The organism is Streptomyces sp. NPDC085866 (assembly GCF_044541035.1).
GTDB lineage: Bacteria > Actinomycetota > Actinomycetes > Streptomycetales > Streptomycetaceae > Streptomyces.
Genome location: NZ_JBITSQ010000006.1, coordinates 291979 through 403200 on the forward strand (window position 1 = coordinate 291979; position 111222 = coordinate 403200).

Consider the following 111222-nt stretch of genomic DNA (forward strand, 5'->3'; position numbering starts at 1 on the left):
GTCCGCGCCCCACACCGTCAGCGCACCGATGCGGTCCCCCACCCGCAGCTGCGAACAGCCCGGGCCGAGCTCCTCGACGATGCCGACGAGCTCATAACCGGGCGTGAACGGCGGCTTCGGTACGCCGAGATACGTGCCGGCCCGCAACTGGGCATCGGTGAACGACACGCCTGCGGCCAGCACCCTGACACACACCTCACCAGGTCCCGGCCGGGGATCGTCGTCCTCCACGACCCGCAAAACCTCGGGGCCACCGAAATGATCGACGACGACGCGCTTCACCTTTTCAGCCTAGGTCGGCCGCACCGCCCCCGCATCCGATCGATCTTGTCAGGGCTTAGGGGCGGCCTTTGCCTGCCCGCTGACATGCGATCAAATGGCAGTCGTGAGCAGAGGCATACCTCGTGCGGGAGCACGCGGCCGACAGCTTCGCCGGATCGCGGACCGCCGGTTACGGGCAGGAAACCGGTACGCGCGTCGTCCCCTTCGGCCACCCATCGGGGCACGTCCCCCCGGACACCGTCGCAGGGCGCCGGAGCGGGCCGGTGGCCGCTGGGCGGCTCCCGGTCGCGCCGAGCAGACAGGGGGCTCGGGCCACTGGGCGAATCTGCTCGCGACGACGCTCCCGGGACTGGCGGCGGTCGCCGCCCTGGTCTTCACCTGGGTATCGGTCGCCCAGGTGTCCGACGAGCTGACGATCTCCGAGCAGGGGCAGATCGCCGACCGGTACGACGCCGCCGTGGAGAAACTCGTCGACGATTCCGTCGATGTCCGCAGGGGAGCCATCTACTCCATGCAGAGCATCATGACCGACTCCCCCCGGACACAGCCCGCAGTGATCGACATGTTGTCCAAGTACGTCCGTGACCGCGCCACCAAGAAGTCGGCGACGGTGGACAAGGCCCCCGACATCCAGGCGGCCCTCTACGCGCTCGGCAACCGCGACCCCTCCCACGACGGAAACGCCGTCATCGACCTCAGAGGGGTCCGCCTCGGAAAGGTCGAGCTGAAAGGCGCGAATCTGACCAACGCGAACCTCGGCGGGGCGGTTCTCTCCGGCGGCGGCTTCGAGCAGGCCGATCTCTCGGGCGTGAACCTGGAGTTGGCGGTGCTGAGCGGCGCGCATCTGGCCGGGGCCGATCTGACGGACGCGAACGCCGAGCGGGCCGACCTCCGGGAAGCGGACTTGACGGGTGCGAACCTCAAGCGGGCGAACATGGCGGGAACAAGGCTGGAGCGCGCAGATCTGACCGAGATCACCTGGGACGGCGCCGATCTGACCGGGGCACGCCGGCCGGAGGGCGATCTGCCCGAGGTCACGTCGAGCACGGCCCCGCGGACACCGTCCCCGACACCCGGCGGCGCGTGAGTTCAGCCGCTCCTCGCGGCCGTCGCCGGCGCTCCGCCCGCGCGTCTGCGGGATCGGCGGTGGCTCGTGCGAGGTTGTGTTCCAGGCGTTCCGGTGTGAGCAGGGCCGCGGTCTCCTCAGATCGTGCGGCCCCGGTACATCCGCCCTCCGACATCGGTGAACCGCAGGTCCAGGCCGACGCCGTCGCGCTCGGCGTGGAAGTGCAGGTGGGGCTCGCTGGAGTTGCCGCTGTTGCCGACCTCGCCGAGGAGGTCACCCGGTTCGACCGTGTCACCCGGGCGCACCGTCACCGAACCCTGGCGCAGGTGCGCCAGTTTGACGATCTCATGGCCCGTGTCGAGGAAGACGTGGTTGCCGTAGAGGGGTTGGTAGCGGATCTCGCCCGGGCGCTGGTCGGCGATCGTCGTGGCCGCGGAGATCACGCGGCCGCGGCAGGGCGAGCGGACGGGGCGGCCGTACGCGGCGTAGTCGGTCAGGTCGCGGCCGGGGCGCGTGCGGGTGCCGTGCGGGCCCAGGGAGACCAGGTCCAGGGCGGCGCGCTGCTCCGGGACTCGGGCATGGTGGTTGAGGGGGCGGCCGCCGCCCTGGATGACGTACCAGGTGCCCTCCAGGGGGAAGAGGAGGGGCTGGGAGACGGGGGTGCGCCAGTGGTGGAGGCGGGCTCGGGCCACCAGGAACACGACGCCTGCGAGGACGGCCAGGGACACGGCGAGGGCCATGGTGAGGTGACCGGCCGGGAGGGCGGGGAGGCGGTAGGCCGAGGCGAGGGCGGTGAGGGCGGCCGCCTCGACCGTACGGCGGTGCAGGCGCGGCTGCTGGGCGGGGGCGCCACAGCCCTCGACGAAGACGAAGAAGGCCGCGAGGGTGGCCAGGCCGGCGCACCAGGAGCTGCGGTCCGTGGCCGTCCAGAGCGTGAAGACGTTCCAGAGGGTGACCAGGAGGACCAGTGTCAGCCAGGTCGCGGGCAGCGGGAGGGGGCTGCGGCGGGCCGGGGGCTCGTAGCGGACGCCCTCCAGGAGCAGGCCGGTGATCTTCTCGCCGTCGGGGGTCTGGTGGGCCCAGGCGCGGACGCTGCCCTGCGGGCCGGTGACGATCAGGCCGTCGGGGCTGTCCGTGACGGTGACGGGGGTTCCGGTGCGGGCGAGTGTGGCCTCGACGATCTCCTCCATGCGGGAGGCGCCGACCGCTTCCGCGACGTCCGGCGCGAGCCGGACCCTCCCTGCCGGGTCCGCCATGAGGAAGCGGACCAGGATGTCGGCCTCCGGCGGCGCAGCGGGTGACGAGGGCGAGGCCTCGGACGTCGGATCGTGCATGTGGGCCCCCGGTCGCAGGTCTGGCAGCAGTGGGCCGCGCGGTACGTCTCGCGGCCGACTGGAAGACGATCATCGGCGGCGCGGGGTTCGTCGCCCGGCCCGGCGATCCCGCAACGGTTTCTTTACGGATCCCTGACACCCGGCGCGCATCCATCGACGCCCGCCGTGATGTCATCCCCGTTGTCCGGAACCGGACGGAAGTCGCGTCGGAGAATGGAGTGCCATGGAAGGCACCGTCGTCGCAGTGGTCGTCGTGGCCGCGTTCGTACTGCTCGTGCTGAAGAGCGGCATGCGGGTGGTCAACCAGGTGGAGCGCGGAGTGGTGTTCCGCTGGGGCAAGGCGCAGCCCGCCTTCCGGCAGCCGGGCATCACCTTCCTCATCCCGTTCGCCGACCGGATGCGCAAGGTGAACGTGCAGGTCGTGACCATGCCGGTGCCCACTCAGGAGGGCATCACCAAGGACAACGTGTCGGTGAAGGTCGACGCCGTCGTCTACTTCCGGGTGACCGACCCGGTGCGGGCGGCCATCGAGGTGCAGGACTACCACTTCGCCGTCGGGCAGGTCGCCCAGTCCTCCCTGCGCTCCATCATCGGCAAGAGCGACCTGGACGATCTGCTGAGCGACCGGGAGCGGCTGCACGAGGGGCTGGCCCTGATGATCGACAGCCCGGCCGCCGGGTGGGGCATCCACATCGACCGCGTCGAGATCAAGGACGTACAGCTGCCCGAGTCGCTGAAGCGGTCCATGTCGCGGCAGGCCGAGGCGGAGCGGGAACGGCGGGCCCGGGTCATCACCGCGGACGGCGAGTTCCAGGCGGCCCAGCAGCTCGCCAACGCGTCGAGGATCATGTCGGACACGCCCGAGGCCATGCAGCTCCGGCTGCTCCAGACGGTCGTCGAGGTCGCCGCCGAGAAGAACTCCACGCTCGTGATGCCGTTCCCCGTGGAGCTGCTGCGGTACTTCGACCGGGCCGCACAGCACATCGGTGCCGACTTGAACGCGAAGAGTGTCCCGGCGCAGCAGGCGCAGCAGGCGCAGCAGGCGCAGGAGGCGCAGGAGGCGCAGGAGGCGCAGGAGGCGCAGCAGGCGCAGGAGAGCGTTCCGGCACAGCAGCCGCAGCAGAGCGCCGACCAGCCGTAGCACGGGTGTCCTCGCCTCCCCCTCGGCACCGGGCAAGGGGGAGGCGACCCGTCGGAGTTAGCATCCGCTCATGACGACCAACGACCACAACGGCTCCGTACTGGACACCGAGATCGGGGCCCTCAAGGGCGGCTCCGCGAATCTGCCGCAGTACGCCGGCAAGAGCGTCCTCATCGTGAACGTGGCCTCCAAGTGCGGCCTGACCCCGCAGTACACGGGCCTCGAGCGGCTGCAGGAGCGGTACGCCGAGCAGGGCTTCACCGTGCTCGGGGTGCCCTGCAACCAGTTCCTCGGGCAGGAGCCCGGCACCGCCGAGGAGATCGCCGAGTTCTGCTCCGCGACGTACGGCGTGACCTTCCCGCTGACCGAGAAGGTCGAGGTGAACGGGGAGGGCCGGCACACGCTGTACGAGCGTCTGGTGGCCTTCGCCGACTCCGAGGGGCACACCGGGGACATCCGCTGGAACTTCGAGAAGTTCCTCATCGGCCGCGACGGGCAGGTCGTCGCGCGCTTCTCGCCGCAGACCGAGCCGGAGGCCGCGGAGGTCGTGGCGGCCATCGAGGGCCAGCTGGGCTAGCTGGTTGACCTTGCCCCAGGGGCAGGGCTGAGCGTCCTTGTCACCGGGCGGGAAGAACCGCCCGGTGACGGAGGATGACATCGTGAACGAGGAGCTGCTGACCATCGGCGCGTTCGCCGCGCGGGCCCGGCTTTCGGCCAAGGCGCTGCGGCTGTACGACCGCCTCGGGCTGCTCGCGCCGGCGCATGTCGACGAGGTCAGCGGTTACCGCTACTACCGCGCCGACCAGGTGGAACGCGCCCGTCTGGTGGCCCTGCTGCGGCAGCTGGACATGCCGCTCGCCCGGATCGCCGAGGTGGTCGGGACGCAGGGCACCGCGGCCGCGGACCTGCTCGCCGCCTACTGGGCGGACGTGGAGACCCGGGTGGCCGGGCAGCGCACCCTCGCCGAGTACCTCCGTGGACGACTGTCGGGGAGGAGCTCCGAGATGTACGAGAAGTTCGTGGTCGAGACGGTGGACGTGCCCGCGCAGGTGGTGATCACCGAGACGCGGCACACGCTCGCGGACGAGCTGCCGGCCTGGATCGGCGCATCGCTGGACCGGCTGCTGCAGGCCGCGCGGGAGTGCGGGGGCGTGGCGGGTGAGCCGTTCGTCGTCTACCACTCCGAGGTGTCGATGGAGAGCGACGGGCCCGCCGAGTCGTGTGTGCCGGTGGCGGACGAGGCGGCGGCCCGGGCTTGGGTGGAGGCGCACGGCCGGGCCGGGGCGACCCGGGTACGGGTGGAGCCGGCGGCCCGGCTGGCCTACACCCGGATCGCCAAGGCCCAGGTGGCCCATCCGCAGATCCTCGCCGCCTTCGGGGCGGTGGAGCAGTGGCTGGCCGGGGAGGGCCTGGAGATGGCCGGCCCCTGCCGCGAGGTGTACTTCGCGGACTGGGACACGGCCGGGCCCGGGGATCCGGTGTGCGATGTGGCGTTTCCGGTGAAGTAGCCCTGGGCCGGGCCTGGCCGAGCCCCCTCGGCAAGGACGGCGACTCGTCGAGAGGGCTCTGCGGGGTGAAGCGTGTGCAGTTGTCGTCGGACGTGTCTGCGAGGGAACGTCAGAGAGGGCTCCCTACGCCTTGACCGAGGCCACGAAGGCGTTCCACGCGTCGGCGGGGAAGGCCAGGATCGGGCCCTCGGTGACCTTGGAGTCGCGTACGGCGAGCTCCACGGTGGTGGGCGACTTGACCTCGACGCAGGCGCCGTTGCCCGCGGAATAGGAGGACTTCATCCACGTCTCCGAAGCGCCCTGAATCAGTGCCATGTCCACTCCTGTTGCGAGTTGCTGGTGGTGCGGTTCACGCCAACCTTGTCGTCTGATTGGCGTGATCGACGCTACCGGGCAACCGGCTCTGCCGGAGTAGTCGTTCACTCAAGCGGATGGCATATTCCAAGTGTGCCTTCCTCTGAATCGTAACGACGGTGTACGATCCGGCACTTCCTGTGGAGCAGGGCTCAATCTGCGTAGGTTTTCGCCACGTCGGAGATGTATTGCCGGGATTGCTCCACATTGAGGGACTGTGCCCGCAGATGCTCGTACATCACGGCGTACTTCTGCACGTCCTGCGCCTTCTCCAGGTACAGGTCGCTGGTCACGCCCTCCAGGTAGACCACGCTGGAGTCGGCCGCGTCCGTGAACTCCAGGATCGCGTACTGCCCGTTGAGCCCCGGGTGCGCGCCCACCTCGAAGGGCAGCACCTGCACGGTGACGTGCGGCAGTTGGGACATCTCGATCAGATGCTCCAGCTGCTCACGCATCACCAGCTTGCTGCCCACGACACGGCGCAGCGCCGCCTCGTCCAGCACCACCCACAGCCGCAGGGCGGCGCCCTCGGCGGTGATACGTTCCTGTCGGCGCATGCGCACCTGCACGCGCTTCTCGATCTCCGCCGTCGACGTCTCCGGCAACGCGCCCTGCACCAGGGCCTCCGCGTAGGCGCGGGTCTGCAACAGGCCGGTCACCAGCTGGGGTTCGTACACCCGCAGCGACTCGGCGTCGGTCTCCAGGCCGATGTACACGCTGTACGGGATATCCCCGAACGTGTGCCACCAGCCCTGCTGCCGCGAGTCCCTGGCCATCTCCATCAGGGAGTCGACGATCCGCTGGTCCTCGACCTCGTACACACCGCACAGATCGCGCACGTCACGCTGACTGATGCTTCTGCGGCCGTTCTCCAGCCGACTGATCTTCGACTGCGACACGAGCAGCCGCTCCGCCACTTCTTCGGCCGTCATGCCCTTGAGCTCACGGAGCCTGCGCAGCTCCTGGCCCAGCCGGCGCCGTCTGACGGTGGGATTGACACTGGACGCCACGGGACGTGCACCTCCGGCTGGCTGCCTGTACTTAACACTTTCCGTATCTGCTGTTGAGCAGACTGCCACCAAGGTACTTTCTACCGCTGGGAAACCGTGGATATGCGGCGCCTACGCGTCAGTTCGGGCACGGATTTACGAGTCCGGACGCGGCAGAGCGGGGCGGTGAGACCACGAGGATCTCACCGCCCCGCTCCAACCAGCGGCTCCCGTACCGGGTCTTGGAAACTGACGGTGCGGCTCAGTGGGCCACGGCGCGTGCCATGGACCCGCGGCTCGGCTGCATCGGAACCCCGCGTGCGGGTTCCGCCGAAGTCCTGGCTCCGTGCCCCGCCTGCCGGCCGGCTGTGGCCGGCCCGCGCCGCGGCTGGGCCGCAGCGCCGTTCTGTACGTCCATCACGGCATGCGCGACCAGCCCGCCCATGGGGTCGTGCCGGATCAGGTCCCGCAACCGGGAACGTGAGGAGCGGCCCTCATTCCCCGGGTACAGGTGCTTGCCGAGTCCGACGGCGTGGGCCAGGGCGGCGAGCGCCGCGGTCCGCGGGTCCGGCGGTACGCCGGTGCGGATCGCGGAATCCAGCCGGGCACGGATCTCCCGGCTGATATCGGTGTCCGTCGCCTGGTAGCGAGTCGTCGGCAGCACTCCGCACATCTGCCCCGGTACGGCGGCAACCATGCCGCACCGTTCGAGATGCGAGAGGTAGATCTGACGCAGCCCCAGTCGGGGCCCGCCGATCCAATGGACGGCACGTACGGGAGCGCCACGCCTTCGCAGCAACTCCAACGCACAGTCCAAAGTCGGATCTCCAGTCGGCCGTGGTACCACCACGGCGATACGATCCCCGTCTGGGGCTATCCGTCCGGCCAGCGCCAGCTCCACTAGCTGTGCTCCGGCCAGACCGAGGTCGAGCGACTGCGGCTGTGCAGTGGTACCCGTGGCCGGGTCCAGTGCCAGCAGCAGAAGCTCCTCCGGAAGTGTTCTGCGGCTCCTGCCCATCCATGCCTCCCCGCGTGGATGAAAGACAGGGTGACCCCTCTCACATTGGTCTGTCGAGGGTGCGTGACCGGTTCGTGAGGGAACCGGTAGGTATGTCGTTCTCGTCTACCACAGGGGCCAAGCCCTCACACAGGACACTGGTACATGGTTCGGACAGGGCGCGCGAGTGGGCGTGCGGCGCACTAGGAGGCATCGGTGGCGGGCGAGTCCCCCGACAGGTCGAAGCAGCACGAGTCGTCGGCGGAACCGACGTCGGGAAGCGGGGGTACGGTTCCCGAGGCCCGCGATCCGCGTCTCGCGGTCTCCCGCGAAAAGGATTCCTCCGGTGCCACGGCGGACACCGCGACGAAGGTCCTCTCGATACGCGACGTGAAGGTCGCCGCCGACTCCGAGGACGACGACTCCGACCTCCGCGAAGCCGTCTCGGCGTGGGTCCGCTCGGCCGGGGAGCCGAAGAACCCCGAAGAGCCCGAGCAGGAGACCGAGTCCGCCGAGGCAGAGACGGAAACCGAGTCCAAGTCGGAGCCGGACGCGAAGGCTGACACGAAATCGGAGCCGGCCGAGGACGCGAAGACCGAGCCCCAGGACGAGGCCGAGACCACGAAGGCCTCGCCCGAGGACGAGCCGAAGGCCGACACCGACACCGACACCGACACCGAGGACGAGCCGAAGGCCGCTGCCAAGCCCGAGGAGCCGAAGCCTGCGGCGGAGGCCGAGGACGAGGACGAGCCGAAGGCCGCTGCCAAGCCCGAGGAGCCGAAGCCTGCGGCGGAGGCCGAGGACGAGTCCAAGGCCGACACCGAGCCCGAGGACGAGGCGAAGGCCGACGCCGTGGGCGAGGCAGAGGCCGCCGACGAGGAGCCGCAGGCCGAGGACGACGACCCGCAGGCCGCCGACGGCGACGACGCCCCACAGGGGCCACCCGCAGCCGACAACGAGACCCGCACGGGTGGTGCGGGTGGGAACACGGACGCCGAAGGCGAAGCCGAGGCGAAGCCCGCCGACGCCAAGCCCGCCGACGCCAAGCCCGCCGAGGCGAAGGGTGTTGACCAGCCGACCACCCTCATAAAGGCCGTCAAGCCCAAGAAGCCCCAGGTCGACCAGCCCACCACCACTCTCAAGCTGGGCGGCAGCAAGTTCGTCCCGCTGAAGAACGACACCTCCGCCCCCACCACCGCCCTCCCCCAGGTCGGCCCCGAACGCACCACCCAGCAGCCCCTCCCGCCCAAGCCCCCGCTGGACCTGCTGGCCGAACTGACGAACACGCCTCCGCCCGCGGAGACCCCGGTCCGCACGCTGGTCCGCCGGGTCAAGATCTGGACCCCCCTGGCACTCCTCCTGGCGATCATCTTTGCGGTCGTACAGGCCTTCCGCCCGCTCCCCCAGCCCACCCTCGCCCTCACCGCGAAGGGCACCTACACCTTCGACGGCGGCAAGGCCGACATCCCGTGGCCGTCCACCGGCCAGGCCGCCCTCGACGTCCAGGGCATCGGCACGTTCGGCTCCTCCGGCACCCAGAAGCCCGTACCGATCGCGAGCGTCGCGAAGGTCATGACGGCGTACCTGATCCTGCGCGAGCACCCGCTCAAGAGCGGCGAGGACGGCCCGAAGATCAAGATCGACAAGCCCGCCGAGGAGCAGTCGGACGCCGGCCAGGAGTCCACCGTCCCGGTCACCGCCGGTGACAGCATCTCCGAGCGCGAGGCCCTGGAGGCGATCCTCCTGCCCTCCGCCAACAACGTGGCCCGGCTGCTCGCCCGCTGGGACTCGGGATCGGAGAAGGCGTTCGTGACGAAGATGAACGCCGCAGCCAAGAAGCTCGGCATGACCAACACCACGTACACCGACCCCTCGGGCCTGACGGACTCGACGGTCAGCACGGCCGTGGACCAGGTCAAGCTGGCCAAGAAGGCGATGGAGCAGCCCGCGTTCCGCGAGGTCGCCGCGATGATGTCCTACGTCGACTACAAGGGCGTCAAGCACAACAACTACAACCGGCTGGTCGGCTACAACAACGTCGTCGGCATCAAGACCGGCACCACCACCTCCGCCCTCGGCAACCTCGTCTTCGCGGCGAAGCAGCAGGTCGGCGGCGAGACCCGCACCATCATCGGCGCCGCGATGCGCCAGCCCGCCGGCGGCTCCGACAACACCATCATCAGCGGCGTCCTGGACGCGGGCGACAAGCTGATCCGGGCCGCGCAGGGCGCGCTGAAGTCGGCGACGATCCTGAAGAAGGGCGATGTCGTCGGGTACGTCGACGACGGCCTCGGCGGCCGTACGCCGATCGTGGCGACGAAGGACGTCACGGCGGCCGGCTGGGCAGGTCTGAAGGTGAAGCTGTCCTTCACCTCGGACACCGTTCCGCACACCGCGAAGGCCGGCACCAAGGTCGGATCGCTCACCGTGGGTGACGGTTCGGCCGGTGCGGTGACGGTCCCGGTGGCACTGCAGAAGGATCTGACCGAACCCGGCTTCACGGACAAGCTGACCCGCCTCGGCTGAGCCGTAGCCCCGCTGCATCACTCCCCCCACCCCGCCGACGGAGCCCCGCGGCGGGGTGCGTGCTAGCGTCACGAAACGGGGCAGCTCGCCGGTCCATGGGACGGGGCCGCGAACTGGACGGGAAGCGGCCGGTAACACCGAGGGACACGGCCGAGAACAGAAGACGGGACACGGGGAGTGCCTTCAGGTGGCCACAACCGAGCCGACACGCGCGGACAACGCCGATCCGGACCCGGGATCCGGCCCTCGAATACGCCTGTCCACGGCTGACACGGACGGTCATCGCGAGGACCGCACCGACAGCCACAGGGACAGCCGCGCAGACGAGCGGGCAGACGGCCGGACGGACGACCAACCGCACGACCGTACGACCGCACGTCAGGGCCGGCTCGCCCGTCTCCTCGCCGCCGCCGAGCCCCTGCGGCAGCGGCTCCTGCTGCATCCCGTGCTGTCGGTCACGGCTCTGGCCGGCCTCCTGCACATCCTCTGGTTCTTCACGTTCGCGAACAGCGGTGGCGACCTCGCGGCCCAGGACGCCTGGGCGGAGTTCGTCGGCCGGCACCCGGACTCGGCGTACAACCTCGCCTGGTACGGGGGCATGCACCCGGTGTCGTACAGCGTGGTGTCGCCGTATCTGATGTCGGTCCTCGGCGTCCGTACGACGATGATGATCGCCGGGACGGTCTCGGCGGGCCTGCTGACGCTCGTGCTGATCCGCAGCCGGGCGGTGAAGAACCCGCTGTGGGCCGCGATGGCCGGGGTCTTCGCGCTGATCTGCAACGCGGTGTCCGGGCGGGTGACCTTCGGGCTCGGCACGATGTTCGCGCTCGGCGCGGTCGCTGCCGTCTTCTGCTGGCCCTACCGATGGCGGTACAAACGCTGGGCGAAGGCCCTGGTCGCCGCCCCGCTGGCGGCGCTCGCCACGATGGCCTCGCCCGTCGCGGGGCTGTTCGTGGGCCTGGTCGCGGTCGCACTGTTCTTGCAGAAGCGGCGGCCCGGCGCGTGGGCGCTGGGGCTCGCACCCACGGCGGTGGTCGCCGTCTCGGCGTGGCTGTTCCCGTTCTCCGGCACCCAGCCGATGATCTTCGGCTCGGTCGTCATGCCCCTGGCGTACGGCCTGCTGTGCCTGTTTCTCGTCCCCAAGGAATGGATCACGGTACGGCTGACGGCCGCCGTCTACAGCCTCGGCGTCGTCCTGGTCTGGCTGATCAACTCGCAGATCGGCTCGAACATATCGCGGCTGCCGATGCTGTTCGCGGGCGCGGCGCTGATCGCCGCCCTGCCGTACACGGTGCCGCGCTCGCGCAAGTGGTACGTGACCGTGGTGGCGTTCCTGGGCACCGTCGGCTGGATCGGGTACAAGTCGGTCGACGACATCGTCCACACGACCCCTGCCGCGTCCTGGGCCCGTGAGCTGGCGCCGCTGGTCAACCAGCTCCAGAACGTCGGCGCGGAGAAGGGCAGGGTCGAGGTGGTCCCGGCGCGCTCGCACCGTGAGGCCTCCGCGCTCGCGCCCTACGTCAACCTGGCCCGCGGCTGGAACCGGCAGGCCGACATGGAGCGCAACCCGCTCTTCTACGACGACACGCTCAACTCGGCGAACTACCACGAGTGGCTCCAGCGGTGGGCCGTGCACTTCGTCGTGTTGCCCAAGGACAACCCGGACGGGGACGGCGGCGAGCGTGAGCGGCAGCTGCTGCAGCGCGGGATGCCGTACCTGAAGCAGATCTGGGGCGACGCCAACTGGCAGCTGTTCCGGGTGACCGATCCGACGCCGCTCGCCGAGCCGAACGCGGTGGTGGACCGGGCCGAGCAGGGTGAGATGACGCTGGAGGTGCGCAAGCCGGGGCGGATCCTGATCAAGATCCCGTACTCGCCCTGGCTGAGCGTCGTCGACGGGCAGGGCAAGAGTCTGAAGCCGCCGCAGAAGGCCTCCGACGGCTCGACGTACGACAACGTCAACGGGTGCCTGATGGAGTCGCCGGAGGACTCCAAGGGGGACAAGTGGACGACGTTGCTCGCGCCGAAGGCCGGGACGTATCACTTGGCTGCGCCGTACCAGCTGCCGCGTGGTACTCCCTGCCCCGACGAGCTGAAGTAAGTTCTCCCACCCGCCCGGCCCGGTCAGCTGCGAAGCTCTGTCACGTACTTGTCCGTGCCCGGGATCGTGGGGATGAACGGGGCCACCAGTTCGACCCGGCCCAGCCCTGACTCCGCCACCTGCTCGTCCAGCCCCGTGAAGTGCTCCTCCCAGCACTCCCGCGGATCCTTCTCCAGGAACCAGAGGAGGGTCAGGCGGGTGTCGACGCCCTCGACCTGTTTCACGTAGGTCATGCGGTCGCCGGGCAGGGGCGTGGGCCGGAAGACGGTGACCATGGCCGCCGGGGAGCCCGCCAGGTGCTTCGGCAGACGGCGAGCGGTCAGCCACTCGACTAGCCGTGCCCGCTGCTCCGCCGACTCCGCGTCGATCACCTCGACCACCAGCCCCGCGTACGGATGGTCGAGGGCGTGGAAGTCCCTGGGGCCCGCCGCGCCGTCCCGGTAGACCGTGGTCTCGTGGGCCTGGAAGGCCGTGAAGACGTGGGTGCGGTCGTGGTGGACGCGGGCGTCGCGGTTGAGGCGCTTGTTGATGGCGACGGTCCACTTCATGTGGTCGTCGTAGCGGCCGTCGGTGATCCAGTACGTGGAGATGTAGCAGCCGGCGGTGACGGGCTGGGCGACGGCCGACTTCTCCGGGTAGCGCAGGAGCTGCAGATCGCGGGTGGCGACCCAGCGCCGGCCGGCGTACATCCAGGGCATGGCCATGGCGCCGGCGTAGTAGTGGTCGTCCTCGTACCAGCGGTTGTAGGCGTACTCGTGGCCGGGGTGCGGCTCGACCATGGTGATCAGGGCGTGGCCGGGGTGGACGCCGTAGGGGCCCACGGCGGCCAGTTCGGCGTACGTCTCGCTACGGGTGTCGGTCTCCTCGGACATGAACGCTCCTCCCCTTCCGTCCTCCTCCACTCGCCCATACTCTGACGCTCCGTCAGATGATGCGCCAGAGCCAGGACAGCTGGAGGTCCGCCATGTCACTGCTCGCAGGCAAGACCGTCGTCGTCTCCGGGGTCGGGGCCGGGCTCGGCCATCAGGTCGCCGCGGCCGTCGTACGGGACGGCGGGAACGCGGTGCTGGGGGCGCGCACCGAGCCGAACCTCGCCAAGAGTGCGGCCGAGATCGATCCGGCCGGCGGGCACACGGCGTACCGGGCGACCGACATCACCGACGAGGGGCAGTGCGAGGCGCTGGCCGCACTGGCGCGGGAACGCTTCGGGGCCGTCCACGCGGTGGTGCACGTAGCTGCGTGGGACTCCTACTTCGGCGGGGTCGAGGACGCGGACTTCGCGACCTGGCAGTCGGTCATCGACGTGAACCTGCTGGGGACGCTGCGGATGACACGGGCGTGCCTGCCGGCCCTGAAGGCGGCGGGCGGCGGATCCGTCGTCTTCATCGGGACGCAGTCGGCGGTCGCCGCGCCCTCACAGGTGAAGCAGGCCGCGTACGCCGCCTCGAAGGGGGCGCTGACCAGCGCGATGTACTCACTGGCGCGGGAGCTGGGGCCGCACCGGATCCGGGTCAACACGGTGCTGCCGGGCTGGATGTGGGGGCCGCCGGTGCAGGCGTACGTCCAGTTCACCGCGCACACGGAAGGGGTGCCGGAGGCGGAGGTGCTCGGGCGGCTGGCGGAGCGGATGGCACTGCCGGAGCTGGCGACGGACGGGGACGTGGCCGACGCGGCGGTGTTCCTGGCCTCGGACCGGGCAAGGTCCATCACGGGGCAGTCGTTGCTGGTCAACGCGGGGGAGCTGATGCGCTGAGACGGAGCGGACCCGATTTCGATGTTCAGGTAGGTGAACGAAGGTCACCACAACGAACATTTTTACTCGCTCTTGACCTTCCGCTTCCTTGCCGTGCGTACGTCACCGAAACCAGAGTTCACATGCCTGACCCTGGCTGCGAACCCTGGAAGGGGACACATGAACGGTCTCGACTGGGCCGTGCTGATCGGCTACTTCGGAGTGATGGTCGCGATCGGCGTCTGGTCGCACAAGCGCGTGGACAACGTCAGCGACTTCTTCACGGCCGGCGGCAAGATGCCCTGGTGGCTGTCCGGCATCTCGCACCACATGTCGGGCTACAGCGCGGTGATGTTCACGGGGTACGCGGGGATCGCCTACACCTACGGCGTCACCTCCTTCATCACCTGGTCCTTCCCGATCGCGCTCGGCATCGCCATCGGCTCCAGGCTGTTCGCGCCGCGCATCAACCGGCTGCGGTCCCGGCTGCACGTGGCCTCCCCGCTGGAGTACCTGAAGAACCGTTACAACCTGCCCACGCAACAGGCGCTCGCCTGGTCGGGCATGCTGCTGAAGATCGTGGACGTGGGCGCCAAGTGGGCCGCGATCGCGACCCTGTTGTCCGTGTTCACGGGGGTTTCGCTGAACCAGGGCATCCTCATCACCGGCGCGATCACCGCCGTCTACTGCACGATCGGCGGCCTGTGGGCGGACGCGCTGACCGAACTCGGCCAGTTCGTCATCCAGTTGCTGGCGGGTATATCGATGTTCGTCGCGGTCGTGCTGAAGCTGAACGACAAGAACATCGGCTTCTTCGGCGCCTGGGACGAGCCCGCGTTGCACGGTCACGGCAAGCCGCTGGTCGGCCCGTACGGCACGGTCTTCCTGCTCGCGTTCCTGTTCATCAAGCTCTTCGAGTACAACGGCGGCATGCTGAACCAGGCCCAGCGCTACATGGCGACGGGCAGCGCGCACGAGGCCGAGCGCTCGGCACGCCTGTCCTCGATCCTGTGGCTGGTCTGGCCGGTCGTCCTCTTCTTCCCCATGTGGATGTCCCCGCTGCTCGTCCACGCGCAGAAGCCGGACGGCTCGGACTCCTACGCCCTGATGACCGAACAGCTCCTGCCGCACGGCCTGTTGGGCCTCGTCATCGTCGGCTTCTTCTCGCACACGATGGCCATGTGCTCGTCGGACGCGAACGCGATCGCCGCGGTGTTCACGCGGGACGTGGCGCCGGTGGTGTCGGCGAAGGCACGGTCGTGGACCGAGCGTTCGGGCCTGATCGCGGCCCGGGTGACGACCGTCGTCTTCCTCGGCCTGTCCATGGCGGTCGCGACGCAGGTCAACTCCCCCGCCTTCAAGGACATCATCACGGTCGTCATCAAGTGGGTCGCCGGTCTCATGGGCCCGATCGCGATCCCGATGATGCTGGGTCTGCTCCGCACGTTCCGCCGCTCCGGCCCGACGGCGGCACTCACCAGCTGGGCGGCGGGCCTGCTGGCCTTCTGGCTGGTCAACTACCCCATCAACTGGAACGTCGACGGCGGAGTGCCCCTCCAGTACCAGGTCTCGATCCCGCTGGCGGTCTCCCTGGTCCTGTACATCCTCATCGGCTACCTGAAGCCGGAGGACACCCCCGAGCGCATGGCGATCATCGAGAAGGTCAACACGGACGGGGACGGCGTGGCGGCGGTCCCGGTGCCGGCGGGCGCGGGGGACGACGTGGTGGGAGCGCCGTAGGGGCTGCCGGCGGTGCCTCGGCTCACACCCGGGGGTAACGAGCCAGCCACCCCGGGGACGATCCCGCAGGGCCGTGCAGCGCAGGACCCTGGGTCATCTCCATGGCGAAATCGTCGGCGAGTTCCAGGATCGTCGGGCGGCCCTCCAACTCGGTCAGCCAGGCCGGTGGGAGGGCCGTTTCGCCGTGGAGGGCGCCGAGGAGGCCGCCGGTGAGCGCGCCCGCCGCCGCGGAGGGGCCGCTCTGGTTCACCGCGAGGCACAGGCCGTGGCGTACGTCCTCCCCCACCAGCGCGCAGTACACGGCCGCGGCCAGCAGACCGTCCGCCGTGCCGTCGCCGGCCAGTTCCTCCACCCGGGACGGACCGGGCAGTCCCTGCCGTACCGCGCCGAGTGCGTGCTGGAGGGCGTCGGAGACGGGCTGATGCCCGGGCCGGGCGGCGAGCAGGGCGAGGGCCCGCTGCACGGCGCTGTCCAGGCTCTCCCCGCGGGCGAGGGCATGCACGATGACGGCGTACGCGCCCGCCGAGAGGTAGGCGATGGGGTGGCCGTGGGTCTGGGCGGCGCACTCCACGGCCAGCTGGATGACCAGTTGGGGTTCCCAGCCGACGAGCAGGCCGAAGGGGGCGGAGCGGGCCACTGCCTCCGGGCCCAGTTCGCCGGGGTTCTTCGGGGCCTCCAGCGTGCCCATGATCTCGTCGCCGAGTCCCCCGAGCAGGGCCCGGGTCGGGTCCCGCCGGGCGTACAGCCACTCCTCCCGCGCCAGCCAGCCGTCGTCCTTGCGGCGCTCGTCGGGCCCCCAGTCCCGCTGGGTGGCCGCCCACCGCAGATACGCCCGGTGCAGATCGGTCGGCGGATGCCAGGCGCCGGTGTCGCGGCGCACCTGGGCGCGGATCAGCCCGTCCACCGTGAAGAGGGTGAGCTGGGTGTGGTGGGTGACGGTACCGCGCCGCCCGTGACCGAAGGCCAGGTCGAGCAGTCCTTCCCCGCCGTACACGGAACGGATCTCGTCCAGGGCGAGCGCATCGGCAGGCCCGCCGAGCGCGTCGCCGACGGCCGCGCCGAGCAGGGTGCCGCGCACCCGGCTGCGGAAGTCCTGCTGTTCGGCGCGCCCCCAGACGGCACCGGACGTCGCACTCACTCAGACCTCCTCACGGCACCGTCCGTACGTACGACGCTCAGCACTGTAATCGACCAGGGAAGGTCGGTTCACGGGGGCAAATCATGCCCGCCCGGTCATTCCCGCACAGTCACGAGCGCTTCGACCCCGTCCAGAATCCGGTCGAGGCCGAAGTCGAGCGGGTCGATACCGGCCGGGTCGAAGGCGCCCTCGGCGATCGCCTTGGTGAGGGCCGGGAAGCGGTCCGCGTGCCGGGCGAGGAGTTCGCCGGTGAGCCGGTCCCACTCCCGGTCCTGCTCCTCGTCGTGGTCGGACACCTGCTGGGCGAGGTTGCGCACGAGTCCGACGAGGAGCAGGAACACCTGGTGCCGCTGGGCGGCGCCGAGGCCGGTCGGCTCGAGGGCGGCGAGCGCCGCGTCCAGCCAGCGCAGCTGCCGCGGCCCCATGACCTGGCGGCGCATCGCCGTGGCCGAGAGCAGCCAGGGGTGGGCGGAGTAGACCCGCGCACACTGCCGCGCCCACTCCCGCGCTCCCGCCCGCCAGTCCCCGCCCGGCACACCCGACAGATCCGGGCCCTCGGCCAGCACCGCCTCCACCATCAACTCGACGAGTTCGGTCTTCCCCGGGACGTACCGGTACAGCGCCATCGCCGAGACGCCGAACCCGCCGGCCACCTTGCTCATCGAGACGGCGTCCAGCCCTTCCCCATCGGCAAGTGCGACGGCGGCGGCGGCGATCCGCTGCGGGGACAGCTTCGGCTTGGGCCCGCGGGTGGGCTGCTCCTGCTCGCCCCACAGCAGCGCGAGGCTCGCCCGCGGGTCACGCGGGTTGTCCTGCTCCTTGTTCCGGGTGGCCATGCGGTCCCTCCCCTTCGGTCCGGACGAAGCCCGTTGACTCCACCCACCAACTGTATATACCGTAAACACAACTGCTGACGGCATAAACAGTTTAGGGGGAACACTCATGCTGCTCACCTACCGGGCCCTCAAGCGCGCGTCGCTCGCGAAGAAGCTGCGCATCACCGCACCGAACGGCATCGACGAGGGGTCGTACGTCCGCATCGGCGGCATCGACCAGTGGATCTCCATCCGCGGCGAGGACCTGTCGAACCCGGTGGTCCTGGAGATCCACGGCGGTCCCGGCGCCTCCAACCTGATCTTCGCCCCGCGCACCCGCGCCTGGGAGCGGCACTTCACGATCGTGCGCTGGGACATGCGGGGCGCGGGCAGGACGTTCGCGGCGGGCGGCCCGGCCGGTCAGGGCGAGATGACGCTCGACCGCATCTACGCCGACGCCCTGGAGGTGACGGAACACGTCCGCGACCGTCTGGGCGTCGCCAAGCTCCTCCTGGTCGCCAACAGCTTCGGCACGGTCACCGGTCTGCGGCTGGCCCGCAACCACCCCGAGCTGTACTCGGCGTACGTCGGCACCGACCAGAACATCGTCGACGGCGGCCGCGACACCTCGTCGTACGAGGCGCTGCTGGCCCGGCTGGAGAAGGCGGGCAGGAAGAAGGAGCTGGCGAAGGTGGTGGCGATGGGCCCCGACCGCACGGCCTGGTCCGCACACGAGTGGTCGGAGCACGCGAAGATCGTCGTCACGACCGACCCGCTGACCTACGACACCATGAAGACGGTGGTGATCCGCTCGCTCTGGTTCTCCCCGTTCCACAGCCTGCGCGGGCTGCGCTCGTATCTGAAGGGCATGAACTTCTCCGAGCAACTGGGCCCGCAGGCGATGACGGTCGACGAACGGGCCGAGGGCACGTCCTTCCGCCTCCCCTTCTTCCTCTTCCAGGGCGACAGCGACGTCCTGACCCCACCGGAGCCGGCCCGCCGCTTCCACGAGGAGGTCACGGCCCCGGTGAAGGACTTCGCCCTCATCAGGGAGGCGAGCCACTTCGCGTCGTTCCGGCACCCGGACCAGTTCCTGGACCTGATGCTGAGCAAGGTGCGGCCCGTGGTGACGGGGGGCACGGCGGTGCGCTGAAGCACCGTGGCGCAGGGGTCAGCCGCCGCCCTCGGGCCGGGCGGCCCTCCTGCGCCTGGGCGCCACCGACTTGCGGATCTCCTCGGTGGCCGCACGGAACGCGGGCGCGGCGTGCTCGAAGTAGTCGAAGAGCACAGCGCGCCGTTCAGAGGCGTAGCGGGCGAGGATCCGGCGATGTGGCGGCGGGCGGGCCCACGACCTCCTCGATCCGGCCGAGCGCGTCGGGACCGACTCGACGATCACCCGTCGGCGGTCCTAGGGGTCCGCGGCGCGGCACGCTCTGTTCACCCCGTGACGGCAACCCCTGTGGGCGGCGGGGACGAGCACGCGAACTTCCGCCAGTACCTGGATGCGGTGGGCCGAGCGTGCCGTCGTCGTACAGCTTCAGCCCGAGCCGTAAGTCCCTTCCCCTGAGCCGGCCGTGCAGTACGGCGTTGGCGAACGGCGCGGTCCACTCGCCCAGTTGACGCTGGACTTCGCCGTTCACGCTCGAGTCTGGCTCAATGCGCGTGGGAGGAGGGGGCGTTCGTCAGGGAGAATCCACCCATGACCACCACCCCCACACGCCACACCGGCCTCAGGCTTGCCGCTGGTGTGCTCACCGGCATACTCGCCCTCTACATCGCCCTGGTCGCCCTCGGGAACATCACCGACTTCGGGACGAACCAGCAGTTCGTACGGCATGTGCTGGCGATGGACACGACGTTCAAGGACGACGACCTGATGTGGCGGGCCATCACCAGCACCGCGCTTCAGGACACCGCGTACGTCGCGATCATCGTGTGGGAGACCGTCGCCGCGCTCGTCCTGATCTGGGGCACCTGGCTGTGGACGCGGCAGGACCACGACCGGGCCCGGCGCTGGTCCACCTACGGGCTGCTGATGCTGGTGCTGCTCTTCGGTGCCGGGTTCATCGCGATCGGCGGTGAGTGGTTCTCGATGTGGCAGTCGAAGACCTGGAACGGACTGGACGCCGCCACCCGGGTGTTCCTGCTCAGCGGGGTCGCGCTGATCGTCAACCAGCTGCCGGGGGGTGGGCGGCAGGACGCTAGTTGACGACAGCCACCTTGGCGCCCTGCTCGCCGAAGGCCCACAGTGCGGCTCCGTCCTCCTTGTGGAGGCGGATGCCGCCCAGCTTCTGGCCGTTCGCCGCCGGCGGCGGCGAGGCGCCGTCGAGGGCGTTGGAGAAGGCTATGTTCACGCCCGACACCTTGGTGAAGTACATGACGTGCTCGATCTCGACCCCGTCCGATCCCTTGAGGGACTGGATGCGCAGGGTGACCGAGTAGCGGCCGGGCTGCGGGCTCACCGTGCCCGGCCACACCGTGAACGTGCGGGTCGGCTTGCCGGTCGCGTCGACCAGCCAGACCCGCTTCTCACCGAGCGAGTAGACGATCCGACGCCCCGTGCCGGACGCGTCCGGCAGCCTGGGCTCGGCCGGCGTCTTCGGCTTCGCGGGCGCGTGGGCGCCCGTCGACGCCGACGCCGACGCGCTGGGCTTGGCCGTCGCGGCCGTGGGATGCGGCCCGTGTTCCGCCTGCACGGCCAGGAAGACGACGGCCGCGGTCGCCCCCGCCGTCAGACCGGAGACCCAGGCCCACGAGGGCAGTCGGGCAGCCACGGGTACGCATCTCCTCCGCTACGGGTCCCCCTTCTCAGCACAGGGGTCGGATCATCGTACTCAGTCCAGGACGGGGAGCAGATCCGGCAGGTGCCCGTCGGAGGCCTCGGCCGCGCTCCGGCGCTCCTGCGAGACCGGTCCGTAGAGCGTGGTGCGGGGCTTCGCCGGCCGGCCGGCCGCCTCGGCCACGGCCACCAGCTCCCTGATCGACTTGTACGAGCCGTACGACGAGCCCGCCATGCGGGAGATCGTCTCCTCCATCAGCGTGCCACCCAGGTCGTTCGCCCCGGAGCGGAGCATCTCCGCCGCACCCTCCGCGCCCAGTTTGACCCAGCTTGTCTGGATGTTGGGGATGTAGGGGTGGAGAAGGAGCCTTGCCATCGCCGTCACCGCTCGGTTGTCCCGCGTGGTCGGGCCGGGGCGTGCGATGCCCGCCAAATACACCGGTGCGTTCGTGTGGATGAAGGGAAGCGTCACGAACTCCGTGAAGCCGCCCGTCCGCTGCTGGATCCCGGCCAGCGTGCGCAGGTGGCCCAGCCAGTGGCGGGGCTGGTCCACATGCCCGTACATCATCGTCGAGGAAGAGCGGATGCCCAGCTCGTGGGCCGTCGTGATCACCTCGATCCACGTGGCCGCCGGCAGCTTGCCCTTGGTCAGCACCCAGCGGACCTCGTCGTCCAGGATCTCCGCCGCCGTACCGGGGATGGAGTCGAGACCGGCCTCCTTGGCGGCGGACAGCCACTCCCGGATCGACATGCCGGTGCGGGTCGCGCCGTTCACCACCTCCATCGGGGAGAAGGCGTGCACATGCATGCCGGGGACCCGCTCCTTCACCGCCTTCGCGATGTCGAAGTACGCCGTGCCGGGCAGGTCGGGGTGGATGCCGCCCTGCATGCACACCTCGACCGCGCCCACGTCCCACGCCTGCTGGGCCCGGTCCGCCACCTGCTCCAACGACAGCGTGTACGCGTCCGCGTCCGTCCTGCGCTGCGCGAAGGCACAGAAGCGGCAGCCCGTGTAACAGACGTTGGTGAAGTTGATGTTGCGGGTGACGATGTACGTCACGTCGTCGCCCACCGCCGATCTGCGCACGTCGTCCGCCACCTGGCACAGCGCGTCCAGCGCCGGGCCGTCCGCGTGGAACAGGGCCAGGGCCTCGGCGTCGGTCAGACGGGTCGGGTCGTCGGCTGCCGTGCGCAGCGCTTGCCGTACGTCCGTGTCGATGCGCTCCGGCGCCATGCCGGGGGCCGCCGCCTCACGCAGCGCCTCCCAGTCGCCGTACACCTCGTCGAAGTCGTCACGCCGGTCGGTCGTCCGACCCTCGGTGTCGATCGTGCGGTGCAGGTCCGTGCGGCCGGCGGGCACGAAGGCCTCCTCCGGCTCCTGCCAGGGGCGCCCCTCGACCACCGCGTCCGGCAGCGCGAGGCCGGTCTCCGGGTCGGCGAGCGCGTCCACGTGCGGGCGCAGGCGCGGGTCCAGCCAGGGCTCGCCGCGGCGGACGAACTCGGGGTACACGCACAGGCGTTCACGCAGCTCGAAGCCGGCGGCGCGGGAATGCTCGGTGAGCTCCTCGATCAACGGCCAGGGGCGTTCCGGGTTGACGTGGTCGATGGTGAGCGGGGACACCCCGCCCCAGTCGTCGATACCGGCGCCGATCAGCCGCTCGTACTCGGCGTCGACGAGGTTCGGCGGGGCCTGGAGACAGGCGCTCGGGCCCATGATGTGCCGGGCCACGGCCACCGTGGCCACCAGGTCGTCCAGTTCGGCGTCCGGCATGCCGCGCATCGCCGTGTCCGGCTTGGCGCGGAAGTTCTGGATGATCAGCTCCTGGATGCCGTGGTGGGCCCGCGCGACCTTCCGCAGCGCGAACAGGGACTCCGCGCGCTCCTCGTACGTCTCGCCGATGCCGATCAGCAGACCGGAGGTGAAGGGCACCGAGGAACGGCCCGCGTCCTCCAGCACCCGCAGCCGTACGGCCGGTTCCTTGTCCGGGGAGCCGTGGTGCGGGCCGCCGGGCTCGGACCACAGCCGGGTGGCCGTCGTCTCCAGCATCATGCCCATGGAGGGGGCCACGGGCTTCAGCCGCTGGAAGTCCGTCCACGTCATCACGCCCGGGTTGAGGTGGGGCAGCAGGCCCGTCTCCTCAAGGATCCGGACGGAGATGGCGCGGACGTAGGCGATGGTGTCGTCGTAGCCGTGCGCGTCCAGCCACTCGCGCGCTTCCGGCCAGCGGTCCTCCGGCTTGTCACCGAGGGTGATCAGGGCTTCCTTGCAGCCGAGGGCGGCACCCTTGCGGGCGACGTCGAGCACCTCGTCGGGAGACATGAACATCCCGTGGCCCGCCCGGCGCAGCTTGCCCGGGACGGTGACGAAGGTGCAGTAGTGACACTTGTCCCGGCACAGCCGGGTCAGGGGGATGAAGACGCTCTTCGAGTAGGTGATGACACCGGGCCGGCCCGCCGCCTGAAGGCCCGCGTCACGCACCCGGGCGGCGGACGCGGCAAGGTCGGTGAGAGCCTCGCCGCGGGCCTGGAGGAGCACCGCCGCCTCGGAGACGTCGAGGGCGACGCCGTCCCGGGCACGTTTGAGGGCGCGACGCGTGGAGTTCTCGGTCGGGCCGGTCCCGGAGGTCGCGGAAGTCGTCATTCCTTGAGCATACGTTCGGGCTGATCACGCCAGTGGGGTCTCATCGTGGCTCCAGGAAGCTCGCGTACGCGTCGAGCACCCGCAGCACCTCCGCCTCGCCCGCCGGGGGCAGTTGGACGACCGTCTCCTCGATGCCCAGCTCCGCGTAGTGGGCGAGCTTGCCGGGGGTGGGGTGGACGGCGTACGGGACCACCTGGAGGGCGGCCGGGTCACGGCCGGCGTCCGCCCAGACGGACCGCAGCACGGGCAGCGACTCGCCGAGCCCGCGGCCGCCGATCGGCAGCCAGCCGTCGGCGTACTCGGCGATGTGCGCGAACAGCCTGGGCCCGGCCGCCCCGCCGACGAGGGTGCGTGGGCCGACGACCGGCCCGCGCGGCTTCTGCGCCGGCTTGGGGAACGCGAAGCTGGGCCGCACACTGCCGAACTCGCCCTCGTATCCCACCGGTCCCTCGGACCACAGCGCCCGCATCAGGCCCATCCGGTCCCGGACCAGTTCCCGGCGGCCGCGCCACTCGACACCATGGTCGGCGGCCTCCTCGACGTTCCAGCCGAAGCCGAGGCCGAGGGTGAAGCGGCCGCCGGAGAGGTGGTCGAGGGTGGCGATCTGCTTGGCCAGGCCGATCGGGTCGTGCTGGGCGACCAGCGTGATCCCCGTGCCGAGGCCAAGCCGCTCGGTCACGGCCGCGGCCTGGCCGAGGGCGACGAAGGGGTCGAGGGTGCGGCCGTACTCGCGCGGCAGGTCGCCGCCGACGGGGTAGGGGGTGGTCCGCTCCACCGGGATGTGGGTGTGCTCGGGCAGGTACAGCCCGCAGAAGCCGCGCCGTTCCAGTTCGTGGGCGAGACGGGTGGGGGTGATGGTCTCGTCGGTGAGGAAGATCGTGACGGCGATGCGCATGGGGCATCTGTACCGGGCGCTGCCCCATATGTCCATACCAACTGGTCGGGACTTTGGGCGCCTGTTGTGGGGGCCGGCTGGCCTTCGTTGGCGGGTGCGGGTTCGTTGTGGCTTGTCGCGCCCACGCGGCGGAGTCGCAAATTGATACTGTCCCGCGCCCCTGGAGTTGGCTTACGTTGAGGGTGTGACGACATTGCGCGGCACTATCGCTCCAGGCTCGCCCGATTACCTCTATCTTCCCTTCGAAGTGGGCCCTGGGATACGCGAGTTGCGGGTCTCCTACACCTACGACAAACCCGCCGTTCCGGCCGGCACCCCCGGCAACGCGCTCGACATCGGGCTCTTCGATGTGCGCGGTACCGAGCTGGGCGGGCGGGGGTTTCGGGGGTGGTCGGGTGGGGCCCGTACGGAGTTCTTCGTGCGGGCGGACGAGGCGACGCCGGGGTATCTTCCCGGGCCGTTGCACCCCGGCACCTGGTACATCGCGCTCGGGCCGTACACGGTGGCACCGCAGGGGCTGTCCTACGAGGTGACGGTCGCCCTCACGGAAGGGGAGCCCGGACAGACGCCCCGGCCGGTCCACCCGCCCTCCCGCGCCAGGGGCCGGGGGCGGGCCTGGTATCGCGGTGACTGCCATCTTCACTCCTGGCACTCCGACGGGCGCCGCACCCCGGCCGAGATCGGGGCGCTGGCACGGGCGGCGGGACTGGACTTCATCAACAGTTCCGAGCACAACACGACCTCCTCCCATGCCCATTGGGCCGACGTGGCGGGCGACGACCTGCTGGTCCTGCTGGGCGAGGAGATCACCACCCGGAACGGGCACGTGCTCGCCCTCGGGACCGAGCCGGGCACCTTCGTGGACTGGCGGTACCGGGCCCGGGACGGGCGCTTCGGGCACTTCGCGCGGCACGTCCGGGAGGCCGGCGGGCTGGTCGTACCCGCCCATCCGCACGCCACGTGCGTCGGGTGCGGCTGGAGGTTCGGGTTCGGGGAGGCGGACGCGGTCGAGGTGTGGAACGGGCCGTACACGCCCGACGACGAGGTGACCCTGGCCGCCTGGGACGCCCGGCTCGTCGCGTGCGTACGGGAGGGGCGAAAGTGGCTGCCGGCCATGGGCAACAGCGACGCCCACCGTGACCCGGACGCGGTCGGCATGCCCCAGACGGTCGTCCTCGCCGAGGACCTCACACGTGCGGCGATCCAGCAGGGCCTGCGCGCGGGCCGTTCGTACGTGGCCGAGTCGCAGCACGTGGCGCTCGCCTTCACCGCTGCGGGTGACGGCCGGGAGGCGGGCATCGGCGAGCGGCTGGAAGTGCCGGACGACACCCCGGTGACCGTCCGCCTGGAGGTTTCCGGCGCCCCGCGCTGCTCCGTCCGCTTCGTCACCGACCAGGGCACGCTGTTCACCAGTGAGCCGCTGCCGGTGTCCGGGGAGGGCGTCGTCGAGTGGCGTACGACACCGGCGTACGCGGCCTACGTCCGGGCGGAGTTGCGCCACGAGACGGCCCTCGGTCCGCTGCCGGGGGCGATGGCCGCCTTCACCAACCCCGTCTTCCTCGGGGCTACTTGATCTGGGCGGCCGCCCACTCGGCCCACTCCCGGCGCATCGCGTTGAAGCGCAGGCCGTACTCCAGGGCGATGCGACCGTAGACCGAGAGGTTGTCGTCGTCCCAGTCGATGGCCTCGTCGAGCTGTTCCAGCTGCTCGTGCTCGCGCGCGGACATCTCCACCAGCTCGGTCAGATAGGTGCGGGCCTGCTCGGGGCGCAGCACGCCCAGGAAGAAGACGCGCAGAAGCAGGTCGCTGCGGGTGTTGCGCTGGGGCCTGGTCTCGGTCAGCCAGTGGCGCAGCTCGGCCAGGCCCTCGTCGGTCAGGGCGTACTCCTTGCGGCCGCGCGGCCCCTCGGCGGCCACCGTGATCAGCCCGGAGCCCGCCAGCTTGGTCAGCTCGGTGTAGATCTGGCTCTGCGTGGCCGGCCAGACGTTGGCCAGCGAGGTCTCGAACCGCTTCAGCAGGTCGTACCCGCTGGCGGGGCGCTCCGAGAGCAGGCCGAGCAGTGCGTGTTTGAGGCTCATGACTCCCAGCTTACCTTCCACCCTTGACATGTCACGAGCTGACCTTCTACTTTTGACATGTCAGACCAGGAAGCAAGACCGCCGCCAGACCAAGACCACATCGAAAAACGGGGAAACCAATGTCGTACCTGCGCACGTTCCTGCCGTGGATCGTCTTCGCCGTCTTCCCCTCCGGGGACTGGCAGTGGGGCGCACTGGCCGCGCTGATGGTCGCCGTCGCGATCATCGCCAAGGAGAAGCAGTCCGGCACCGGATTTGACGCGCTCATCATCGAATCCGGCTCGGCGATCTTCTTCGCCGTCCTTGCGGCCATCGCCTTCGCCGACCCGCACTCGGGCGTGCACGACTACTCCGCGTCGCTCTCCTCCGGCACCCTCGCCGTCATCGCCGGCGTCTCGCTGGCCATCGGGCGGCCGTTCACCCTGGGCATCGCCAAGCGCAGCACCCCGCCCGAGGTCTGGGGTCTGAAGCCGTTCATCCGGACCAACGTCCTCATCACCGCCGTCTGGACCGCCGCCTTCGTGGCCACCGCCGTCGCCCTCGCCCTGGTGGCCCACGCCGGTCACGCCCACTCCACCGCCGCCACGGTGATCCAGATCGCCGGCTTCGCCGTCCCGATGGTCTTCACCGTCCGCTACGTCGCCCACGTCCAGGCCAGGGCCGGGCAGGTGGCCCGGTGAACCCGAAGCACCTCAGCGGCAACTACGCCCCGGTCACCGAGGAACTCACCGCGCACGACCTGCCGGTGACCGGCACGATCCCGCCCGAGCTGGCCGGCTGGTACCTGCGCAACGGCCCGAACCCGGCGGACGCCGCCTCCGGGCACTGGTTCTTCGGCGACGGCATGGTGCACGGCGTCCGCCTCGACGGCGGGCGGGCCGTCTCCTACCGCAACCGGTGGGTGCGCACGACCCGGTTCACCGACGGGGCGCGGATGTACGACGACCAGGGCCGTCGGGACCTCACCTCCGGCCCGGCCAACACCCACGTGGTCCGGCACGCCGGCCGCACCCTCGCCCTGGTCGAGTCGGCCCTGCCCTACGAGCTGACCTGCGACCTCGACACGAAGGGCCCCTACGACTTCGGCGGCCGGCTGGGGACCGCGATGACGGCCCACCCGAAGACCTGCCCGCTCACCGGCGAACTGCACTTCTTCGGCTACGGCATGGTGGAGTCCACCCACCTCACCTATCACCGGGCCGACGCCACGGGCGAGTTGGTGATCAGCAGGCCCGTCGAGGTGCCGGCCCCGACGATGCTGCACGACTTCGCCCTCACCGCCGAGCACGTCGTCTTCATGGACCTGCCCGTCGTCTTCGACCTCGAACTCGCCCTGACCGGCGGGACGATGCCCTACAGGTGGGACGACGGATACGGCGCCCGGCTCGGCGTCCTGCGCCGCGACGACCCGTACGGCGAGGTCCGCTGGTTCGCCGTGGATCCCTGCTACGTCTTCCACTCGCTCAACGCCTACGACGCCCCGGACGGCACCCTCGTCCTGCACGTCATGCGATACCCGGAGATGTACCGCCGCACCGCCGACGGCAGCACCGCGCCGCGGCAGGCGGTGCTGTGGAAGTGGACCATCGACCCGGTGCGCGGGACGGTGCGCGAGGAGCAGGTCGACGACCGACCGGGCGAGTTCCCGCGCGTCGACGACCGGCTGACCGGCCTCGACTCCCCCTACGGACACGTGACCTGCGGCACCTCACTGGTCCGCTACGACCTGTCGACCGGCTCGGCCACCGCGCACGACTTCGGCCCCGGCCGCACCCCCGGCGAGGCCGCGTTCGCCCCGGCCGACGACAGTCCCGGCGGCCCCGGCTGGCTCATGACGTACGTCCACGACGCCACCACCGACCGCAGCGACCTGGTCGTCCTGGACGCCGGCGACCTCGCCGCGCCCCCGGTCGCGACGATCCACCTGCCGGCCCGGGTGCCGTTCGGCTTCCACGGCAACTGGCTGGCCGACCGGGCCTAGGGGGTGTCCTCGCCCCGGGCGCGGGCGTCGCGGCGCAGGCCCAGAATCTCGGCGACCGTGTCCAGCCAGCGGGCGGTATGGGCCTCGCCCTCCGGGGTGTCGGCGAGCTGCGCGGCGGTCTCCAGCCAGTCGCGCAGCAGCTCGGACGCCTCCCGGGAGGGCAGCGGCTCGGGCAGCTCGGCGGCGTAGCGCAGCCCGCCTGCGCGGACGATCTTCGCGAGGTACGAGACCGAGCGCGGCACCACGCCGAGCCGGTCGAGGGTGACGGCGGCCGCGACGGCGCCGTCACCGAACAGGGCGGTGCGGAAGGCGTCCCGGGTGAGGCCGTAGCGGAGCAGGACGGGCACGTCGGTGGTGGCGAGGACCTCGTCGTCGGTGCGGGGTGCGGAGGGCATGGGGAACGCTTCCGGTTCTCGGGTGGGGTGGGTCAGCGGACCGTGATCGTGTAGACGAAGAACGCCGGTCTGTCGTCCGGTGTGCTCGTCGCGGTCGGGTACGGGCTCGTCGATGCCTTGCCGGAGGCGGTCGCGCTCGGGATCGGAGCCGCCGACTGGGTGCCGCTGTGACAGCTGCCCATGGGGCAGTGCAGGAGTTTCACGGTGGCCTTGCCGGGCTTGCGTGCCGTGAAGTCGAAGAACTGGGTGCCGTCGCCGCCACCGATGTTGTCGCTGCCCTCCTCCTCTTCCCGCTTGCCCCGGTACTTCACCACGTTCGCGTCAGGCCGGGGCTCGGCCAGGTACCAGTTCTGCCCGAGCGCGGGATTCGCCGGCACCTTCAGGGTGAACTCGTCCCCCGCGTCCACCGTGATGGCACGCTTCTCGGTGCCGTACTCATCGGCTCCCCCCGAAGAACCGCAGCCGGCCAGGAGGACTCCGGCCGCGGCGGCGGCCAGCGGGGTCAGTATGGTGCGCATGTTCACGGTTGCTCAGTTCTGCTGGATGTAGACGGTGTCGACATTGCCCTTGTGCGCGGCCGAGTAGCGGTCGTCCGCGGCCGCGCTGAGGTCTCCCTTGATGAAGTCGTCCTCGCTGACCCAGGTGGTGACGCCCCAGGGGTTGTAGATCTGGAGCTTGTCCCCCTCCTGGCCGATGATCATCATGCTGTGGCCGTGCCGGTCGCCGTTCTCGTCGTACCGCTCGATGTTGATGGGTACGGGCTTGCCCTCGGCGACGGACTTCTCGATGTCGGGCAGAACGTTGCGCCGGTCGTCCTCACCGCCCATGCCCTGGGCCTCGTAATGGTCGCCGGTGTGCGGGCTCAGCTCCTTGTTGGAGATCTCCTCCTGCCCGTCCTTGTCCATGCCGTCCGGATGCTCGTCCCACCACCAGCCTGCGTTGTCGCCGTCGCCCTCCTCGTGCATGCGGAGCTGTTCGTCGGTCAGGCGTTTGCGGAAGTGCTCCGGGTCGTCGTCCGTGCCGTCGGGGCCGCCGGTCAGCGACAGGGCGTACACGGGGTCCACGATGGCACGCGCGGTGACGGTGGAGGAGGGCACGCAGGTCTCGCCGTCCTGGTCCCAGAGCTTGCCCTTGAAGTCCTGGTTCTCCTGGCCCGTGGCCGACGAATCGACGTTCGTCGACACCGGCGCCAGGTGCTCCCGCAGCCACACCTCGTCCTTGCCGTGGATCTTGCCCCCGAACGTGGCGACCTCGTCGACGGAGTTGCCCGCGGCGAGGGCCTTCATCAGGTACGCCTTCTCCTGCGGCGTCGAGGCGTCGGCCAGGAGCTTCTCCATCCGTGCACGGTCGGCCGGTGAGAGCTTCTCCATGGCGCGCCCGGACCGCTCCAGGTCGTTCGCCGTGAGGATCTCGTTCAGCTCGCGATCGCCGCCCACGTTGCTGGTGTCGGCCAGCATCAGCCGGTCGACCGCGGACAGCTCGTCGGTTTTCATCTTGCCGGCGCGGGCCTCGGCGGCCCACTTGTTCAGGTCGCGGGCGGCATGGCGGGCGGCGTCGTCGGCGGTGACGGCGGCGTCGTGGAGCAGCTTCACGCCGGCGGAGGCCACGGAGCGGGCCTTCAGCCGCGCCGACTCCTCGTCGTCGTCCTCGTACCAGTCGTCGAAGAAGCCGTCCTTGCCGCCGAGCATGCCGCGCGCTTCGCGCAGCTTGGCGCGGCCGTCGCCGTCGTCCTTCTGCGCGACCTTGAGCCAGTCGGCCAGGTTCAGCAGGGCGTTGCCGCCGCCCCGGAGAGCCTCGGACATCTGCACGGCGGCCCGCGAGGCGGCGGAGATCGCGTCGGAGGCGAGGACGCTGGTGTCGCCGACCCACACGTCCGGCAGGCCCTTGCGTGCCACCTTGTCGACCCGCTCGGAGACGCCGAGGGCGTTGTCGGCCTGGCCCCGGTACTGCTTGCCCAGTGTCTCCAGCGTGGCCGGGTCGCCCACCGGGGCGGACACGGCGAGCGCGGAGTCGATCGCGTCGATCAGGTCGTTCTTGCTGTCGGCCGAGGCGATGTCGTCGCTCAGCCCGGCCAGCCGCTTGCGGCGGTCGGTGGTGGATTCCGTCATCGGGCGGTCCTCAGTAACTCGAGAGGGCCGAGGGACGCTCGGCGTACGCGGGCATCGTGCTGACGGTGCCGTCGCCGACACGGACATGGGCGGCCTGCGTCGAGACGAGGCCGTCGCTGCCGCCGTAGGCGCCCTTGGACGCACGGATCTTGTCCGCGAGTTCGTGCAGCGCGTCCGTGAGTGTCTTGGCCTCCGCCTCCCAGGCCGCGGCGTACGCGTCGAACGCCGGCCCGGAGTCGGAACCCCCCAGCGTGTCCTGCGCGTAGCAGGCCATGGGGTCGATCGCCTTGGCGATCTTCCCGGTGTCGGTGCCCGCGCCGTCCAGTTCGCCGGCCTGGCCGGTCATGCCGGACTTGACCTGGTAGCCGTCCGAAGACGCCCCCATCGCTGCCCCCCGTTGCAATCGATCACGATCGCGAGGGAGGCTAACACGCGCCGGCCGTAGGCCTGTCCACGTACCACACGGCCTGCACAGAGCTGCCGCAGCACCCGTGCGAGGCATGCGTCCGGATACCGTTCCCGGAGGAGAAACAGGAGAGCAGGAGAGCAGGAGAGATGTCACGCAAGGCCGCCGACCTCAAGCACCGGATCGTCACCCGCTTCCAGCGCCACGTGGCCAACCCGCTCAACCGGCGCCTGCCGTTCCAGACCCTACTGGAGACCACGGGCCGCGCCTCCGGCCTGCCCCGGCCCACGCCGGTGGGCGGGCGACGGGTCGGCGACTCCTTCTGGATCGTCTCGGAGTTCGGGTTCAAGTCGCAGTACGTGCGCAACATCCAGGCCGACCCGAAGGTCCGCGTCCGCATCGGCGGCCGCTGGCACCACGGCACCGCCCACCTCCTTCCGGAGGACGACGCCGTGGCCCGCCTGCGCACCCTGCCCCGCTTCAACAGCGCGGCCGTACGGGCGCTCGGCAGCGGCCTGCTGACGGTGCGGGTGGATCTCACGGACTGAGCCCGCTCACCCCGGCCAGACGATCGCCTGCACCTCGCTGTAGGCGTGCAGGGCGTAGGAGCCCACGTCCCGGCCGACCCCGCTCTTCTTGAAGCCGCCGAAGGGGGCCTCCATGTTGCGGCCGACCGTGTTGATGCCGACGCCGCCGGCCCGCAGCTGCCGGGCCACGCGGAAGGCGCGGGCCACATCGCCCGACCAGACGTAGTCGATCAGGCCGTAGTCGGAGTCGTTGGCGAGGGCCACGCCCTCGTCCTCGTCGTCGAAGGGGACGACCGACACCACGGGCCCGAAGATCTCCTCCCGTGCCACCCGCATGTCGTTCGCGCAGTCGGCCAGCACAGCCGGGGCGACATAGAAACCCCGCTCCAGCGCGGGGCGTTCACCGCCCACGACCACCGTCGCGCCCTCCTTGCGGCCCAGCTCGACGTACGACTCCACCCGCGCCCGGTGCTCGGCGGAGATCAGCGGCCCCACGACCGTGTCGGCCTCTGCCGGGTCACCGATCTTCAACCGGCGGGCGTAGGCGGCGAGTTGCTCCACCAGCCGCTCGTACACCCCCCGCTGGGCCAGCACCCGGGTCGGCGCCGTGCAGATCTGCCCGCTGTAGAAGGAGAACGTCGTCCCGATCCCGGCCACCGCCGACGTGAGGTCGGCATCGTCGAGGACGAGGGCCGCCCCCTTCCCGCCCAGCTCCATCAGCTGGCGCTTCATGTCCCGCCCGCACACCTCGGCGATGCGCTGCCCGACGGCCGTGGAGCCGGTGAAGCTCACCATGTCGGCGTCGGACGACGCGACCGCGGCCGCACCGACCTCCGTGGCCCGCCCGGAGACCACGTTCACCACACCCGCCGGTGCGCCCGCCTCCTGCAGCGCCTCGGCCATCCGGTAGACGGACAGCGGGTCCTGCGGAGCCGGCTTCACGACCACCGTGTTGCCCATGGCCAGGGCCGGGGCGACCTTGCCGGCCGGGTTGGCCCACGGGTTGTTGTACGAGGTGATGCAGGTGACCACTCCGACGGGCTGCCGTACCGCCAGCGCCCCCATCACCCCCGCCCTGCCCATCGGCCCGGCCTCGTTGATCTGCGGGGCGATCGCCCACTCGGCCGGCTCCACGGTGGCGTACCGGCGGAAGCGGGCGGCGGCCACCCCGACCTGCATCGCCCGGGCCGTCCCGGTCGTCGCCCCGGTCTCGGCCCGCGCCAGCTCGGCGTACGGGCCGAGCCGGCCGCGGATGATCTCCGCGGCCCGCCCGAGCACCGCGGCCCGCTCCCCCGGGCTGGTCCGCGACCAGGCCCCGAACGCCTCCCGGGCCGCGGCACAGGCTTCCCGCACCTGCTCCACCGAGGCCTCAGGCGCCTGCCCGACGGTCTCCTCGGTGGCCGGGTCGGTCACCGGGTAGTACCCGGCGTCCGGCTCCACCCACTCCCCGCCGACGAACAGCCGCTGCCCCTCGCTCACCTGGTGCTCACCGTCCCGGTGTCCCGCCCGGACCGCAGCACCCGGCCCGGCACGGCGCCGCTCACCACGTCGTCCCGGATCGCCTCGACCCCGTTGACCCACACGGCCCGTATCCCGAGTGCCCGGGAGTCCAGCCGCGGGCTGCCACCCGGCAGGTCGTGCACCAGGGTGGCCTGGCCGGCGTCGATCCGCTCCGGGTCGAACAGCACCAGGTCCGCATGCCAGCCCTCCCGCACCCGGCCCCGCTGCCGCAGCCCGAAGAGCCGCGCCGGGTCGTCGGTCAGCATCTTCACCGCCTGCTCCAGACCGACCAGCTTCCGGCCGCGCAGACAGTCCCCGAGGAACCGGGTGGTGTACGGCGCCCCACACATCCGGTCCAGGTGCGCACCCGCGTCCGAGCCGCCGAGCAGCACGTCCTCGTGCTGCCAGGTCTCGGCGCGCAGGGCCCAGGAGGCGGGGTCGTTGTCCGTGGGCATCGGCCACAGGACCGTACGGAGCTCGTCGTTGGCGCAGATCTCCACCAGGCAGGTGAAGGGGTCCTGCCCGCGCTCGGCGGCGATGTCCCGCACCACCCGCCCGGTCAGCCCGCGGTTGGCCTCGCTGTACGTGTCCCCGATGACGTACCGCCCGAAGTTCGCCAGCCGCCGGAAGACACCCGCCTCCTTCGACTCGGCCCGCCGCAGCATCTCCCTCCTGACCTCGGGGTCCCGCAGCCTGGCGATCCTCTCCGGCACCGGCAGGCCGAGGATCGGCCCCCACCCCGGGATGAGGTTCAGGGCGCAGAACGTCCCCAGAGACATGTTCATCGGGGTCAGGATCGGCATGGTGAGCGCCACGACACGCCCACCGGCCTTCCGTGCCCGCTCACTGGCACTGAGCTGCCGGGGCACCCGCTCCGGAACGGCCGCGTCGATGGTCAGGACGTTCCAGTTCAGGGGCCGTCCCGCCACCGCGCTCATCTCGACGAACAGATCGATCTCGGCATCGCTGAACTGGTCCAGGCACCCGGCGACGATCGCCTCGATCTGCGTGCCCTCGTGCTCCCCGACGGCCCGGGCCAGCGCCAGCAGCTCCTCCGGCCGCGCGTGCCGGGAGGCCACGGGCTGCCCGTCACCGTCGGAGTGCGTACTGGACTGGGTGGTGGACAGCCCCCAGGCCCCCGCGTCCATGGCCTCGTGGAACAGCCGCAGCATCTGCTCCAGCTGCTCCCCGCTCGGCTGCCCGCCGACCGCCTCCGGCCCCATCACATACCGCCGGAGCGCACAATGCCCCACCATGAACCCGGCGTTGACCGCGATCCGCCCCTCCAGGGCGTCCAGATACTCCCCGAAACCGTTCCAGCTCCACGGCGCCCCCTCCTCCAGCGCCACCAGGGACATCCCCTCCACCCTGGACATCATCCGCCGGGTGTAGTCGGCGTCCTCGGGGCGATCGGGATGCAGCGGCGCGAGCGTGAACCCGCAGTTCCCCGCAGCCACGGTCGTCACTCCGTGGTTGAGCGAGGGCGTGGCGTAGGGGTCCCAGAAGAGCTGGGCGTCGTAGTGGGTGTGGGGGTCCACGAAGCCGGGGGCGAGGACGAGGCCGTGCGCGTCCTCGGTGGTGCGGGCGTCTTCGGTGGCCTTGCCGACGACGGCTATGCGACCGCCGCGTATGCCGACGTCGGCGGTGAAGGCGGGGGCACCCGTGCCGTCGACAACGGTCACTGCCCTGATCAGGTGGTCCAACATGCCAGGAGCCCCCCTACACGGCCTGACGGAACCGCGACGTCCGATGCACCGGATCCGTGTCGATCTTCGGAATCACGTGCTCACCGATGAGCCGGATCGTCTGCAGCGTCTCCTCCTTCGGCACCCCCACCGGCAACCCGAAGCTCAGCTGATCCGCCCCCGCCTGCTCCCACCGCTTGCACTGCCGCAGCACCTCGTCCGGATCCCCGCAGATCAGCAGCTCCTCCTCGATGAGCAGCTCCACGAACTCCGGCGTGTACTGCGGCAGCGTCTCCGGCCACACCGGGAAGCCCTCGGGCCGCGGGAACGTGTCGTGGTACCGGAACACCAGCGAGGGCAGATAGTGCAGCCCCCCGTTCACCGCGATCTCGATCGCCTCGGCGTGCGTGGGCGCACAGATCGCCGTGGTCGTCACCATCACGTTGTCGTTGACGAAGTCCCCCACGGGCTCCGCGTTCACGACAGCCGTCTTGTACTGCTCCAGCACCCACTCCATGTCGGAGACCTTCTGGATGCTGAAGCCCAGCACGCCGAGCCCCTTCTTCGCGGCCATGGCGTACGAGGGCGGCGACCCGGCCGCGTACCACATCGCCGGATGCGACTTCCCGTACGGCTTGGGGAGCACCTTCCGCGGGGGAAGCTGCCAGTGCTTGCCCTGGAAGCCCACGTACTCGTCCTGGAGCCACATCTTCGGGAACTCGGCGATGGTCTCCTCCCAGATCTCCTTCGTGTAGTTCATGTCGGTGATGCCGGGCAGGAAGCCGAGGATCTCGTGGCTGCCGGCGCCCCGCCCGCTGCCGAACTCGAAGCGTCCCTCGCTGAGGTGGTCCAGCATGGCGACCTTCTCGGCCACCTTCACCGGATGGTTGACCTGGGCCAGCGGGTTGAAGATCCCGGAGCCCAGGTGGATGCGCTCGGTCGCGTGGGCGAGGTAGCCGAGGAAGACGTCGTTGGCGGAGAGGTGCGAGTACTCCTCCAGGAAGTGGTGCTCGGAGGCCCAGGCGTACTTGAAGCCGGACTTGTCCGCCTGGATGACGTACTCGGTCTCCTCCATCAGTGCCTTGTGCTCGGCCAGCGGGTCGGTCTCGGCGCGCTTGCCCACATATCCCTGTACAAAGAGCCCGAATTCCACGGCGGTTCACCGTCCCCAGTATTCCTGACACTCCGTCAGATTCTGTTTGTTGGCCGACTGTCGCACCGGCCGCTGCGACCGTCAATAGCTGACGGTCGGTCAGATCGACTGGAGCCGAACGTCAGATGACGTTGACCCCGGCCAGCCAGCCCCCGTCGATCACGAACGGCTGCCCGGTGATGTAGGACGAGTCGTCCGAGGTGAGGAAGAGAGCGAGCCGGGCCACCTCCTCCGGCCGGCCGACCCGGCCCAGCGGCACGAGCTTGCGGTACAGCTCGTCCAGGGCCCGGCTCATCTCCTCCGGATCCGCGTCCGGGTCCAGCCGGGCCGGGTTCGACATCGCGGTGTCGATGGCACCCGGACAGACGGCGTTGACCCGGATCCGCCGCCCCGCCAGCTCCAGCGCGGCCACCCGGGTCAGCCCGAGCACCGCGTGCTTGGTGGCCGCGTACGTCCCCACGGCGGCCATCCCGGTGAGCGCGGTGTAGGAGGCGGTGTTGACGATGGTCCCGCCGTCCGCCATCTCCGGCGCGACGGCCTTCATGCCGAGGAAGCAGCCGACCTGGTTGACCTGCACGACCTGCATGAACTCGTCCAGCGGGGTGTCCACCAGCGCGTTGAAGCGCAGGATGCCCGCGTTGTTGACCAGCCCGTCGATGCGCCCGTACGCCTGCTTGACGGTGCCGACGGCCTCCCGCCAGCCCTCCTCCGTGCCCACGTCGAGATGGACGTAGAGGGCCCCTATCTCCTTGGCCAGGGCCTCCCCCTGGTCGTCCAGCACATCGGCGACGACCACCCGCGCGCCCTCCGCCCGGAAGAGCCGCGCCTCCTGTTCGCCCTGTCCGCGCGCCGCCCCGGTGATGATGACGACCCGCCCGTCCAGCTTGCCCATGTCCGCTCCTCAGTCCAGCCGGGGCGCGACCTCCGCCCCGAACACGCCGATCTGGTCGATGAGTTCGCTGCGGCTCCGGCTGCGGAACCGCACCTGGATCTGGTGCACGCCGAGCGCCCGGTACGCCCGCAGCGACTCGGCGATCTCCTCCGGCGACCCGGCCAGGGTGCGCCGCCCGACGTGCCAGTCCGGCCGGCCGATGTACAGCGGCTCGGTGATGGCGCCGATGGTGCAGGGCGCCTCGACGCCGTGCTCCTCGCGCAGCCGCCGCAGCCGCTCGATCTGCGCGGGCAGCCGGTCACGCGGATCCCCCTGCGGCAGCCAGCCGTCGCCCTTCAGCGCGGCCCGGCGGACGGCGGCGGGCGAGGAGCCGCCGACCCAGATCGGGACGTGCTCCTGCGCGGGCCGGGGCCGCTGGCCGAGGTCGGCGAAGTCGTACAGCTTGCCGTGGTGCTCGGGGAACTCCTCGGGCCCGAGCGCGGCCCGCAACGCGTCGATCGCCTCGTCCAGCACGGCTCCGCGCCGCTCGAAGTCCACCTGGAGGACATCGAACTCCTCGCGCACATGCCCGGCGCCCACACCGAGGATCAGCCGCCCGCCGGAGAGATGGTCGAGGGTCGCGTACTGCTTGGCGCTGAGCAGCGGGTGCCGCAGACCCACGACGGCCACATGACTGAGCAGCCGGACGCGCACGGTCACGGCGGCCAGATGGGCGAGGGTGGCGACCGGGTCGTACCAGACCGTGCTCATCGCCGGGGCCAGCCGGCGCGGGATGACCACGTGGTCGCAGCAGGCGATGTAGTCGAACCCGGCCCGGTCCACGGCCCGCGCGATCTCGACCAGGTCGGCGGGCCCGCCGGCGGCCTCCCAGCCCTCCGTGTAGAGGGTGCTCTGGGACTGGACGGGCAGCTGGATGCCGTAGGCGAGACTCACGCGGACCCCTTCCACAGCCCGTCCGCCGTCAGCCCCAGCAGCTCGATGGCGTTCCCCCGGACGATCCGCTCGACCACGTCCGCCGGCAGATGCCCCATCTGGGCCTCGCCGACCTCGCGGGACTTGGGCCAGGTGGAGTCGGAGTGGGGGTAGTCGGTCTCGTACAGGACGTTGCCGACGCCTATGGAGTCGAGGTTGCGCAGGCCGAACGCGTCGTCGAAGAAGCAGCCGTAGACATGGTCGGCGAAGGACTCGGACGGGGGCCGGTGGACCTTGTCGGCGACGCCGCCCCAGCCGCGGTTCTCCTCCCACACCACGTCGGCGCGCTCCAGGATGTACGGGATCCAGCCGATCTGGCCCTCCGCGTACATCACCTTCAGGTTCGGGAAGCGCTCGAACTTGCCGCTCATCAGCCAGTCCACCATCGAGAAGCAGCAGTTGGCGAAGGTGATGGTGGAGCCGACGGCGGGCGGGGCGTCCTCGGAGGTGGAGGGCATCCTGCTGCTGGAGCCGATGTGCATCGAGACGACCGTGCCGGTCTCGTCGCAGGCCGCGAGGAACGGGTCCCAGTCGTCGCCGTGGATCGACGGCAGGCCCAGGTACGGGGGTATCTCGGAGAAGGCGACGGCCCGGACGCCACGGGCGGCGTTCCGCCGGACCTCCTCGGCGGCGAGGTGCGCGTCCCAGAGGGGGATGAGGGTGAGCGGTACGAGCCGCCCCCGCGCGGCCGGCCCGCACCACTCCTCCACCATCCAGTCGTTGTAGGCGCGGACGCAGAGCAGGGCGAGGTCGCGGTCCCGGGCCTCGGTGAAGGTCTGGCCGCAGAAGCGCGGGAAGGTCGGGAAGCACAGGGCGGACTGGACGTGGTTGACGTCCATGTCGGCGAGCCGCTGCGTGACGTCGTACGACCCGGGTCGCATCTGCTCGTAGGTGATGACCTCGAGCTTGATCTCGTCCCGGTCGTACCCGACGGCAGTGTCCAGCCGGGTCAGGGGCCGGTGCAGATCCTCGTAGACCCACCAGTCGCCGATGGGGCCGTCGTCGCCCGGCTCGCCCATGACGGGCTTGAACCGCCCGCCCAGGAAGGTCATTTCCTTCAGGGGTGCGCGGACCGTCCGCGGCCCGGTGTCCAGGTACTTCTTCGGGAGCCGGTCCTGCCAGACGTGCGGGGGCTCCACGGTGTGGTCGTCGACGGAGATGATCCGCGGAAAGTCACTCGGGATGTGCTGAGCGTCCTGGGTGTCCATGGCGCTCACGGTAGCGCCGATCTGACGGTCCGTCAGCTGGTGCGTCCGGCCCACTGTGTGCGAAGACCTTGTGAGGACCTTGTGTGCTGAGGTGTACCGGTCTGTGATCGGCGTCTCCCCCGGCTGACGGAACCGCCCCGAACAAGGCAAACTGACGGGGTTGTTCGTGATGCCTAGGGGGGCGAACGCATGGACGGTCGGCCGCGAGTGCCTGAGCAGCGACGTCCCGGCTCCGCGGCCATCGCGGAGCCGGCGGCGTTGCGCTTCAGCGTGCTCGGTCCGGTGCGGGCGCGGCGCGGCGAGGAGACGCTGAACACCGGCTCCCCTCAGCAGCGCGCCCTGCTGGCCGCCCTGCTGCTGCGCGAGGGCCGTACGGCGACGGCGGGGGAGCTGATCGACGCGCTCTGGGGCGCCGAGCCGCCGTCCCAGGCGCTGGCGGCGCTGCGGACGTACGCGTCCCGGCTGCGCAAGATCCTGGACCCCGGGGTCCTGGCGAGCGAGTCCGGCGGCTACGCGGTACGGGGCCTCGGCGAGGGCGCCCTGGACCTGGCGGTGGCGCAGGACCTCGCGACGGAGGCGGAGAAGGCGCGCAGTGCCGGGGATCTGGGGCATGCGCGCGAGGCGCTGAACCGGGCCCTGGCCCTGTGGGACGGCGAGCCGCTGGCCGGCGTACCCGGCCCCTACGCCGACGCCCAGCGGGTCCGCCTGGAGGAATGGCGCCTCCAGCTCCTGGAGTCCCGCCTGGACATGGACCTGGAGCAGGGCTGCCACGCGGAGGCGGTCTCGGAACTGACGGCCCTGACGGCGGCACACCCGCTCCGTGAGCGCCTGCGCGAACTACTGATGCTGGCCCTCTACCGCAGCGGCCGCCAGGCGGAGGCCCTCGCGGTCTACGCCGACACGCGGCGCCTGCTCGCAGAGGAGCTGGGCGTGGACCCGCGGCCCGGCCTGCGGGAACTGCAACAGCGCATCCTCCAGGCGGACCCGGCCCTCGCGGAACCCTCCACTCCCGCCGCCGAACCCGCCGTGGTCCCGGTCCGCCCGGCCCAGCTGCCCGCCTCCGTCCCGGACTTCACGGGCCGCTCGGCCTTCGTCTCCGAGCTGAGCGAGGTACTGGCGTCGGCGTCCGAGACGGAGGGCAGCGTGATGGCGGTCTCGGCGCTCGCCGGGATCGGGGGCGTCGGCAAGACGACCCTGGCGGTCCACGTCGCCCACCGGGCGCGTCCGGCGTTCCCGGACGGACAGCTGTACGTCGACCTGCAGGGCGCGGGCCCCCGCCCGGCGGAACCGGAGACGGTCCTCGGCTCCTTCCTCCGCGCGCTGGGCACGGCGGACTCGGCGATCCCCGACTCCCTGGAGGAGCGCGCGGCCCTGTACCGCTCGGTCCTGGACGGCCGCCGGGTGCTGGTCCTGCTGGACAACGCGAAGGACGCGGCCCAGGTACGGCCACTGCTGCCCGGCACGGAGGGCTGCGCGGCGCTGGTGACGTCCCGGATACGGATGCTGGACCTGGCGGGCGCCCACCTGGTGGACCTCGACGTCATGTCCCCCGACGAGGCGCTGGCCCTCTTCACGAAGATCGTGGGCGAGGAGCGGGTGGCAGCCGAACGCGAGGCCGCACTGGACGTGGTGGCCGCCTGCGGCTTCCTCCCCCTCGCGATCCGCATCGCAGCCTCCCGTCTGGCGGCCCGCCGCACCTGGACGGTCTCGGTCCTGGCGGCCAAGCTCGCGGACGAACGCCGCCGGCTCGACGAGCTGCAGGCCGGGGACCTGGCGGTCAAGGCCACCTTCGAGCTGGGGTACGGCCAACTGGAGCCGGCCCAGGCCCGCGCGTTCCGCCTGCTGGGCCTGGCCGACGGTCCGGACATATCCCTGGCCGCCGCAGCCGCGATCCTCGACCTCCCCCCGGAGGACACCGAGGACCTGCTGGAGTCCCTGGTGGACACGTCCCTGCTGGAGTCGGCGGCACCGGGACGCTACCGCTTCCACGACCTGGTACGGCTCTACGCACGCGCTTGCGCGGAGAGGGACGAGCAGCCGCCGAGCGAGCGGGAGGCTGCGATGTCGCGCTTGCTGGACTTCTACCTGGCCACGGCCGCGGGGGTCTACGCGATCGAGCGGCCGGGGGACCGGCTGGTGGACCATCTGGAGTCGACGGAGTATCCGGGGTTGGCCTTCGGGGACCGGCACCGGGCTCAGGACTGGCTGTATTCCGAGGCGATCTGCCTGCTCGCGTGCGTACGCCAGTCGACCCGGCCCGATCAACTGAGGCGGGCCGTGGACCTGTTGTGGGCAGCCATCGACCTCGCCGAATCGGGGGCCAACTCCAAGGAGTACGAGGCAACCGGAACCGCGGTCCGTGCCGCCGCACAGAGCTGCCGTGACGAGCGCGCGGAGGCCCGCGCCCTGGTCACCCTGGCCAACGGCCACCACATGTCCGGCCGCTTCGAACTGGCGGACCAGGAGGCAGCCGAGGCCGTGCGACTGGCGGAGGTGGCGGGCGATCCCCTTCCCCAGTGCTGGGCGTCCAACATGCTCGGGGTCATCGCGCTGTATCAGAGCCGGTACGCCGCCGGCGAGAGCCATCTGACGCGAGCCATCGAGAGCTTCCGTTCCGCTGGAGACCGGCCTGGTGAGGCCAGCGCCCTGTGCAACCTCTCGCGGATACACCTGGCGACGGGCCGTACCGTGAGCGCGGTGTCCCTGGCTCAGCAGGGGACGGACATGTACGACGACATGGGCCACGCCTTCAAGGGCGCCAACGGCCGCTACGCGCTGGGGCTCGCGCTCACACAGAGCGGTCAGCTCGATCTGGCCACCGAGCGCCTGGAGGAGGCCCGCGCCGTGTTCCGCGACAGCCGGCAGCGGTTGTGGGAGGGCATGACCCTCTTCCGTCTCGCGGAGGTCGACCTCGCTGCCCGGTGTCTCGCACAGGCCGCCACCAACGCGGAGTCGGCGCTGACCCTCCTCCGCGGAATCGGCGGCGAGTGGCGGCGCGGAAACGTGCTCACGGCACTCGGCCGGGCACTGAGCGGCATCGGGCAGAGCGGTCGTGCGCAGGTCTGCCTGCAGGAAGCTCTGAGCATCTTCGAGGCGCTGGGTGCACCGGAGGCCGATGAGGTGAGGGCTCTGCTCGAGGCGCGCGCAGTGGTCTGAGAGCAGAGTCCTGCACGTTCATCGTTCGTTTATCGCCGCACGGCACTCTCAGTCGTGTCGTTCCGTCGCGTCGGGGGGCAGACGGGACGTCATATGGGCGCACCTTAAGGTGTACCGGCCCATAAGTGCCCGCTCGGCCGCGCTCGGGGGAGCAGCCGGGCGGGCCTTTCAGACCCATCGCACAGAGCATCAGGGGAGCAGTCATGAGCGACGCCAAGAAGACGACGCAGCCGGAGACCTCGGTCCCCGAGGTGACCACGCTGAACACGCACGCCACCAGCGAGCCGCTGAAGCCGACCACTCTGGCGGCGGGCGAGGACACCGGCGTGGCAACTCCGGACAACACCCACGCCACCGACGAGAAGGCCTGATCAGACCTTTCACCGGACGGGGAACGGCCGCGGCGGCGCGGAGGGGGAGCCGCCGCGGCCGAGGTGTGTCCGGAGCATGATCCAAGTCATTTCGCGGCCGAACCTGTTCGAATCAGTCGTACGTTCGCACCGCCCCACCCGCGCTGGTCTGCCCCCGCTGCCGCGAACGCTCGCTCACTCCGCCTCCGCCAGCTCGCACCACACCGTCTTGCCCACCCCCTGCTCCACACCCCATCGCACCGCCACGGCATCCAGCAGGGCGAGGCCTCGACCCACCTCACCATCGAGCGTGCTGGGCAGGGATACGGGGAGGGCCCGCTCGGCCGGGTCCGTGACCTCGATGCGGATCCGGTTGGCATCCGTACGGGCCACCCGTACACGGACCGAGGTCCCCTCCCCCACATGCCGGATGACATTGGTGACGAGCTCGGTGACACAGAGCTGGACATCCGCGCAGGGCACGTCCAGGTAGCGTCGGACAGTGCGGCGCAGGCCATGGAGTCCCTTCGGTACGGCGACGAGTTCGACGTCCAGAGGCGGTCGGCTCGGCATCCGTCCCTCGCCCCGCAGCGCCACCGCCAACTTGCGCGCAGTCGCCGTGTTGCAGTTGCCGAGTACCACCAGGCCGACCGGGGGCTGGTACGTGCCCGCGAAGCTCGGCAGATCCACCCGGAGGGAGGGCAGGGTGATGCCGTGGGCGGAGAGGGCGTCGCGCAGGTCATCCACGCAGAGGCTGGTGTCGTGGACCGAGTTGGCGAGGTGGCCGGTGGGGGGATTCGAGGACGACACAGTTGCGTACACCTTCCTGTGCTCTGTGTGACGAAACAGTCACACGTTGAAGCATCCGTCGGTACCTTTTGAAGAGGTTTCGGCTACGCAAGCGCAACAGGCAAATGACGGTGATGAGTTGTGCCCCCACGCAAGGACCCCGACGCTTCGGCGAACGTCCCCTCGTTCTACGGCGCCGAGTTGCGCTACCAACGGGAGCTGGCGGGCCTCACCCTGGAGCAACTGGCTGAGGGAAGCTTCCGTGGTGTGCCCTTCCTGAGCCAGATCGAACGGGGCGAGCGGCGCATGCCCCCGGATCTGGCCCGGCACGTCGACAAAGTGCTGGGGACGGACGGGTTTTTCGAGCGGCGTTGTGAAGATGCCCGCCGGGCACGGCAGTCGGGGCATGCGGAGTACTTCGCGGATGTGGCGGAGATGGAACGCCATGCGGAGACGATTGAGGACTGGGCTCCGATGCTTGTGCCTGGCCTGCTGCAAACCCAGGCCTACGCCGAGGCCGTCGTCCACACCTCGCTGCCCTGGCTGCCACCCGAGACCGTCGACAAGCAGGTTCGGGCCAGGCTGAAGCGCGCGGAGATTTGGAAACGCGAAGAGCGGCCCTCATTCTGGGCGGTGCTGCACGAGTCCCTCATCCGCAAGCCTCTCCTGCCCTCGACAGAGATGGCGGTACAACTGGAGCACATCGCTCATGTGATCCGCTCCACGCAAGGCGTTCTGCAGATCCTCCCGGAAACGGCGCACGCCCACCCGTTCATGATGGGCATGATGAGGGTCATGACCTTTCCGGATGCCCCACCGGTGGCCTACACAGAGGGCCTCCACAATGGCCAACTCATCGACTATCCAGCGCTCGTGAAGGACTACCGAAGGTCGTACGATCTGCTCAGGGCCACGGCACTCCCGCCGGAGGCGTCCCTGGCCATGGTCGAACAAGCGGCAGAGGACTACCGAGATGGCAAGCACCGGGATTGACCTGAGCAACGTCGTGTGGCGCAAGAGCAGCTACAGCAACGGGAGCGGCGGCGAGTGTGTCGAAGTCTCAGACGCTCACCCCGGCTTGGTGATCCCCGTCCGCGACTCGAAGAAGGCCCAGGACGGGCCCGTACTGCTCGTCCGGCCTGCCGCCTGGAGCGCCTTTCTCGGCTCGCTGAAGAACTGACTCCGCCCGGTTATCCACAGGGCAAGCGGCAAGTCACGGATTCTGCGATCTTGCCCGGGTGGAACGAAGGGACCTGAGGGCGCTGGCGGACAGGGGCGTCCTGCTCACCTCACGCGCCGTCGAGGCCGGCTGGCCCCGGCGCAGTCTCACGCGCGCACTGCGGGCAGAGGGCTGGACCCAGCTTCGGCACGGTGCCTGGGCCGAGCCGGGGCGGGACCCGGATCTGCTCACTCGCCTCCGGGCCGTGCTGTTCCGCGAACCCCGGCTGATCGTGAGCCATGGCTCAGCGGCTGCCCTCTGGCGGATCGAGATGCTCGGTGGCAGCCGCAAAGCTCCGTTGGAATTCATCGACCCACACCTCACCATCCGCCGCGTGGGCAGCGGCGTACGCGTCCACCGGATGCTGCTCAGCACGAGAGACGTGCTGGAACGACAGGGGCTGCGGCTCACCACCCCGCCCCGCACGCTCGCCGATCTGCTGCGACTCGGCCCGAGGGACGAGGCGGTCGTCGCCGTGGAATCGGCCCTGGCCTACCGCCGGGTCGGATACGTCCGCCGCGCACCACTCACTACGCGGGACGAGATCGCAGCCGCGCTGCAGTCGGTCTCGCAGGGATCGGTCCGGGCCCGGAACTGGCTGAGCCTGAGCGATCCACTTGCCGGCTCTCCTGCAGAGACCATTGCCCGACTGCGCATGTACGACGCCGATCTCCATCCCGAGAGCCAAGCCGAGCTGCGCACCCCGGACGGCCGCCGCCGCTTCGTCGACTTCCTGTTCCGGGCGGCAGGGCTGGGGGTGGAGATCGAGGGATACGCCTACCACGGCACCCGTGACGCCCACCGCCGGGACATCACCCGCTACAACCAGCTCCTCCGCTGCCCGGAGATCCGCAGCCTCCTCCGCTTCAGCGCCGAGGATGTCTTCCACCGGCCCGGTCACATGATCGAGGAGATCCGGGCCACCTTGGCTGCCCTGTCCGGTGATTCCCCGTGACCGTGGGGGCCGCCCGCTTCCTCTCAGTGTCGTGCTTCCGCGAGGCGAGTAAAGGGCGCTCCCGCGTCGCCTACGGCGATGGCCCTCCGGGCCACCCTTGACACGCCTCGCTCCAGCACGGGGAAGAAGCGAGCGAGCGGCCCGGAAAGGCGGGGTCCCGACCGGCGTTCCCCGACTGTCGGCTGCGTTGCGGGCCGGCGCGGAGGAGACGCGGGAGCCAGGTGGGGGCACGCCGGGCTGGAATGGCGGCTTGCGCCCGTGGGCAAGGGCGCGACCGCGCCTCGCCTGCACGCCGGGCCGGTTCGGCGGCTTGCGGCCCGTGGGAGGGGGAGGGTGCGGCTGCGATCGGTGTGGAGGAGGGCGATGCCCATTGCGGAGGTCAGCAGTCGGGAGGAGGGGGCAAATTTCCGGACCTACGTGAGGGCTGGGAACGGGGAGGCCAGGAAACAGGGCTGGCGCCAATCGGGAGGGCAGTCGGGAGACTTGGGCCATACCCGCTAGCACCGCCCCTGCGGCAGGCCCTTCCCGTCTGGCCCAGATCTTCCAATCACCCAGCTCGTGTGACTGATGGGACCAGCGGGACTGTCTCGCGTGACCGATGGGACTGGCGGGATCAGTGTGAGGGCACCAACACCACCTTGGCCGCGGCCACCCGTACGGCCTGGCGCCCCACGCCCCACGCCCCGCCCACGCCCCGCCCGCCCACCGCACGCCGCCGAACCGGCCCGGCGTGCCGGCGAGGCGCGGTCGCGTCTCCTCCGCCAACGGCACAAGCGCAACCCGCCCAAAGGTCAACCCCGCCAAGCCGCCCACTGCTCCCCCGGCCGCCCGCTCGCTTCTCACCCGTGCTGGAGCGAGGCGTGTCAAGGGTCGGCCGTAGGCCGATCGCCGAAGGCGACGCGGGAGCGCCCTTGACTCGCCTCGCGGAAGCACGACAATCGCCGAGAAGCGGGCGGCCCCACGGTCACTTCGCAGTGCCCTTCCGCAACTCCCCCTTCACCACCTTGCCGCTCGCGTTCCTGGGCAGCTCCCCCACGAACTCCACCGCCCTCGGCACCTTGTAGTTGGCCATCTCGCGGCGGGACCAGGCGATCAGGTCGTCCCCGGTGAGTACCGAGTCCGGGCGGCGGACGACGTACGCCTTGCCGACCTCGCCCAGGCGGGCGTCCGGTACGCCGATCACCGCCACGTCGGCCACGTCCGGGTGGAGGCCCAGCAGTTGCTCTATCTCCGCCGGGTACGCGTTGAAGCCGCCGACTATGAACATGTCCTTGAGGCGGTCCGTGATGCGGAGGTTGCCGGAGGGGTCGAGGACTCCGATGTCGCCCGTGCTCAGCCAGCCGTCCGGGGAGATCGTCTCCGCCGTCCCAGCCGGGTCCTCGTAGTAGCCCCGCATGACGTTGAAGCCCCGGACCTGGACCTCCCCGGGTGTGCCGGGCGGTACCGGTGATCCTCCGGTGTCGACCAGCTTCACTTCCGTACCGGGGATCGCACGGCCCGAGGTGGACGCGATCACCGACGGGTCGTCGCCGCGGCGGCACATCGTGACGATGCCACTCGCCTCCGAGAGGCCGTACGCCGTCAGGACCGTGTCGACGCCGAGTTCGCCTCGCAGGCGTTCCACCAGGCGCAGCGGCACCACCGCGGCCCCGGTCACCACGAGCCTCAGCGCCGAGAGGTCGTGGGTGTCCCGGGAGGGGTGGTCCAGGAGGGACTGGTGGAGCGTGGGCGGGCCCGGGAGCACCGACACCCGTTCCGCCGCGATGTTCGCCAGTGCCGTGTCCACGTTGAACACCGGCTGCGGGATCATCGTCGCCCCGCGCATCAGGCAGGCGATCACCCCGGCCTTGTAGCCGAAGGTGTGGAAGAAGGGGTTGATGATCAGGTAGCGGTCGGTGGTGCGCAGGCCGGCCAGGTCCGCCCAGATCTCGTACGCCGTCAGCGTCTGCTCGTGGGTGATCATCGCGCCCTTGGGGCGGCCCGTCGTCCCCGAGGTGAAGATGATGTCCGAGAGGCAGGTGCCGTCCAACTCGGCGGCGCGATCATGGACTTCGTCCGCGCTCACGCCCTCGCCGGTCGCCAGGAAGTCCTTCCAGGTGCGGAAGTCCTGGGGGGCGTCGTCCGCGAGGACCACCACCTGTTCCAGTGCCGGCAGGCCCGGCAGCGGATGGCCCACGCCGTCGGACGTCCCCGCCGCCCGCCTCAGCGACGCCACGTACGACGTGCCCAGGAACGTGCCCGTCACGAACAGCAGGCGGGCCCCGCTGCGGCGCAGCACGTCCGCCGCCTCCGTGCCCTTGAAACGGGTGTTGAGCGGGACCAGGACCGCGCCGGCCGACACCGCGCCCAGTGCCGAGACGATCCAGTCGAGGGAGTTGGGGGCCCAGACCGCCACCCGGTCTCCGACCTGGACTCCGCTCGCCAGGCAGGCCGCCGCCACACGCTCCACGCGGGCGCCGAGTTGCGCGTACGTGATCCTCGTGCGGCCCTCGACCACCGCCTCGGTGTCCGCGTACCGCTCGGCCGACCATCGCACCAGACCCGGGATGGTGCCCCAGTCACTCATAGCAGCCCCCTACGCCGTAGCTGACTGACCGTCAGATTAGCTGTAACCTGACGGGCTGTCAGCAGAGGAAGGGTGGGTGCACCATGGCAGGAACGGGGCTCAGAGATGCCACCGCCATCGTCGGGATCGGGCAGACCGCCTTCGCCAAACACCTTCCGGAGGACGAGAGGACCCTCGCCTGCCGCGCCGTGCTCGCCGCCCTGGAGGACGCCGGGATCGCGCCCGGCGAGGTCGACGCCCTCGCTTCCTACACCATGGAGGAGACGGACGAGGTGGAGCTGGCCAAGGCGGTCGGCTTCGGGGACCTCACCTTCTTCAGCAAGGTCGGGTACGGAGGGGGCGGCTCCTGTGCGACCGTCGCGCACCTCGCCGCCGCCATCGCCGCCGGACAGGCCACCGTCGGGGTCGCCTGGCGGTCACGGAAGCGCGGCTCCGGCCCCCGGCCCTGGACCAACACCGCCGTCCAGCTGCCCACACCCGCCCAGTGGACCCGGCCCTTCGGGCTGCTTCGGCCCGCCGATGAGATCGCCATGCTCGCGCGCCGTTACATGCACGAGTTCGGCGCGACCCGGGATCACCTCTTCAACGTCGCTCTCGCCTGCCGGAACCGGGCCAACCAGAACCCGGCGGCGGTGATGTACGAGCGGCCGCTCACCCGCGAGATGTACATGACCTCCCGCTGGATCAGTGAGCCCCTGTGTCTCTTCGACAACTGCCTGGAGACGGACGGCGCGCTGGCCTGTGTGGTCGTCAGCAGGGAGCGGGCCCGGGACTGCCGGCAGAAGCCCGTGTACGTCCACTCCGCCGCGCAGGGTCTGCCCGCCCAGCACCACGGCATGGTCAACTACTGGAACGACGACCCGCTCACCGGCCCGGCCTGGACCGCTGCCCGGCATCTGTGGAAGCACGCCGACTTCACGCCCGAGGACGTGGACGTGGCGCAGATCTACGACGCGTTCACGGCCCTGATACCCCTCTCGCTGGAGGGGTACGGCTTCTGCGGGCGGGGCGAGGGCGGCGCCTTCACCGAGCAGGGCGCGCTGGAGATCGGGGGGCGGCTGCCCGTCAACACCGGGGGCGGCGGGCTCTCCGAGGCCTATGTGCACGGCTTCAACCTCATCAACGAAGGGGTGAAGCAGCTGCGTGGCACCAGTACCGCGCAGGTTCCCGGGGCCGCCACCTGTCTGGTCACCGCCGGCGAGGGTGTCCCCACCTCCGCCCTTCTGCTGAGGAGTTGAGACAGCCATGCTGACCCCCGTCACCGACACCGACGGCGCCCCGTTCTGGGAGTACGCCGCCCGTGGCGAGCTGCGTGTCCAGGCCTGCGGCGAGTGCGGCGAGTTCCGGTTCCCGCCCCGGCCGTGCTGCCCGCACTGCCAGTCCTTCGCGAGCGAGTGGCGGGCGGTGTCGGGGCGCGGGCGCGTGTGGTCGTACGTCCTGCCGCATCCGCCACTGCTGCCCGAGTACGCCGAGCAGGCGCCGTACAATGTGGTCGTCGTGGAGCTGGAGGACGCGCCCCGGATAAGGCTCGTGGGGAATCTGGTGAGCCGTGCCGGTGCTCCTCTCGACTCCCTCGATCCTCGGCGCATACGGATCGGCGGCCGGGTCCAGGTCGTCTTCTCCGACGGGCTTCCGCAGTGGGTGCCGGCGTGAACACCCTCCGGTTCTCCGCCGACAAGGACACCGGCGTCGCCGTCGTCACGCTGAACCGGCCCGAGCGGCTCAACGCCGTCGACGCGGGCATGGTGGAGGAACTCTCCTCTCTGTGGAGGGAGTTGCGGTTCGACGACTCCGTTCGCGCCGTCGTCCTGACCGGGGCCGGGGAGCGGGCCTTCTGCACGGGCATCGACCGGGACTTCGTCGTGCCGCAGCCCTCGTCGCCGTACATGCAGGACGATCCGCTGCTGCGGATCGGGCCGAAGGCGAACGACCTGTGGAAGCCGGTGGTGGCCGCGGTGCGGGGCATGGCCTGTGGTGGGGCCTTCTATCTGCTGGGCGAGAGCGAGTTCGTCGTCGCGGACACGACGGCGGCCTTCTTCGATCCGCACACGACGTACGGGATGGTCAGCGCCTACGAGTCCCTGCTGATGGCCGCGCGGATGCCGTACGGGGAGGTGGCCCGGATGATGCTCATGGGGAGCGCCGAGCGGATCTCCGCGCAGCGGGCCCACGAGATCGGGCTCGTGTGCGAACTGACCGAGCCGGGCGGGGCGTTGCAGGCGGCCGTGCGTTGCGCCGCCGTCATCGCCGGGTATCCGACGGAGGGTGTGCAGGGGACGGTAAGGGCCCTGTGGGCGGCCCGGGAGGCGGGGCGCGCGCCGGCGTTCGCGCAGGCGCCGCACCTCATCGCCCTCGGCAATCTGCCGGCCGAGCGGCAGGCCGCGCTGTTCGAGGGGCGGCGCCGGGGAGGGTTCCGGACGCGGTGAGCCGTCAGCTCACGACGGTGGCGTTCGACTGGGGCTCGCAGTGGTCGAGACGCGCGAAGTAGGCCTTGTTGAACGGGATCCGGGCGGTCTGCCTGCCGTTGGCGGGGACGGTGACGTCCAGGTCGTCGTAGTCGATGAACTTGGAGCGCTTGTCCTTGTAGTAGACCGTCACCGAGAAGGTGGCGCTGGTGTCGTTCGGGTTGGTGACCTCGACCGTCGCGTACGGCTTCTTCCTGGTCGCGCAGCTCACGAGCTTGACCGTGGCTTCCTCGATGTAGCCGTTGCCGCCGCCGTCCGAGTCGTCGTCCGAGTCGTCGTACGACGGCGAAGTGTCGTCGTGATCCTGGTGCGAGCTGCTGCACCCGCCCCCGCTGCTGTGGCCGCTTTTGTAGTGATGGCCGCGGCCTCGGCTGTGCCCCGACGAGAACCCCGTCAGGGCCAGGACCACGAACATGAGCGCGGCCGTGAACTTGAGTGTGCGCCCCCGTGTTTTCATGCGGTCACCCTAACGGCGCAGCGATCACCGCGTGGCAGCGCTTCCGCACCCGGGGTAGCGTCTACTCCTGAGACGGCCGCCGTCTGGAGCCCTTCCGTGTAGCCGGTGCGACGGCCGTCATCTCGGCGCCGTTCAGGTGGTGCGCGCGGTCCCCGTGCCCTTCTCCGCGTCGAGCGCGTACACGCAGCGGTCCTTGCTGCACGCGTACACCACCCCGTCCTTGACGACCGGCGAGCCGGTGATCTCGCCGCCGGTGGCGAGCTTCCAGCGGAGCCGGCCGTCGTCGGCCTTCAGCGTGTACAGCAGGTGGTCGGTGGAGCCGAAGTGGATGCGGCCCTCGGCGACGGAGGGGGCGCCCACGACGTCGCCGCCGGCCTGGAAGCGCCACTTGGGGGTGCCGGTGACCGCGTCCAGGGTGTACAGGCCCTTGCCGCTGCCGACGTGGACATGGCCGGCGGCGACCAGGACCGGTTCGACGGAGGAGCGGGCCTCGGTGGCGATGCGCCAGCGGTCACGGCCGTCGGTGGCGTCCAGGGCGTAGACCGTGCCCAGGTAGTCGGCGAGGTAGATGCCGCCGCCGGTGACGGCCGGGCCCGGGGCGAAGGCGGGCGGGCAGAGGAAGACCGCCGGGGCCTCGAAGTGCCAGCGCACCATGCCGCTCGCCACGTCGATGGCGAGGACGCGGGTGCCGGCGGAGACGTAGACGTAGCCGTCGGGGGCCGGGGTGATGCGGACCGGGACGCCGCCGCAGGAGGCCGCGTCGCCGATGGGGTACGACCAGCGCTCCTCGCCGGTGCGGGCCTCCAGGGCGCGCAGCCGGGCGTCCTGCCAGACGTAGACGGTGCCGTCGTGGACGGCGGGGCCGGCCTCGGGGGACTCGAAGTCGGTCTGGCAGCCGGAGATCTCCCACAGCTTCTGGCCGCCGGAGGCCTCCCAGGCCTGGACGCCACCGCCGCGGGTGCCGGTGACGACCGTGCCCCGGTCGGCGCGCAGGGAGTACACCCAGGCGTCCGTGGACAGCCGCCACAGGTCGGCGCCCTCACGGGCGTCCAGAGCGAACAGGGTGGGGCCGTCGGAGGCGTGGATACGGCCGTCCGCCACAGCCATCGACCAGGCGACGTCCCGCGTCTTGAAGCGGCGGCGGCCGGTGGCCACGTCCAGGGCGTGCACCTCGAAGGAGGTGACGTAGACGAGGTCGCCGTCGACGGACGGGGTGCCCCAGACGTCGTTGGACATGCGGAAGCGCCAGGGGCGCCAGCCGGACGCGGTCTCCGGGGGCGCGGGCGGTACGGCAGGGCCTACGGCAGGGTCTGCGCCGTTGACACCGGGGCGGGGGCGGGACCAGCTGGCGACCAGGCCGGCCTCCGGCGGGGGTGCCTTGACGGCGGCGGCGCGGGCGTCGGCGACCCGGGGGCCGGGGCCGATGGGCACCTGGGCGCCGGCCAGCCGGACCGGGCCGGTGTCGGGCGCGCCCGCCGCGCCGACCGGTGCGGGGGCCCGCACGGCGGGGTCGTAGGGCGGCGGCGGGGGTACGGCACCTCGGCCGGCGCTGCGGGGGCCGGGCGAGGTGGGGGCGGGCTTGGCGGCGGGGCGGCCGCCGCGGCGGGCCTCGATGAGAGCGACGGCCTTCTCCGGCAGCCAGGCGGAGGCGGTGCCGCTGTCGTCGGAGCCGGAGCCGAACAGGTGCGGGGCGAGCTGGGCCTGGAGGTCGGCCGGGGAGGGGCGGCCGGACGCCTCCATCTGCATACAGACTTCGATGAGCGGCCGCAGCTCGTCGGGCAGGCCGGTGAGGTCCGGGCCCTCGCGCAGCAGCATGAAGACGGTCTCGACCGGGTTGGCGCCGTGGAAGGGCGGGTGGCCGGTGGCCGCGAAGACCAGCATGGAGCCGAGCGAGAAGACGTCGCTGGCGCCGGTGACGCTGCGGGAGTCCTTGGCCTGCTCGGGGGACATGTAGGCGGGGGTGCCGACGGCGACGTTTGTCATCGTCAAACGGGTGTTCGAAACACCGGAGGCGATGCCGAAGTCGATCACCCGGGGGCCGTCCTCGACCACCAGGACGTTGGACGGCTTCAGGTCGCGGTGGACCAGGCCGGCGCCGTGGATGGACTGCAGGGCCTCCGCCACGCCCGCCGCCAGCCAGCGCACCGCCTGGGCCGGGAGCGGCCCGCAGTCGTTCACTATCTCCTCGAGGGAGGGCGCGGGGACGTAGGCCGTGGCGAGCCAGGGCACGGCGGCGCGCGGGTCGGCGTCGACCACGGCAGCCGTGTAGAAGCCGGAGACCGCCCGGGCCGCCTCCACCTCGCGGGTGAAGCGGACCCGGAAGAGCTGGTCCTCGGCCAGCTCGGTGCGGACCGTCTTGATCGCCACGCGCCGGCCGGACGCCGAGCGTGCCAGATAGACCAGCCCCATGCCGCCGGCCCCCAGCCGGCCCAGCACCTCGAACGGCCCGATCCGCCGCGGATCGTGCTGCGTCAGCTGATCCACCACTTGCCTGCCACCTCCCCGTACGAGCCGCGCCACCCACATATGTACGCGACCGAAGTGCAGCGTCTCACCACCGCACCGCCATGGCGGCACGCACCCCGATTCTTCCTGGCCGGACGGCTGGTTGCGAACCGGTGACGAATCGGGGTGTCTCATGCCGAATAAGGTCATTTCATCGCCGTGGTGCCTGCCTCACCGCTGCAGTACCGCGAACGACGCCCCCTGATTGTCGGTGACGACGGCCACTCGTCCGTACGACGTCTCGAAGGGTGGAGCCTGGACCCGCCCGCCGAGCCGCTGTACGGACCCGACGGCGTCCTCCAGGTCCGTGACCCGGAAGTGGGTGAGGAAGTGCGACGGCATCTCGGCCGGGAAGACGTCGGAGACGTCCGCGCGGCCGAAGTCGGGCTCGGCGTCGGCGCCGAACAGGGCGTCGTGGAAGAGACCGCCGTAGAAGGTGTTCGCGGCGGCGGTGTCCCGGGTGTACAGCTCGACCCAGACGAAGGTGTTCGGCTCGTGCCGCCGCCCGAAGCCGGGGTGGCTCGCGGACTGCCACAGGCCGAACACGGCACCCTGGGGGTCGGCGGCGAGTGCGGCGATGCCCAGGTCACCCACCGGGAAGGGGGCCATGACCACCTGCCCGCCCGCCGCGATGATCCGCCGGCCGAGGGCCTGGGCGTCCGGAGTCGCGAAGGACACCGTCCAGACGGTGGGCATCCGGCCGTCCATCTTGGGGGCGAGCGAGGCGACGGGCTCGCCGCCCAGCAGGGCCCATACGGAGGAGCCGAGAGCCTCCTCGAAGGTCCACCCGAAAAGTTCACCGTAGAACCGCTTGCCCGCCTCGACGTCGGAAAGCTGGGCGTCCACCCAGCAGGGGACGCCCTCTCCGTACACCGATGCCCTGTTTTCGGCCATGTCGTCAAAGTAACCGCGCCGCGCGCACCCCGCAGACCAGCCACACCACCCCCGATGCACCCGTGCACCCCATTTGCAGTCGGCCGAATAGCGCTCCGATCACCCCTCGGTAAGCTGACGGCATGACAGGACAAGTGCGTACCGTCGACGGCCGCGTGGCCGGCCGGCGTGGGCAGGCGACCCGGCAGAAGCTGCTCGACTGCCTCAGCGAGATGCTCAGCTCCTCCCCCTACCGGGACGTCAAGGTCATCGATGTCGCTCGGAAGGCGGGCACTTCACCCGCGACCTTCTACCAGTACTTCCCGGACGTCGAAGGTGCCGTCCTGGAGATCGCCGAGCAAATGGCCGCCGAGGGCGCCGGGTTGACCGCGCTGCTGGAGGGCCGGAGCTGGGCCGGCAAGGCGGGGTGGCAGACCGCGCAGGAACTCGTGGACGGGTTCCTCGAGTTCTGGCGGAGGAACGACGCGATCCTGCGCGTGGTCGACCTCGGCGCCGCCGAGGGGGACAAACGGTTCTACAAGATCCGTATGAAGATCCTGAACTCGGTGAACAACTCGCTGGTGGACTCCATCACGGAACTCCAGTCCAAGGGCAGGGTCGACAAGGACGTGAACCCGGCCGCGGTGGCCGGCTCGCTGGTCGCGATGCTCGCGGCGGTGGCCGCGCACCAGAAGGGTTTCCAGACCTGGGGCGTCAAGCAGGCCGAACTCAAGCCGAACCTGGCCCTGTTGGTGCACCTCGGCGTGACAGGCAAGAAGCCGACGAAGTAGCACCCGGCCCTTTTCCAGGTCCCAAGTCCTGTCTGGCAGGCGGTGGTTCACCCGAGTGGACCGCCGCCTGCTTTCTCTTCCGGCCCGGGTGCGCAGCCCGGGGCCTCGGCGCCGTCCACCCCGCCCACGGCCTCGGTGACATCCGCCCAGCTCCAGTGCCCGGGCCCGTTCCCCGTGAGCCACTCGTGTGCGTACCCGAGCACCTCGGCCCGGCGGTCCGGGGGCGGCGCCGGGTCGCGCAGCAGGGCGAGGAGCACCTCGGCCGCGATGGGCCGGGACGCGTTCTCGGCCAGCCAGGCGAGCGCACGGGTCACGGCGGCCGCCCGCCAGGGGGCGGGTCCGGTGTGCCGGAGCAGCTCGGCCAGCGGGCGTCCCACCGCCGCGCGGGTCGCCCGGTGGTCCAGCCAGGCCAGGAACAGTTCGGCCGCACGGGCCAGTTGTTCCTCGCCGAGGTCGTGCTGGGCCAGCAGGTGCGCGTACACCGCGCTGGGGTTGCCCGTGCCGGGCGGGCCGAACTGGGCCAGCCAGGTCAGCGTGTGGTCGATCAGCGCCGCCCGCTGCAGTGCGCCGACCGGCACCGAGTGCAGCAGACCGATGAGGTGTGAGGCGGCCGTACGGCCCTTCCGCGTCCGTTTCCCCACGTACGGGACCAGCCGGGCCGCGAGCTCCGGGGCGGGGCCCGGCCGGGCCAGCAGCGTCGCCAGCAGGGCGACGCCGTCGTCGGCCTCCGGGTGGTGTTCGAGCCAGGCCACCGCCAGGGCCTCGGTCACGGCCCGCAGGTCGCCCACCACGTCGGCACGGGTCAGCAGCGGGCCCAGCACCCGGTCGGCGCCGGGGCTCGTCGCGTGGTCCCGGAGCCACCGGGTGGTGGCCCGCAGGGTGGCGGTGACCTCGTCCGGGCCGAGGGTCTGCAGGATGAGCAGCGGTTCGAGGACGAACCCCGCCTCGTCGCTCTCGGCCTGCCCCGCCAGCCAGGCCAGGGCGCGGTCCACGGTCTGCCCGGCCTGGTCCTCGGGGAGGCCGTCGTGGTGCAGCAGCAGGGGCCTCAGGACATAGCTGGCGTGCGGGTCGGTGCCGTGCTGGGCCAGCCAGTCCAGGGCGAGGCGGGTGGTGTCCGCGCGGCCGGGCTCGGCGGTGAGGAGGTCGTCCAGCAGGAAGCTGGCCTCGGCGGCGGTGCCGTACCGCTTGAGCCACCGTACGGCCCGCTCGGACGCCTCGGCCCAGGCCTCGCCGCCCGGCGGGAGACGGCGGAGCAGCCAGTGCAGCAGCGCGGAGTCCGGCCCCTGGCCGTGGACCCGCAGCCAGCGCAGGGTCGCGTCGACGACCTCCTGGAGGAGCGGCCGCGGCAGGTCGCCGCGCAGGAGGTCGGCCAGCAGGTGCTGCTGCGACTCGGTCACCGGCTGCTGCCGGAGCAGCGTGCCGACGCGCTCTGCGGCCGGGCCGTCCCAGCGCACCAGGGCGCCGAGGACGAACTCCTGTGGTTCTCCGGTGTTGCGGGTCAGCCACTTGTTCGCGTGTCCGACGGCCTGCTGGGCCTCCTCCTCGGTGAGGTCGAAGCGGAGCAGGGGGCGCAGGACGAAGGAGGCCTGCGGGCGCTCGCGGTGATCGCGCAGCCACTTCAGGGCCTGGCCGACCGCCCGGTCCCGGTGTCCCCCGAGGTCCGTGCGCCGCAGCAGGCGCGGCAGGACGAACGAGACGCCGGGGTTGCCGTTCTGCCGGACGACCCAGGTCAGCGCGGCGTCGAGCACGGACTTGGCGTGGGGTCCGAGGTCGTCGCGGTCGAGCAGCGGGCCGAGCACCACGGAGCCGGCCGAGTGCCCCGGGTTGCGGCGTATCCACTCCCGGGCCGCCTCCACCAGCCGCCGGGCGGTCCCGGGTGCCAGCTCGGGGCGGCCGAGGGCGGCGGCCAGCAGCTGGACGGCGCGCCGTTCGCCCTGGTGGCGCCGTATCCAGGCCAGGGCGCGGTCGGCAACCACCTCCAGCCGGTCCGGCGCCAGGCCCTCCGCGTACAGCAGGGCCTGCAGGAGCAGGCCCGTCTCCGGGGCGTGCCGACGGGATTCCAGACAGGTCAGGGCGCTGCCGAGCAGCTGCTGCGGCAGCGGTCCGACGATGCTGTCCACGGCCTGGGCGAGTACGGCGGGCAGGGCGCGGGGCCGCTCGCGCTCGATCTGGTCCAGCCAGGGTCCGACCAGCTCGTCCCAGAGCCGGAGCATCCCGGCCTGCCAGGGCGTGCGGGCCATCAGGTCGAACGCGGTCTCGCCGAGCGCGTCGGCGGCGAGCAGCTTCCGGATCGGGTCGGCCCGGACCTCCAGCCAGCGGGCGCACGCGTCCTCGATCCTGGCCTGCCGGGCCGCGTCCTGGTCGGTGGTCCAGCGGGAGAGGTGCCGTACGGCCTGGGTGAAGGCCGGGCCGCGGTCGAGCAGCGCGTCCAGGAGTTCCTCGGCGGTGCCGCTCTGGACGGTCTGCCCGGGGACCAGCGTGGCGCCGAGCAGGCCGTCCGCGACGATGTCGTGGACCAGTTCGAGCCGGTCGGCGCCGCCCACCAGCCAGCCCTGGTCGCGCAGCAGGGCGAGCACGTCATTGCCGCGGAGCCCGAAGTCGCTGTCGGCGCGCTGGTCGAGGGCCCGGTCCACGGCCTCCCGCACGGCGGCGGAACGGTCCTGCGGGCAGGCCAGCAGGGCCACCGTGGAGGCAAGCAGCGCCACGCGCGGACGGGACAGGCCCGCTTCGCGGTCCGCGGCGGTCGGGACACCGAAGTCGCGTTCGAGCCGCCGCCTCAGCCAGTCGAAGAGGCTGCCCCGACGCAGGTCGGAGAGGTCGGGGGCGTCCTGCCCGGCCCGGGCCTGCTCCTCCAGCGCCCGCGCGATCAGCAGGGCGAGGACGGGCCGGTCGCTGCACGCGGCCACCAGCCGGTCCTCGCCCCACCGCCGCCAGGCCTCCGGGGCGACCTTCTGGAAGATCACGGCGGCCACCCGGGCGCGGTACTCCTCCCCGTCCTCCAGGGGCACCTGGCCGAAGACGCCGTGTACCTCCGCTGCCTGGAGCGCACCGGGCCGGGCGGAGGCCAGGCAGGCCACCCGTCCCTCCGGGTCGAGGGTCTGCAGTTCCCGGCCCAGCTCGGTCAGGCCGAGCTGCGAGTAGCTGTCCAGATAGTCGAGGACGAGCAGGACCCGGGCGGCGTCCGCGACCGGCGCGTGCGTCAGGGCCGCCTGTACGAGGTGCTCGGCGGTCACGGCGGACCCGGGTGTCACGTGCAGGACGAGCCAGGCGCCCGCCGGTTCCTGTGCGGCCAGCTTCGCCACCTCGAAGCAGGTACGGGTCTTGCCGGCCCCGGCCACGCCCTCCAGCAGCACCCCGCGCCGCGGTTCCGCGTACCCGCCGGGCTCGTACTGCGCGTCGAGCCGGTCCAGCAGCCGGACCGGGGCGGCGCCGCTGCCCGGGCCCGGGCTGACGAACTCCAGCTGCTCCGCGGTGAGGTACTGCTCCTTGTCGTCGAGGTCCCGCAGCACCTGCCCGTGCGTGCGCAGGTGCGGGGAGAACCAGGACAGCTCCCGCGGGGCGAGCGCGGCGAGATCCTCGGTCCTGGCCGTCCACACCGAGTCGCGCAGCCAGCCGTCGGTGCTGTTGTAGCGGGCGCTGACCACGCCGAGGACGGCGTCGTCGGAGGCACGGCGCACGGGCGCGCCGCTCATACCGCGCAGCAGGTCCTTGGTGCGGAGGCGGCCGAGCCGGACGCCGTCGTCCCGCCCGGTCGGGTGCTCCCAGCGCCCGCCGGCCCTCAGGTACCGGTAGGTGTGCCGGTCCTCGTAGGCGGGGACCTCCCCGAAGCCCTCGATGACCAGCTCGGTACCGGGTTCCACGGTCTCCGTCGCCATGGCGCGGGTCACGGACGCGGGGAGGGGGCTGTCGGTGCGCAGAACGGCCAGATCGTGCGCCTGGTCCACCCGCTCGACCGTGGCCGTGCCCGCCGGGCCGCCCGCCAGCGGGGCGAAGCGCACCTGCGCGCCCGGGACCGCGAGGCCGAGGCTCTCCAGGACGTGGCATGCGGTGGCGAGGACGCCGGGCGAGAGCTGGAAGCAGGTACCCACCGGGTCGTCGGCGGCGGGGTGCAGGACGCTGCCCAGATATCCGGGGACGCCGCAGAAGTAGGGGGACGAGGGGGACAAGGAGGACGAGGAGGGCACAGACATCAGGACGCCTCGTCGTCGGCTTCCCCGTCGTCGGCCGCCTGGTCCCGCCTCCCGTCGTACGTCAGCTTCACCTTGAGGGTGACCTCGCCGCTCGCGCCGGCCACGATGATGTCGCCCTTGGCGGAGAACTTCACCCCGAACTCCACCTCCAGGGCGTCCGGCCTGGCCGCCCGGCCCGCCTGGCGCAGGGCCTCCGCCGTGGAGGTCGCGATCTCCACGATCGTCGACTGCGCCTGCGCGAAGGCGTCCCGGACGTGCCCGGTGAGGTTCCCCGGCCGCGTGGCCGTCGGCTCCGATCCCGGCAGCCGCACATCGGTGGCCTCCACCAAGACCTGGACACCGCCCACGTCGACCGGAATGTACATGCCGTTCATGTCCGCCCCCGTCTCCCGGATTCGCTGATCGCGTTCTCGGTGTACCACAGGCCGCTCCCGCCCCACAGGGGGCAACACCCTGTCCGCACACTGCATTTGAGACATCGGGCGCCCGCCGGGGCTACCCCCGTGTCGCGGGCAGCGGCCGGTCCTGCACCACGTGCTTCATCACCAGCGTCGAGGTCAGCCGCTGCACCCCCGGCAGGGTCGCGAGCCGCTCGTCGTACAGCCGCTGGAAGGCGGCGAGGTCGGCGGTGGCCACCCGCAGCAGGTAGTCGGGCTCGCCGAACAGCCGCTGGGCGTCCAGGACGTGCTCCAGCTCGCTGACCGCCCGTTCGAACTCGGCGACCGTCTCCCGGTCCTCCTGTCGCATGGAGACGAAGACCAGCGCCTCGAAGTTGAGCCCGAGCGCGGCCGCGTCCACCACCGCCCGGTAGCCCTGGATGGCACCGGAGCGCTCCAGCTCGCGCAGCCGGCGGTGGCAGGGCGAGACGCTCAGGCGCACCCGGGCGGCCAGCTCGGTCACGGTCAGCCGCCCGTCCTGCTGCAACTCGGCAAGGATTTTCCGGTCCACGTCGTCCATGAAGAAGATAATTGCCCAGATCTCGCGATCATGGGCAAATTTCGGGAACACTTTCGGGCCATTCACGCCTAATGTCCCCAGCATGGACTCGGGACTGCTCTTCTCCTACCTCGCCGTGGACCTGCTGCTGGTGTGTGTGCCGGGCGCGGACTGGGCGTTCGTCATCGCGACCGCCCTGCGCGGCCGCTCGGTGCCGCGCGCGGTGGCGGGCCTGGTCTCCGGCTACGCCCTGCACACGGTCCTGGCGACGGCGGGTCTCGCGGTCCTGGTGGCGGGTTCGCCCCGGCTGCTCACGGCACTGACGGTGGCGGGCGCCGGATATCTCCTGTGGCTGGGCTGGGGGGTGCTGCGCCGCCCGGCCGTCCCGGGGGCGGCGGACACGACCCCCGGCGCCGACCGGCACCTGTTCCTGCGGGGTGCCACGATCAGCGGCCTGAACCCCAAGGGCCTGCTGCTCTACCTCTCCGTGCTCCCCCAGTTCCTCACCCTCCGCGGCGCCCACCTGCCCATTGCCGCCCAGACCGCGGCCCTCGGCCTGCTGCACATGGCGTGCTGCGCGGCGGTGTACCTCAGCGTCGGCGCCCTGGCCCGCGTCCTGCTGGCGGCCCGCCCGGCGGCGGCCCGGGCGGTCACCCGCACATCGGGCGCGGCGATGCTCGGAATCGGCGCGTTCTTGCTGGTGGAACGTCTGGCCACGCTCTGACGATCACTTTCTCAGGAGCCGGAAGATCCTGATCTCCCGCTCCACCCGCGCCTGATACGTCGCGTACGGCGGCCAGAACGCCAGCAGTTCCTTCCAGGCGGCGGCCCGTTCCTCGCCCCCCAGCAGCCGGGCCGTGACGGGGACGTCCCGGCCCTTCCAGCTGATCGAGGCGTCCGGATGGGCGAGCAGGTTGTGGGTCCAGGCGGGGTGGCCGGTCCGGCCGAAGTTGGAGCCGACGAGGAGCCAGCCGCGCCCGTCCCCCTCCGGCATACAGGCGAGCGGGGTCCGGCGCGGCAGCCCGCTCCTCGCCCCGGTCGAGGTGAGGATCACGCCGGGCAGCAGCTGCGCGCTGAGCAGCATCCTTCCCCGGGTGAGCCGGTGGACGGCCCGGTCGAGGGCCGGGATCACATGCGGGGCGACCTTCGCGAAGGCCCGGGTGGCGGACACCTTCTGCACGAACCGCACGCCGACGCCTGCCATCAGACCGCCACCTCCCCGCGCACGAACAGTCCGGCCTCCTCGGCGGCCCGGTCCCGCAGCCGGTGCACGGGCCCGAACAGCAGCTCGTCCCCGGCCGCCCGTTTGAAGTACAGGTGGGCCTCGTGCTCCCAGGTGAACCCGATCCCGCCGTGCAGCTGGATCGCCTCCCCGGCCGCGCACCGCAGCGCCTCGAGCGCCTGCGCGAGCGCAAGCCCGCCCACGTGCCCACCCGTCTCCCGCCACCGCCCTTTCGGCGAGGCTCCCTCCGTGCCGGAGGCCTGGGGGCACCCCCGTCGCGCCGCGCCCTCCGATTCGTCCACCGTCGCCCAGGCGGCGTAGTACGCGGCCGAGCGGGCGGCCTGCACGCCCACGTACACATCCGCCAGCCGGTGCTTGACCGCCTGGAAGGAGCCGATGGCCCGCCCGAACTGCTCCCGTTGCCCCACGTACTCCACGGTCCGCTCCAGTGCCCGGTCGGCGGCGCCCACCGCCTCGGCGGCGAGCACGGCGGCGACGGTGTCGCCGAGTCCGGCGAGGGCGGGAAGCACGTCCTGGTCGGCCTGGCCCAGCAACTCGCCCGGCACGTCCCGAAGTTGGATCCGCCCCTGCGGCCGGGTAGCGTCGAGCGCGGTCTGCCGGGCCCGTACGACCCCCGCGGCGTCCCCCGCGACCAGGAACAGCAGGGTCCGGGACCGCGCGTACCCGCCGGTGTGCGCGGCGACGACGAGCAGCCCGGCGCTGTGCCCGTCCAGCACCTGGTCGACCTGCCCGTACAGCCGCCACCCGTCCCCGCTCTGCCGGGCCTGCACCCCGCCCGCCCGGCCCCCGCCGGCCCACTGGCCGCCGTTGCCGCCGGTCAGGGCCAGGGCGGTGGCGAGGGCGGGGCCGGGGACGGCGAGAGCGGCGGTGAGGGTGCCGGCGGCCAGGCGGGGCAGCAGGTCCGTGCGCTGGGCCTCGGTACCGAGGGCGAGGATCAGCGGGGCGGCGAGGACGGAGGTGGCCAGCAGCGGGGAGGGGGCGAGCGTCCGCCCCGTCTCCTCGCAGGCGAGGGCGAGTTCGGTGGCCGCGCAGCCGACACCGCCGTAGGCCTCGGGGAGGGCCAGTCCGGGCAGTCCGAGCCGGCCGGCGAGGGCGGACCACAGGGCGGGGTCGTACCCGTTCGGGCTGTCGACGGCGGCCCGCAGCGCCTCGGCGCCACAGTGCCTGTGGAGCAGTTCACGCAGGGCCCGGCGGATCTCGTCCTGCTCGGCGGTGAGACGCGTGTCCATGGCTGATCCGATCCCTCCGGACTGATCTGACGGAGCGTCATATTAGGACGGGCGGGAGGTGAAGCCCAGAGGTGCGACACCTGCCGCGCCCTACGGGATCTGATATACCGTCAGATCCATGAGACCCGGGAACCGGAAAGTCGCCGTGGCCGGGGTGGCCCTCTCCGACTGCGGCCGCGTGGACGACACGACCCCGTACGCCCTGCACGCCCAGGCGGCCCGCCGCGCCCTCGCGGACGCGGGCCTGGACCGCGCCCTGGTGGACGGCTTCGCCTCGGCGGGCCTCGGCACGCTGGCCCCGGTGGAGGTGGCCGAGTACCTGGGCCTGCGCCCCACCTGGGTGGACTCCACCTCCGTCGGCGGCTCGACCTGGGAGGTCATGGCGGCCCACGCGGCGGACGCGATAGCCGCGGGCCACGCGAACGCCGTCCTGCTGGTCTACGGCTCGACGGCGCGCGCGGACATCAGGGCGGGCCGCAGGACGGGAGACCTGTCCTTCGGCGCGCGTGGCCCGCTCCAGTTCGAGGTCCCCTACGGCCACACGCTGATCGCCAAGTACGCGATGGCGGCCCGCCGGCACATGATCGAACACGGCACGGCGATCGAGCAGCTGGCCCAGGTGGCGGTCCAGGCTCGCGCCAACGCCGCCCTGAACCCCGAGGCCATGTTCCGGGACCCGATCACGGTCGACGACGTCCTGTCCGGCCCGATGATCGCCGACCCCTTCACCAAACTGCACTGCTGCATCCGCTCGGACGGCGGGGCGGCGGTCCTGCTGGTGGCCGAGGAGTACGTACGGGACTGCCGTACGGCCCCCGTCTGGATCCTCGGCACCGGCGAGCACCTCTCCCACGCCACGATGTCCGAGTGGCCGGACTTCACGGTCTCCCCGGCGGCGGTGAGCGGCAGGCTCGCCTTCGAGCGGGCCGGCGTGCGCCCCGCCGAGATCGACTTCGCCGAGATCTACGACGCCTTCACCTACATGACCCTGGTGACCCTGGAGGACCTGGGCTTCTGCGCGAAGGGCGAGGGCGGGGCGTTCGCGGAGAAGGGCCGGCTACTGGTCTCCGGGGAACTCCCCGTGAACACGGACGGCGGCGGCCTGTCGGCCCAGCACCCCGGCATGCGCGGGCTGTTCCTGCTGGTGGAGGCGGTACGGCAGCTGCGCGGGGAGGCGGGAGAGCGGCAAGTGCGGCGTCCGGGCGGCGAGTTGCCGTACCTCGGCGTCGCCTCCGGCACGGGGGGCTGGTTCTGCTCCTCCGGGACGGTGGTGCTGGGCCGGTGACGGGAGCGGCTCAGCGGTCGTCCATGCCCTCCTCGTCGCGCAGTCTGCGCCAGATGCGGGTGCGGTGCAGGACGTAGAGCGCGACGAACACGACGACGACCTGCAGCCCGATGGCGAGCAGCCAGAAGACGGCCCTGCTCTCCAACTCGTCGGTCAGATAGGTGAAGTTCATGCCGAAGAACCCCGTCAGGAACGACAGCGGCAGGAAGATCACCGACACGATGGCCAGCCGGTTGATCACGGCGTTCTGCTCGCCCGAGACGAGGGTGGAGTAGCTGGCGAAGGCGCGCCGGGAGGCGTCCTGGAGGGACTCGATGTCCGTGTGCACCAGCCTCGCCGTGTGCTGGAACTCCCGGGCGAGCCGCTGGCGCTCCTCCGGGAGGCCGCTGTTCATCATCATCCTTCGGGTGAACATCTCGTCCACCACCTGGAGGTAGGGCAGGAGCGTGTGGTGCAGGAGGGCGGAGTGCCGTCGCAGCTGCGACAGCCGGTAGATCTGGGCGGGGTGTCGCCCCTCGAACATCTCGTCCTCCAGCTCCTCCACCAGCAGCAGGTCCTGCACGGCGGACCGGCGGTAGGTCGCCAGGGCCTCCTGGAGCAGCAGGAAGAGCACGGCCACGGTGTCGGGGGGCCGCTCGCTCCGCAGCTGCGCGATGAGGCTCTCCCGCAGGCCGGCCTGTCCTCGGTGCACCGTGAGGAGATACCGCTCGGTCACCAGAGTATGGACATGAGCGACCTCGTTCCCCTTGACCACGGGCACGACGAAGGCGGCCTGGTCCCCGAGGAACTCGGCCCGCGCGGGTTCGCCCGCCCTGCCGAGCCAGGTGAGGTGCTCCGTCTCCAGGCCGAGCTGGTGCGAGACCGGCGGCGCCCCGGTCGGCGGCTCCTCGGACAGCTCGACGTCGACGATCAGGAAACCGGACGTGGCGAGCCGCTCACGTGCCTCCGCCACGTCCGTACGCGTGACGCCCCCCTCCGGCATCGACACCACCGTTACGATCATCGCCCCTCACCGCCGGTCCCGAAGCCCGCAGGTCCCAGCCTGCGCACACTCCGGCGGCACCGCATGCGGGGGCAGTCCGGACGGCGTACGGGATCCGCGCGATATTCCGCCGTTCACCCCTGGCGGCCGGAGCCGGTCGGGCCATCGCGCCGAGGGGATCCGCACGCGGGCCCATACTCGGCGTCATGGAAACGGATCTTCACGGGCTGCTGCGGTCCCTGCGGGTGTGGTCACCCGAGGAGACCGAGCTACGGCCCTTCGACCCGGACACGGCCCCTTCGGCACCGCTGGACCTGTTCACGAGCTGGTTCGCGGAGGCGGTGGAGGCGGGGCAGCCGGAGCCGCACACCATGGCGCTGGCGACGACGGACGAGGACGGTCTCCCGGATGTGCGGATCGTGATGCTGCACGGCGCGGACGCGGACGGCTGGTCCTTCGCGACACACGTCACGAGCCGCAAGGGCCGGGCCCTGAGCGCCCACCCGTACGCGGCGCTGGCCTTCTACTGGCCGGTGCTGGGACGGCAGGTGCGGGTGCGGGGTCCGGTGACGTCGGCGCCGTCGCAGGAGAGCCAGGCAGACCTGCACGCCCGCTCGACCGGGGCCCTGGCGGCGGCGCTCACCGGGCGGCAGAGCGAGCAGCTGTCCTCGCTGGACGAGCTGCGGCAGGCGTCGGAGGCCGCCTGGGAGCGGGCCCGGCAGAACCCGGCGGAGCCCTCCGGGACATGGACGCTGTACCGCCTCCAGCCGGAGGAAGTGGAGTTCTTCCAGGGAGACGCGGCCCGCAGACACGTACGTCTGACATACCGTCGCACAGAGGCCTCGGACGCCTCCGGCTGGTCCAGGCACCTGTTGTGGCCGTAAGAGGCTGACGGGGACGACATGAAGTGGCTGATGCGGAGCCCAGGCCTCGTACACAAGCGGCGCCGGGAGCGGGGCCGGTGGCACTGAGCGGTGTGGCCAAGACGGCCGGGCCGGCCCCGGTCGCGCCCCCGGCGGCGCCGACGCTGCTCAGGGCGGGCGGCCGGTGTTGCAGCGGGTGTCCGGCGGCGGGAGCCGGGTGGTGGAATTGACCGCCGGCGCCGAGCCGGTGATCCTCGGCATCACGCACCACGGCCCGGGCCACTTCGTGGTGGACGCCCTGGACGGCAGGATGCGCTCCGGCCGCCAACTCGCCCACACCGACGGCCCCTTCGCCTGCCGGGCACTGGTCAATGCCGACGACCGTCCCGTGCGTGCGCTGCGGATCCAGGCGGACGGCCCGTGGACGGTCGAGGTGACCGGCCTCGCCGACGCCGTCGTCCTCGACGACCATGCCGAGCGCGAGGCCTCGGACGTCCTGCGCCACGAGGGCGGCCCGGCCATCGCCCAGCTGCATCACACGGGCACTCCGCGCTCTTCCGACGGCGGCTGCTTCCTCGCCGACGTCTTCGAGCCCGACGGCTCCGGCTTCCTCGACCAACCGGCCAACCACGTCGGCCCGTGGACCGGGGAGGTCCCCCTGTCCGGCCCCTGCCTGCCGTACGCCCGGTCCGACGGGCCCTGGTCGATCAGTGTGCGCCCGATGGGCGGCCGGGACTGAGGTCCGCGAACTCCCACACCGCGAAGTCCGCCACGCCCCGGTAGCCGATCCGCTGGTAGAGCCCGTTGCTGGTCGGGTTGGCGAGGTCGGTGAACAGGAGGATCTCCCCCGTCCCGGACTCAAGAGCCGCCCGGCTCACCTCGGCGGTCACCGCGCTCGCGTAGCCACGGCCGCGCAGGTGCGCCGGGGTGTACACCGTCTGCACCCGCACCTGGCCCGCCGTCGCCGGTGTCACCCCGGCCATGGCGACGGGGGTGCCGTCGGGGATCTCCCAGAGAGTGAGGCCGTCGTGGGCGAGGCGCACGTCGGTCCACTCGCCCGCGTCCGGGCCGGCGCGCAGGCCGGCCGCTGCCATGAACTCGCCGTACCAGCGCATCAGCAGGTCCCGGTCGGCCGGGCCGGCCACCCTGGGCCGCCCCTCGGGCAGCCGCTCCGGTGCGGTCAACTCCGCGAGCCGATAGAGCCGTTGTCGCTGGTGGATCTCGCCCGCCGTGGCGGTGCGCCGCTGCCAGGCCGCCGCGAAGGCGGCCGCCGTGTCGTGCTCGGCGGAGATGCCGGAGACCGGGCGGCCGACATCCACCAGCCGGGCCGCCAGCCCGTCGGCCTCCGCCGCGGCGAGCAGGGTGGCGTTGACCGGGAAGGGCGGGGTGTGCAGGAGAGTTGCCCGGACCCCGCCGGTCTCGTCGCTCAGTGTCCCGAAGAGCGGTGCCTCCTCGCCGAAGGCCCGCAGCCCCTGTCTGCGCAGCGCATCCGTCACGGTCAGCTGCACGGTGTGCAGGGCCGGCCGGGAGCGCAGGAAGTCGTCGGCGCGGGTGAGGAAGTCGTCCAGGTCGTGGGTCAGGTGCCAGGCGTCCGGATGCATCCCTCCATGGTTCCGCTCAGCAGGCCGGCCCGAACACCGGTTTTCCCTCCCGGAACGTCACCCGCAGGGGCATCCCGGCGGCCATGTCCTGGCACTCCACCAGCTCCGTCATCATCCGAGGGCCCTCCGCGAGGTCCACCACCGCGGCGATGTACGGGGTGCGGTCGCCGAAGGGCGGGAGGTCGTTGCGGTGGACCGTGGACCAGGTGTAGAGGGTCGCCCGGCCACTCGCCTCCTCCCAGGTCACGTCCTCGCTCCAGCAGTGCGGGCAGAACTCGCGGGGGTAGTGGTGGGCCCGGCCGCAGGTGGCGCAGCGACGGATCAGCAGCCGTCCCTCCTCCGCCGCCGCCCAGTAGGGGCGGGTGAAGGAGTCGATCTCCGGCTCGTCGAAACGCGCCGCGCCCATCAGAACCACCCCAGCGCCGCGTCCACCGACCACGTCTGGCCCGCCATTCCGAAGAAGCCGACCAGGGAGATCAGCGCCATCATCGAGTTCTGCCCCTGCTCCGCCCAGTCGTGGATCATGAGGACGAAGTAGAGGACGTTCAGGGCCAGGCCGCCCAGCAGGGCCACCGGGGTCAGGAAGCCGAGGATCAGGCCGAGTCCCAGGGCGAGTTCGGCGTAGGCCACCACGTACGCCATCTGCTTCGGCCGCGGCGTCACCACCGTCTCGAAGCCCGCCCGCACCGGGGCCCAGCGGTGCTTCTCCGCCACCCCCGCCGCCCAGGCGATACCGCCGCCCTCGAACCACGTCTTCTTGTCCTTGTGCCGCCAGCTCTCCAGCCACCACAGGCCGAGGCCTATGCGCAGCACCGCGAGCCACTCCGCGCCGTCGAGCCAGATCGCGTCCATGTATCTGACGGTACGTCAGATAGCAACGAAAGCCGAGGGTGTTGCAGTCGATTCGCTGTGCGTTCGCCGCGGGGCTGTGTCCGCCCTGTGAATCGCCCGCAGATTGTTGACGATTTCGTTGGCATCGAATTACGTTCGCGAGCGCAAGGGCAGTAGCCGGCGGGACGAGAGGCAGCAAGGTGAAGCACAGGGCAGTAGGGCGCAGGACCGTGGTCATGGGCATCGGCGCCACCGCCGGTGTCGCGGCGGTGGGCGGAATCGCCCTGAGCGCGCAGGCGTCGAGCGACTCGGCGGCCTCGGCATCGGCCGACTCGCTGGTCTTCGACCCGGACGGCTACACCAAGCTGACCACGACGGTCACGGACACCGACGGCACCGACCACGCGGTGACGTACCACTTCTGGAAGGCGATCACCTACGTCGCCAACCCGGTCGACACGACCTACCAGAGCCTCAACGTCAGCGTCCCCGTCGAGATCGACGGCACCGCCGTGGACGCCTCCGGCGCACCGATCCTGTTCGCGAACTCCGTCGGCGGGTACATGCCCTCCTCGGTGGCCGACGCGACCGGGATCGGCGGCGCGAGCATGGCCGGCGGCGGCGCACCGGGCGGCATGCCCTCCGGCAGCGCCGCGCCCAGCGCCTCCGCCCCGGGCGGCAGCACCAACGCCACCGGCGGCGCCCTGAACACCAACCAGCTCCTGGCCCTGGCCGCCGGCTACGTCGTCGTCGAGCCCGGTGCCCGCGGCCGTACCCTCAAGAACTCCGACGGCGAGTACTACGGCACCGCGCCGGCCGTGATCGTCGACCTCAAGGCGGCGGTGCGGTACGTGCGGTTCAACAAGGGCCGCATCCCCGGGAACGTCGACCGGATCGTCTCGGCGGGCACCAGCGCGGGCGGTGCCGTGTCCGCGCTGCTCGGCGCGTCCGGCGACAGCCCGCTGTACGACCGGTACCTCAGGGAGCTGGGCGCGGCCGATGCCAGTGACGCGATCTTCGCCACCGGCGCCTGGTGCCCGATCACCGACCTCGAGCACGCCGACGGCGCCTACGAGTGGAACTGGGGCACGAACGTCACCCGGTCCACCGGCAAGGTCGTCGACCAGAGCGTCTCCAAGGACCTGGTCGCGCAGTTCGCCGAGTACCAGGCCGGCCTCCATCTCGAGGGCCTGAACGGCTTCGGTCCGCTCACCGCCCGCAACCTCGACGACTACCTCGTCAAGCAGTACCTGGAGCCCTCGGCGACCAAGTACCTCACGGACCTGTCGGACTCCGACCGCGCGGCCTACCTCGCCGCGAACACCTTCATCACCTGGAAGAACGGCAGGGCCACCTTCACCTGGGCCGACTTCCTCACCCACGTGGGCGCCCGCAAGAAGACCACCCCGGCCTTCGACGCCTTCGACCTGTCGGCCGGCGAGAACAACGAGTTCGGCGCCGGGACGACTGGGTTCCGCCACTTCACGGCGTACAGCCTGAAGCACGACACCACCGGCGCCACCGGCACGCGCCTCGACGGCGACATCCCCGAGAAGCTGCGGCTGATGAACCCGATGCACTTCCTGGCCCGGAAGGCCAACCCCGGCCGCTCGAGGCACTGGTGGATCCGACTCGGCACCAAGGACTCGGACACCTCGCTGACCGTGTCCGCCAACCTCGCGGCGGCCGCAGCTGGCCTCGGCGACGACGTCAGCCACCTCTACTACTGGGACCAGGGCCACGGCGCCAACACCGACCCCGGTGACTTCGTCAAGTGGATCGCCGAGGTCACCGGGTACCGGAAGGCCCGGTAGAGGAGTACCGGAAGGCCTGGTGGAGGACTACCGGAAGCCCCGGTGGAGGACTACCGGAAGCCCCGGTGGAGGACTACCGGATGCCCCGGCACAGGAGTGCCGGCAGGCCCGGCAGAGGACCGCGGTGTCCGTCTCCCGTCATCCTTCGGACACCGCCCCGCCGCGACGCCCGGCCCCTGCGCACCGGGGCAGGGCGTCGCGGCGTTCGTGCACCACTTCCGCCCATCCGAGATGCCTACGACACCTGCCCCACTCACATCTCCCACCGATGTGATCAATCCGCAACCAATTCCGGTCTTGACCGAGACCCATCAACGGGGTGGGTGATTACGCTCCCGCTCATGGCCGTCTCCCGCCCCTCCCCCGCGCACCTCTCCGCGACCCCCGCCGACCGTCCCGTGTACGTCATCGGCGCCGGTCCCGGCGGACTCGCCGCCGCGTACGCGCTGCGGGCGCGGGGCATACGCGCCGTGGTGCTGGAGAAGGCCGACCAGGTGGGCGCCTCCTGGCGGCGCCACTACGACCGGCTCCATCTGCACACCACCCGCCGCCTGTCCGCCCTGCCCGGGCTCGCGATGCCGCGGAGGTTCGGCCGCTGGGTGTCCCGGGACAATGTGGTGCGGTACCTGGAGAAGTACGCCGAGCACCACGAGCTGGAGATCGTCACCGGTGTGGAGGTGTTCCGCGTCGAGCGGTCGGCGGACGGGACGGGCTGGCTGCTGCACGCCTCCGGCGGGCGGGAGCTGACCGGCAGCGCGGTGGTCGTCGCCACCGGCTTCAACCACACCCCGCGCCTGCCCGAGTGGCCGGGCCTGGACGGCTACGGCGGGGAGTTCCTGCACGCCGGCGGCTACCGGAACGCCGCGCCCTACGCGGGCCGGGACGTGCTGGTGGTCGGCGTCGGCAACACCGGCGCCGAGATCGCCGTGGACCTGGTGGAGGGCGGGGCCGCGCGGGTGCGGCTGGCGGTGCGCACCGTCCCGCACATCGTGCGCCGCTCCACCCTCGGCTGGCCCGCGCAGTACTCGGGTGTGCTGGTACGGCGGCTTCCGGTGCGGTTCGTGGACCGGGTGTCCCGGCTCCAGGCCAGGGTCGGCGTCCCGGACCTGTCCGCCCACGGCCTGCCCCGCCCGGACACCGGCCTGTACAGCAGGGTCAAGCAGGGTGCCATCCCGGTCCAGGACGTCGGCCTGATCGACGCCGTACGGAAGGGGAAGGTGGAGATCGTGGCCGCCGTCGACTCCTTCGAGGACGGGAAGGTGGTCCTCGCGGACGGCACCCGCGTCGAGCCGGACGCCGTGATCGCCGCGACGGGGTACCAGCGGGCGCTGGAGGGGCTGGTCGGGCATCTCGGGGTACTGGACGACCGGGGCAGACCGACGGTGCACGGCGGCCGTACGACCGCCCAGGCACCCGGGCTGTACTTCACCGGCTTCACCAACCCGATCAGCGGGATGTTCCGCGAACTGGCGCTGGACGCCGAGAAGATCGCGAAGGGTGTGGCCAAGGAGTTCCGCACCGGACGGTAACTTTGCCGTTCCGACCCATTCCTGACACTCCGTCAGTTCAAGTAATCTGACAGAGCGTCAGTTGATGTGGCTGTCTCACAGGAGCGGGCGGAACGATGCTTGGATCAACCCACGGCACCCTCACCACCGACTCCCGCCGGGCCCGGGTCATCGCCTGCGGTGAGCAGCGGCCCGGACCCGTCGTCCACGATCAGGTCGACGACCTCGACGTCGGCGGGCGGCCGCTGTACGCGGACGTACCGGATCTGGCGCGGTTCTTCCGGCCCGGGTCGGTCGCCGTCATCGGCGCCTCGGACGCCGAGGGGCGGCCGAACACCGGGATCACCCGGCAACTGCTGGGCTGGGCCGAGCGGGTGGGGGCGCGGGTGCACCCGGTGCATCCGACCCGGCCGTCCGTGTTCGGCATCCCGTGCTCCGCCTCGGTCGCCGACCTGCCGGAACAGGTCGACCTCGCGGTGCTGCTGGTGGCCGACCCGCTGCCGGTGATCGAGGAACTCGCCGAGGCGAAGGTGAAGTTCGCGGTCGCCTTCGCCTCCGGGTTCGCCGAGACCGGCGAGGCGGGGGCCGAGGCGCAGGAGCGGCTCGCGGACGCCGTACGGCGGTCGGGGCTGCGGCTGCTCGGACCGAACACCAACCTGAACGCCTTCGAGCGCTTCCGGGACGACCTGGAGGGACCGGCCATCGCGCTGATCACCCAGTCCGGGCACCAGGGCAGGCCCGTCTTCGCCCTGCAGGAACTGGGTGTCCGGCTCTCCCACTGGGCCCCGACCGGCAACGAGGCCGACCTGGAGACCGCCGACTTCATCTCCTACTTCGCCGAGCAGCCCGAGGTCGGCGCCATCGCCTGCTACGTCGAGGGCCTCAAGGACGGCCGCGCCTTCCTGCTGGCCGCCGACCGCGCCGCCCGCCGCCAGGTTCCGGTGGTCGCGGTGAAGGTGGGCCGCACGGAGGCGGGAGCCCGTACGGCCGCCTCGCACACCGGCAAGCTCACCGGCGCCGACGACGTGGTGGACGCGGCCATGCGGCAGTACGGCGTCATCCGCGTCGACGCCCTCGACGAACTCCAGGACACGGCCGCCCTGTTGGCCCGGGCGCGGGCTCCGCAGGCCGACGGGGTCGTCGTCTACTCCATCTCCGGTGGCACGGGTGCGCACGTCGCCGACCTGGCCGCCGGGATCGGGCTGCGGCTGCCCAGGCTGTCGGAGGACCGGCAGGCCGAGCTGCACCAGTGGATCCCGGAGTACCTGAGCGTCGCCAACCCGGTGGACAACGGCGGACATCCGGTCGGCGACTGGCGCGGCCGGAAGATCATCGACGCGATCCTCGCCGACCCGGAGGTCGGGGTGCTGATCTGCCCGGTCACCGGTCCCTTCCCGCCCCTCAGCGACAAGCTCGTACGCGATCTCGTCGAGGCCGCGCAGGAGACGGACAAGCTGGTGTGCGTGGTGTGGGGGTCGCCGGTCGGCACGGAGCCGGCGTACCGGGAGGTCCTGCTCGGCTCCTCCCGTGTGGCCACCTTCCGCACGGTGGGCAACTGCCTCACCGCCGTCCGCGCCTGGCTCGACCACCACCGCTTCGTCGGCGGCTACCGCTCCCCCTTCGACGAGGCCCCGCGCATCCCCTCCCCCTCCTTCCGCAAGGCCGACGCCCTGATGCGGCCAGGGCAGCAGCTCAGCGAGCACGCGGCCAAACAGCTGCTGCGCGCCTACGGCATCCGGGTGCCGCGCGAACAGCTGGTGACCAGCGCGGCGGCCGCCGTCCGCGCGGCCGGGCAGGTCGGCTATCCGGTGGTGATGAAGGCGTCCGGCGCGCAGATCGCCCACAAGACGGAACTGGGCCTGGTGAAGATCGGTCTCACCTCGGCCAGCCAGGTCCGGGACACCTACCGCGAGCTGACCGACATCGCCCGCTACGAGGGCGTCTCGCTGGACGGTGTCCTGGTGTGCCAGATGGTCGAGCAGGGCGTCGAGATGGTCGTCGGGGTGACCCACGACGAACTGTTCGGGCCGACCGTGACCGTGGGGCTCGGCGGGGTGCTGGTCGAGGTGCTGCGCGACGCGGCCGTACGGGTGCCGCCGTTCGGTGAGGAGCAGGCCCGCGACATGCTCGCCGAACTACGCGGACGGGCCCTGCTGGACGGAGTCCGGGGCCGCCCGCCGGCCGACCTCGACGCACTCGTGGAGGTCGTGCTGCGCGTGCAGCGCATGGCCCTCGAACTCGGCGAGCAGATCGCCGAGCTGGACATCAACCCACTGATGGTGCTGCCCCGCGGGCAGGGCGCGGTGGCGCTGGACGCGCTGGTGGTGTGCCGATGAGCGACCTCGGGCACGACGTCCGGGAGCAGGTCTCGCACATCACCCTCGACCGCCCCGAGGCCCTCAACGCGCTCACACCCGGAATGCGGGACCGTCTGATCGGACTGCTGGAGGAGGCGTCGGCGGATCCCGGCGTACGAGCGGTCGTCCTCACCGGAACCGGCCGGGGATTCTGCGCGGGAGCGGACCTGCGGGGCGGCTCGGGCAGCGCCGCGCAGCGGATCCCCGGTGACGTGGCCCGCGTCCTCCGGGTGGGCGCACAGCGGCTCGTCTCGGCCGTACTGGACTGCGAGAAGCCGGTGATCGCCGCGGTGAACGGCACCGCTGCCGGGCTCGGCGCACACCTCGCGTTCGCCTGCGACCTGATCCTGGCGGCCGAATCGGCCCGCTTCATCGAGGTGTTCGTCCGACGCGGACTCGTACCCGACGGCGGCGGCGCCTATCTCCTGCCCCGGCTGATCGGTCCGCACCGGGCCAAGGAGCTGATGTTCTTCGGGGACGCGCTCTCGGCGACGGACGCCGAACGGCTGGGCCTGGTCAACCGGGTGGTCCCGGACGGCGAGCTGGAGAAGACCGCCCGCGAGTGGGCGACCCGCCTCGCCGCCGGCCCGACCCGCTCCCTAGCCCTCACCAAACAACTGGTGAACGCCTCCCTGGACGCCGACCGGGCCACCGCCTTCACCGCCGAGGCGGCCGCGCAGGAGATCAACATGACGACCGAGGACGCCCAGGAGGGGCTGCGGGCGTTCGTGGGACGACGGAGCCCGGAGTTCCGGGGGCGGTGAGGCTCGTCGTAGGACGCGTGGTGCGTACGGCGTGTCAGCTAGCGCAGGGCAGGCATGTTGCCGTTCCGCCAGTCGTTCACGCGCTTCCGAATGCTGGTAACCATGGGTAGGGCGTCAACCTCTGCGGGCTCGAACCAGCGGACGTCCGTGGATTCCTCGGACACCGCGAGGTGGCCAGCCACAGGCTGTGCCAGGAAGCAGATGGAGAACTCCTGGCGTACTTCGCCGTCGTCGTAGGCGAAGACGTGACGGGGATTGGTGTAGGTGCCGACGATGCCGACGATCTCGACGTCGAGGCCGGTCTCCTCGCGGGTTTCGCGAACGGCGCAGTCCGGCAGGGACTCGCCGATGTTCATGGCACCTCCGGGAAGAGCCCACATACCGTTGTCGCTTCGGCGCTGGAGCAAGATACGCCCGCTGTCGTCAACGACAACGGCGGACGCAGCTGGGACCAGGCTGTTCGCTACCGGGGCGGTCGGATCGTCCTCGTAGTCACGCCTGCCCATCGTTCTCCTCCCATACCGGGGTCCCCCGGCGCCACAGTTCCTCGACGTGCGACGCGAAGCGGTCGAAGATGCCGTCGTCCTGGTGTCGGTGCAGGTGCAGCGTCGGGGCGTCGTGCCCGACGCTGTGCGTCAGCAGTGGCGTCACGATCATGTCGTCGTCGAAGCGGAATACGGACAGGTGCGCGTGCCCGCTGCTGAAACGTGCGTCGATGCCCGCTTGAGTCCTGATCTTCTCCAGCTCGGCGAGCGTCACCCTGATCCGTGTGGACAGGGTGAGCGCAACGTCTTCGTCCTCTTCTCGCGACCGCGTCAGGTCGCTGTCGGGGTCGCCGAGCAGGAAACGCACACGGCATCCCAGCGCTGCCTTGCGCCGGAGTGCCGTACCGAACCGGGCTTGTTCGAGCCACAGGAAGTAGTTCGTGTATCCGGCGAAGGTCAGTTCTCGCTCAGCTTTGGTGATCATTGACCGCCATAGCGAGGCAGGGCAACCGGAGCGGTACGGGTAGACGGAGACGATCTCGCGGTCCGGCCCGACCTTGATCGCCTTCTTCGCTGCTGCTGGCCACAACACCGCCTCGTCCTCTCCAAGAGCCTCGCAGACGGCCCAACGGTGGCGGGCTCGGGGAACGCGTCCCGTCTCCGTGATCCACCGGCCGACCGTCTTGATGTCGACACCGCACTTTTCGGCTAACTGCCGGTCGGTCACGTGCGCTCCGGCCATGGCGCGGCGCAGCGCTTCGTTCACGGGTACCCCCTGGGACGTTAGGGACGCTTTCCAAGCGTATTCCTGCTCCGTGCCAAACGGTCTCGGGGCGCAGTAGGAACGCACCCGTCAACTTGCAAGTGTGGGCGGGTAACTCAACAGACCCCCGCGACCGTGCGACCGGTCCGGGGGCGTGGCCAACGCTTCAAGGGAGCGTCGACATGACGAACGCTACAGCCCCACCCGCTTCTGGCCCACGGGGCGGCATGACGATGCGTGTCTACTCTGTGGACCGCTACGGCACGATCACCCAGCACCGGGGCACGGTCACCGTGACGTACGGGAACCAGCCGCTACCGATGCTGAGCACCGCGTATCCGCCGTGCATGTGCTTCCGGTGCCGACGGACCGTGCGCCGGTGAGCGCCACGGTCGAGAGCAGCAACGCCACGCAGCCGGTCGACATTGCGACGATGCGCTCGACCGCGGCCATGCTGCTGGGGCCCGACGATGCTCCGGAAGCGCTGCTCCCGGGACCGGAGGAGCTGGACACCCTCACCGTGATGCTGCGCGACCACCTGGAGTTGCTGATCCCCGAGGTAGAGCGGCAGGCCGGGCAACTGCCGAAGAAGAGCACCCGCCGGTACTGCGCCCTGGCCTGTGTGGGGGAGGCACGGAGAAAGTTGCGGCTCGGGGATGGCTGCACGCCGCCCACTCGCGTGGCCGTGGTGCGGAAGCTCGCCCGCTGTGTCAACGCCCTGTGCGATCACTACCAGAACCTGCGCGCCGAGTAGCAGCAGTGAGCAGGCCCAGGTCCTCGGCTCGCTGCCGACGCGGACGTACGGCTGACGCACTCCCATGGCGACCGCAGGGTCAGGGTCGCAACCCCAGTATCCAACCAAGAAACCGTGAGGAGACTCAATGAGCACCGCTTCGCAGGTCGCGCCCGTCCGCCCGTGGGGACTGGGGCGTCTCGGCCCCTACCCGACGGTCGTCCCGATGCCGTTCACCTCAGTCACCATCGACCCGGACACCCAGACCGGCGTGTTCCGCGACGGTGACGGCAGGATCGTGGAGATGGGCAAGCACGGCACCAGCACCGGCACCGAGACGTCCACCGTCACGAACCAGGACTCCCGAAACGACTCCGGCCACGACCAGGACAGCAACCAGGACTGATGACCGAGACCGACAGGCCCGTCCTGGTGGCCACTGAACCGATCGACGTCACAGCGGACATGGTGATCAGCGAACTGAACCGGCGCGGTGTGCCGGTGGCCAGGTTCAACCCCGCCGACATCGGAGACGGTCTGACGGTCTCGGCCCGGTTCGGTGTCTGCCCGGCCCCTGTGGTCGGGCAGCTCCGTACCCGGTCGAGAACCGTCATGCTGGAACATACGCGGGCCGTGTACTGGAGACGCCCGGTGTGGCCGCGGTTCGAGCACCTGGACACAGAGGACGCTCGCTATGCGGCCGCGCAGACCCGCCACGGCCTCGGCGGCATCCTCCACGGTTTGGAGGATGCCAGGTGGGTCAACGAGCCGATGCGGGAGGCCGCCGCCGACCACAAGCCCCGCCAACTCGCCGTCGCACAGCGACTCGGCCTCACCGTTCCGGCCACACTGGTCACCAACAGACTCGAATGCGCACGCGAGTTCATTGCATCCCACGGTGAAGTGATCTACAAAACACTGCGCTGGACCCCGTACGAACGGGGCGGCAACAACCTGACGAGCTGGGCCGAGCCGGTCACCGCAGACGAACTGGACGAGTCGATCGCGGCGACACCGCATCTGTTCCAGGCCGTCGTGGACAAGGCGGCCGACCTGCGTGTCCTGGTCGTCGGCGAGCAGATGTTCGCCGTCCGGATCGAATCCGGGCTACTGGACTGGCGCAAGGACTACTCCGCACTGTCCTACAGCGTGGTGGATCTGACGTGCCAGGTGCACAAGCAGTTGCTCGCCTTCCTGGATCACTTCGGCCTGGTGTCGGGCAGCTTCGACCTGGCGGTAGGCCGGGACGGCGAGCTGTACTTCCTGGAGCTGAACCCGAACGGCCAATGGGGCTGGCTGCAACAAGCCACCGGCCTGCCGATGGCTGCCGCGTTCGCCGACCTGCTCACCGAAGGGAGCACCCGCCGATGAGCCTGGACACCGCAGCTGCGCGGCGAGCCCTGGCCGACCGCCTTGAAAAGGCCGGAATCCTCAGCCCTGTCTGGCGGTCGGCGGTCGAAGCCGTGCCGCGCGAACTGTTCCTGCATCCAGGGGTGTTCCTGCCGACCGAGGACGGCCGCTGGCGGCCGGTGACCGCTCTTGGCACGGTCCCGGAGGAGTGGGCGCGGATCGCCTACCGGGAGGAATCGCTGGTCACCCAGCTCGACGGGCACCTGACCGCCGACCACGCAGCGGGAGTTGTCGACGGCAACCCCACCTCCTCGTCCACGACACCGGTAACCGTCGCCGCGATGATCGAGCACCTGGACATGGACGACGGGCACACCGTGCTGGAGATCGGCACCGGCACCGGCTACTCCACCGCCCTGATGTGCCACCGAATCGGCGAGGACAACGTCACCACGGTCGAGGTCGACCCCGACGTCGCAGCCCGGGCCGACGCCGCACTGGAGGCCGCCGGGTTCTCGACGTGGACCGTGACCGGTGACGGACTCCTGGGACACCCCCGGCGGGCGCCCTACGACCGGGTGATCGCCACCTGTGCCGTGCACCGCATTCCGTACACCTGGGTGCGGCAGACCAAGCCGGGCGGAATCATCCTGTCCACCATCGGCTCATGGCCGTACGGCACGGGCCTGGCCAAGGTCACCGTCCGCGAGGACGGCACGGCCGAAGGCCGGATCATCGGTCGCTCGTCCTTCATGCAGGCCCGCTCCCAGGCCGTAGGTCACGAGGGCGTCGATCTGTCGGCGCGGACCGCCTACGTCGACTCCGAGCGGCCCACCCGTATCCCACCGTCGCTGCTGGACGAGTGGATGCCGGCCTTTCTGGCCCAGCTCACCGCCCCTGCCGCCCACCTGCTGCGCACCTCCGCCAACGGGGTCCACAGCATCTACCTGTTCGATGACGAACGTGAGTCCTTCGCCGCGTTCACCGGGGACGGCGCGGACTGGACCGTACGGCAGGGCGGGCCGGTCGCCCTCTGGGACGACATCGAGGAGGCGCTGACCGCCTGGCAGCGCGCCGACGAGCCAGGCATCAGCTCAGTACGGCTCCACATCACCGACCGCTCGCACACGTACTGGATCGGCGGCCGGCAGATCACCACTCCGAGCCGGACCACGTGGGTTACCGACACGCGTGAGCTGCGATGGGTACACCGCGTCGCCTGACCCTCTTGCGGCGGCCCGGACCCGCCGGTGTGAGACTCAGGACGCGGCGGCCCGCTCCAGCTTCCACAGGGTGCCCCCGTCCGGGTCGCCGAAGAGCACGAACAGCTCGGGGGCGTCCTCGCTGCCGCTGATCGACCAGTGGGTGTCCTCGCCGCAGTCGCCGTCGAGCTTGAGCAGCACGCCGTCCCGGTCGGTGTTGTCCGAGTCGTCGTCGGGCTCCCAGGTGCCGGATCCCTGGCACCGGACGTAGTCCTGGAAGTGGTCGTCGTCGAACGAGGGCTGCGTGGGCAGCTTGACGGCCTCGGCGCTGCCGTCGGGGCGCAGCCGCAGCTCGGCCCCGCTCTCGCCCCGCCAGACCCCGGCCAGCTGGGCGGGGGTCAGCTTCGGGGGCTCGTACTCCTGGATCAGACCGGTCTCGGTGGCGAGCGCCGCGCCGCCGAAGGCCAGCACGAAGAGGACGACCGAGCCGATCGCAGCCCGCCACCACACGCCCGCCGGACGCCAGGCCCGCCTGCGGACGAGGCCGACCCAGAGGGTCGGCAGGAGCCCCAGGGCGGCCAGAGCGGCGACCGTGGCGCCGAGCGGCCACCCGAAGAGCACGCCGGCCGGTACGCCCCAGAGGAGGGCGGGGCCGACCGGGGCCGTCACATGCCAGATCCACCCCGGGCCGGGGAAGTGCCGGCCCGCGAGCCGGGCGAGCACCACCGAGGGCAGGGTCAGCACGAACGCCGACAGCATGCCGAGGATGGGCAGCAGCAGTGGCGCGAAGAGGAGGAAACACAGCGCGCCGAGGGCCCCGCCCAGCCCGGCCCCGTAGCTGTCCTGGGTGGTGGTCTCGTAGATCCACCACAGCAGTCCGGCCGCCGGCAGCTGGGCGCCCCCGAGGGCCGCCGCCGCGCTCAGATCATCGGGTGCCCAGGTCAGCCCGGCGCTCGGCTGCGTTGCACACGTCTTTTCCCACCCCATGGGCGCAGCGTACGGGCACGCTTTCGGCCACTCACCGACCCCTTCCCATCTGACACACCGTCAGCTTCAATGGATGTGTGATGGGACACGCAGGGGCGGCGGCCGCCGCCGTCCGTTACCTCAGGTCGGCTCCGGCACCGGGGCCCGTGGAGGCGCTGCCGCGCCCGGAGTTGCGGTGCGTCCGCGAGGACGAGCGGGCACCGGTGGACCAGGCGGAGTTCCGGCGCGTGCTGGGGAACTTCGCGACCGGGGTGACCGTGATCACGGCACCGCCGGCCGACGGTTCGGCCTCCCCCGCGGGCTTCGCCTGCCAGTCCTTCTCCTCCCTCTCCCTGGACCCGCCCCTGGTCTGCTTCATGGTCGGCCGTACGTCCACGACCTGGCCGCGCATTGCCCGCGCGGGCGTCTTCTGCGTCAACGTCCTCGGCGCCGACCAGGGCGAACTGTGCCGGGCCTTCGCGGTGAGCGGCGCGGACAAGTTCGCGGGGGTGGCGTACGACACCGCGCCCGCCTCCGGTTCCCCGCGCCTCACCGGCGCCGCCGCCTGGATCGACTGCACGATCCACACGGTGCACACCGGAGGCGACCACCTCGTCGTCGTGGGCCGGGTGGTCGCCCTCGGGGCCGACGGGCGGGGGGATCCGCTGATCTTCCACCGGGGGCGGTTCGGGCGGCTCGACGGGAGCTGACCCCTTCCTGCGGTCAGGACAGCGCGGGCACGGGAGTCGAGGTGCGCCTGATCACCAGGGCCATCAGGGCCGCCGCCGCGCACAGGGTGCCGGAGGCGTACCAGACCATGTCGTAGGTGCCGAAGACGTCGCGGGCGACGCCGCCGAGGAAGGCTATGAGAGCCGCGCCGACCTGGTGGGAGGCCAGCACCCAGCCGAAGACGATGGCGCTGTCCTCGCCGTACTGCTCCCGGCACAGGGCCAGGGTGGGCGGGACGGTGGCCACCCAGTCGAGGCCGTAGAAGATGATGAAGAAGATCATCGGGGGGTGCACGGACGGCCCCAGCAGCATGGGGAGGAAGAGGAGCGAGATGCCGCGCAGGGCGTAGTAGACGGCGAGCAGGCGGCGCGGTTCGAAGCGGTCGGTGAACCAGCCGGAGGCGATCGTGCCGACGACGTCGAACACACCGATGACCGCGAGCAGCGAGGCCGCCGCCGTGACGGGCATGCCGTGGTCGTGGGCGGCGGGCACGAAGTGGGTCTGGATCAGGCCGTTGGTGGAGGCACCGCAGATCGCGAAGGTGCCGGCGAGCAGCCAGAACGGACCTGTGCGCACGGCCGAGCCGAGGACCTTGAGCGTGCGGCGGGCGGCCCCGGTGACCGGCGCCGGCTTCGGCACGAACTCCTGGGCGCCGTACGGCTTCAGGCCCACGTCGGCCGGGTGGTCACGCAGCAGGAGCCACACGAACGGGACGACGGCGAGCACGGCGAGCGCGACCGTCACGGCGGCCGGACGCCAGTCGTAGGACTCGACCATCCAGGACAGCAGCGGCAGGAAGATCAGCTGACCGGAGGCGGAGGCGGCGGTGAGGATGCCGCTGACCAGCCCGCGCCGCTCGGTGAACCAGCGGTTGGTGACCGTCGCGGCAAAGGCCAGGGCCATCGAACCCGAGCCGAGGCCGACCAGCAGTCCCCAGCACAGCAGCAGCTGCCAGGCCGCCGTCATCCACACGGTGAGTCCGGAGCCGAGTGCGATCACCGTCAGCGCCACGGCGACCACCTTGCGGATGCCGAAGCGGTCCATCAGCGCGGCGGCGAAGGGCGCGGTGAGCCCGTACAGCGCGAGGTTGATCGAGACGGCCGCGCCGATCGTGCCGCGCGACCAGCCGAAGTCCTGGTGCAGGGGGTCGATGAGCAGGCCGGGCAGGGAACGGAAGGCGGCCGCGCCGATGATCGTGACGAACGTGACGGCGGCGACGAACCAGGCCCGGTGCACACGGTGGCGCCGGGCGGGCGGGGCCTGGACGGGAGCTGCGGCTTCGGTTGTCTGAGTCACGTCATAGAGGGTCCTGTTCCGGACCCCGCACATCGAGTGGCCCGAAGGTCAGCATTCGTTAGGATCGGGCCATGGAGAATCGGGTCGCGAAGGGTCGGGCCATGAAGGAACAGGACATCGCCGTCGGCCAGGAGTTCCGCCCGCACCGGATCGCCGTCCTCGCACTGGACGGCCTGCTCCCCTTCGAGCTGGGCATCCCGCACCGGATCTTCGGCCGCCCGCGGGACGCGGAGGGCCGGTACCTGTACGAGGTCGTGACCTGCTCGGTCCGGCCGCCCGGCCCGGTCGAGACGGACGCCGACTTCGCGGTGCACGTCCCGCACGGCCCGGAGGCGCTGGAGACGGCCGACACGGTGATCGTCCCGGCGTCCTACGAACTCGGTCCGGTGTACGAGGAGGGCAGGCTGACCGAGGAACTGACCGCCGCCTTCGCCCGCATCCGCCCCGGCACCCGCCTCGCCTCCATCTGCACCGGCGTCTACGTCCTCGCCGCCGCGGGACGCCTGGACGGCCGCCCGGCGACGACCCACTGGGCGGACGCCGAACGCTTCCAGCGCATGTTCCCGCGGATCAAGGTGGACGCGGACGTCCTGTTCATCGACGACGGGGACGTCCTGACCTCGGCCGGGGTGGCCGCCGGGATCGACCTGTGTCTCCACATGGTGCGACGCGACCACGGCACGGCCGTCGCCAACGAAGTGGCTCGCCGCACGGTCGTCCCGCCCCACCGCGACGGCGGCCAGGCCCAGTACATCCACCGCCCCGTCCCCGACCCCCAGCTCGCCACCACCACCGCGGCCCGCTCCTGGGCCCTCGGCCGCCTGCACGAGCCGATCCAGCTGCGGGACATGGCCGAGCAGGAGGCCATGTCGGTCCGCACCTTCACCCGCCGCTTCCGCGAGGAGGTCGGCATCAGCCCCGGCCAGTGGCTCACCCAGCAGCGCGTCGAACGCGCCCGCCACCTGTTGGAGTCCACCGACCTCTCGGTCGACCAGGTGGCCCGCGACGCGGGCTTCGGCACGGCCCAGTCGATGCGCCAGCACCTGCAGCAGGCCCTCGGGGTGACCCCGACGGCCTATCGGCGCACGTTCCGGGCGGGGGTCGGCGACGGGGCGGGGACCACCCGATGACGGAGCAGGCCGGAAGGGACCGGAGCAGAGCTGTCACAGGGCCGTGGGCATCCTGCTGCGGCCGCTTCCGTCGGCCGCCTCGGCCTCCCTCCGGCCCCGGGACCGCTCCCTGCGCATCTCGCCCCACCAGCCGATCCCGGTGAGGACCAACGTCAGCCCCACGCCGGCCAGGACCGCCGTGGAGGGGGCCGCCAGCTGCAGCAGAGCACCCGCCAGGGAACCCGTGGCCGCGTATCCCGCGCCCACCGCCGCGTACATGACCGAGTAGCCCGCGGCCAGCGCACCCGGCGGGAGGGCCTCGCGCAGGGACAGGTTCCGGGTGAGCATCGCTCCCGACTGGAGCAGCCCCGCCACGGTCAGGGCGGCCGCGATGCCGGCTGCGCCCGGTATCAGCGCGACCCCGGTCACCGCCGCCGACATCGCACACAGCAGCACCACGCTGCGGGTGGCGAGGCGACCCGGCCAGGACCGCAGCCCGTACAGGAACGCACCCACCCCCGCGGCCGCCGACATGCCGAGGAGCAGCGGGCCGGACCAGCCGACGGCGATGCCGCGCTGTTCGAGCAGGGCCGGCAGGACGAGTTCGGCGAGGGCGAGCAGGGACAGGCCCGCGGCGCCGGTGACGTACGCCGGCCAGGCCCCGGCCAGGACACGGAGCTTCGACGTCCCCCCGGCCCGCTCCTCCGCCTGCCAGCCCTCGGGCAGCAGCCACAGGCCCGGCACCGAGGCCCCCATCAGGGCCGCCGCGAGCAGCAGCGGCACGCCCGGGGCGACACCGAGCGCGAGTCCGGTGACCGCGGCCGGGGAGAGCGCCCAGATGCCGGACATCAGCATCGACTCCACCGAGAGCGCCTGCGCGGCCGCGTGCCGGGGCACCAACGAGGTGAGCAGGGCCCGCAGCCCCCCGGAGGCCGCCGCCGGGGCGGCACCGGCGAGGAACGCGAACATCCCGAGTATCACGGGGTGCGCGCCCGGCAGCGCGCCGAGCCCGGCGAAGCCGACGGCACCCGCGGCGAGACCCACCGCCAGGTGGGAACGAGCCCGCCGCGGGTTCAGACGCATGCCGAGGACGGGAGCGCCGAGGATCTCGCCGAGGACGTAGACCGCGGCGAGTGCGGCGCCCAGCGGGTAGCCACCCGGGTGTTCGCGGACCAGGAAGACCAGGGCGAGCGGCGCCATGGCCACCGGCATGCGGGCGCCGACGGCCACCAAGGCCCAGGTCAGGACCGGTCGGGAGACGACATCGCGGTAGCTCATGCGACGACGGTAGGGGGCGGCACGGACAATCACCGCCGCATTTCCCGCCGCCTGTGGACAACTCGCGGAAACGCAGCCCACGCAGCACTCACGGGGCTCGGACAAGGGTGCTCAGAACGTCAGCACCCCCCGCGCCACCCGCCCCGCCTCCGCATCCGCCCGCGCCTTCTCGAAGTCCTCCACCGGATAGGTCTCCGTCACCAACTCATCGAGAAGCAGACGGCCCTGGCGGTACAGCTCGGCGTAGAGGGGGATGTCCCGCTGGGGGCGCGAGGAGCCGTAGCGGCAGCCCAGGATGGCCTTGTCGAGGAACATCGAGGAGACGACGAAGGACGCCTCCGCGCTCGCCCGGGGCACGCCGAGCAGGACGGCCTGGCCGTGGCGGTCGAGGAGGTCGACGGCCTGGCGGATCAGCTCGACGCGGCCCACGCACTCGAAGACGTGGTCGGCGCCCGTCGGCAGGAGCTCCCGCACGCCCTTTGCCGAGGTCAGGAAGTCGGTCGCGCCGAACTGCCGGGCCACCGCCTCCTTCGCCGGGTTGGCGTCCACGGCCACGATCCTCAGGGCCCCGGCAAGACGCGCGCCCTGCAGGACGTTCAGGCCGATACCGCCCGTGCCGATGACGACCACGGTGTCCCCGCGGTCCACCCGGGCCCGGTTGAGGACCGCGCCGACCCCGGTCAGCACCCCGCAGCCGATCAGCGCGGCCGACGAGAACGGAATGTCCTTCGGGATGCGGACCGCCTGCACCGCCTTCACGACCGTTCGTTCCGCGAAGGCCGAGTTGCAGGCGAACTGGTGGACCGGCCGGTCCCCGCGGCTGAAGGGCCGGCCCGGACGGCCGATCGCCTGGCGGCACATGGTCGGGCGCCCCCGGTCGCACTCCGGGCACGTCCCGCAGTTGGCCAGCGTGGACAGGGCCACATGGTCACCGGGCACGACATGCGAGACACCCGCACCGACCGCCTGCACCACGCCCGCGCCCTCGTGGCCGAGCACCACCGGCACCGGGAAGGGGATGGTGCCGTCCACCACCGAAAGGTCGCTGTGGCACAGCCCGGCCGCCGAGATCGCCACCAGTACCTCGCCGGGCCCCGGCTCCCGTACCGCCAGATCGTCCACCACCTGCACCTGCTTGCCGTCGAACACCACACCGCGCATCACACGACCCCCTTCGGCTCTCTCGGCAGACCGAGCACGCGCTCGGCGATGATCGTGCGCTGGACCTGGTCCGAGCCGCCGTAGATGGTGTCGGCCCGGGAGAAGAGGAACAGATGCTGGTCGGGGTCGAGTGCGTACGGCGCAGCCGGCGCCCAGTCCGCAGGCCCCGCGGAAGCCTCCGCACCGCGCACCTGCACCGCCAACTCCCCGAGCCGCTGGTGCCAGTTCGCCCACAGCAGCTTGGCCACACTGGGCGCGCCCGGGTCACCGGAGCCGCCGAGGGTACGCAGGGCGTTCCACCGCATGGCCCGCAGCTCGGCCCACTGCCGCACGAGCCGGGCCCGTACGACCGGGTCGTCGACGGCACCGGTACGCACGGCCGCCCGCACGACCCGACCCAATTCCGCCGCGAATCCGATCTGTTGGGCCAGCGTCGACACCCCGCGCTCGAAGCCCAGCAGGCTCATCGCCACCCGCCAGCCCTGGCCCTCTCCCCCGACGACGTGCTCCACGCGCGCGCGTGCCCCGTCGAAGAAGACCTCGTTGAACTCGCTCGTGCCGGTCATCTGGCGTATCGGCCGCACCTCGATGCGCCCCGGCTGGTCCATGGGAACGAGCAGGAAGCTGAGTCCCTGGTGCCGACGGGACCCGGGATCGGTCCGGGCCAGCACGAAGCACCAGTCGGCCTCATGGGCGAGAGAGGTCCAGATCTTCTGGCCGGTGATCCGGTAGGACGCCCCCGCACGCACCGCCGACGTCCGCACCCCGGCCAGGTCGGACCCCGCACCCGGCTCGCTGTACCCCTGACACCACAGTTCCTCCCCGGCGGCGACCGGCGGCAGGAAACGGCTCTTCTGCTCCTCGGAGCCATGGACGATCAGGGTGGGGGCAAGCAGGTTCTCCCCGATGTGCCCCGACCGCGGGGGCGCACCCGACCGCGCGTACTCCTCGGCCCAGGCGACCTGCTGGGTGAGGGTGGCGGTCCGATTGCCGTAACCACCCTCGGGCCAGCCGATCCCGATCCAGCCGGCTTTCCCAAGAGTGCGTTCCCAGGTACGACGGTCCTGCGCGCTGTCGGCGTGCGCCGCAAGCCACCCGCGAGCCTCGGCACGGAACCCCTCATCCTCTGCGGTGAACCCGAAATCCATGAAGCTCCCTAAGCTTGAGTGCCCCGTAAGGGGCGCGGGGCTGTACCGGTATGCCGCTCCGCCGCGTGGGCGCGATCAACCACGACGAACCCGCAGCCGCTGGACCGCCATGCGCCCCGAGCTGTCAGGCGTTCGGCCGAGAACCACCCCGCGCCGCTTCTTCCATCGCCAAAAGCTGGGACAGCATCGGCATCGGATCGACCCCCACCGACCCCGGCAGAACCTCCGCGATCCTCTCCGGCGTCCAGGCTCCCTCCCCGTGAACCGAACGGAGTTCCCGCGGCTGTGCCCACACCGCGATCTTCGGCCCGGCGATCGTGTACACCTGCCCGGTGACCCCCTGCTCCTTCGCCTCGTCGGACAGCAGGTACACCACCAGCGCGGCCACGTCCTCCGGCTCCCCGATCTCCTTCAGCTCCATCGGGACGTTCGCCGACATCCGCGTACGCGCCACCGGGGCCACCGCGTTCGCCGTCACCCCGTACTTGTGCAGCCCCAGTGCCGCGCTGCGGACGAGCGAGATGATGCCGCCCTTGGCCGCGCTGTAGTTGGCCTGGGAGACGGAGCCCTGGTGGTTGCCGCTGGTGAACCCGATCAAGGTCCCCGCCCGCTGCTTCCGCATCACGGCGGAGGCGGCCCGGAACACCGTGAACGTGCCCTTGAGGTGGGTGGCGAGCACCGGGTCCCACTCCTCCTCGGACATGTTGAACAGCATCCGCTCACGCAGGATCCCGGCCACACACACAACCCCGTCGATGCGGCCGTAAGACGCCAGCGCCGCGTCCACGACCCGCTGCCCGCCCGCCATCGTGGAGATGTCGTCGGCGACGGCGATCGCCTCGCCCCCGGCCGCCTCGATCTCCTTGACGACTGCCTCGGCGACCTCGCTGGTCGGCGAGGTCCCGTCCATGGAGACGCCGTAGTCGTTGACGACGACCTTCGCGCCCTCGGCCGCGGCCGCGCGTGCGACCGCGCGCCCGATGCCCCGTCCGGCGCCCGTCACGGCGACCACCTTGCCTGCCAAGAAGTTCCCCACGCCCGGCCCCTTCCCGCGGTTTCTGACGGACCGTTAGATTTTATGGCGCGTCAGATGTGCGGACACAAGCCCCGGGGAGGCATCGGATGTCACTGCCCGCCGAGTTCCACGAGATCGCCAAGCGCGTGAACAACTGGGGTCGTTGGGGGGCGGGCGACGAGATCGGCACCCTGAACCTGATCACCGACGAGGTCGTCCGTGCGGCCGCCGCCTGCGTCCGCACGGGCCGGCGCGTCCCCCTCGCCCTCCCGCTCCAGCAGGACGGCGTGCAGACCGGGATGATCCCGGGGCGGGTCAATCCGCTGCACGCGATGGTGCAGATCAACCAGGAACTGTTCGGGCCGGGCACGGTCGCCTGCAGCGACGACGCGGTGACCATGGGGCTGCAGGCGGGCACCCACTGGGACGCGCTGACCCATGTCTCGCACTCCGGGAAGCTCTACAACGGCCGCCCGGCGCACACGGTCACCCCGCACGCCGGCGCACAGTTCAGCGGCATCGACAAGGCGCGGCACGTCGTCTCGCGCGGGGTGCTGCTGGACGTGGCACGCGCGCGTGGCGTGGAGCGGCTGGCGGGTGGGCACGCGGTCACGCCGGAGGACCTGGAGGCGGCCGAGGAGTTCGGCGGGGTGCGGGTGCGGGCCGGGGACGTGGTCCTGGTGCGGACCGGGCAGGTGCAGGTCCTTCTGGCCGGGGACAAGCACGGGTACGGCTATCCGTCACCGGGGCTCTCGGTGCGCTGCCCGGAGTGGTTCCACGCACGCGATGTGGCCGCGGTCGCGAACGACACGCTCACTTTTGAGATCTTTCCGCCCGAGATCGAGAATCTGTGGCTGCCGGTCCACGCACTGGACCTGGTGGAGATGGGGATGCTCCAGGGCCAGAACTGGAATCTCGAAGAGTTGTCCACAGCCTGTGGAGAAACGAACCGGTACGCGTTTCTGCTGTCGGCGATGCCGGAGCCGTTCGTCGGCGCGACAGGCACACCCGTGGCACCGATCGCTGTTCTCTGAAGCCGGGTCGGCGGCGCGCCCCCCTGCGTCGACCACGCGCCGCCACCCGGTGCGACTCACGCTCGACGAGGACCGCCGCCACCCGGGTCCTCGCCGTCCCCTCGCGGCGAATCGTTGCCCACAAGCGTGTTCAAACGGTCACAAGCCGTCAACACCGATACGGCGATTCATCACGTACGCCCGATTCACGGTGGCCGCGCACGGATGCACCCCCGGCGCACGCCGCACCGGGACCTACACCGCTTCGAACGCGAGGTCCTCGCGCGTGGAGCGCCCGCCCCCGTACGCCACGGCTGCGCCCTCCCGGGGCTGCGCGCAGCGGTCCAGCTCGCACCAGATGCTCTTGCCGGCACCCTCGGGGCTCCAGCCCCAGCGGTCGGCGAGGCAGTCGACGAGCGCGAGGCCCCGGCCGCCGGTGGCGTTACTGCCGGCGCAGCGCGGGACAGGCGCGCGGGGGCTGGTGTCGGCCACCTCGAGGCGGACGGTGGCGGACTCGACCGTGCCCGGCGGCAGGGACAGCCGCAGCACGGCCGGACGGCCGGTGTGCACCACGGCGTTGGTGACCAGTTCGGAGACGAGCAGGATCAGCGTCTCGGCAAGCTGCTCGTCGGCTTCTATACCGGACCCGGCCAGGCGTGAACGGGCCCATCTCCGGGCTCGCCCCACCTCCGTGGGGTCGGGCCGGACTTCCAGCTGCACCTGAAGCACCTGCACCGCTCACACCATCCGAACCGGCGGACACATGACCCGACGCCGCGCACGCACCGCGACAAGGGCCACGATCGTAGCCATTCTCTGCATGGCCAGGACAACGGCCAGCGCAAGGGTCACGGAACGTGACTCCCTTACGAGACAGCATGGTTGACGTACAGTCACCCCAACAAGCGCTTCGGGCATATTCCAGCGCGAAGGATTACCCGTGCGGCATACTGTGCGACGCTCGCAGCGGGGAGTCGAACAGGCCTGTTCCGGCGTCACCCCGGGGGCATCACCGGCACGGCTCGGGCTCGCAGCCACTCGCATCCCACAGAAGGTACCGGAGTGAGGCGCCGACTCCAGGACGTGACGGGTCACGCGATGGACACAACCCGGTATCGACGCTCTGTGATTTCGGTACGCCACGATCCGCGACATCTTGGGCCATGGCTTTGCGCACGGCCCAGCCCAGCGCGTCGACGTACGGTCAGGCCACCAGATCGGCGGCCAACACTTCCTCACTCTCCGTGCTCCCCCCGCAACGCTGGGCCCGCGCCCAGGCCCGTTTGAGATGCAGATGGACCTCCGCTTCCCAGGTGAAGCCCATGCCGCCGTGCACCTGGAGGCAGTCGCGGGCCCCGCGCACGGCGGCCTCGTCGGCGAGCAGCCGGGCGGCGGCGATGTCCGCGGGGTCGGCGGTCACGGCGGCCGAGTAGACCGCCACCCGGGCCGTCTCGGCGCGCACCAGCAGGTCGGCGCACAAGTGTTTGACGGCCTGGAAGGCCCCGATCGGCTGCCCGAACTGCTCCCGCGCCCGGGCGTGTTGCACGGCCAGCTCGCACGCGCGCGTGGCCGTGCCGAGCTGCTCGGCGGCGGTGAGGAGCACGGCCTCCGGCTCCGACCCGCCGACGTCGTGCCCGGGGACCCGGTGCAGGGGCGTCAGCGGGTCGACGGACCGCAGGGGTACGGCACCGGAGGCGTCCCCGGTCACGGTGTCCGCCGCGTCCAGCCACTCCACCAGGGAGCCGTCCACACGGGCCACCACCCTCTCCCCGGTGGCCGCCCCGGGTACGGTCCCGGCGGCGAGGTGGGTGGCCAGTACCGGGCCCGGCAGCAGTGCGCGGCCGGTCTCCTCGAAGACCAGCACCGCCTCCGGCAGCCCGAGGCCGACCCCGCCCCCGGCCTCCGGAACCCGCAGCGCGAACAGGCCCGCAGCGCCCAGCTCCCGCCACAGGTCCCGGTCCAGGTGCCCGGGCCGGGCCACGGCAGCCCGCAGCGCGTCCGCGCCGAACCGGCGCTCCAGCAGCTGCCGCACCCCGGCCCGCAACGCCCGTTGCTCCTCGGTGAGTCGGAAGCGCACGGTCACCGTCCCTTCGGCAGGCCGAGGATGCGCTCGGCGACGATGTTGCGCTGGATCTGCGAGGTGCCGGCGGCGATGGTGTACGACAGTGAGGAGAGCCGGTCGAGGACCCAGGGCCGGTCCAGGTCGAGACAGTCCGGTCCGAGCACCTCGGCGGCGGTGTCGTACAGCTCCTGGCGGGCGTGCGAGTAGCTCAGTTTGAAAACCGAACCCCCGACGCCCGGTACTCCGCCGCCTGCCTCCGCCTCGCTCACGTTCCACTGGGTCAGCCGCCACAGCGCCCGGAACTCGGCATTGAGCCGCCCGAGCCGCCGGCGCAGCACGGGGTCGTCCCAGCGGCCGTTCTCCCGCGCAGTGCGGGCGAGTTCGCCGAGCACCCGGCGGCAGGCGACGACCTCGCCCACGAAGGCCGTGCCGCGCTCGAAGGAGAGCGTCACCATGGTCACGCGCCAGCCGTCGTTCTCCGCCCCGACCCGGTTGCCGACCGGCACCCGGACCTCGTCCAGGAACACCTCGGCGAACTCCGTCGACCCGGCGAGCGTGCGCAGCGGCCGTACGGTGACGCCCTCGGCGTCCATCGGCATGGCCAGCCAGGTGATGCCCTTGTGCCTGGGGGCCTCCGGGTCCGTACGGACCAGCAGTTCGCACCAGTCGGCGACCTCGGCGTGCGAGGTCCAGATCTTGGACCCGCTCACCACGTAGTCGTCGCCGTCCCTACGCGCGCGCGTGCGCAGCGCGGCGAGGTCGGACCCCGCGTCCGGTTCACTGAACCCCTGGCACCACACCTCGTCCCCGCGCAGGATCGGCGGCAGCCAGCGGTCCTTCTGCTCGGTCGTGCCCTCGGCGGCGATCGTCGGCCCGGCATGCAGCAACCCGACGAAGTTCGCCCCCACATAGGGAGCGCCCGCCTTCTCCGTCTCCTCCAGGAAGATCAGCCGCATGGTCGGGGAGGAGTCCCAGTGGACGTCGGCGTACCCGGCGTCGTACAGCATCCGCTGCCAGCCGAGGTCGTAGGCGCGGCGGCCGGGCCAGTCGTCCGGGGGCGGCTTGGCGGGCAGGGTGGGCAGCACCTTGGCGAGCCACTCCCGCAGCCGGGCCCGGAACTCCTCCTCCTCGGGCGTGCAGGACAGGTCCATCACGGGGTCCGCTCGGTCTGCTTGTCGAAGTCCAGGCCGAGCATGCGGATGGCGTTGCCCCGCATCAGCTTGTAGACGGTCTCGTCGTCGAGGCCCTTCACATGGTCGAGGGCGACCTCCTTGGTGTGGGGGAAGGTCGAGTCGACGTGCGGGTAGTCGGTCTCGAAGGTGGCGTTGTCGCGGCCGACGACGTCCAGGGACGCGACCCCGTGCTTGTCGCGGAAGAAGCAGCAGAAGATCTGCCGGTAGTAGTACGTCGACGGCGGCTCCGGGATCAGATCGCGCACCCCGCCCCAGGCGCGGTGCTCCTCCCACACGTCGTCGGCGCGCTCCAGGGCGTACGGGATCCAACCCATCTGCCCCTCGGAGTAGGCGAGTTTGAGGGTCGGGAACTTCACCAGCACCCCACTGAAGAGGTAGTCCATCATCGAGGCCATCGCGTTGTTGAAGCTGAGCGAGGCCTGGACGGCGGGCGGCGCGTCCGGGGAGGCGGCGGGCATCTGCGAGCTGCTGCCGATGTGCATGTTGACGACGGTCCCGGTCTCCTGGCACACCGCGAAGAACGGGTCCCAGTAGCCGGAGTGGATGGAGGGCAGCCCGAGATAGGTGGGGATCTCGGAGAAGGTCACCGCCCGCACCCCCCGCGCTGCGTTGCGCCGGATCTCCGCGACGGCCAGCTCCACGTCCCACAACGGAATGAGGCACAGCGGGATCAGCCGTCCCCCACTGCCCCCGCACCACTCCTCCACCATCCAGTCGTTGTAGGCGCGGACGCACGCGAGCGCGACCTCCTTGTCGTGCGCCTCGGCGAAGGTCTGCCCACAGAAGCGCGGGAAGGTCGGGAAGCAGAGGCTGGCCTCTACGTGGTTGAGGTCCATGTCCTCGAGCCGTGCCTCGGGATCCCAGCAGCCGCGCCGCATCTGCTCCCGCGTGATGCCCTCCAGGGTCATCTCGTCCCGGTCGAAACCGACGGCGGCGATGTTGCGCTTGTACGGGAACTTCAGGTCCTCGTAGATCCACCAGTCCGTCGGCTGGCCCTCCGGGTCCATGGTGATCTGGTACTTCCCGCCGACGTACGCCAGCTCCCCGATCCCGGCGGTCAGCGACTTGGGACCCCGGTCCCGGTACTTCGCCGGCAGCCAGGTCTCGAAGAGGTGGGCGGGCTCGATCACGTGGTCGTCGACGCTGATGATGCGGGGCAGTTCGGTCACGATGGTCCCCTCCGCCGGACAGTACTTATCTGATGGTCCGTCAGATAGCATGGCACCTGACGAGTCGTCAGCCAAGCAGGGGGCATACGTGAACGAGACCCCGCACTCCCTGAGTTCCTCCCGCACGCTGTGGGACCTGGTCGTGCGCCGCGCCGACCTCACCCCCGACCGCCCCGTCCTCCTCCAGGAAGACCGCCGGTTGACCTTCGGCGAGCTGCGCGAGCGGGCCGAGCGGGTCGCGGCGGGTCTGTACGGCATGGGCGTCCGCCCCGGCACGGTGGTCGCCTGGCAGCTGCCCACGCGCATCGAGACGGCCCTGCTCTCCTTCGCCCTGGCTCGCCTGGGCGCCGTCCAGTCCCCGGTCATCCCCTTCTACCGGGACCGCGAGGTCGGCTTCGCGCTGCGCGAGTCAAGGGCCGAGTTCTTCGCCGTACCGGGTGTCTGGCGCGGCCACGACCACACGGAGATGGCCCGCCGCCTCGGCGCGAAGGGCGTCTTCGAGGCGTACGACACCCTGCCCGAGGCCGACCCGTCCGTCCTCCCCGCACCCCCCGCCGAGGGCACCTCGGTCCGCTGGATCTACTGGACCTCGGGCACGACCTCCGACCCCAAGGGCGTCCTGCACACGGACCGTTCCCTGATCGCGGGCGGCTCCTGCCTGGCGCACGCCCTGCGCCTCACCCCGGACGACGTGGGCTCGATGGCGTTCCCGTACGCGCACATAGCCGGCCCGGACTACACGGTCATGCTGCTGCTGTACGGCTTCCCGGCGGTGATGTTCGAGCAGTTCGCCCTGCCGGACGCGCTGGAGGGGTACCGACGGCACCGGGTCACGGTGGCCGGCGGTTCGACGGCGTTCTACGCGATGTTCCTGAACGAGCAGCGCAAACAGCCGGACACGAAGGTGATCCCCTCCCTCCGCCTCCTCGCGGGCGGCGGCGCTCCCAAGCCCCCGGAGGTCTACCACTGCGTCGTCCGCGAGATGGGCGTACAGCTCACCCACGGCTACGGCATGACCGAGGTCCCGATGATCACCATGGGCGACCCCGAGGACACCCCCGAGAACCTCGCGACGACCGAGGGCCGCCCACCGGAGGGCATGGAGATACGGATCGTCGACGGCGAGGTCCGCCTGCGCGGCGAGGCCGTCTGCCAGGGCTACCTGGACCCGAGCCAGACAGCCGCGGCCTTCGACCCGGAGGGCTTCCTGCGCACCGGCGACCTCGGCCACGTCACCGACTCCGGCCACCTCGTGCTCACCGGCCGACTGAAGGACGTGATCATCCGCAAGGGGGAGAACATCTCGGCCAAGGAGATCGAGGACCTGCTGGCCGCACATCCGGCGGTGGCGGACGCGGCGGTCATCGGCCTGCCGGACGCGGAGCGGGGGGAGCTGGTCTGCGCGGTGATCGAACAGCCGTCCGGTGCCCAAGAGTTGACGCTGGCGTCGGTCGTCTCGTACCTGCGCGCGGAAGGGCTGTCCGTCCACAAGCTGCCGGAGCGGCTGGAGGTGGTGGACGCCCTTCCACGGAACGAGACACTGCGGAAGGTGCTGAAGTACAAGCTACGGGAGCGGTTCGCGCAGCCGTCGGCCGCTACTCGGGAACCGTGAAGTAGCGCGCGAACGCCGGGATGATCTCCGACTCGCCGATCCTGCCGTCGCCGTCCGCGTCGAGGGCGGTGGCGGTGGCGCGGGCGATGTCGGCCGGTACGTGGAAGACGCGCAGGACGCGGGCCGTGTCGGTGAGGGTGGCGTGGCCGTCCGAGTCCGGGTCGGCCACGGCCAGCGCCGCGTGCAGGAAGGGGCGGGCGATCTCGGCGAAGCGGTCGGGGGTCTCGCGCAGGCGCTTGACCGCGCCGGTGACGAACTCCTCGCGGGTGATGCGCTGGTCACCGTCCCGGTCGGCGATGCCCGCCATGCCCTGCCAGAAGGCCTCCGCACCGGCGTACAGGGCCTGACCCTTGTCGGAGCGGGCGGCGACGGCGAACTCGGCGAGCAGCGCCTTGGCCGCCGCGTTGAAGTCCTCGCGGTCGATGTAGCCGTTGCCGTCCTGGTCGAAGGTGGCGAACCGGGCGGCGATCCTGCGCTCGTACTCGGTGCTGACCATGTCTGTTCGGGCCGCCTTACGTTGACGTGGGGGTGGATCTGGCAGGGAGCGTACGTCGCGGGAGGCGGTGAGGTGACGGAAAAGCGGGGGTTGTGCCAAGACCGGGGGAATTCTGCGACAACCTCGTGGCGTCGGCGCGGCGGGGCTCAGGCCGAGAGGGGGCCCGCCTCGTCGGTGGTGGCGGACTCGACGTCGGGGCGTACGTCGAAGAGGCGGCGGACGCCGAGCGCACCGAGGACCCGGTTGACGTGCGAGCCCTCGTCCGCGCCCCGGTCCGGCAGGATCAGCCGCAGCCGGCCCTGGCAGGAGCGGATCAGCCGACGGGCGGCGACCAGGACGCCGACCCCGCTGGAGTCGCAGAAGAAGACCTCGGAGAGGTCCAGGATCAGGCTGTGGTGCCCCTCGGCGACCACGTCATGGACCCGCTGGCGCAGCACCGGCGAGGTCATCAGGTCCAGTTCCCCGGACACCCGGAGCACGGCCCACTCGCCCTGTTCGACGCCGGTCACCTTGAATGCCACGGCCACGCCCCTCCGCTCGCCGGATCTCCCGGAACCGCCCGGAAACGGAAGCAGTTCCTACGTTTCTCTCCGCGCGGCTGCCCAGCGGCGGTTCCCTGAAACTTCGGGCAACAAACCGTGGGCGATCAACAAGGGGCTTGTTTCAGTCACTACCGATCCTGTTCGATCGAAGTTGGGCACGGTTTGAGTGAGGATTGTGTGAAGAGGGCACTATCACCTGCGGCGCCACGGGGGGCGCACATTGACACAAAGGGGCGTGCGTAGTCAGGGGTGCCGACTACATTCGAGATGCGGGTGCAGAGACGCTGGACGGGCCGGACGACGCGAGGGAGGGGCAGCATGGCGCAGAAGGACGTACGGCCCCGCTGGGACCGCAAGATGCAGCAGCGGCTCGCACGCGGTGAGGCCGCCGCGCTCGGCGAGCTCTACGACCGGTTCGCCTCCCTCGTGCACAGCCTCGCCCACCGCGTCCTCGGCGACGAGCGGGCCGCCGACGGTGTCACCCGCGAGGTCTTCGCCCACGTCTGGGAACACCCCGACAGCTACGACCCCAAGGAGGGTCCGCTGCGCTCCTGGGTCGCCGCGGTGACCCACCGGCTGGCCGTGCAGCGGCTGCGCGCCACCGAGACCGCCGCGCTCACCGGCGGCGAGAGCGGCTCCGCGGAGGAGCTGGAGAGCCTGGAGAGCAAGGTGCACCGCGCCTCGGTCGCCGCCCGCGCCGACTACATCGTCCACTCCATGCCCGCCCCGCTGCGCGGCGCGCTCGAACTGGCCTATTTCCAGCGCCGCGACTACCGCCAGACCGCCACCGACCTCGGCGTCACCGAGGACGAGGCCCGCCGCCGGCTCCGCCTCGGCCTGCAACTGCTGTCCACCGCCCATGACGTCGGCACACCGCCGGGATACGGAGGTGCGGTGTGAACGGGCCGGGAGGGTTCGAGGCGCACGACGGGGACGACACGTACGAGGGCGGTGCGGGAGCGGGCCCCGGTGACGGTTCGGGTTCCGGCTCGGGTTCGGATTACGGCTCAGGTTCGGATTACGGCTCCGGTGCCGGTTCCGGTGACGGGCCGAAGGGTGCCGGCGGGTCCGGAACCGGCCGGTCGCCCCGGATACCGCTGCCCCGCGCCTCCGTGGAGGACAGCGGGTTGCCGCTGCCCGATCTCGCCGACCTGGGGGACCTTCCGCCCGTGCCGCTCGACCTGTCGCACGACGTCCTGAAGTCGCTGCTCGGCGCCTGGGCCCTGGCCGCCTGCTCGGCGGCCGAGACGGCGGCCGTGGAGGAACACCTCGGCAGCTGCGGGTCCTGCGCCGAGGAGGCGCTGCGGCTGCGCGAGGCGGTCGGTCTGCTGCACCAGCCCGAGAGCCTCGACCTGGACCCCGCCCTGCGCACCCGCGTCCTGGACAGCTGCCTGGACCGCCGGCCGCCGCGCATCCCGGTGCCCGAGTGGGCGGCTCCCTACGACGCCGAGAGCGCGCGACTGGACGCACTGCTGCAGGACTTCGGTGACGCGGAGTGGCATGCGCCGGTGCGGCTGCGGTGGTTCGAGGGTGACGCGCCGACGAGTCGTCGTACCACCGTGGCCGGGGTGATCGCGCATCTGCTGTCGGTGGACGGGCTGGTCGCGAGGGCGCTCGGTCTGGAGGATCCGCTGGCGGAGGTCCTCGCGAAGGGCGAGAAGACCGGGACGGACGGGACGGACGGGACGGACCGGATCGACGGGCAGGGCGACACGGGGCCGGCCGGGCGTACCGAGGCGTTCTGGCGGGCGTCCCGCTTCCCGCCGACGCGGTCCGTGCGGGCGCCGTGGCGGGAGCAGAGCCACCACCTCGTACGGACGGTGTCCTTCACGGGCAGCACGGCCGGCGGGCTCGCGGTGCCGTACGGCGCCTTCGAACTGCCGTTGCACGACGCCATGCTGGACCGTGCCTTCGAGTGCTGGGTGCACGCGGAGGACATCGCGGAGGCGGTGGACTATCCGTACGGGCCGCCCGCGCCGCGTCACCTGAACAAGATGATCGACCTCGCGGCGCGGATGCTGCCGGTGGCGCTGGCCGAGCGGCGCCGGGCGGGGTTGTCCGCGCCCGGGCAGACCCCGCATCTCGTTCCTGCGGGGGCGCCGGGGCGCAGCCTGCGGCTGGAGATCGAGGGGGCGGCCGGCGGGGAGTGGCTGATCCCGCTGGACTCGCCCGGGGCGGTGGGCTCCGCGGAGTTCGAGGTGGCCCATGTCGCCCTCGACGGCGTGGAGTTCTGCCGGCTGGCGGCGGGGCACGTGCCGCCGGAGGAGGCTGCGGCGGGGCAGGTGGGCGACCGGGAGGCGATCAGGGATGTGCTGTTCGCCGCCGCTGGGCTCAGCCGGATGTGAACTTGGCTGCGCGGCTTGCCGGTGCTGTTGCCGGGCGGGGGCGGGTCGCTTACCGGCGCCGGCAGGGTGCCGCTGCGTACGGTGCGCATGCAGCCGACGGCACCGCAACTCCCCAGGGGCGCGGGGCGGTATCGATATGCGGCTCCGCCGCCGGGCGCGACCAGCCCCCAGCGCCCCGCAGCCAAAGGACGGCCCCCTACTCAGTGCACCGAGAACCCACCGTCGACGAAGATCGACTGCCCGGTGACATAGGCGGACGCCCCGCTCGCCAGAAACACCACCGCCCCCGCAAAGTCCTCCGCCAACCCGTTCCGCCCGACCATCGTGCGCGCGGCCAGTGCCGCCACCCTCTCCGGGTCGGACGACAGCCGTGTGTTCAACGGGGTCATCACGAAGCCCGGGACGAGGGTGTTGGCGGTGACGCCGTGCGGGGACCACGCCTCGGCCTGAGAGCGGGCCAGTGACTCCAGCGCGCCCTTGGAGACGCCGTAGGCACCGCTCTGCACGAAGGCCCGGTGCGCCTGCTGGGAGGTGATGTGGATGATCCGGCCGTAGCCCCGCTCGGCCATGCCGGGACCGAACCGCTGCCCCAGCAGGTAGGGCGCCTCCAGGTTCACGGCCATGGTGGTGTCCCACACCTCCTCGCCCAGCTCCCCCATCGGCGGCCGCAGGTTGATCCCGGCGCAGTTGACGAGGATGTCGGGCTCCCCGAACTTCCCGGCCGCCTCCTCGGCCGCCGCGCGCACACCCTCGCGGGTGCTCAGGTCGGCGCTGACCCAGGCGGCCCGGCAGCCGTCGGCGGTCAGCTCGTCGACCGTGGCGGCCAGCTGTGCCTCCTTGCGCGCCACGACCACCACGCTCGCCCCGGCCCGCGCCAGTGCCCCGGTGATGGCCCGGCCGATGCCGGAGCTGCCGCCGGTGACCACGGCGACGCGGCCGTCCAGCGAGAACAGTTCGGAGAGATACGCCTGTGAGGTCATGCCCGCAGCCTAGAGGGCATGTCTCAGGCGAAGATCACCGTCCGGTGCCCGTTGAGCAGGATCCTGCGCTCGGCGTGCCACTTCACCGCGCGCGCCAGCGCCTGGCACTCCACGTCCCGCCCGATCGCGACGAGTTGGTCCGGCGTCACGCCGTGGCCCACCCGCTCGACCTCCTGCTCGATGATCGGGCCCTCGTCGAGGTCGGCCGTCACGTAGTGGGCGGTGGCGCCGATCAGCTTGACGCCCCGCGCGTGCGCCTGGTGATACGGCTTGGCGCCCTTGAAGCTCGGCAGGAAGGAGTGGTGGATGTTGATGATCCGGCCGCTGAGCTGCTTGCACAGGTCGTCCGAGAGGACCTGCATGTAGCGGGCGAGGACGACCAGTTCGACGTTCTGCTCGCGCACGATCTCCAGCAGCTGCGCCTCGGCCTGCGCCTTGTTCTCCCTCGTCACCGGGATGTGGCGGAAGGGGATGTTGTACGAGCCCACCAGCTCTTGGAAATCGGTGTGGTTGGAGACCACGGCCGCGATCTCCACCGGCAGGGCGCCGATACTGGCGCGGAAGAGCAGGTCGTTGAGGCAGTGGCCGAACTTGCTGACCATCAGGACGATGCGCATCTTCTCGTCGGCCCGGTTGAGCTGCCAGTCCATGTGGAAGGTGTCACCGATCGCCGCGAAGCTCGCCCGCAGCTTGTCCACGGTCAGCGGCGCGTCAGCGGAGAAGTGGACGCGCATGAAGAACAGTCCCGTGTCGTGGTCGCCGAACTGCTGGCTGTCCTCGATGTTGCAGCCGGTCATGAACAGGTAGCTCGACACCGCGTGCACGATGCCCTGCTTGTCCGGGCAGGAGAGGGTGAGGACGTACTGGTCGGCCGGGGCGGCGGCCGGGGCGGACTGCTCGTTCATGCACCACAGGGTCCCATACGGCCACGCGCCGTGGGCAATCGTCCCGCGGGTCGGGACGGGCCGGGACGGCCTGCCGCGCGGGCGCCGCCCCGGGAGGGTCCGGCCCCTGCCTACGCGACCCTCGTCATGATCCGCAGCACCTCCAGGCTCCGCGGAGGCGCGTCGGGATCGTCGCCGTCACTCGCCGCGAGGCGTATGTGCGCGTCCCGGGCCGCCCGCACCGCCTCCGGCCACCCGTGGTGGTCGAAGTAGGCGGAGACCGGCGCGTCCGGGCCGACCTGGTGCATGATCCGCAGCACCCGCAGGACGGCGGTGTCGACGAGCGCCGCCTCCTGCGAGTCCCGGAATATCGTGCCGACGTACTTCTCGGCGGACCAGTTGTCCAGCCAGGTGTCCTCCACCAGGCGGTACACGGCGTCGGTGACGTCGCCGTACCCGTCGACGCCGGCCAGCCAGACGTCGCGCTGGAACTCCTGGTCGGAGAGCATGTGCAGCGCGGAGCGCACATTGCTGCGCCAGCGCCACCACGGCATGTCGTTCAGTGGCATGCCGCCCATGGTGGAGGAGCGACGGCCGCGACGGGAAGAGTTCTCCGAACCTTGCACGGTCATCGATCGTACGTTCCTCGCCACACGAGTCTCACGGGCCCCTGTAATTCACCTCAGTGTCACCTTTCGTTGACCATGGGTCACTCCCCGGTTAGTGATGTGACGGAATCGTGCTTGTCCATGACCGGCAGGCCACGCATCCGCAGCACCTTCCTCCCCTTCCTCTCCCGGCCCGTCAGAGCCACCGCCCTGTCGGCGGGCGCACTGGCCGCATGTGCGTCGCTCACCGCCGGATGCGGGGCCATCCCCGGTGCCACGGGGGGCTCCGGGGACGGCCCGATCAAAGTGATGACCTGGGCGCCCCAGAAGACCGACTCCACCAACAAGCCCGGCATGCCCGCGATGGCCCACGCCTACGGCAAGTGGATCAACGCCCACGGCGGCATCAACGGCCGCAAGCTCGAGGTCCTGACCTGCAACGACCACAACGACAGCGTGGGCGCGGCGAAGTGCGCCCGGCGCGCGGCGGCCGAGGACGTGGTCGCGGTGGTCGGCTCCTACAGCCAGTTCGGCGACTCCTTCCTCGCCCCGCTGGAGAGCGCCGGCATCCCCTACATAGGCGGCTACGGCGTCACCAGCGAGGAGTTCACCGGCCCCATGGTGTACCCGGTCAACGGGGGCCAGCCCGCCCTCCTGGCCGGCCTCGGCAGGGCGCTCGCCGCCTCCTGCGGCCCGGTGTCCCTGGTCCGCCCCGACAGCATCGCCGGCGACCAGCTGCCCGCGCTGCTCAACTCGGGCCTGAAGGCGGGCGGGCACGCCCCGGCCGGCGACCAGCTGGCCGCCGAGAACGCCACCGAGTACGACGGCCAGGTCGACCAGGCGCTGAGGTACGCGACGAAGGACACGCTCAAGAAGGGGTGCGTGGTGCCCGCGCTCGGGGAACGCACCGACATCTTCATGGACTCCTTCCGGCGGGCCCGTGAGGGCTATCCGGCGGTGCGGACGGCGACCGTGCTGGGCAGCGTCGACCAGACGGTGATCAACTCGACGGGCGGGGCCTCGGGGCCGTACGAGGGGTCGTACATCACCGGCTGGTACCCGGTGTCGTCCGACCCGCGCTGGGACCGGATGAAGAAGGTGATCAACGAGGAGGCCTTCGGCGACAACCGCATCGACCCCGCGGACGCCGGAGTGCAGACCACCTGGATCGCCTACACCGTGCTGAAGGCCGTCCTGGAGAAGATCGGCGGCGGCGAGGTGAGTTCCGACACCGTGCGACGCACCCTCGACGACGGCCTGAAGGTGTCCACCGGCGGCCTCACCCCGCCCCTGCACTGGCCCTACGAGAGCAAGCTCGCCGGGGTCGGCTTCCCGCGACTCGTCAACGCCGACGTGACCCTCCAGGTCGTCAAGGACGGCCGACTGGTCGCCGCGAAGAAGACCGCGGGTTCGGGCTTCGACGGGATCACCGACATGACGAGCACGCTGGAGAACGCCGAGCTGGACTGACCCGGCCGCCGGGGCAGGCCCCGGCGGCCGCGCGGCTCACAGCTGGGTCGGCTGGCGCTGGGTCAGGCCGTACTTCTGCGCGATGGTGTTCCACAGCGCCGCCGCCTTCACCTTCTGCGCGCTGGCGGTGCCGCTCTCCCGGTTGCCGGCCTGGGTCTGGGCGGTGCCGCGGGCCTGGCCCTTGTGGCAGCCCTTCCGGCCGCCGCCCACCTGGTCGGCCCAGGCCGCGTAGTGGTTGTCGGCGGCCGCGGACGCCTGCCAGGCCTTGGTGAGGGCGGCGGTCAGCGCGGCGTTGTTCGGCAGCTTGTCGACGGACAGCTTGCCGAGCCGGGCGACCAGGTCGGCGCGCTGCTTGGCCGCGTCGCGCAGGTCGGAAGCGGACCGGCCGAGGTTGTTGCACCGCCTGACGTTCGCCACCGCCTGGATCACCGAGGCCCGGCTGCTGCCGCTGTCGGCGAGCAGCTTGTCCAGGGCGGCCGCCTGCTGCTGGGCGGGGTCGGCGGCGGCCGAGGCCGAGTCCTGGGTGGCCGGGGAGGCGGCGGCGACGGTTTTCTTGTCGTTGCCCTTGTCCCCGCCGCCACCGCTGAACATCGCGCCGACACCGAAGCCGACGATGATGATGCCCACACCGACGGCGGCGATCAGCGGCACCCGCGAGCCGGTACGGCCTCCCCGGCGCCCGCCGTCGTCCTCGCCCATGTCGATGGGCTGGATGTACGACGGCTGCGCCGGGCCCGGGTAGCCGTTCGGCTGGATGCGCGGCATCTGCTGCGTGGAGCCGGCCGGGCTCTCCCCGCCCCCCGGCCCAGCGCGGAAGAGGTTGTCGAACTCGGCGGGCGGCTGCCGGTCCCCGCCCGGCGCCTGACCGGTGAACGGCGGGATGTACTGGGTGGCGTCCGCGTCGGAGGGGGCGGCCGGCTGGGGCACGCGCCCCAGGAACCGCGTCTCCTCACCGGCGGACTCGGGCGGCAGCGCGCCGGGCGCCACCGGCGGGATGTACTGCGTGGCGCCCTCGTCGACGGGGGCCGCCGGGACCGGCGGCAGGTACTGGGTCGCCCCCTCGTCCACGGACGCGGGAGCCGCAGCGAGGCCGGGCATGGGGGCAGCGCCCCCGGTGACCGGCGGTATGTACTGGGTCGCGCCGTCGGCCGTCGGAGGCAGGGACGCAGCCGGGTACGCCTCCGGCACGGCGGGCGGCAGGGTCGCGCCCTGGGCGGTGGCACCGTGCGCCGCGTACGCGTCCGCGGGCGGCAGGGGGGCCGAGGGGGCGGGCGAGGCCGGGTACTGCTGCCGGTACGGGTCCGGGGCGCCGTAGGCGGGCGACCGGCCCGCATCGCCCTGGGGCTGCTGACCGCCGCCGTACTGGTGCTGCTGCCCGGCGCCGTACTGCTGCTGATCGCCGCCGTACGCCTGCGCCTGACCCGCGGAGCCGTAGGCCTGGCCGCCGTACGACGGAGCCGGTGCGCCCTCGGGAGGCAGCGGGCCGGGGCCGTTGCCCGCGGGCTGCTGCTGGTCCGGGGTGCCCCACTGCTGGGCGGCCGCCGGGGGCCAGCCCTGGTCCGGCTGGGGTGCCTGCTGGGCGCCGGGGCCCCACGCGCGGCCCCAGGCCTGGCCGCCGGTCGGGGCCGCGGGGGCGGGGGCGGGGGCGCTTGCCATGCCCGGCAGCAGGGGCTCGCCTCCGTCGGAGGGCAGCACGATGCCTTCGTGCGCGGGTCGCGCCGAGGGCTCCTCGCCCTGTCCGCTCTGCGTCACCGGGACTCCTACGAATGGGGGACCTTCGGAATCGTCGGCTCACGCTACCGGGTCCCCCGAGTCGGGTGCCATGCAGCTCAGGGCGCGATCTTCTTCCCTGTGACACCAGTAACAAAACAGCCCCGCAGTTCGCTGTATACGGCAACCGCCCTGGGTCCCGGTGCCGTTTCCCATGCGTTCACGCAACCGCGGGGCCGTTGTTCAGGCGGCCTGCTGGAGGTCGAGACGGGCCCCGAACTCCCGCACGACCGCCTCGTCCCGGAAGGGCTCCAGGCGCTGCTGGAGATCCTCCAGATATTCGGCGCCCCGGTTGGAACGGAGCCTCTCCAGCAGCTCCACCGCCTTCGTCCCGGTGCTGCAGGCCTGCTCGATCTCGCGCTGCTGCACCTGGGCCGTGGCGAGCAGTACATAGCCGATGGCGCGGCGCCGGGCCCGGGTCTCGGGGTGTCCGGCTAGCGACTGCTCGGCGTACCGCGCCGCCGCCTCGGCCTGTCCCAGGTCGCGGTGGCAGTGCGCCAGCTCGTCCGCCAGATAGGCCTCGTCGAAGTGTGCGATCCACACCGGGTCGTCCCCGGAGGCCGCGTCCGCCTGTTCCATCGCCGAGACCGCCCGCCCGGAGGCGGCCTGCGCGGCCCGGACGTCACCGAGCAGGGCGTGCCCGCGGGCCTCGGCCGCGTGGAACATCGCCTCCGCGCGCGGGGTGACCCGCCCGCGCGCCCCTTCCTGCGCGGCCCGCGCCAGCTGGGCGATCTCGCGCGGGTTGCCGAGCTGCGCGGCGAGGTGGCTCATGGAGGCGGCCAGGATGTAACCGCCGTAGCCGCGGTCGCCGGCCGCCTGCGCCAGGCGCAGCGACTGGATGTAGTACCGCTGGGCCAGGCCCGGCTGCCCGGTGTCCACCGCCATGTATCCCGCCAGCTCGGTCAGCCGGGCCACGGTCGCGAAGAGGTCGCGGCCGACCGCCTCGCGGTACGACCCCGCGAGCAGCCCGGAGACGACGCTGTTGAGGTAGTGCACGACGACCGGGCGCACATGACCGCTGCCGTACTGGTGGTCGAGGTCCACCAGCGCCTGGGTCATGGACCGTACGGCGGCCACGTCGGACTGGCCCACGCGCGGGCCCGCCTGCCGGGCCACCTGGGCGTCCGGCACGGAGATCAGCCAGTCACGGCTGGGCTCGACCAGCGCGGAGGCGGCGACGGAGGAGCCGGACAGGAAGTCCCGCCGCCCCACGTCGCTGCGCCACAGCTCGCAGACCTGCTCGATGGCCCCCAGTACCGTCGGCGAGAACTGGAGGCCGACCCCCGAGGCGAGGTTCTTGCCGTTGGCCATGCCGATCTCGTCGATCGTGACCGTACGGCCGAGCTTGCGCCCGAGCGCCTCCGCGATGATCGCCGGAGCCCGGCCCCGCGGCTGCTGACCGCGCAGCCAGCGGGCCACGGACGTCTTGTCGTAGCGCAGGTCGAGACCGTGCTCGGCGCCGCACATGTTGACCCGCCGGGCCAGCCCGGCGTTCGAGCACCCCGCTTCCTGGATGAGTGCCTGCAGCCGTTCGTTCGGCTGCCTCGCGACGAGAGGCCTTGCGGCCATGAGCTACCCCCTGCGAACCCCTGGAGCGTGAAGATCCGGCCGGAAGGATCCGGTCGTGAAGATCACTGCCCAGCTGACATACCGTCAATGCGTGACATGTGCGGTTTGCCGGGGTAAAGGCTGTTGCCACCCCCACCCCTGGCTACCCATCCCACGCCCCGCTTCCTCCCGCGCGCCCCCACTCGTGCACCCGTGCGCCCCGGCCGAGGAGTCGATGCTCCTCCCCTGCCCGCGCCCCGGCCGTAACTCCAGGTGAGTGCGGGAGTTGAGTGAAACGTGGAAGAGACGATCGCAGGCACGCAAGCCGCTCAGATTCCGCAGCAGCGCGGGGAATCGCTGCTGGAAACCGCCGTACGCTACGCCGAGGAACGCCACTGGGACGTGTTCCCGGGCGCCTGGCTGGAAGCCGTCGACGGGGCGCAGCGCTGCTCGTGCGGCGATGCCTCCTGCCCCGCGCCGGGTGCGCACCCCACGCGCCCCGACTGGGCGACGCAGGCGACGGGCAGCGCGACCGTCGCGCGCCGGATGTGGCAGAAACAGCCGACGGCGTCGATCCTGCTGCCCACGGGACGTACGTTCGACGCGCTGTCCGTGCCGGAGAGTGCGGGGTTTCTGGCGCTGGCCCGCATGGAGCGGATGGAGTTGACCCTGGGCCCGGTGACGCTCACCCCTGACCGCCGTATGCAGTTCTTCGTGCTGCCGGGAGCCTCGGTGAAGGTTCCCGACCTGGTGCGGAAGCTGGGATGGTCGCTGGCTTCGCTGGACCTCATGCCGTTGGGCGAGGGGAGCTACGTGGCCGCTCCGCCGACTCGTTTCGGCTCGCGCGGCGCTGTGCAGTGGGCTTGTCGGCCCACGCCGGCGAATCGCTGGCTGCCGGACGCGGAGGAGTTGATCTCGCCGCTGGCCTATGCGTGCGGCCGGGATCGCTGACGTGCGCTCACGCGGCGGAGCCGCGTATCAGGCGCAGTCCCGCGCCCCTGAAGGCGTTTCCCCACCGTAGGGTTCTGGCATGACCGAGGCTGCGGTTCGTGTGCGAGGGCTCTGGAAGCGGTTCGGGCAGCAGGTTGCCGTGGGCGGGATCGATCTCGATCTCCCCTCCGGGAAGTTCATCGGGCTGGTCGGGCCCAACGGGGCCGGGAAGACCACCACGTTGTCCATGGCGACCGGGCTGCTGCGGCCCGATCAGGGGTCCGTCGAGGTCGTCGGGCGCGACGTGTGGCGGGACCCGGTGGCCGTGAAGGCGCGGATCGGGGTGCTGCCCGAGGGGCTGCGGTTGTTCGAGCGGCTGTCGGGTCGGGAGCTGCTGGGGTACTCGGGGCGGCTGCGGGGGCTGCCCGGTGCCGAGGTCGACAAGCGGGCCGCACAGTTGCTGGACGTGCTCGACCTGGCCGGGGCGCAGCACAAGCTCGTCGTGGACTACTCGACCGGCATGCGCAAGAAGATCGGGCTCGCGTCCGCGCTCCTCCACAATCCCGACGTGCTGTTCCTCGACGAACCCTTCGAGGGCGTCGACCCGGTGTCCGCGCAGACGATCCGGGGTGTGCTGGAGCGCTACACCGCCTCCGGCGCCACCGTCGTGTTCTCCTCGCACGTGATGGAGCTGGTCGAGTCGCTGTGCGACTGGGTGGCCGTCATGGCCGCGGGCCGCATCCGCGCGACCGGCACGCTGGCCGAGGTCCGCGGGGAGCACCCCACCCTGCAGGCGGCCTTCCTGGAGCTGGTGGGGGCGCACGGCCGGGACACCGCATCCGATCTGGACTGGCTGGGCGGAGGGGCGGCCCGATGACAAGCCTGACCGCCACCGTCGTACGGCTGAAGCTGTCGCTGCTGCGAGGCGGGCTGAGGCAGTCGGCGGGCCGGCGGGCCGCGTTCGTCGCCTCGGCCGTCGTCGCCCTGCTGTTCGCACTGCTGCAAATGCTCGGCCTGGTCGCGCTGCGCGGGCACGCGCACGCCGAGGCCGTCGCCGTCCCCGGTACGGCCGTGCTGGCGCTCGGCTGGGCGGTGATGCCGCTGTTCTTCCCCAGCGGTGACGAGACGCTGGACCCCACCCGGCTGGTGATGCTGCCGCTGCGCCCCCGGCCGCTGGTCCGGGCTCTGCTGGCCGCCTCGCTGGTCGGCATCGGGCCGCTGTTCACGCTGCTGGTGCTGGTGGGATGCGTGCTGTCGGTGGCGCACGGGGCAGCGGGGTACGCCGTCTCCGTCGCCGCCGTGGTCCTCGCGCTGCTGGTCTGCGTGGCGCTCGCGCGCGCTGTCGCCGCGGCCAACGTACGGCTGCTGACCAGCAGGAAAGGGCGCGATCTGGCCGTGCTGAGCGGTCTGGTGATCGCCGTCGGGGCACAGCTGGTCAACTTCGGTGCGCAGCGGCTGGGTTCGGCGGGGCTCGGACAGCTGCAGCCGGCGGCGGACGTGCTGTCCTGGGTGCCGCCCGCCTCGGCCGTCGGGGCGGTGCGGTCGGCGAGCGAGGGATCGTACGGCACGGCCCTCACCCAGCTCGCCCTGTCGGTCGCCGGGTTGGCCCTGCTGATCGCCGTCTGGGCGCGAAGTCTGACCCGGCTGATGACCTCGCCCGACGGGTCCACCCTCCAGGCTCTCGACGCCGGGGCGCCGGACCGTACCTCCTCCGCCGGGCTGCGGCGACTGCTGCCCGACGGGCGCACGGGTACGGTCATGGAGCGCACCCTGCGCTACATCTGGCGCGACCCCAAGACCAAGGCCGCGTGGGTGACTTCGCTGGCCATCGGACTGATCGTGCCGGTGTTCAACGCGGTGCAGGGCACCGGGTCGATCTACTTCGCATGCTTCGCCGCCGGAATGCTCGGCATCCAGATGTACAACCAGTTCGGGCAGGACACCTCCGCGTTCTGGATGGTGGCCCTGACCATCTCCTCGGCCCGGGACGCGCACGCCGAGCTGCGCGGGCGGGCGCTGGCCCTGCTGGTGGTCACCCTGCCCTACGCCACCGTCGTGACCGTCCTGACGACCGCGCTGCTGGACGCCTGGGACCGGCTCCCCGAGGCGCTGGGACTCTCCCTCGCCCTCCTCGGCGCGATGCTGGCCACCGGCGCCTGGACCTCGGCCCGCTTCCCGTACTCCATCCCCCAGGAGGGCCACAAGAACGTGGCTCCCGGCCAGGCCGGCCTGGCCTGGATCTCGATCTTCGGCGGCATGGTCGCAGCGGCCCTGCTCTGCTCCCCCGTGATCACCCTGACGATCTGGCTGAACGTGAGCGCGGACGGGGATGCGTGGAGCTGGGTGCTGCTGCCGGCGGGGGCGGGTTACGGCGCAGCGCTCACGCTGCTGGGGCTACGCCTGGCAGCCCCGCGAACGGCGGTCCGCCTACCGGAGATCCTGACGGCGGTCAGCAGGGGCTGACGGCGCCATTCGGCGCTCAAACGGCCAGCGCAGCCTCAAGAAACGGCTCGACAGCCAACCGCCAAGCCGCCGGCTGGTCGTAGTGGACAAGGTGCCCGGCGTCGGCCACCTCCGCATACTCCCCGCGAGGAAGCACCCGCACCATCTCCTGCGCCTCGGCCCGCCCCAACTCGCCGTCCAGGCCACGAACGACCAGCGCAGGACACCGGACCTGGGCCAGCTCCTCCCAGTGCGCGTCGTACACCCAGCTCTCCCGGGTCGCGAGCATCTGCTCCGGCTCGAAGACGGGCCGCCAGCCGTCGGCGGACTCGTGCATGACCTCGGCGTAGAAGGCACCGCGGGCGGGCTGGGGACGCTCCACCCAGGGATCGTCCTCGCCGAACCACTTGCGGACGTCGGCCAGGGTGGCGAAGGGGACGGGCCAGGACCGGAACCAGTCGGCCCACTCGCGCTGCGAGGCCGAGCCGAGCGCGGAGGCCCGCATGTCGCAGATGATCAGGCCGCACACCAGGTCGGGGCGTTTCGCGGCGAGCTGCCAGGCGGTCAGGGCGCCCATGGCGTGGCCGATGAGGACGGCCGGGGCGAGGCCGAGCTGTTCGAGGGCGGCCTCGGCGTCCTCGACGTAGGCGTCCCGGGTGTACGCGGCCTGCGGGAGCTTGTCGCTCTGACCGTGGCCACGCTGGTCGAGCGCGACGGCGCGGTGGCGCTCGGCCAGCCAGCGGGCGGTGGACGCCCAGTGCGAGGCGCGGCCCATCAGGCCGTGGAGTAACAGCACGCCCGGAGCTCCGGGCTCCGCCCCCGGTTTGGGCGGGTCCGCGAACTCCCACGCGGCCAGGCGCACCCCGCCCGCTCCCGCCACATCGATACGCCGTGCCATCGGCCTGGCACCCCCCAGCTCCGCCTGCCTCGTACCGGTGTACTGCCGTTGTCGCAGTCGTACTGTCGCTCGTACTGTCGCTCTTACTGCCGCCGCAGACTATCGAATGCCTATTCGAAAATACTGCCTCTGCGGACAACACCCCTCATTCGAGTGACACCCCTCGATGAATGATCGCCGCCGCCAAGGGGATCTTTCTGGCGGGAGGCGGACCGCTCGGGGAAAACCGGTCCGAGGGGGATGACCCTGAGAGCTCGGGGCTCCGGGTCAGCACAGGGGAGGACAGGCCCCGGCGCCACACGGCGCCGGGGCCCTCTCATGCTCAGCGCTTGGCCACGAACACATGCGAGGCGACGTCCGCCTCCAGCTCGGCCGCCTCACCGCCGCTGCCCACCAGCACGCCGCCGGCCGACTCCGTCACGCTCACCACCGAACCGGGCTGCACGCCCGCGCGACGCAGCGTGTACATCAGCTGGGCATCGGTCTGGATCGGCTCACCGATACGCCGCACGACGACCGTCTTGCCGTCACTGCCCGGGTCCAGATCGGCCAGCGACACCATGCCCTCGTCCAGGAACGGGTCGGCCCCGTCCTTCTCGCCCAGCTCCTCCAGGCCCGGGATCGGGTTGCCGTACGGCGACTCGGTCGGGTGCCGCAGCAGCTCCAGCACCCGGCGCTCCACGGCCTCGCTCATCACGTGCTCCCAGCGACACGCCTCCGCGTGCACCTGCTCCCACTCCAGGCCGATGACATCGACCAGCAGACACTCCGCGAGGCGGTGCTTGCGCATCACACGCGTGGCCAGTCTGCGGCCCTCGTCGGTCAGCTCCAGGTGCCGGTCGCTGGCCACCGAGACCAGACCGTCGCGCTCCATGCGCGCCACCGTCTGACTCACCGTCGGCCCGCTCTGGTCCAGCCGCTCCGCGATGCGGGCGCGCATGGGGACGACGCCTTCCTCTTCGAGTTCGAGGATGGTGCGGAGATACATCTCCGTGGTGTCGATCAGTCCGGACATACGTGCCCCTCGATTACCTCTGCCGGAAGCTCGCCGCTCTCCGGCGCGTGCGCTGGCCCTGGATTCAATTCTGCCGGATACCACTGACAACCGTGCCGCACCGCGGAAACCACCCGGTGAAGACTGCACCGGCGCATGGCCCGTCCGCGCACCCCCGTATTGACACCGCACTGGTCCAGACCGCACGGTGATCCGCGACACAGACGCTGCGAAGGGGCACCGCATGAGCGACGGCACGCCTGCCGACCTGTTCTTCGACGCCGCCATTGGCCTGCTGCAACGGGTCCGGGAGGAGGAGGCCGAGGCGATCACCGCGGCCGGCACCCTGCTCGCCGACA

At 71.4% G+C, this 111222-nt stretch carries 105 protein-coding genes and 1 pseudogene (2 of these 106 cut by a window edge); 47 read left to right on the forward strand and 59 right to left on the reverse strand.

The features are described from left to right. A protein-coding gene (locus ACIF83_RS17010; protein WP_393471964.1) for a medium chain dehydrogenase/reductase family protein crosses the window boundary here: on the reverse strand, nucleotides 1-282 show its beginning. The gene continues 795 nt to the left of window position 1, outside the view; only the first 282 of its 1077 coding nucleotides appear in the window; its start codon is at nucleotides 280-282; its stop codon lies beyond the left edge, outside the window. A 397-nt stretch (nucleotides 283-679) separates the two neighbouring features. Here ACIF83_RS17010 and ACIF83_RS17015 point away from each other — a divergent pair, with 397 nt between their 5' ends. Then, nucleotides 680-1369, forward strand: coding sequence for a pentapeptide repeat-containing protein (locus ACIF83_RS17015; protein ID WP_393471967.1), 690 nt, complete (start codon nucleotides 680-682; stop codon nucleotides 1367-1369). 116 nt (nucleotides 1370-1485) lie between these two features. On the opposite strand, the gene ACIF83_RS17020 is transcribed toward ACIF83_RS17015, so the two are convergent. Then, entirely contained in the window at nucleotides 1486-2682 is a 1197-nt protein-coding gene (locus ACIF83_RS17020) for a M23 family metallopeptidase (protein ID WP_399727552.1), read from the reverse strand. A gap of 223 nt (nucleotides 2683-2905) precedes the next feature. On the opposite strand from ACIF83_RS17020, the gene ACIF83_RS17025 reads away from it, so the two are divergent. The 3 genes from ACIF83_RS17025 to ACIF83_RS17035 all read left to right on the forward strand — a co-directional run bounded on the left by ACIF83_RS17025 (nucleotide 2906) and on the right by ACIF83_RS17035 (nucleotide 5331). Then, the gene (locus tag ACIF83_RS17025; RefSeq protein ID WP_399727555.1) at nucleotides 2906-3823 is read left to right on the forward strand and encodes a slipin family protein; all 918 of its coding nucleotides are present in this window, start codon (nucleotides 2906-2908) and stop codon (nucleotides 3821-3823) included. Nucleotides 3824-3893: 70 nt separating this feature from the next. Then, the gene (locus ACIF83_RS17030; RefSeq protein ID WP_399727558.1) at nucleotides 3894-4400 is read left to right on the forward strand and encodes a glutathione peroxidase; all 507 of its coding nucleotides are present in this window, start codon (nucleotides 3894-3896) and stop codon (nucleotides 4398-4400) included. Between the two features lie 64 nt (nucleotides 4401-4464). Continuing rightward, complete coding sequence (locus ACIF83_RS17035) at nucleotides 4465-5331, forward strand: MerR family transcriptional regulator (RefSeq protein WP_393471978.1); 867 nt, start codon at nucleotides 4465-4467, stop codon at nucleotides 5329-5331. A 123-nt stretch (nucleotides 5332-5454) separates the two neighbouring features. Here the strand turns inward: ACIF83_RS17035 and ACIF83_RS17040 are convergent, their stop codons facing one another. The 3 genes from ACIF83_RS17040 to ACIF83_RS17050 all read right to left on the reverse strand — a co-directional run bounded on the left by ACIF83_RS17040 (nucleotide 5455) and on the right by ACIF83_RS17050 (nucleotide 7692). Continuing rightward, nucleotides 5455-5646, reverse strand: a complete 192-nt coding sequence (locus tag ACIF83_RS17040) for a DUF397 domain-containing protein (RefSeq protein WP_393471980.1) — start codon at nucleotides 5644-5646, stop codon at nucleotides 5455-5457. Between the two features lie 191 nt (nucleotides 5647-5837). Further along, nucleotides 5838-6695 carry a helix-turn-helix transcriptional regulator gene (locus ACIF83_RS17045; RefSeq protein ID WP_145876332.1) on the reverse strand — a complete coding sequence of 286 codons (858 nt, stop codon included), beginning with the start codon at nucleotides 6693-6695 and terminating at the stop codon, nucleotides 5838-5840. Nucleotides 6696-6936: 241 nt separating this feature from the next. Next, a complete protein-coding gene (locus ACIF83_RS17050) occupies nucleotides 6937-7692 on the reverse strand; it encodes a GPP34 family phosphoprotein (protein WP_393471982.1) in 756 nt (251 codons plus the stop codon). A 195-nt stretch (nucleotides 7693-7887) separates the two neighbouring features. On the opposite strand from ACIF83_RS17050, the gene ACIF83_RS17055 reads away from it, so the two are divergent. Next, on the forward strand, nucleotides 7888-10197 hold the full coding sequence (locus ACIF83_RS17055) for a D-alanyl-D-alanine carboxypeptidase (protein ID WP_399727563.1): 2310 nt from the start codon (nucleotides 7888-7890) through the stop codon (nucleotides 10195-10197). A gap of 187 nt (nucleotides 10198-10384) precedes the next feature. After that, nucleotides 10385-12298, forward strand: a complete 1914-nt coding sequence (locus tag ACIF83_RS17060) for an MFS transporter (RefSeq protein ID WP_393471987.1) — start codon at nucleotides 10385-10387, stop codon at nucleotides 12296-12298. Between the two features lie 23 nt (nucleotides 12299-12321). Here the strand turns inward: ACIF83_RS17060 and ACIF83_RS17065 are convergent, their stop codons facing one another. Next, complete coding sequence (locus ACIF83_RS17065) at nucleotides 12322-13170, reverse strand: hypothetical protein (RefSeq protein WP_393471989.1); 849 nt, start codon at nucleotides 13168-13170, stop codon at nucleotides 12322-12324. Nucleotides 13171-13262: 92 nt separating this feature from the next. Here ACIF83_RS17065 and ACIF83_RS17070 point away from each other — a divergent pair, with 92 nt between their 5' ends. Continuing rightward, nucleotides 13263-14051: an SDR family oxidoreductase gene (locus ACIF83_RS17070; protein WP_393471991.1), complete on the forward strand. Its 789-nt coding sequence runs from the start codon at nucleotides 13263-13265 to the stop codon at nucleotides 14049-14051. 159 nt (nucleotides 14052-14210) lie between these two features. Next, on the forward strand, nucleotides 14211-15770 hold the full coding sequence (locus ACIF83_RS17075; RefSeq protein ID WP_393471993.1) for a sodium:solute symporter family protein: 1560 nt from the start codon (nucleotides 14211-14213) through the stop codon (nucleotides 15768-15770). 22 nt (nucleotides 15771-15792) lie between these two features. Here the strand turns inward: ACIF83_RS17075 and ACIF83_RS17080 are convergent, their stop codons facing one another. Together ACIF83_RS17080 and ACIF83_RS17085 are read right to left on the reverse strand one after the other, a co-directional pair. Beyond that, on the reverse strand, nucleotides 15793-16908 hold the full coding sequence (locus ACIF83_RS17080; RefSeq protein ID WP_393471995.1) for an ADP-ribosylglycohydrolase family protein: 1116 nt from the start codon (nucleotides 16906-16908) through the stop codon (nucleotides 15793-15795). A gap of 95 nt (nucleotides 16909-17003) precedes the next feature. Then, nucleotides 17004-17744: a TetR/AcrR family transcriptional regulator C-terminal domain-containing protein gene (locus ACIF83_RS17085; RefSeq protein ID WP_393471998.1), complete on the reverse strand. Its 741-nt coding sequence runs from the start codon at nucleotides 17742-17744 to the stop codon at nucleotides 17004-17006. Nucleotides 17745-17850: 106 nt separating this feature from the next. On the opposite strand from ACIF83_RS17085, the gene ACIF83_RS17090 reads away from it, so the two are divergent. Beyond that, complete coding sequence (locus ACIF83_RS17090) at nucleotides 17851-18876, forward strand: alpha/beta fold hydrolase (protein WP_393472001.1); 1026 nt, start codon at nucleotides 17851-17853, stop codon at nucleotides 18874-18876. A gap of 18 nt (nucleotides 18877-18894) precedes the next feature. Here ACIF83_RS17090 and ACIF83_RS17095 read toward each other — a convergent pair whose 3' ends face one another. After that, nucleotides 18895-19119: a hypothetical protein gene (locus ACIF83_RS17095; protein ID WP_399727569.1), complete on the reverse strand. Its 225-nt coding sequence runs from the start codon at nucleotides 19117-19119 to the stop codon at nucleotides 18895-18897. A gap of 303 nt (nucleotides 19120-19422) precedes the next feature. Between ACIF83_RS17095 and ACIF83_RS17100 the strand changes: the two genes are divergently transcribed. Beyond that, a complete protein-coding gene (locus tag ACIF83_RS17100; RefSeq protein WP_393472006.1) occupies nucleotides 19423-19932 on the forward strand; it encodes a DUF2165 domain-containing protein in 510 nt (169 codons plus the stop codon). Here the strand turns inward: ACIF83_RS17100 and ACIF83_RS17105 are convergent. Genes ACIF83_RS17105 through ACIF83_RS17115 form a run of 3 tightly spaced genes read right to left on the reverse strand, consistent with a single transcriptional unit; the run spans nucleotide 19925 to nucleotide 24038 of the window. Next, nucleotides 19925-20497 carry a hypothetical protein gene (locus ACIF83_RS17105; protein WP_398139215.1) on the reverse strand — a complete coding sequence of 191 codons (573 nt, stop codon included), beginning with the start codon at nucleotides 20495-20497 and terminating at the stop codon, nucleotides 19925-19927. The two genes, ACIF83_RS17100 and ACIF83_RS17105, sit on opposite strands and share 8 nt — an antisense overlap. 60 nt (nucleotides 20498-20557) lie before the next feature. After that, entirely contained in the window at nucleotides 20558-23143 is a 2586-nt protein-coding gene (locus ACIF83_RS17110) for a bifunctional FO biosynthesis protein CofGH (RefSeq protein ID WP_393472011.1), read from the reverse strand. Nucleotides 23144-23183: 40 nt separating this feature from the next. After that, the gene (locus tag ACIF83_RS17115) at nucleotides 23184-24038 is read right to left on the reverse strand and encodes an LLM class F420-dependent oxidoreductase (RefSeq protein ID WP_393472014.1); all 855 of its coding nucleotides are present in this window, start codon (nucleotides 24036-24038) and stop codon (nucleotides 23184-23186) included. Nucleotides 24039-24222: 184 nt separating this feature from the next. Between ACIF83_RS17115 and ACIF83_RS17120 the strand changes: the two genes are divergently transcribed. Next, entirely contained in the window at nucleotides 24223-25611 is a 1389-nt protein-coding gene (locus tag ACIF83_RS17120) for a CehA/McbA family metallohydrolase (protein WP_399727574.1), read from the forward strand. Here ACIF83_RS17120 and ACIF83_RS17125 read toward each other — a convergent pair. Continuing rightward, nucleotides 25604-26116 (reverse strand): PadR family transcriptional regulator, encoded by a 513-nt coding sequence (locus ACIF83_RS17125; RefSeq protein WP_393472019.1) that lies wholly within the window; start codon nucleotides 26114-26116, stop codon nucleotides 25604-25606. The genes ACIF83_RS17120 and ACIF83_RS17125 overlap by 8 nt on opposite strands. Before the next feature lie 119 nt (nucleotides 26117-26235). On the opposite strand from ACIF83_RS17125, the gene ACIF83_RS17130 reads away from it, so the two are divergent. Further along, nucleotides 26236-26796 carry a hypothetical protein gene (locus ACIF83_RS17130; RefSeq protein ID WP_393472022.1) on the forward strand — a complete coding sequence of 187 codons (561 nt, stop codon included), beginning with the start codon at nucleotides 26236-26238 and terminating at the stop codon, nucleotides 26794-26796. Next, complete coding sequence (locus tag ACIF83_RS17135) at nucleotides 26793-28097, forward strand: carotenoid oxygenase family protein (protein WP_399727578.1); 1305 nt, start codon at nucleotides 26793-26795, stop codon at nucleotides 28095-28097. The genes ACIF83_RS17130 and ACIF83_RS17135 overlap by 4 nt, the downstream gene beginning before the upstream one ends. On the opposite strand, the gene ACIF83_RS17140 is transcribed toward ACIF83_RS17135, so the two are convergent. From ACIF83_RS17140 to ACIF83_RS17155, 4 genes are read right to left on the reverse strand one after another with little or no spacing between them, the layout of a single operon-like run. Continuing rightward, nucleotides 28094-28492, reverse strand: a complete 399-nt coding sequence (locus ACIF83_RS17140) for a hypothetical protein (RefSeq protein ID WP_399727581.1) — start codon at nucleotides 28490-28492, stop codon at nucleotides 28094-28096. The genes ACIF83_RS17135 and ACIF83_RS17140 overlap by 4 nt on opposite strands. A gap of 32 nt (nucleotides 28493-28524) precedes the next feature. Beyond that, the gene (locus ACIF83_RS17145; RefSeq protein ID WP_393472031.1) at nucleotides 28525-29010 is read right to left on the reverse strand and encodes a protease inhibitor I42 family protein; all 486 of its coding nucleotides are present in this window, start codon (nucleotides 29008-29010) and stop codon (nucleotides 28525-28527) included. A gap of 12 nt (nucleotides 29011-29022) precedes the next feature. After that, on the reverse strand, nucleotides 29023-30600 hold the full coding sequence (locus ACIF83_RS17150) for a peptidoglycan-binding protein (protein ID WP_393472033.1): 1578 nt from the start codon (nucleotides 30598-30600) through the stop codon (nucleotides 29023-29025). 10 nt (nucleotides 30601-30610) lie between these two features. After that, nucleotides 30611-30985, reverse strand: coding sequence for a hypothetical protein (locus tag ACIF83_RS17155; protein WP_393472035.1), 375 nt, complete (start codon nucleotides 30983-30985; stop codon nucleotides 30611-30613). A 170-nt stretch (nucleotides 30986-31155) separates the two neighbouring features. Here ACIF83_RS17155 and ACIF83_RS17160 point away from each other — a divergent pair, with 170 nt between their 5' ends. Beyond that, nucleotides 31156-31554 carry a nitroreductase/quinone reductase family protein gene (locus tag ACIF83_RS17160; RefSeq protein WP_393472038.1) on the forward strand — a complete coding sequence of 133 codons (399 nt, stop codon included), beginning with the start codon at nucleotides 31156-31158 and terminating at the stop codon, nucleotides 31552-31554. Nucleotides 31555-31560: 6 nt separating this feature from the next. On the opposite strand, the gene ACIF83_RS17165 is transcribed toward ACIF83_RS17160, so the two are convergent. The 6 genes from ACIF83_RS17165 to ACIF83_RS17190 all read right to left on the reverse strand — a co-directional run bounded on the left by ACIF83_RS17165 (nucleotide 31561) and on the right by ACIF83_RS17190 (nucleotide 38943). Then, nucleotides 31561-33012: an aldehyde dehydrogenase family protein gene (locus tag ACIF83_RS17165; protein ID WP_399727586.1), complete on the reverse strand. Its 1452-nt coding sequence runs from the start codon at nucleotides 33010-33012 to the stop codon at nucleotides 31561-31563. Beyond that, the gene (locus tag ACIF83_RS17170; protein WP_393472044.1) at nucleotides 33009-34739 is read right to left on the reverse strand and encodes an amidohydrolase family protein; all 1731 of its coding nucleotides are present in this window, start codon (nucleotides 34737-34739) and stop codon (nucleotides 33009-33011) included. The genes ACIF83_RS17165 and ACIF83_RS17170 overlap by 4 nt, the downstream gene beginning before the upstream one ends. Nucleotides 34740-34752: 13 nt before the next feature. After that, nucleotides 34753-35871: an LLM class flavin-dependent oxidoreductase gene (locus ACIF83_RS17175; protein WP_389176321.1), complete on the reverse strand. Its 1119-nt coding sequence runs from the start codon at nucleotides 35869-35871 to the stop codon at nucleotides 34753-34755. Nucleotides 35872-35992: 121 nt separating this feature from the next. Next, a complete protein-coding gene (locus ACIF83_RS17180; protein WP_393472047.1) occupies nucleotides 35993-36763 on the reverse strand; it encodes an SDR family NAD(P)-dependent oxidoreductase in 771 nt (256 codons plus the stop codon). Nucleotides 36764-36772: 9 nt separating this feature from the next. Continuing rightward, nucleotides 36773-37696: an LLM class F420-dependent oxidoreductase gene (locus ACIF83_RS17185; protein WP_399727591.1), complete on the reverse strand. Its 924-nt coding sequence runs from the start codon at nucleotides 37694-37696 to the stop codon at nucleotides 36773-36775. Further along, nucleotides 37693-38943: an amidohydrolase family protein gene (locus ACIF83_RS17190; protein ID WP_393472052.1), complete on the reverse strand. Its 1251-nt coding sequence runs from the start codon at nucleotides 38941-38943 to the stop codon at nucleotides 37693-37695. Before ACIF83_RS17190 ends, ACIF83_RS17185 begins: the two co-directional genes overlap by 4 nt. A 189-nt stretch (nucleotides 38944-39132) precedes the next feature. On the opposite strand from ACIF83_RS17190, the gene ACIF83_RS17195 reads away from it, so the two are divergent. Both ACIF83_RS17195 and ACIF83_RS17200 read left to right on the forward strand, forming a co-directional pair. Further along, complete coding sequence (locus ACIF83_RS17195) at nucleotides 39133-42099, forward strand: AfsR/SARP family transcriptional regulator (RefSeq protein WP_399727594.1); 2967 nt, start codon at nucleotides 39133-39135, stop codon at nucleotides 42097-42099. A 203-nt stretch (nucleotides 42100-42302) separates the two neighbouring features. Continuing rightward, nucleotides 42303-42470 carry a hypothetical protein gene (locus ACIF83_RS17200; protein ID WP_393472058.1) on the forward strand — a complete coding sequence of 56 codons (168 nt, stop codon included), beginning with the start codon at nucleotides 42303-42305 and terminating at the stop codon, nucleotides 42468-42470. A 174-nt stretch (nucleotides 42471-42644) separates the two neighbouring features. Here the strand turns inward: ACIF83_RS17200 and ACIF83_RS17205 are convergent, their stop codons facing one another. Further along, the gene (locus ACIF83_RS17205) at nucleotides 42645-43022 is read right to left on the reverse strand and encodes an ATP-binding protein (protein WP_393472706.1); all 378 of its coding nucleotides are present in this window, start codon (nucleotides 43020-43022) and stop codon (nucleotides 42645-42647) included. A 12-nt stretch (nucleotides 43023-43034) separates the two neighbouring features. Next, nucleotides 43035-43196, reverse strand: a pseudogene (locus ACIF83_RS17210) (ATP-binding protein); the annotation flags it as partial. A 183-nt stretch (nucleotides 43197-43379) separates the two neighbouring features. Here ACIF83_RS17210 and ACIF83_RS17215 point away from each other — a divergent pair. The 3 genes from ACIF83_RS17215 to ACIF83_RS17225 are packed head-to-tail and all read left to right on the forward strand — an operon-like array spanning nucleotide 43380 to nucleotide 45412. After that, entirely contained in the window at nucleotides 43380-44231 is an 852-nt protein-coding gene (locus ACIF83_RS17215; RefSeq protein ID WP_393472061.1) for a helix-turn-helix domain-containing protein, read from the forward strand. Continuing rightward, complete coding sequence (locus tag ACIF83_RS17220; protein ID WP_398139206.1) at nucleotides 44212-44418, forward strand: DUF397 domain-containing protein; 207 nt, start codon at nucleotides 44212-44214, stop codon at nucleotides 44416-44418. The genes ACIF83_RS17215 and ACIF83_RS17220 overlap by 20 nt, the downstream gene beginning before the upstream one ends. A 58-nt stretch (nucleotides 44419-44476) precedes the next feature. Beyond that, a complete protein-coding gene (locus tag ACIF83_RS17225) occupies nucleotides 44477-45412 on the forward strand; it encodes a hypothetical protein (RefSeq protein WP_399727596.1) in 936 nt (311 codons plus the stop codon). Between the two features lie 964 nt (nucleotides 45413-46376). Here ACIF83_RS17225 and ACIF83_RS17230 read toward each other — a convergent pair. Continuing rightward, the gene (locus tag ACIF83_RS17230) at nucleotides 46377-47978 is read right to left on the reverse strand and encodes a FadD3 family acyl-CoA ligase (protein WP_399727597.1); all 1602 of its coding nucleotides are present in this window, start codon (nucleotides 47976-47978) and stop codon (nucleotides 46377-46379) included. Nucleotides 47979-48061: 83 nt separating this feature from the next. Between ACIF83_RS17230 and ACIF83_RS17235 the strand changes: the two genes are divergently transcribed. The 3 genes from ACIF83_RS17235 to ACIF83_RS17245 are packed head-to-tail and all read left to right on the forward strand — an operon-like array spanning nucleotide 48062 to nucleotide 50404. Further along, nucleotides 48062-49216 carry a lipid-transfer protein gene (locus ACIF83_RS17235; RefSeq protein WP_399727600.1) on the forward strand — a complete coding sequence of 385 codons (1155 nt, stop codon included), beginning with the start codon at nucleotides 48062-48064 and terminating at the stop codon, nucleotides 49214-49216. A 7-nt stretch (nucleotides 49217-49223) separates the two neighbouring features. After that, complete coding sequence (locus ACIF83_RS17240; RefSeq protein ID WP_393472073.1) at nucleotides 49224-49631, forward strand: Zn-ribbon domain-containing OB-fold protein; 408 nt, start codon at nucleotides 49224-49226, stop codon at nucleotides 49629-49631. Further along, entirely contained in the window at nucleotides 49628-50404 is a 777-nt protein-coding gene (locus ACIF83_RS17245; RefSeq protein WP_399727603.1) for an enoyl-CoA hydratase/isomerase family protein, read from the forward strand. Before ACIF83_RS17240 ends, ACIF83_RS17245 begins: the two co-directional genes overlap by 4 nt. A 4-nt stretch (nucleotides 50405-50408) precedes the next feature. Here ACIF83_RS17245 and ACIF83_RS17250 read toward each other — a convergent pair whose 3' ends face one another. From ACIF83_RS17250 to ACIF83_RS17260, 3 genes are all read right to left on the reverse strand, one after another. Further along, nucleotides 50409-50900 carry a hypothetical protein gene (locus tag ACIF83_RS17250; RefSeq protein WP_399727606.1) on the reverse strand — a complete coding sequence of 164 codons (492 nt, stop codon included), beginning with the start codon at nucleotides 50898-50900 and terminating at the stop codon, nucleotides 50409-50411. 132 nt (nucleotides 50901-51032) lie between these two features. After that, on the reverse strand, nucleotides 51033-53387 hold the full coding sequence (locus tag ACIF83_RS17255; protein ID WP_393472080.1) for a PQQ-binding-like beta-propeller repeat protein: 2355 nt from the start codon (nucleotides 53385-53387) through the stop codon (nucleotides 51033-51035). A gap of 189 nt (nucleotides 53388-53576) precedes the next feature. Next, nucleotides 53577-54299, reverse strand: a complete 723-nt coding sequence (locus tag ACIF83_RS17260) for a VOC family protein (RefSeq protein WP_393472083.1) — start codon at nucleotides 54297-54299, stop codon at nucleotides 53577-53579. 134 nt (nucleotides 54300-54433) lie between these two features. Here ACIF83_RS17260 and ACIF83_RS17265 point away from each other — a divergent pair, with 134 nt between their 5' ends. Next, a complete protein-coding gene (locus ACIF83_RS17265) occupies nucleotides 54434-55069 on the forward strand; it encodes a TetR family transcriptional regulator (RefSeq protein WP_393472708.1) in 636 nt (211 codons plus the stop codon). A gap of 47 nt (nucleotides 55070-55116) precedes the next feature. Here the strand turns inward: ACIF83_RS17265 and ACIF83_RS17270 are convergent, their stop codons facing one another. From ACIF83_RS17270 to ACIF83_RS17280, 3 genes are all read right to left on the reverse strand, one after another. Further along, the gene (locus ACIF83_RS17270) at nucleotides 55117-59259 is read right to left on the reverse strand and encodes a trypsin-like peptidase domain-containing protein (RefSeq protein ID WP_399727611.1); all 4143 of its coding nucleotides are present in this window, start codon (nucleotides 59257-59259) and stop codon (nucleotides 55117-55119) included. Beyond that, nucleotides 59259-59633 (reverse strand): CU044_2847 family protein, encoded by a 375-nt coding sequence (locus ACIF83_RS17275; protein ID WP_398139199.1) that lies wholly within the window; start codon nucleotides 59631-59633, stop codon nucleotides 59259-59261. Before ACIF83_RS17275 ends, ACIF83_RS17270 begins: the two co-directional genes overlap by 1 nt. 121 nt (nucleotides 59634-59754) lie before the next feature. Further along, entirely contained in the window at nucleotides 59755-60216 is a 462-nt protein-coding gene (locus tag ACIF83_RS17280) for an Lrp/AsnC family transcriptional regulator (protein ID WP_393472090.1), read from the reverse strand. 82 nt (nucleotides 60217-60298) lie between these two features. On the opposite strand from ACIF83_RS17280, the gene ACIF83_RS17285 reads away from it, so the two are divergent. Next, nucleotides 60299-60919, forward strand: coding sequence for a LysE family translocator (locus tag ACIF83_RS17285; RefSeq protein WP_393472093.1), 621 nt, complete (start codon nucleotides 60299-60301; stop codon nucleotides 60917-60919). Between the two features lie 3 nt (nucleotides 60920-60922). On the opposite strand, the gene ACIF83_RS17290 is transcribed toward ACIF83_RS17285, so the two are convergent. Further along, nucleotides 60923-61399 (reverse strand): nitroreductase family deazaflavin-dependent oxidoreductase, encoded by a 477-nt coding sequence (locus ACIF83_RS17290; protein WP_393472095.1) that lies wholly within the window; start codon nucleotides 61397-61399, stop codon nucleotides 60923-60925. Further along, entirely contained in the window at nucleotides 61399-62667 is a 1269-nt protein-coding gene (locus ACIF83_RS17295; RefSeq protein WP_399727614.1) for an acyl-CoA dehydrogenase family protein, read from the reverse strand. Before ACIF83_RS17295 ends, ACIF83_RS17290 begins: the two co-directional genes overlap by 1 nt. 118 nt (nucleotides 62668-62785) lie before the next feature. Between ACIF83_RS17295 and ACIF83_RS17300 the strand changes: the two genes are divergently transcribed. Then, complete coding sequence (locus ACIF83_RS17300) at nucleotides 62786-63952, forward strand: thiolase C-terminal domain-containing protein (protein ID WP_399727617.1); 1167 nt, start codon at nucleotides 62786-62788, stop codon at nucleotides 63950-63952. A 10-nt stretch (nucleotides 63953-63962) separates the two neighbouring features. Here ACIF83_RS17300 and ACIF83_RS17305 read toward each other — a convergent pair whose 3' ends face one another. After that, nucleotides 63963-64955, reverse strand: coding sequence for a CorA family divalent cation transporter (locus tag ACIF83_RS17305; RefSeq protein ID WP_398139194.1), 993 nt, complete (start codon nucleotides 64953-64955; stop codon nucleotides 63963-63965). Between the two features lie 185 nt (nucleotides 64956-65140). Here ACIF83_RS17305 and ACIF83_RS17310 point away from each other — a divergent pair, with 185 nt between their 5' ends. Both ACIF83_RS17310 and ACIF83_RS17315 read left to right on the forward strand, forming a co-directional pair. Then, nucleotides 65141-65818, forward strand: coding sequence for a pyridoxal 5'-phosphate synthase (locus tag ACIF83_RS17310; RefSeq protein WP_398139193.1), 678 nt, complete (start codon nucleotides 65141-65143; stop codon nucleotides 65816-65818). A 199-nt stretch (nucleotides 65819-66017) separates the two neighbouring features. Further along, complete coding sequence (locus ACIF83_RS17315; RefSeq protein WP_399727621.1) at nucleotides 66018-66536, forward strand: hypothetical protein; 519 nt, start codon at nucleotides 66018-66020, stop codon at nucleotides 66534-66536. On the opposite strand, the gene ACIF83_RS17320 is transcribed toward ACIF83_RS17315, so the two are convergent. Genes ACIF83_RS17320 through ACIF83_RS17330 form a run of 3 tightly spaced genes read right to left on the reverse strand, consistent with a single transcriptional unit; the run spans nucleotide 66505 to nucleotide 68250 of the window. Further along, nucleotides 66505-67398, reverse strand: a complete 894-nt coding sequence (locus ACIF83_RS17320; protein ID WP_399727624.1) for a GNAT family N-acetyltransferase — start codon at nucleotides 67396-67398, stop codon at nucleotides 66505-66507. The two genes, ACIF83_RS17315 and ACIF83_RS17320, sit on opposite strands and share 32 nt — an antisense overlap. Before the next feature lie 16 nt (nucleotides 67399-67414). Continuing rightward, on the reverse strand, nucleotides 67415-67804 hold the full coding sequence (locus tag ACIF83_RS17325) for a Zn-ribbon domain-containing OB-fold protein (protein ID WP_393472110.1): 390 nt from the start codon (nucleotides 67802-67804) through the stop codon (nucleotides 67415-67417). Beyond that, on the reverse strand, nucleotides 67804-68250 hold the full coding sequence (locus ACIF83_RS17330; protein ID WP_393472113.1) for a DoxX family membrane protein: 447 nt from the start codon (nucleotides 68248-68250) through the stop codon (nucleotides 67804-67806). Before ACIF83_RS17330 ends, ACIF83_RS17325 begins: the two co-directional genes overlap by 1 nt. A 215-nt stretch (nucleotides 68251-68465) precedes the next feature. On the opposite strand from ACIF83_RS17330, the gene ACIF83_RS17335 reads away from it, so the two are divergent. The 4 genes from ACIF83_RS17335 to ACIF83_RS17350 all read left to right on the forward strand — a co-directional run bounded on the left by ACIF83_RS17335 (nucleotide 68466) and on the right by ACIF83_RS17350 (nucleotide 74672). Further along, nucleotides 68466-70043, forward strand: coding sequence for a subtype B tannase (locus tag ACIF83_RS17335; RefSeq protein ID WP_399727628.1), 1578 nt, complete (start codon nucleotides 68466-68468; stop codon nucleotides 70041-70043). 341 nt (nucleotides 70044-70384) lie between these two features. Continuing rightward, entirely contained in the window at nucleotides 70385-71572 is a 1188-nt protein-coding gene (locus ACIF83_RS17340) for a flavin-containing monooxygenase (protein ID WP_399727631.1), read from the forward strand. Nucleotides 71573-71667: 95 nt separating this feature from the next. Next, nucleotides 71668-73887: an acetate--CoA ligase family protein gene (locus ACIF83_RS17345; RefSeq protein WP_399727634.1), complete on the forward strand. Its 2220-nt coding sequence runs from the start codon at nucleotides 71668-71670 to the stop codon at nucleotides 73885-73887. Beyond that, on the forward strand, nucleotides 73884-74672 hold the full coding sequence (locus ACIF83_RS17350; protein WP_399727637.1) for an enoyl-CoA hydratase/isomerase family protein: 789 nt from the start codon (nucleotides 73884-73886) through the stop codon (nucleotides 74670-74672). The genes ACIF83_RS17345 and ACIF83_RS17350 overlap by 4 nt, the downstream gene beginning before the upstream one ends. 38 nt (nucleotides 74673-74710) lie before the next feature. On the opposite strand, the gene ACIF83_RS17355 is transcribed toward ACIF83_RS17350, so the two are convergent. Further along, nucleotides 74711-75178 (reverse strand): NUDIX domain-containing protein, encoded by a 468-nt coding sequence (locus ACIF83_RS17355; protein WP_393472125.1) that lies wholly within the window; start codon nucleotides 75176-75178, stop codon nucleotides 74711-74713. Further along, nucleotides 75165-75923 (reverse strand): helix-turn-helix domain-containing protein, encoded by a 759-nt coding sequence (locus ACIF83_RS17360; RefSeq protein WP_393472128.1) that lies wholly within the window; start codon nucleotides 75921-75923, stop codon nucleotides 75165-75167. The genes ACIF83_RS17355 and ACIF83_RS17360 overlap by 14 nt, the downstream gene beginning before the upstream one ends. 230 nt (nucleotides 75924-76153) lie before the next feature. Between ACIF83_RS17360 and ACIF83_RS17365 the strand changes: the two genes are divergently transcribed. The 5 genes from ACIF83_RS17365 to tgmC all read left to right on the forward strand — a co-directional run bounded on the left by ACIF83_RS17365 (nucleotide 76154) and on the right by tgmC (nucleotide 79226). Continuing rightward, a complete protein-coding gene (locus tag ACIF83_RS17365) occupies nucleotides 76154-76303 on the forward strand; it encodes a hypothetical protein (RefSeq protein ID WP_393472130.1) in 150 nt (49 codons plus the stop codon). Continuing rightward, nucleotides 76300-76674: a DUF6415 family natural product biosynthesis protein gene (locus ACIF83_RS17370; RefSeq protein ID WP_398139186.1), complete on the forward strand. Its 375-nt coding sequence runs from the start codon at nucleotides 76300-76302 to the stop codon at nucleotides 76672-76674. Before ACIF83_RS17365 ends, ACIF83_RS17370 begins: the two co-directional genes overlap by 4 nt. Before the next feature lie 127 nt (nucleotides 76675-76801). Beyond that, nucleotides 76802-77059 (forward strand): putative ATP-grasp-modified RiPP, encoded by a 258-nt coding sequence (gene tgmA / locus ACIF83_RS17375; protein ID WP_393472136.1) that lies wholly within the window; start codon nucleotides 76802-76804, stop codon nucleotides 77057-77059. Continuing rightward, on the forward strand, nucleotides 77059-78024 hold the full coding sequence (gene tgmB, locus ACIF83_RS17380) for an ATP-grasp ribosomal peptide maturase (protein ID WP_399727642.1): 966 nt from the start codon (nucleotides 77059-77061) through the stop codon (nucleotides 78022-78024). Before tgmA ends, tgmB begins: the two co-directional genes overlap by 1 nt. Next, complete coding sequence (gene tgmC / locus ACIF83_RS17385) at nucleotides 78021-79226, forward strand: ATP-grasp peptide maturase system methyltransferase (RefSeq protein ID WP_398139184.1); 1206 nt, start codon at nucleotides 78021-78023, stop codon at nucleotides 79224-79226. Before tgmB ends, tgmC begins: the two co-directional genes overlap by 4 nt. Before the next feature lie 36 nt (nucleotides 79227-79262). Here tgmC and ACIF83_RS17390 read toward each other — a convergent pair whose 3' ends face one another. After that, on the reverse strand, nucleotides 79263-80192 hold the full coding sequence (locus ACIF83_RS17390) for a hypothetical protein (protein WP_399727645.1): 930 nt from the start codon (nucleotides 80190-80192) through the stop codon (nucleotides 79263-79265). 80 nt (nucleotides 80193-80272) lie between these two features. Here ACIF83_RS17390 and ACIF83_RS17395 point away from each other — a divergent pair, with 80 nt between their 5' ends. Then, nucleotides 80273-80881 carry a flavin reductase family protein gene (locus tag ACIF83_RS17395; protein WP_393472145.1) on the forward strand — a complete coding sequence of 203 codons (609 nt, stop codon included), beginning with the start codon at nucleotides 80273-80275 and terminating at the stop codon, nucleotides 80879-80881. Nucleotides 80882-80894: 13 nt separating this feature from the next. Here the strand turns inward: ACIF83_RS17395 and ACIF83_RS17400 are convergent, their stop codons facing one another. After that, nucleotides 80895-82196 (reverse strand): MFS transporter, encoded by a 1302-nt coding sequence (locus tag ACIF83_RS17400; protein WP_399727649.1) that lies wholly within the window; start codon nucleotides 82194-82196, stop codon nucleotides 80895-80897. Between the two features lie 101 nt (nucleotides 82197-82297). Here ACIF83_RS17400 and ACIF83_RS17405 point away from each other — a divergent pair, with 101 nt between their 5' ends. Then, nucleotides 82298-83326 carry a GlxA family transcriptional regulator gene (locus tag ACIF83_RS17405; RefSeq protein ID WP_399727976.1) on the forward strand — a complete coding sequence of 343 codons (1029 nt, stop codon included), beginning with the start codon at nucleotides 82298-82300 and terminating at the stop codon, nucleotides 83324-83326. A gap of 33 nt (nucleotides 83327-83359) precedes the next feature. On the opposite strand, the gene ACIF83_RS17410 is transcribed toward ACIF83_RS17405, so the two are convergent. The 4 genes from ACIF83_RS17410 to ACIF83_RS17425 form a co-directional block, all read right to left on the reverse strand. Further along, entirely contained in the window at nucleotides 83360-84583 is a 1224-nt protein-coding gene (locus tag ACIF83_RS17410; protein ID WP_399727652.1) for an MFS transporter, read from the reverse strand. Between the two features lie 111 nt (nucleotides 84584-84694). After that, nucleotides 84695-85744, reverse strand: coding sequence for a Zn-dependent alcohol dehydrogenase (locus tag ACIF83_RS17415; protein ID WP_399727655.1), 1050 nt, complete (start codon nucleotides 85742-85744; stop codon nucleotides 84695-84697). Beyond that, nucleotides 85744-86892, reverse strand: a complete 1149-nt coding sequence (locus ACIF83_RS17420; protein ID WP_399727658.1) for an acyl-CoA dehydrogenase family protein — start codon at nucleotides 86890-86892, stop codon at nucleotides 85744-85746. The genes ACIF83_RS17415 and ACIF83_RS17420 overlap by 1 nt, the downstream gene beginning before the upstream one ends. Nucleotides 86893-87016: 124 nt before the next feature. Next, a complete protein-coding gene (locus ACIF83_RS17425; protein ID WP_393472156.1) occupies nucleotides 87017-87928 on the reverse strand; it encodes an SDR family oxidoreductase in 912 nt (303 codons plus the stop codon). A gap of 86 nt (nucleotides 87929-88014) precedes the next feature. Between ACIF83_RS17425 and ACIF83_RS17430 the strand changes: the two genes are divergently transcribed. Continuing rightward, nucleotides 88015-88941: a cyclase family protein gene (locus tag ACIF83_RS17430; protein WP_399727661.1), complete on the forward strand. Its 927-nt coding sequence runs from the start codon at nucleotides 88015-88017 to the stop codon at nucleotides 88939-88941. A gap of 234 nt (nucleotides 88942-89175) precedes the next feature. On the opposite strand, the gene ACIF83_RS17435 is transcribed toward ACIF83_RS17430, so the two are convergent. From ACIF83_RS17435 to ACIF83_RS17450, 4 genes are all read right to left on the reverse strand, one after another. Beyond that, the gene (locus ACIF83_RS17435; protein ID WP_393472162.1) at nucleotides 89176-89640 is read right to left on the reverse strand and encodes an ATP-binding protein; all 465 of its coding nucleotides are present in this window, start codon (nucleotides 89638-89640) and stop codon (nucleotides 89176-89178) included. 484 nt (nucleotides 89641-90124) lie between these two features. After that, entirely contained in the window at nucleotides 90125-90997 is an 873-nt protein-coding gene (locus tag ACIF83_RS17440; RefSeq protein WP_399727664.1) for an acyl-CoA dehydrogenase family protein, read from the reverse strand. A 2-nt stretch (nucleotides 90998-90999) separates the two neighbouring features. Next, nucleotides 91000-92133, reverse strand: coding sequence for an acyl-CoA dehydrogenase family protein (locus ACIF83_RS17445; protein ID WP_393472167.1), 1134 nt, complete (start codon nucleotides 92131-92133; stop codon nucleotides 91000-91002). Then, a complete protein-coding gene (locus tag ACIF83_RS17450; RefSeq protein WP_399727667.1) occupies nucleotides 92133-93344 on the reverse strand; it encodes an amidohydrolase family protein in 1212 nt (403 codons plus the stop codon). The genes ACIF83_RS17445 and ACIF83_RS17450 overlap by 1 nt, the downstream gene beginning before the upstream one ends. 49 nt (nucleotides 93345-93393) lie before the next feature. On the opposite strand from ACIF83_RS17450, the gene ACIF83_RS17455 reads away from it, so the two are divergent. Continuing rightward, nucleotides 93394-94956, forward strand: coding sequence for a class I adenylate-forming enzyme family protein (locus tag ACIF83_RS17455; RefSeq protein WP_399727670.1), 1563 nt, complete (start codon nucleotides 93394-93396; stop codon nucleotides 94954-94956). Here ACIF83_RS17455 and ACIF83_RS17460 read toward each other — a convergent pair. Continuing rightward, nucleotides 94940-95452: an EF-hand domain-containing protein gene (locus ACIF83_RS17460; protein ID WP_399727673.1), complete on the reverse strand. Its 513-nt coding sequence runs from the start codon at nucleotides 95450-95452 to the stop codon at nucleotides 94940-94942. The two genes, ACIF83_RS17455 and ACIF83_RS17460, sit on opposite strands and share 17 nt — an antisense overlap. A 146-nt stretch (nucleotides 95453-95598) precedes the next feature. Next, nucleotides 95599-95979: an STAS domain-containing protein gene (locus tag ACIF83_RS17465; protein WP_393472177.1), complete on the reverse strand. Its 381-nt coding sequence runs from the start codon at nucleotides 95977-95979 to the stop codon at nucleotides 95599-95601. Between the two features lie 333 nt (nucleotides 95980-96312). Here ACIF83_RS17465 and ACIF83_RS17470 point away from each other — a divergent pair, with 333 nt between their 5' ends. Further along, nucleotides 96313-96894 (forward strand): RNA polymerase sigma factor, encoded by a 582-nt coding sequence (locus ACIF83_RS17470; RefSeq protein ID WP_399727676.1) that lies wholly within the window; start codon nucleotides 96313-96315, stop codon nucleotides 96892-96894. Beyond that, the gene (locus ACIF83_RS17475) at nucleotides 96891-98339 is read left to right on the forward strand and encodes a maleylpyruvate isomerase N-terminal domain-containing protein (protein ID WP_399727679.1); all 1449 of its coding nucleotides are present in this window, start codon (nucleotides 96891-96893) and stop codon (nucleotides 98337-98339) included. Before ACIF83_RS17470 ends, ACIF83_RS17475 begins: the two co-directional genes overlap by 4 nt. 200 nt (nucleotides 98340-98539) lie before the next feature. Here the strand turns inward: ACIF83_RS17475 and ACIF83_RS17480 are convergent, their stop codons facing one another. From ACIF83_RS17480 to ACIF83_RS17490, 3 genes are all read right to left on the reverse strand, one after another. Beyond that, nucleotides 98540-99319 (reverse strand): SDR family NAD(P)-dependent oxidoreductase, encoded by a 780-nt coding sequence (locus tag ACIF83_RS17480; protein ID WP_393472186.1) that lies wholly within the window; start codon nucleotides 99317-99319, stop codon nucleotides 98540-98542. Between the two features lie 23 nt (nucleotides 99320-99342). Further along, complete coding sequence (gene purU / locus ACIF83_RS17485; RefSeq protein WP_393472188.1) at nucleotides 99343-100224, reverse strand: formyltetrahydrofolate deformylase; 882 nt, start codon at nucleotides 100222-100224, stop codon at nucleotides 99343-99345. Nucleotides 100225-100334: 110 nt separating this feature from the next. Beyond that, nucleotides 100335-100835, reverse strand: a complete 501-nt coding sequence (locus ACIF83_RS17490; protein ID WP_393472191.1) for a hypothetical protein — start codon at nucleotides 100833-100835, stop codon at nucleotides 100335-100337. A 117-nt stretch (nucleotides 100836-100952) separates the two neighbouring features. Here ACIF83_RS17490 and ACIF83_RS17495 point away from each other — a divergent pair, with 117 nt between their 5' ends. Further along, nucleotides 100953-102281 carry an ABC transporter substrate-binding protein gene (locus tag ACIF83_RS17495; RefSeq protein WP_393472194.1) on the forward strand — a complete coding sequence of 443 codons (1329 nt, stop codon included), beginning with the start codon at nucleotides 100953-100955 and terminating at the stop codon, nucleotides 102279-102281. Nucleotides 102282-102317: 36 nt separating this feature from the next. Here ACIF83_RS17495 and ACIF83_RS17500 read toward each other — a convergent pair whose 3' ends face one another. Next, complete coding sequence (locus ACIF83_RS17500; RefSeq protein WP_399727684.1) at nucleotides 102318-104033, reverse strand: hypothetical protein; 1716 nt, start codon at nucleotides 104031-104033, stop codon at nucleotides 102318-102320. Between the two features lie 201 nt (nucleotides 104034-104234). After that, nucleotides 104235-105620, reverse strand: coding sequence for a transcriptional regulator (locus tag ACIF83_RS17505; protein ID WP_393472200.1), 1386 nt, complete (start codon nucleotides 105618-105620; stop codon nucleotides 104235-104237). A 276-nt stretch (nucleotides 105621-105896) separates the two neighbouring features. On the opposite strand from ACIF83_RS17505, the gene ACIF83_RS17510 reads away from it, so the two are divergent. The 3 genes from ACIF83_RS17510 to ACIF83_RS17520 all read left to right on the forward strand — a co-directional run bounded on the left by ACIF83_RS17510 (nucleotide 105897) and on the right by ACIF83_RS17520 (nucleotide 108992). Then, nucleotides 105897-106550, forward strand: a complete 654-nt coding sequence (locus tag ACIF83_RS17510; protein ID WP_393472203.1) for a bifunctional DNA primase/polymerase — start codon at nucleotides 105897-105899, stop codon at nucleotides 106548-106550. A 79-nt stretch (nucleotides 106551-106629) separates the two neighbouring features. Next, nucleotides 106630-107406, forward strand: a complete 777-nt coding sequence (locus tag ACIF83_RS17515) for an ABC transporter ATP-binding protein (protein ID WP_393472205.1) — start codon at nucleotides 106630-106632, stop codon at nucleotides 107404-107406. After that, entirely contained in the window at nucleotides 107403-108992 is a 1590-nt protein-coding gene (locus tag ACIF83_RS17520) for a transporter (protein ID WP_393472208.1), read from the forward strand. Before ACIF83_RS17515 ends, ACIF83_RS17520 begins: the two co-directional genes overlap by 4 nt. A gap of 16 nt (nucleotides 108993-109008) precedes the next feature. Here the strand turns inward: ACIF83_RS17520 and ACIF83_RS17525 are convergent, their stop codons facing one another. Continuing rightward, entirely contained in the window at nucleotides 109009-109869 is an 861-nt protein-coding gene (locus ACIF83_RS17525) for an alpha/beta fold hydrolase (protein WP_393472210.1), read from the reverse strand. A 322-nt stretch (nucleotides 109870-110191) separates the two neighbouring features. Beyond that, nucleotides 110192-110884: a metal-dependent transcriptional regulator gene (locus ACIF83_RS17530; protein WP_067120881.1), complete on the reverse strand. Its 693-nt coding sequence runs from the start codon at nucleotides 110882-110884 to the stop codon at nucleotides 110192-110194. Nucleotides 110885-111107: 223 nt separating this feature from the next. Here ACIF83_RS17530 and ACIF83_RS17535 point away from each other — a divergent pair, with 223 nt between their 5' ends. Then, on the forward strand, nucleotides 111108-111222 hold the start of the coding sequence (locus tag ACIF83_RS17535; RefSeq protein WP_399727691.1) for an SIS domain-containing protein. 641 nt of this gene lie beyond the right edge of the window; the window shows 115 of its 756 coding nt (coding positions 1-115); its start codon is at nucleotides 111108-111110; the stop codon falls past the right edge of the window.

Excerpts from the sequence above, each read along its gene's own strand:
- ACIF83_RS17020 (WP_399727552.1), bottom strand. The coding sequence starts at position 2,682 with ATGCACGATCCGACGTCCGAGGCCTCGCCCTCGTCACCCGCTGCGCCG.
- ACIF83_RS17025 (WP_399727555.1), top strand. The coding sequence starts at position 2,906 with ATGGAAGGCACCGTCGTCGCAGTGGTCGTCGTGGCCGCGTTCGTACTG.
- ACIF83_RS17030 (WP_399727558.1), top strand. The coding sequence starts at position 3,894 with ATGACGACCAACGACCACAACGGCTCCGTACTGGACACCGAGATCGGG.
- ACIF83_RS17040 (WP_393471980.1), bottom strand. The coding sequence starts at position 5,646 with ATGGCACTGATTCAGGGCGCTTCGGAGACGTGGATGAAGTCCTCCTAT.
- ACIF83_RS17050 (WP_393471982.1), bottom strand. The coding sequence starts at position 7,692 with ATGGGCAGGAGCCGCAGAACACTTCCGGAGGAGCTTCTGCTGCTGGCA.
- ACIF83_RS17065 (WP_393471989.1), bottom strand. The coding sequence starts at position 13,170 with ATGTCCGAGGAGACCGACACCCGTAGCGAGACGTACGCCGAACTGGCC.
- ACIF83_RS17070 (WP_393471991.1), top strand. The coding sequence starts at position 13,263 with ATGTCACTGCTCGCAGGCAAGACCGTCGTCGTCTCCGGGGTCGGGGCC.
- ACIF83_RS17075 (WP_393471993.1), top strand. The coding sequence starts at position 14,211 with ATGAACGGTCTCGACTGGGCCGTGCTGATCGGCTACTTCGGAGTGATG.
- ACIF83_RS17085 (WP_393471998.1), bottom strand. The coding sequence starts at position 17,744 with ATGGCCACCCGGAACAAGGAGCAGGACAACCCGCGTGACCCGCGGGCG.
- ACIF83_RS17090 (WP_393472001.1), top strand. The coding sequence starts at position 17,851 with ATGCTGCTCACCTACCGGGCCCTCAAGCGCGCGTCGCTCGCGAAGAAG.
- ACIF83_RS17100 (WP_393472006.1), top strand. The coding sequence starts at position 19,423 with ATGACCACCACCCCCACACGCCACACCGGCCTCAGGCTTGCCGCTGGT.
- ACIF83_RS17110 (WP_393472011.1), bottom strand. The coding sequence starts at position 23,143 with ATGACGACTTCCGCGACCTCCGGGACCGGCCCGACCGAGAACTCCACG.
- ACIF83_RS17115 (WP_393472014.1), bottom strand. The coding sequence starts at position 24,038 with ATGCGCATCGCCGTCACGATCTTCCTCACCGACGAGACCATCACCCCC.
- ACIF83_RS17125 (WP_393472019.1), bottom strand. The coding sequence starts at position 26,116 with ATGAGCCTCAAACACGCACTGCTCGGCCTGCTCTCGGAGCGCCCCGCC.
- ACIF83_RS17130 (WP_393472022.1), top strand. The coding sequence starts at position 26,236 with ATGTCGTACCTGCGCACGTTCCTGCCGTGGATCGTCTTCGCCGTCTTC.
- ACIF83_RS17140 (WP_399727581.1), bottom strand. The coding sequence starts at position 28,492 with ATGCCCTCCGCACCCCGCACCGACGACGAGGTCCTCGCCACCACCGAC.
- ACIF83_RS17145 (WP_393472031.1), bottom strand. The coding sequence starts at position 29,010 with ATGCGCACCATACTGACCCCGCTGGCCGCCGCCGCGGCCGGAGTCCTC.
- ACIF83_RS17150 (WP_393472033.1), bottom strand. The coding sequence starts at position 30,600 with ATGACGGAATCCACCACCGACCGCCGCAAGCGGCTGGCCGGGCTGAGC.
- ACIF83_RS17155 (WP_393472035.1), bottom strand. The coding sequence starts at position 30,985 with ATGGGGGCGTCTTCGGACGGCTACCAGGTCAAGTCCGGCATGACCGGC.
- ACIF83_RS17160 (WP_393472038.1), top strand. The coding sequence starts at position 31,156 with ATGTCACGCAAGGCCGCCGACCTCAAGCACCGGATCGTCACCCGCTTC.
- ACIF83_RS17170 (WP_393472044.1), bottom strand. The coding sequence starts at position 34,739 with ATGTTGGACCACCTGATCAGGGCAGTGACCGTTGTCGACGGCACGGGT.
- ACIF83_RS17180 (WP_393472047.1), bottom strand. The coding sequence starts at position 36,763 with ATGGGCAAGCTGGACGGGCGGGTCGTCATCATCACCGGGGCGGCGCGC.
- ACIF83_RS17190 (WP_393472052.1), bottom strand. The coding sequence starts at position 38,943 with ATGGACACCCAGGACGCTCAGCACATCCCGAGTGACTTTCCGCGGATC.
- ACIF83_RS17195 (WP_399727594.1), top strand. The coding sequence starts at position 39,133 with ATGGACGGTCGGCCGCGAGTGCCTGAGCAGCGACGTCCCGGCTCCGCG.
- ACIF83_RS17200 (WP_393472058.1), top strand. The coding sequence starts at position 42,303 with ATGAGCGACGCCAAGAAGACGACGCAGCCGGAGACCTCGGTCCCCGAG.
- ACIF83_RS17205 (WP_393472706.1), bottom strand. The coding sequence starts at position 43,022 with ATGCCGAGCCGACCGCCTCTGGACGTCGAACTCGTCGCCGTACCGAAG.
- ACIF83_RS17220 (WP_398139206.1), top strand. The coding sequence starts at position 44,212 with ATGGCAAGCACCGGGATTGACCTGAGCAACGTCGTGTGGCGCAAGAGC.
- ACIF83_RS17230 (WP_399727597.1), bottom strand. The coding sequence starts at position 47,978 with ATGAGTGACTGGGGCACCATCCCGGGTCTGGTGCGATGGTCGGCCGAG.
- ACIF83_RS17235 (WP_399727600.1), top strand. The coding sequence starts at position 48,062 with ATGGCAGGAACGGGGCTCAGAGATGCCACCGCCATCGTCGGGATCGGG.
- ACIF83_RS17240 (WP_393472073.1), top strand. The coding sequence starts at position 49,224 with ATGCTGACCCCCGTCACCGACACCGACGGCGCCCCGTTCTGGGAGTAC.
- ACIF83_RS17250 (WP_399727606.1), bottom strand. The coding sequence starts at position 50,900 with ATGAAAACACGGGGGCGCACACTCAAGTTCACGGCCGCGCTCATGTTC.
- ACIF83_RS17260 (WP_393472083.1), bottom strand. The coding sequence starts at position 54,299 with ATGGCCGAAAACAGGGCATCGGTGTACGGAGAGGGCGTCCCCTGCTGG.
- ACIF83_RS17270 (WP_399727611.1), bottom strand. The coding sequence starts at position 59,259 with ATGTCTGTGCCCTCCTCGTCCTCCTTGTCCCCCTCGTCCCCCTACTTC.
- ACIF83_RS17275 (WP_398139199.1), bottom strand. The coding sequence starts at position 59,633 with ATGAACGGCATGTACATTCCGGTCGACGTGGGCGGTGTCCAGGTCTTG.
- ACIF83_RS17280 (WP_393472090.1), bottom strand. The coding sequence starts at position 60,216 with ATGGACGACGTGGACCGGAAAATCCTTGCCGAGTTGCAGCAGGACGGG.
- ACIF83_RS17285 (WP_393472093.1), top strand. The coding sequence starts at position 60,299 with ATGGACTCGGGACTGCTCTTCTCCTACCTCGCCGTGGACCTGCTGCTG.
- ACIF83_RS17290 (WP_393472095.1), bottom strand. The coding sequence starts at position 61,399 with ATGGCAGGCGTCGGCGTGCGGTTCGTGCAGAAGGTGTCCGCCACCCGG.
- ACIF83_RS17295 (WP_399727614.1), bottom strand. The coding sequence starts at position 62,667 with ATGGACACGCGTCTCACCGCCGAGCAGGACGAGATCCGCCGGGCCCTG.
- ACIF83_RS17300 (WP_399727617.1), top strand. The coding sequence starts at position 62,786 with ATGAGACCCGGGAACCGGAAAGTCGCCGTGGCCGGGGTGGCCCTCTCC.
- ACIF83_RS17305 (WP_398139194.1), bottom strand. The coding sequence starts at position 64,955 with ATGATCGTAACGGTGGTGTCGATGCCGGAGGGGGGCGTCACGCGTACG.
- ACIF83_RS17310 (WP_398139193.1), top strand. The coding sequence starts at position 65,141 with ATGGAAACGGATCTTCACGGGCTGCTGCGGTCCCTGCGGGTGTGGTCA.
- ACIF83_RS17320 (WP_399727624.1), bottom strand. The coding sequence starts at position 67,398 with ATGCATCCGGACGCCTGGCACCTGACCCACGACCTGGACGACTTCCTC.
- ACIF83_RS17325 (WP_393472110.1), bottom strand. The coding sequence starts at position 67,804 with ATGGGCGCGGCGCGTTTCGACGAGCCGGAGATCGACTCCTTCACCCGC.
- ACIF83_RS17330 (WP_393472113.1), bottom strand. The coding sequence starts at position 68,250 with ATGGACGCGATCTGGCTCGACGGCGCGGAGTGGCTCGCGGTGCTGCGC.
- ACIF83_RS17335 (WP_399727628.1), top strand. The coding sequence starts at position 68,466 with ATGGGCATCGGCGCCACCGCCGGTGTCGCGGCGGTGGGCGGAATCGCC.
- ACIF83_RS17340 (WP_399727631.1), top strand. The coding sequence starts at position 70,385 with ATGGCCGTCTCCCGCCCCTCCCCCGCGCACCTCTCCGCGACCCCCGCC.
- ACIF83_RS17345 (WP_399727634.1), top strand. The coding sequence starts at position 71,668 with ATGCTTGGATCAACCCACGGCACCCTCACCACCGACTCCCGCCGGGCC.
- ACIF83_RS17350 (WP_399727637.1), top strand. The coding sequence starts at position 73,884 with ATGAGCGACCTCGGGCACGACGTCCGGGAGCAGGTCTCGCACATCACC.
- ACIF83_RS17355 (WP_393472125.1), bottom strand. The coding sequence starts at position 75,178 with ATGGGCAGGCGTGACTACGAGGACGATCCGACCGCCCCGGTAGCGAAC.
- ACIF83_RS17365 (WP_393472130.1), top strand. The coding sequence starts at position 76,154 with ATGCGTGTCTACTCTGTGGACCGCTACGGCACGATCACCCAGCACCGG.
- tgmA (WP_393472136.1), top strand. The coding sequence starts at position 76,802 with ATGAGCACCGCTTCGCAGGTCGCGCCCGTCCGCCCGTGGGGACTGGGG.
- tgmB (WP_399727642.1), top strand. The coding sequence starts at position 77,059 with ATGACCGAGACCGACAGGCCCGTCCTGGTGGCCACTGAACCGATCGAC.
- tgmC (WP_398139184.1), top strand. The coding sequence starts at position 78,021 with ATGAGCCTGGACACCGCAGCTGCGCGGCGAGCCCTGGCCGACCGCCTT.
- ACIF83_RS17390 (WP_399727645.1), bottom strand. The coding sequence starts at position 80,192 with ATGGGGTGGGAAAAGACGTGTGCAACGCAGCCGAGCGCCGGGCTGACC.
- ACIF83_RS17395 (WP_393472145.1), top strand. The coding sequence starts at position 80,273 with ATGGGACACGCAGGGGCGGCGGCCGCCGCCGTCCGTTACCTCAGGTCG.
- ACIF83_RS17405 (WP_399727976.1), top strand. The coding sequence starts at position 82,298 with ATGAAGGAACAGGACATCGCCGTCGGCCAGGAGTTCCGCCCGCACCGG.
- ACIF83_RS17410 (WP_399727652.1), bottom strand. The coding sequence starts at position 84,583 with ATGAGCTACCGCGATGTCGTCTCCCGACCGGTCCTGACCTGGGCCTTG.
- ACIF83_RS17415 (WP_399727655.1), bottom strand. The coding sequence starts at position 85,744 with ATGCGCGGTGTGGTGTTCGACGGCAAGCAGGTGCAGGTGGTGGACGAT.
- ACIF83_RS17420 (WP_399727658.1), bottom strand. The coding sequence starts at position 86,892 with ATGGATTTCGGGTTCACCGCAGAGGATGAGGGGTTCCGTGCCGAGGCT.
- ACIF83_RS17430 (WP_399727661.1), top strand. The coding sequence starts at position 88,015 with ATGTCACTGCCCGCCGAGTTCCACGAGATCGCCAAGCGCGTGAACAAC.
- ACIF83_RS17445 (WP_393472167.1), bottom strand. The coding sequence starts at position 92,133 with ATGGACCTGTCCTGCACGCCCGAGGAGGAGGAGTTCCGGGCCCGGCTG.
- ACIF83_RS17455 (WP_399727670.1), top strand. The coding sequence starts at position 93,394 with ATGGCACCTGACGAGTCGTCAGCCAAGCAGGGGGCATACGTGAACGAG.
- ACIF83_RS17460 (WP_399727673.1), bottom strand. The coding sequence starts at position 95,452 with ATGGTCAGCACCGAGTACGAGCGCAGGATCGCCGCCCGGTTCGCCACC.
- ACIF83_RS17470 (WP_399727676.1), top strand. The coding sequence starts at position 96,313 with ATGGCGCAGAAGGACGTACGGCCCCGCTGGGACCGCAAGATGCAGCAG.
- ACIF83_RS17480 (WP_393472186.1), bottom strand. The coding sequence starts at position 99,319 with ATGACCTCACAGGCGTATCTCTCCGAACTGTTCTCGCTGGACGGCCGC.
- purU (WP_393472188.1), bottom strand. The coding sequence starts at position 100,224 with ATGAACGAGCAGTCCGCCCCGGCCGCCGCCCCGGCCGACCAGTACGTC.
- ACIF83_RS17490 (WP_393472191.1), bottom strand. The coding sequence starts at position 100,835 with ATGACCGTGCAAGGTTCGGAGAACTCTTCCCGTCGCGGCCGTCGCTCC.
- ACIF83_RS17495 (WP_393472194.1), top strand. The coding sequence starts at position 100,953 with ATGACCGGCAGGCCACGCATCCGCAGCACCTTCCTCCCCTTCCTCTCC.
- ACIF83_RS17505 (WP_393472200.1), bottom strand. The coding sequence starts at position 105,620 with ATGGCCGCAAGGCCTCTCGTCGCGAGGCAGCCGAACGAACGGCTGCAG.
- ACIF83_RS17515 (WP_393472205.1), top strand. The coding sequence starts at position 106,630 with ATGACCGAGGCTGCGGTTCGTGTGCGAGGGCTCTGGAAGCGGTTCGGG.
- ACIF83_RS17520 (WP_393472208.1), top strand. The coding sequence starts at position 107,403 with ATGACAAGCCTGACCGCCACCGTCGTACGGCTGAAGCTGTCGCTGCTG.
- ACIF83_RS17525 (WP_393472210.1), bottom strand. The coding sequence starts at position 109,869 with ATGGCACGGCGTATCGATGTGGCGGGAGCGGGCGGGGTGCGCCTGGCC.
- ACIF83_RS17530 (WP_067120881.1), bottom strand. The coding sequence starts at position 110,884 with ATGTCCGGACTGATCGACACCACGGAGATGTATCTCCGCACCATCCTC.